Origin of the sequence: Gilliamella sp. B2838 (genome assembly GCF_026536185.1) — a bacterium.
Taxonomy (GTDB): domain Bacteria; phylum Pseudomonadota; class Gammaproteobacteria; order Enterobacterales; family Orbaceae; genus Gilliamella.
In genome coordinates this window covers 1-111,383 of sequence record NZ_JAFNOO010000011.1, presented here as the reverse complement: position 1 = coordinate 111,383, position 111,383 = coordinate 1, and the positions used below count along the sequence as shown (strand labels likewise).

At 34.8% G+C, this 111,383-nt stretch carries 85 protein-coding genes, 1 tRNA gene, 3 pseudogenes and 1 CRISPR repeat array; of the genes and pseudogenes, 19 read left to right on the top strand and 70 right to left on the bottom strand.

What is annotated here, in order from left to right; all coding sequences use genetic code 11:
• Nucleotides 1–745: 745 nt before the first annotated feature.
• The 4 genes from J3U63_RS11380 to J3U63_RS11365 all read right to left on the bottom strand — a co-directional run bounded on the left by J3U63_RS11380 (nt 746) and on the right by J3U63_RS11365 (nt 6,533).
• Nucleotides 746–1,240 carry a hypothetical protein gene (locus J3U63_RS11380; RefSeq protein WP_267367716.1) on the bottom strand — a complete coding sequence of 165 codons (495 nt, stop codon included), beginning with the start codon at nt 1,238–1,240 and terminating at the stop codon, nt 746–748.
• A 200-nt stretch (nt 1,241–1,440) separates the two neighbouring features.
• Nucleotides 1,441–3,024 carry a glutamine-hydrolyzing GMP synthase gene (guaA, locus tag J3U63_RS11375; protein ID WP_267332900.1) on the bottom strand — a complete coding sequence of 528 codons (1,584 nt, stop codon included), beginning with the start codon at nt 3,022–3,024 and terminating at the stop codon, nt 1,441–1,443.
• Nucleotides 3,025–3,113: 89 nt separating this feature from the next.
• The gene (gene pta, locus J3U63_RS11370) at nt 3,114–5,261 is read right to left on the bottom strand and encodes a phosphate acetyltransferase (RefSeq protein ID WP_267349223.1); all 2,148 of its coding nucleotides are present in this window, start codon (nt 5,259–5,261) and stop codon (nt 3,114–3,116) included.
• Between the two features lie 66 nt (nt 5,262–5,327).
• Nucleotides 5,328–6,533: an acetate kinase gene (locus J3U63_RS11365; RefSeq protein WP_267332902.1), complete on the bottom strand. Its 1,206-nt coding sequence runs from the start codon at nt 6,531–6,533 to the stop codon at nt 5,328–5,330.
• Nucleotides 6,534–6,727: 194 nt separating this feature from the next.
• Here J3U63_RS11365 and yfbV point away from each other — a divergent pair, with 194 nt between their 5' ends.
• From yfbV to cysK, 4 genes are all read left to right on the top strand, one after another.
• Nucleotides 6,728–7,186, top strand: a complete 459-nt coding sequence (gene yfbV, locus J3U63_RS11360) for a terminus macrodomain insulation protein YfbV (protein ID WP_267344642.1) — start codon at nt 6,728–6,730, stop codon at nt 7,184–7,186.
• A gap of 9 nt (nt 7,187–7,195) precedes the next feature.
• Nucleotides 7,196–7,696, top strand: coding sequence for a primosomal replication protein PriC (priC, locus tag J3U63_RS11355; protein WP_267332904.1), 501 nt, complete (start codon nt 7,196–7,198; stop codon nt 7,694–7,696).
• A 48-nt stretch (nt 7,697–7,744) separates the two neighbouring features.
• Nucleotides 7,745–8,398: a hypothetical protein gene (locus J3U63_RS11350; protein ID WP_267332905.1), complete on the top strand. Its 654-nt coding sequence runs from the start codon at nt 7,745–7,747 to the stop codon at nt 8,396–8,398.
• A gap of 514 nt (nt 8,399–8,912) precedes the next feature.
• A complete protein-coding gene (gene cysK, locus J3U63_RS11345; protein ID WP_267371564.1) occupies nt 8,913–9,878 on the top strand; it encodes a cysteine synthase A in 966 nt (321 codons plus the stop codon).
• Nucleotides 9,879–9,977: 99 nt separating this feature from the next.
• Here cysK and ruvB read toward each other — a convergent pair whose 3' ends face one another.
• Nucleotides 9,978–10,982 (bottom strand): Holliday junction branch migration DNA helicase RuvB, encoded by a 1,005-nt coding sequence (gene ruvB, locus J3U63_RS11340; protein WP_267371563.1) that lies wholly within the window; start codon nt 10,980–10,982, stop codon nt 9,978–9,980.
• A 14-nt stretch (nt 10,983–10,996) separates the two neighbouring features.
• Complete coding sequence (ruvA, locus tag J3U63_RS11335; RefSeq protein WP_267332907.1) at nt 10,997–11,605, bottom strand: Holliday junction branch migration protein RuvA; 609 nt, start codon at nt 11,603–11,605, stop codon at nt 10,997–10,999.
• A gap of 942 nt (nt 11,606–12,547) precedes the next feature.
• Here ruvA and J3U63_RS11330 point away from each other — a divergent pair.
• Complete coding sequence (locus J3U63_RS11330) at nt 12,548–12,769, top strand: hypothetical protein (RefSeq protein WP_267371562.1); 222 nt, start codon at nt 12,548–12,550, stop codon at nt 12,767–12,769.
• A 99-nt stretch (nt 12,770–12,868) separates the two neighbouring features.
• On the opposite strand, the gene J3U63_RS11325 is transcribed toward J3U63_RS11330, so the two are convergent.
• From J3U63_RS11325 to recQ, 6 genes are all read right to left on the bottom strand, one after another.
• A complete protein-coding gene (locus J3U63_RS11325) occupies nt 12,869–13,207 on the bottom strand; it encodes a YbaB/EbfC family nucleoid-associated protein (protein WP_065633450.1) in 339 nt (112 codons plus the stop codon).
• 33 nt (nt 13,208–13,240) lie between these two features.
• A complete protein-coding gene (dnaX, locus tag J3U63_RS11320) occupies nt 13,241–15,367 on the bottom strand; it encodes a DNA polymerase III subunit gamma/tau (protein WP_267371560.1) in 2,127 nt (708 codons plus the stop codon).
• Between the two features lie 927 nt (nt 15,368–16,294).
• Nucleotides 16,295–17,788: a hypothetical protein gene (locus J3U63_RS11315; protein ID WP_267371559.1), complete on the bottom strand. Its 1,494-nt coding sequence runs from the start codon at nt 17,786–17,788 to the stop codon at nt 16,295–16,297.
• A 1,044-nt stretch (nt 17,789–18,832) separates the two neighbouring features.
• Nucleotides 18,833–20,011, bottom strand: a complete 1,179-nt coding sequence (locus J3U63_RS11310; protein WP_267371557.1) for a M20 family metallopeptidase — start codon at nt 20,009–20,011, stop codon at nt 18,833–18,835.
• A gap of 133 nt (nt 20,012–20,144) precedes the next feature.
• Complete coding sequence (locus tag J3U63_RS11305) at nt 20,145–21,377, bottom strand: hypothetical protein (RefSeq protein WP_416379677.1); 1,233 nt, start codon at nt 21,375–21,377, stop codon at nt 20,145–20,147.
• Between the two features lie 95 nt (nt 21,378–21,472).
• Nucleotides 21,473–23,302, bottom strand: coding sequence for a DNA helicase RecQ (recQ, locus tag J3U63_RS11300; protein WP_267371556.1), 1,830 nt, complete (start codon nt 23,300–23,302; stop codon nt 21,473–21,475).
• Between the two features lie 296 nt (nt 23,303–23,598).
• On the opposite strand from recQ, the gene J3U63_RS11295 reads away from it, so the two are divergent.
• Nucleotides 23,599–23,675, top strand: a tRNA-Val gene (locus tag J3U63_RS11295).
• Between the two features lie 789 nt (nt 23,676–24,464).
• Nucleotides 24,465–25,127: a DUF7424 family protein gene (locus tag J3U63_RS11290; protein WP_267332914.1), complete on the top strand. Its 663-nt coding sequence runs from the start codon at nt 24,465–24,467 to the stop codon at nt 25,125–25,127.
• Nucleotides 25,128–25,253: 126 nt separating this feature from the next.
• Here the strand turns inward: J3U63_RS11290 and J3U63_RS11285 are convergent, their stop codons facing one another.
• Nucleotides 25,254–27,239, bottom strand: coding sequence for a TonB-dependent receptor domain-containing protein (locus tag J3U63_RS11285; RefSeq protein WP_267371554.1), 1,986 nt, complete (start codon nt 27,237–27,239; stop codon nt 25,254–25,256).
• Between the two features lie 172 nt (nt 27,240–27,411).
• Here J3U63_RS11285 and J3U63_RS11280 point away from each other — a divergent pair, with 172 nt between their 5' ends.
• From J3U63_RS11280 to J3U63_RS11265, 4 genes are all read left to right on the top strand, one after another.
• Nucleotides 27,412–28,338, top strand: a complete 927-nt coding sequence (locus J3U63_RS11280; protein WP_267348458.1) for a siderophore ABC transporter substrate-binding protein — start codon at nt 27,412–27,414, stop codon at nt 28,336–28,338.
• 400 nt (nt 28,339–28,738) lie between these two features.
• The gene (gene rimO, locus J3U63_RS11275) at nt 28,739–30,055 is read left to right on the top strand and encodes a 30S ribosomal protein S12 methylthiotransferase RimO (RefSeq protein WP_267344624.1); all 1,317 of its coding nucleotides are present in this window, start codon (nt 28,739–28,741) and stop codon (nt 30,053–30,055) included.
• An 8-nt stretch (nt 30,056–30,063) separates the two neighbouring features.
• The gene (locus J3U63_RS11270; RefSeq protein ID WP_267371551.1) at nt 30,064–31,452 is read left to right on the top strand and encodes an MATE family efflux transporter; all 1,389 of its coding nucleotides are present in this window, start codon (nt 30,064–30,066) and stop codon (nt 31,450–31,452) included.
• A gap of 520 nt (nt 31,453–31,972) precedes the next feature.
• Nucleotides 31,973–33,526, top strand: a complete 1,554-nt coding sequence (locus tag J3U63_RS11265; protein WP_267371549.1) for a phosphoethanolamine transferase — start codon at nt 31,973–31,975, stop codon at nt 33,524–33,526.
• Nucleotides 33,527–33,622: 96 nt separating this feature from the next.
• Here J3U63_RS11265 and tkt read toward each other — a convergent pair whose 3' ends face one another.
• The 6 genes from tkt to J3U63_RS11235 all read right to left on the bottom strand — a co-directional run bounded on the left by tkt (nt 33,623) and on the right by J3U63_RS11235 (nt 40,581).
• Entirely contained in the window at nt 33,623–35,629 is a 2,007-nt protein-coding gene (gene tkt / locus J3U63_RS11260) for a transketolase (protein WP_267367687.1), read from the bottom strand.
• Between the two features lie 137 nt (nt 35,630–35,766).
• On the bottom strand, nt 35,767–36,717 hold the full coding sequence (tal, locus tag J3U63_RS11255; protein WP_267332920.1) for a transaldolase: 951 nt from the start codon (nt 36,715–36,717) through the stop codon (nt 35,767–35,769).
• Between the two features lie 213 nt (nt 36,718–36,930).
• A complete protein-coding gene (rpiB, locus tag J3U63_RS11250; RefSeq protein ID WP_267332921.1) occupies nt 36,931–37,386 on the bottom strand; it encodes a ribose 5-phosphate isomerase B in 456 nt (151 codons plus the stop codon).
• Nucleotides 37,387–37,714: 328 nt separating this feature from the next.
• Nucleotides 37,715–37,954: a FeoC-like transcriptional regulator gene (locus J3U63_RS11245; RefSeq protein WP_267332922.1), complete on the bottom strand. Its 240-nt coding sequence runs from the start codon at nt 37,952–37,954 to the stop codon at nt 37,715–37,717.
• A gap of 51 nt (nt 37,955–38,005) precedes the next feature.
• A complete protein-coding gene (gene feoB, locus J3U63_RS11240; RefSeq protein ID WP_267371547.1) occupies nt 38,006–40,342 on the bottom strand; it encodes a Fe(2+) transporter permease subunit FeoB in 2,337 nt (778 codons plus the stop codon).
• Nucleotides 40,339–40,581 carry a FeoA family protein gene (locus J3U63_RS11235; protein WP_267332924.1) on the bottom strand — a complete coding sequence of 81 codons (243 nt, stop codon included), beginning with the start codon at nt 40,579–40,581 and terminating at the stop codon, nt 40,339–40,341. The genes feoB and J3U63_RS11235 overlap by 4 nt, the downstream gene beginning before the upstream one ends.
• Before the next feature lie 604 nt (nt 40,582–41,185).
• On the opposite strand from J3U63_RS11235, the gene J3U63_RS11230 reads away from it, so the two are divergent.
• The 3 genes from J3U63_RS11230 (at nt 41,186) to J3U63_RS11220 (ending at nt 42,957) form a co-directional block, all read left to right on the top strand.
• Nucleotides 41,186–41,542 carry an ArsC family reductase gene (locus J3U63_RS11230; RefSeq protein ID WP_267344618.1) on the top strand — a complete coding sequence of 119 codons (357 nt, stop codon included), beginning with the start codon at nt 41,186–41,188 and terminating at the stop codon, nt 41,540–41,542.
• Nucleotides 41,543–41,554: 12 nt separating this feature from the next.
• Nucleotides 41,555–42,694 (top strand): succinyl-diaminopimelate desuccinylase, encoded by a 1,140-nt coding sequence (gene dapE / locus J3U63_RS11225; protein ID WP_267332926.1) that lies wholly within the window; start codon nt 41,555–41,557, stop codon nt 42,692–42,694.
• Nucleotides 42,695–42,798: 104 nt separating this feature from the next.
• Nucleotides 42,799–42,957, top strand: coding sequence for a YpfN family protein (locus J3U63_RS11220; protein WP_082209445.1), 159 nt, complete (start codon nt 42,799–42,801; stop codon nt 42,955–42,957).
• A 28-nt stretch (nt 42,958–42,985) separates the two neighbouring features.
• Here J3U63_RS11220 and cysZ read toward each other — a convergent pair whose 3' ends face one another.
• The 7 genes from cysZ to J3U63_RS11185 form a co-directional block, all read right to left on the bottom strand.
• Nucleotides 42,986–43,765: a sulfate transporter CysZ gene (cysZ, locus tag J3U63_RS11215; protein WP_267333254.1), complete on the bottom strand. Its 780-nt coding sequence runs from the start codon at nt 43,763–43,765 to the stop codon at nt 42,986–42,988.
• Between the two features lie 91 nt (nt 43,766–43,856).
• Entirely contained in the window at nt 43,857–45,797 is a 1,941-nt protein-coding gene (locus J3U63_RS11210; RefSeq protein ID WP_267371544.1) for a GNAT family N-acetyltransferase, read from the bottom strand.
• A 3-nt stretch (nt 45,798–45,800) separates the two neighbouring features.
• Entirely contained in the window at nt 45,801–46,256 is a 456-nt protein-coding gene (locus J3U63_RS11205; protein ID WP_267332928.1) for a DUF441 domain-containing protein, read from the bottom strand.
• Nucleotides 46,256–46,966, bottom strand: a complete 711-nt coding sequence (gene purC, locus J3U63_RS11200; protein ID WP_267344616.1) for a phosphoribosylaminoimidazolesuccinocarboxamide synthase — start codon at nt 46,964–46,966, stop codon at nt 46,256–46,258. The genes J3U63_RS11205 and purC overlap by 1 nt, the downstream gene beginning before the upstream one ends.
• Before the next feature lie 221 nt (nt 46,967–47,187).
• The gene (gene bamC, locus J3U63_RS11195) at nt 47,188–47,952 is read right to left on the bottom strand and encodes an outer membrane protein assembly factor BamC (RefSeq protein WP_267344615.1); all 765 of its coding nucleotides are present in this window, start codon (nt 47,950–47,952) and stop codon (nt 47,188–47,190) included.
• Nucleotides 47,953–47,991: 39 nt separating this feature from the next.
• Nucleotides 47,992–48,870 (bottom strand): 4-hydroxy-tetrahydrodipicolinate synthase, encoded by an 879-nt coding sequence (gene dapA / locus J3U63_RS11190; RefSeq protein ID WP_267371541.1) that lies wholly within the window; start codon nt 48,868–48,870, stop codon nt 47,992–47,994.
• A gap of 97 nt (nt 48,871–48,967) precedes the next feature.
• Nucleotides 48,968–49,726, bottom strand: a complete 759-nt coding sequence (locus J3U63_RS11185; RefSeq protein ID WP_267344613.1) for a Nif3-like dinuclear metal center hexameric protein — start codon at nt 49,724–49,726, stop codon at nt 48,968–48,970.
• A gap of 889 nt (nt 49,727–50,615) precedes the next feature.
• On the opposite strand from J3U63_RS11185, the gene rnt reads away from it, so the two are divergent.
• Nucleotides 50,616–51,269: a ribonuclease T gene (gene rnt, locus J3U63_RS11180; RefSeq protein WP_416379553.1), complete on the top strand. Its 654-nt coding sequence runs from the start codon at nt 50,616–50,618 to the stop codon at nt 51,267–51,269.
• A 55-nt stretch (nt 51,270–51,324) separates the two neighbouring features.
• On the opposite strand, the gene J3U63_RS11175 is transcribed toward rnt, so the two are convergent.
• Entirely contained in the window at nt 51,325–51,651 is a 327-nt protein-coding gene (locus J3U63_RS11175; protein WP_323849467.1) for a Grx4 family monothiol glutaredoxin, read from the bottom strand.
• Nucleotides 51,652–52,028: 377 nt separating this feature from the next.
• Here J3U63_RS11175 and yccS point away from each other — a divergent pair, with 377 nt between their 5' ends.
• The gene (yccS, locus tag J3U63_RS11170; RefSeq protein ID WP_267332934.1) at nt 52,029–54,173 is read left to right on the top strand and encodes a YccS family putative transporter; all 2,145 of its coding nucleotides are present in this window, start codon (nt 52,029–52,031) and stop codon (nt 54,171–54,173) included.
• Nucleotides 54,174–54,230: 57 nt separating this feature from the next.
• Here the strand turns inward: yccS and J3U63_RS11165 are convergent, their stop codons facing one another.
• The 34 genes and pseudogenes from J3U63_RS11165 to ilvI all read right to left on the bottom strand — a co-directional run bounded on the left by J3U63_RS11165 (nt 54,231) and on the right by ilvI (nt 99,552).
• On the bottom strand, nt 54,231–54,686 hold the full coding sequence (locus J3U63_RS11165) for a hypothetical protein (protein WP_267371539.1): 456 nt from the start codon (nt 54,684–54,686) through the stop codon (nt 54,231–54,233).
• Between the two features lie 343 nt (nt 54,687–55,029).
• A complete protein-coding gene (gene cas6f, locus J3U63_RS11160) occupies nt 55,030–55,599 on the bottom strand; it encodes a type I-F CRISPR-associated endoribonuclease Cas6/Csy4 (protein ID WP_267371537.1) in 570 nt (189 codons plus the stop codon).
• A 5-nt stretch (nt 55,600–55,604) separates the two neighbouring features.
• Entirely contained in the window at nt 55,605–56,624 is a 1,020-nt protein-coding gene (csy3, locus tag J3U63_RS11155) for a type I-F CRISPR-associated protein Csy3 (RefSeq protein WP_267371535.1), read from the bottom strand.
• Nucleotides 56,625–56,651: 27 nt separating this feature from the next.
• Nucleotides 56,652–57,575 (bottom strand): type I-F CRISPR-associated protein Csy2, encoded by a 924-nt coding sequence (gene csy2, locus J3U63_RS11150; protein WP_267371533.1) that lies wholly within the window; start codon nt 57,573–57,575, stop codon nt 56,652–56,654.
• Nucleotides 57,575–58,951 carry a type I-F CRISPR-associated protein Csy1 gene (gene csy1 / locus J3U63_RS11145; RefSeq protein WP_267371530.1) on the bottom strand — a complete coding sequence of 459 codons (1,377 nt, stop codon included), beginning with the start codon at nt 58,949–58,951 and terminating at the stop codon, nt 57,575–57,577. The genes csy2 and csy1 overlap by 1 nt, the downstream gene beginning before the upstream one ends.
• A 776-nt stretch (nt 58,952–59,727) precedes the next feature.
• A complete protein-coding gene (cas3f, locus tag J3U63_RS11140; protein WP_267371529.1) occupies nt 59,728–63,078 on the bottom strand; it encodes a type I-F CRISPR-associated helicase Cas3f in 3,351 nt (1,116 codons plus the stop codon).
• Nucleotides 63,075–64,028, bottom strand: a pseudogene (gene cas1f, locus J3U63_RS11135) (type I-F CRISPR-associated endonuclease Cas1f). Before cas1f ends, cas3f begins: the two are co-directional and overlap by 4 nt.
• 161 nt (nt 64,029–64,189) lie before the next feature.
• Nucleotides 64,190–64,697: direct repeats of the CRISPR family, unit length 28 nt; unit sequence TTTCTAAACCACTTATGCAGTGTTGAAC.
• 285 nt (nt 64,698–64,982) lie between these two features.
• Nucleotides 64,983–67,091 carry an SWIM zinc finger family protein gene (locus J3U63_RS11125; protein WP_267371526.1) on the bottom strand — a complete coding sequence of 703 codons (2,109 nt, stop codon included), beginning with the start codon at nt 67,089–67,091 and terminating at the stop codon, nt 64,983–64,985.
• Nucleotides 67,088–68,257: a VWA domain-containing protein gene (locus J3U63_RS11120; RefSeq protein WP_267344598.1), complete on the bottom strand. Its 1,170-nt coding sequence runs from the start codon at nt 68,255–68,257 to the stop codon at nt 67,088–67,090. Before J3U63_RS11120 ends, J3U63_RS11125 begins: the two co-directional genes overlap by 4 nt.
• 8 nt (nt 68,258–68,265) lie before the next feature.
• Entirely contained in the window at nt 68,266–70,806 is a 2,541-nt protein-coding gene (locus tag J3U63_RS11115) for a DUF5682 family protein (RefSeq protein WP_267371525.1), read from the bottom strand.
• A 9-nt stretch (nt 70,807–70,815) separates the two neighbouring features.
• Entirely contained in the window at nt 70,816–71,910 is a 1,095-nt protein-coding gene (locus tag J3U63_RS11110; protein WP_267371524.1) for an ATP-binding protein, read from the bottom strand.
• A gap of 164 nt (nt 71,911–72,074) precedes the next feature.
• Complete coding sequence (locus J3U63_RS11105) at nt 72,075–75,716, bottom strand: DUF4132 domain-containing protein (RefSeq protein ID WP_267371522.1); 3,642 nt, start codon at nt 75,714–75,716, stop codon at nt 72,075–72,077.
• A 353-nt stretch (nt 75,717–76,069) separates the two neighbouring features.
• The gene (locus J3U63_RS11100) at nt 76,070–76,225 is read right to left on the bottom strand and encodes a hypothetical protein (protein WP_267344592.1); all 156 of its coding nucleotides are present in this window, start codon (nt 76,223–76,225) and stop codon (nt 76,070–76,072) included.
• 18 nt (nt 76,226–76,243) lie between these two features.
• Nucleotides 76,244–78,787 carry a DUF4132 domain-containing protein gene (locus J3U63_RS11095; RefSeq protein ID WP_267371519.1) on the bottom strand — a complete coding sequence of 848 codons (2,544 nt, stop codon included), beginning with the start codon at nt 78,785–78,787 and terminating at the stop codon, nt 76,244–76,246.
• Between the two features lie 123 nt (nt 78,788–78,910).
• Complete coding sequence (locus tag J3U63_RS11090) at nt 78,911–79,420, bottom strand: hypothetical protein (protein WP_267371517.1); 510 nt, start codon at nt 79,418–79,420, stop codon at nt 78,911–78,913.
• 252 nt (nt 79,421–79,672) lie between these two features.
• Nucleotides 79,673–79,930: a hypothetical protein gene (locus J3U63_RS11085; protein ID WP_267371514.1), complete on the bottom strand. Its 258-nt coding sequence runs from the start codon at nt 79,928–79,930 to the stop codon at nt 79,673–79,675.
• Nucleotides 79,903–80,748 (bottom strand): deoxyribonuclease IV, encoded by an 846-nt coding sequence (gene nfo / locus J3U63_RS11080; protein ID WP_267371512.1) that lies wholly within the window; start codon nt 80,746–80,748, stop codon nt 79,903–79,905. Before nfo ends, J3U63_RS11085 begins: the two co-directional genes overlap by 28 nt.
• 20 nt (nt 80,749–80,768) lie before the next feature.
• Nucleotides 80,769–81,773, bottom strand: a complete 1,005-nt coding sequence (gene yejK / locus J3U63_RS11075; protein ID WP_267371511.1) for a nucleoid-associated protein YejK — start codon at nt 81,771–81,773, stop codon at nt 80,769–80,771.
• Between the two features lie 743 nt (nt 81,774–82,516).
• Entirely contained in the window at nt 82,517–82,573 is a 57-nt protein-coding gene (locus J3U63_RS11070) for a hypothetical protein (RefSeq protein ID WP_416379695.1), read from the bottom strand.
• Between the two features lie 69 nt (nt 82,574–82,642).
• Entirely contained in the window at nt 82,643–83,617 is a 975-nt protein-coding gene (locus J3U63_RS11065; RefSeq protein ID WP_065633492.1) for a sugar-binding transcriptional regulator, read from the bottom strand.
• 22 nt (nt 83,618–83,639) lie between these two features.
• Nucleotides 83,640–84,419 (bottom strand): triose-phosphate isomerase, encoded by a 780-nt coding sequence (locus J3U63_RS11060; protein WP_267371510.1) that lies wholly within the window; start codon nt 84,417–84,419, stop codon nt 83,640–83,642.
• Nucleotides 84,420–84,635: 216 nt separating this feature from the next.
• Nucleotides 84,636–85,748 (bottom strand): glycerol dehydrogenase, encoded by a 1,113-nt coding sequence (locus tag J3U63_RS11055; protein WP_065633494.1) that lies wholly within the window; start codon nt 85,746–85,748, stop codon nt 84,636–84,638.
• 82 nt (nt 85,749–85,830) lie between these two features.
• Complete coding sequence (dhaL, locus tag J3U63_RS11050; protein ID WP_267332954.1) at nt 85,831–86,481, bottom strand: dihydroxyacetone kinase subunit DhaL; 651 nt, start codon at nt 86,479–86,481, stop codon at nt 85,831–85,833.
• A gap of 18 nt (nt 86,482–86,499) precedes the next feature.
• Nucleotides 86,500–87,498, bottom strand: coding sequence for a dihydroxyacetone kinase subunit DhaK (locus tag J3U63_RS11045; RefSeq protein WP_267371509.1), 999 nt, complete (start codon nt 87,496–87,498; stop codon nt 86,500–86,502).
• Between the two features lie 41 nt (nt 87,499–87,539).
• Nucleotides 87,540–87,887, bottom strand: a complete 348-nt coding sequence (locus tag J3U63_RS11040) for a Lin0368 family putative glycerol transporter subunit (protein WP_416379676.1) — start codon at nt 87,885–87,887, stop codon at nt 87,540–87,542.
• 28 nt (nt 87,888–87,915) lie between these two features.
• Complete coding sequence (locus J3U63_RS11035) at nt 87,916–88,389, bottom strand: Lin0368 family putative glycerol transporter subunit (protein ID WP_065799081.1); 474 nt, start codon at nt 88,387–88,389, stop codon at nt 87,916–87,918.
• 15 nt (nt 88,390–88,404) lie between these two features.
• On the bottom strand, nt 88,405–88,788 hold the full coding sequence (gene dhaM, locus J3U63_RS11030; protein ID WP_267332957.1) for a dihydroxyacetone kinase phosphoryl donor subunit DhaM: 384 nt from the start codon (nt 88,786–88,788) through the stop codon (nt 88,405–88,407).
• Nucleotides 88,789–89,369: 581 nt separating this feature from the next.
• Nucleotides 89,370–90,278 carry a lysine exporter LysO family protein gene (locus tag J3U63_RS11025; protein WP_267332958.1) on the bottom strand — a complete coding sequence of 303 codons (909 nt, stop codon included), beginning with the start codon at nt 90,276–90,278 and terminating at the stop codon, nt 89,370–89,372.
• Between the two features lie 82 nt (nt 90,279–90,360).
• Entirely contained in the window at nt 90,361–91,305 is a 945-nt protein-coding gene (locus J3U63_RS11020) for a VirK/YbjX family protein (RefSeq protein WP_267371507.1), read from the bottom strand.
• A 226-nt stretch (nt 91,306–91,531) separates the two neighbouring features.
• Nucleotides 91,532–92,833, bottom strand: coding sequence for a phosphopyruvate hydratase (gene eno, locus J3U63_RS11015; RefSeq protein WP_065633501.1), 1,302 nt, complete (start codon nt 92,831–92,833; stop codon nt 91,532–91,534).
• Between the two features lie 46 nt (nt 92,834–92,879).
• Nucleotides 92,880–94,517: a glutamine hydrolyzing CTP synthase gene (pyrG, locus tag J3U63_RS11010; RefSeq protein ID WP_267332960.1), complete on the bottom strand. Its 1,638-nt coding sequence runs from the start codon at nt 94,515–94,517 to the stop codon at nt 92,880–92,882.
• 423 nt (nt 94,518–94,940) lie between these two features.
• The gene (locus J3U63_RS11005) at nt 94,941–97,142 is read right to left on the bottom strand and encodes a hypothetical protein (RefSeq protein WP_267371505.1); all 2,202 of its coding nucleotides are present in this window, start codon (nt 97,140–97,142) and stop codon (nt 94,941–94,943) included.
• Between the two features lie 197 nt (nt 97,143–97,339).
• Entirely contained in the window at nt 97,340–97,834 is a 495-nt protein-coding gene (gene ilvN / locus J3U63_RS11000; protein WP_065799075.1) for an acetolactate synthase small subunit, read from the bottom strand.
• Nucleotides 97,834–99,552 (bottom strand): acetolactate synthase 3 large subunit, encoded by a 1,719-nt coding sequence (ilvI, locus tag J3U63_RS10995; RefSeq protein WP_267348493.1) that lies wholly within the window; start codon nt 99,550–99,552, stop codon nt 97,834–97,836. The genes ilvN and ilvI overlap by 1 nt, the downstream gene beginning before the upstream one ends.
• Before the next feature lie 276 nt (nt 99,553–99,828).
• Here ilvI and ygfZ point away from each other — a divergent pair, with 276 nt between their 5' ends.
• Nucleotides 99,829–100,707 carry a tRNA-modifying protein YgfZ gene (ygfZ, locus tag J3U63_RS10990; RefSeq protein ID WP_267371503.1) on the top strand — a complete coding sequence of 293 codons (879 nt, stop codon included), beginning with the start codon at nt 99,829–99,831 and terminating at the stop codon, nt 100,705–100,707.
• Between the two features lie 117 nt (nt 100,708–100,824).
• On the opposite strand, the gene J3U63_RS10985 is transcribed toward ygfZ, so the two are convergent.
• From J3U63_RS10985 to ppdD, 5 genes are all read right to left on the bottom strand, one after another.
• On the bottom strand, nt 100,825–101,976 hold the full coding sequence (locus J3U63_RS10985; protein WP_267371502.1) for a M20 aminoacylase family protein: 1,152 nt from the start codon (nt 101,974–101,976) through the stop codon (nt 100,825–100,827).
• A 239-nt stretch (nt 101,977–102,215) separates the two neighbouring features.
• A complete protein-coding gene (locus J3U63_RS10980; protein ID WP_267371501.1) occupies nt 102,216–102,965 on the bottom strand; it encodes a prepilin peptidase in 750 nt (249 codons plus the stop codon).
• Nucleotides 102,965–104,140, bottom strand: a complete 1,176-nt coding sequence (locus tag J3U63_RS10975; protein ID WP_267371500.1) for a type II secretion system F family protein — start codon at nt 104,138–104,140, stop codon at nt 102,965–102,967. The genes J3U63_RS10980 and J3U63_RS10975 overlap by 1 nt, the downstream gene beginning before the upstream one ends.
• Nucleotides 104,137–105,246 (bottom strand): ATPase, T2SS/T4P/T4SS family, encoded by a 1,110-nt coding sequence (locus J3U63_RS10970; protein ID WP_267371498.1) that lies wholly within the window; start codon nt 105,244–105,246, stop codon nt 104,137–104,139. Before J3U63_RS10970 ends, J3U63_RS10975 begins: the two co-directional genes overlap by 4 nt.
• A gap of 29 nt (nt 105,247–105,275) precedes the next feature.
• On the bottom strand, nt 105,276–105,707 hold the full coding sequence (ppdD, locus tag J3U63_RS10965) for a prepilin peptidase-dependent pilin (RefSeq protein WP_267332967.1): 432 nt from the start codon (nt 105,705–105,707) through the stop codon (nt 105,276–105,278).
• Between the two features lie 203 nt (nt 105,708–105,910).
• Between ppdD and ampD the strand changes: the two are divergent.
• A pseudogene (gene ampD / locus J3U63_RS13435) lies at nt 105,911–106,441 on the top strand (1,6-anhydro-N-acetylmuramyl-L-alanine amidase AmpD); the annotation flags it as partial.
• A gap of 9 nt (nt 106,442–106,450) precedes the next feature.
• Nucleotides 106,451–106,780, top strand: coding sequence for a YqcC family protein (locus tag J3U63_RS13430; RefSeq protein WP_416379675.1), 330 nt, complete (start codon nt 106,451–106,453; stop codon nt 106,778–106,780).
• Nucleotides 106,781–106,854: 74 nt separating this feature from the next.
• Here the strand turns inward: J3U63_RS13430 and mltG are convergent, their stop codons facing one another.
• The 4 genes and pseudogenes from mltG to J3U63_RS10940 all read right to left on the bottom strand — a co-directional run.
• Nucleotides 106,855–107,877, bottom strand: a complete 1,023-nt coding sequence (gene mltG, locus J3U63_RS10955; RefSeq protein WP_267344570.1) for an endolytic transglycosylase MltG — start codon at nt 107,875–107,877, stop codon at nt 106,855–106,857.
• 5 nt (nt 107,878–107,882) lie between these two features.
• Nucleotides 107,883–108,968 (bottom strand): alanine racemase, encoded by a 1,086-nt coding sequence (alr, locus tag J3U63_RS10950; protein WP_267344569.1) that lies wholly within the window; start codon nt 108,966–108,968, stop codon nt 107,883–107,885.
• A 396-nt stretch (nt 108,969–109,364) separates the two neighbouring features.
• Nucleotides 109,365–109,760, bottom strand: coding sequence for a hypothetical protein (locus J3U63_RS10945; protein ID WP_267332971.1), 396 nt, complete (start codon nt 109,758–109,760; stop codon nt 109,365–109,367).
• A 30-nt stretch (nt 109,761–109,790) separates the two neighbouring features.
• Nucleotides 109,791–111,383: pseudogene (locus J3U63_RS10940) on the bottom strand (hypothetical protein); the annotation flags it as partial.

Here is a 111,383-nt window from a genome sequence, read left to right as displayed (position 1 = left end):
ATCAATTAACTAAACACGAAATCCGATTTATCTACTTTGCCAATCTAATATTAATCTTTATGGGATTGGTCGCCTTGTTAATTGCATATTCCTGATAACTATTGGCAAGTGGGGCGTAAGAAGGTCGTGAATATAAAAACATGATTTTTTAATCAACTCAATTAATGAAAAATACTTTTTTCACCATAAATAAAAAATATTTTAATTAGGATAACTAAAATTCAAACATCCATACCAATTTAAAGTTAGTACTCAAAGAATCAATCAAATTAAAAATAAGCATCTAATCATACAAACAGCTTTATTTAAAATGAGATGTCTGTCTGGTTATACCCTTATTATTTATTAATGAGTGACTTAATAAAAACATCGAATTGATTTAAAACAATTTTGATAATTTTCCATGCAACAAAAAGAGAATATAACCATGAAATATTACTTATTAATTATTACTTTTGGAATGTGTAATTTAATTACTAGCTGCGCTTTTTATTATAGGTAATTGCAATGAAGTTTATCATGATATTAATTTCAACTTTATTACTTTCAGGCTGTATTACCGTTTATGAATGCGAAGGAGACCATAAAGAAACATATAATAATATATCCCCAACGACACAAGCACCTGAGGATAATACCAACAGTAAACAGCAATAAAGTAGTTATCGATTTAAATTTTTACGCTAATTATTTAGCGTAAATGTATTGAGTTTAAAGTTGAAAATCCAATAGTAATATTTTTTAACTATTTATTCTTACAATGCGTTTCTATTGGCATGAACGCCTGATTGAACCCATCTAAGCTAAATTTCATATTAACAGTTTTAGTTTTATTAAATGCTTTAACCAATAACATTTTTTTATCTTTTAAACTTTGATAGAACAGATGATCAAAATTGCTGAATAGAATTTTATCATCAAACTTTAATTTTTGTTGGCTTAACTCTTTACCATCTACCGTAAAAATAAATGTCCACTGCGTTTTTGGTGTTATTAATTCATTCATAATTATTATCGAAATAGTATTACTTTCACAACTAACACCTAATAAAACATCAGGAGTTGATGAAAAACGATCAAAATCAGCTGTGATTGCTAAATCTTTATTCTGCTTAGTTGTGACATCTAAAACTTCACCATAAACCCACTTACCACTCGTTTTAAGTTCATTTTTAGCTTTTACAGAAAAGATAAACAACATACCAATTATCACAACAATATAACTTATTCTTCCTTTCATTCACTATTCCTTATTTATCAATATGAAAAATTTTATTGTGTATCATGTTTATTTTAAACACGATTATTAATGATTAGAAAGTTTTACCTGAAAAAAGATATATATTTGTAGATTGAGATAGTTAATTGACATACATTTGGGACAAAAACGAAAACCCTGCTTAACAGGGCTTTTATTAGTGTGATAAATGATAAATGAAATTATTCCCATTCGATGGTTGCTGGCGGTTTTCCACTAATATCATAAACCACACGGGAAATACCATTAACTTCGTTAATAATTCGATTTGATACTCGCCCTAAAAAGTCATATGGCAAATGTGCCCAGTGAGCGGTCATAAAGTCTACAGTTTCAACCGCTCGTAGTGAGACAACCCAATCATACCTACGTCCGTCGCCCATGACTCCAACTGAACGCACCGGTAAAAATACGGTAAATGCTTGACTGACTTTATGGTATAAGTCAGCTTTATAAAGTTCTTCGATAAAAATAGCATCGGCTTTGCGTAGTAAATCACAATACTCTTTTTTCACTTCACCAAGAACACGCACCCCTAAACCCGGTCCAGGGAATGGATGACGATAAAGCATTTCGTAAGGTAAGCCAAGTTCTAAACCAACTTTACGTACTTCATCTTTAAATAATTCTCTTAATGGCTCGACTAGCCCCATTTTCATATCTTCAGGTAAACCACCAACATTATGATGAGATTTAATCACATGAGCTTTACCGGTATCGGCCGCAGCTGATTCAATCACATCTGGATAGATGGTACCTTGAGCAAGCCATTTGACATCTTTTAATTTTGCCGCCTCTTCATCAAAAACAGCAACAAATTCACGGCCAATGATTTTACGTTTAGCTTCAGGATCAGCTTCACCCTTTAACGCAGCCATAAACCGATCTTCGGCGTTAATAGCGATGATATTTAAGCCAAATTTATCACCAAACATGTCCATGACTTGTTTTGCTTCGTTTAAGCGTAATAAGCCATGATCAACAAACACGCAGGTCAATTGGTCGCCAATTGCTTGATGTAATAATAAAGCTGTAACCGAAGAATCTACACCACCAGATAAGCCAAGTAATACTTTATCTTTACCAACTTTTTCTTTTATACGGGCAATTGCATCAGTAATAATTGAAGATGGCGTCCATAATTTTTCACACTGACAAATATCAATGACAAAACGCGTTAATAACTCTAATCCTTTAATGGTATGAGTAACTTCAGGATGGAATTGTACGCCATAAAACTGTTTTTCATCGTTGGCCATAATGGCGAAAGGACAAGTTTCTGTTTGCCCAATTAAGGTAAATGTGTCAGGTAATGAAGTAACTTTATCACCATGACTCATCCAGACATCAAGTTGCTCTATACCAGCATCATTGGTGCTATCTAAAATACCGTCTGTTAATTTTGATTTTGCAACAATATCAACTTTAGCATAACCAAACTCTCGTTGATTAGATGCTGTAACTTGTCCGCCCTTACCCACTTGAATCGCCATAGTTTGCATACCATAGCAGATACCAAGCACTGGCACGCCAGCGCTAAAAACATATTCAGGTGCGCGTGGGCTATTTTGTTCGGTAGTACTTTCTGGACCACCTGATAATATAATACCTTTAGGATTAAACTGTTTGATTTTTTCTTCTGATACATCCCACGGCCAAAGTTCACAATAAACACCAATTTCACGGACTCGGCGAGCGATCAATTGGGTAACTTGAGAGCCAAAATCGAGGATTAATATGCGCTGTTGGTGGATGTCTTGCTTCATTAATTTTATTCCTAAGGTATGAAATAATATAAAAAATAAGAGGTGATATTGTATCACCTCTTATCTATGGTTAGAACTGCATGCTTCGCTTATTTTGCAGCATTTTCTTGTGCTGATTGAATTGCAGTTAATGCAATAGTGTAGACGATATCGTCAACTAATGCGCCACGTGACAAATCATTAACAGGTTTACGCATACCTTGTAACATTGGACCGATAGACACAAGATCCGCTGAACGTTGTACCGCTTTATAAGTAGTGTTACCTGTATTTAGGTCAGGGAAGATAAATACCGTTGCACGACCAGCTACTTTTGAGTTTGGTGCTTTAGATTTAGCCACATCTGGCATTACCGCCGCATCATATTGTAACGGACCATCAATCATCAGATCAGGACGTTTTTCTTGCGCGATGCGAGTGGCTTCTTTCACTTTTTCAACATCGGCACCTTGACCAGAACTACCTGTTGAATAAGAGATCATCGCAACACGTGGTTCAATACCAAAGGCAATTGCAGTATCAGCAGATTGGATAGCAATTTCAGCAAGCTCTTGCGCATTTGGATCTGGATTAATCGCACAGTCACCATAAATGTAGACTTGATCTGGCATTAACATAAAGAACACAGATGAAACAAGTGAACTACCCGGTGCTGTTTTAATTAATTGTAATGGTGGACGAATAGTATTTGCTGTTGTATGCACCGCACCTGATACTAAACCATCTACTTCATTCGCTTCAAGCATCATAGTACCAAGAACCACATTATCGGCTAATTGTTCACGTGCAATAACTTCGGTCATACCTTTGTTTTTTCGTAATTCAACTAAACGCGGCACATATTTTTCACGAATTGATTCAGGATCAACAATTTCAACACCTTGACCTAACGTCACGCCCTGTGACGCAGCAACTTTACGGACTTCATCAGGATTACCAAGTAACACACATTTAGCAATATTACGTTCCGCACAAATAGCAGCAGCTTTAACAGTTCTTGGTTCATCACCTTCAGGCAATACCACCACTTTTTTCGCATTGCGAGCAAGTTCAGTTAATTGATAACGGAACGCAGGTGGTGATAAGCGACGAGCAGAATTCACTACTTCATTTAATGATTTAATCCAACTAGAATCGATATGATCAGCCACAAAGTTTTGGGTATTTTCCATACGCTCTTTATCATCAACCGGAATTTCTAAGTTAAATTGTTGTAAATTGATTGAAGTTTGGAAAGTATTTGTTTGTACTGTAAATACAGGTAAACCGGTATCAAAAGCTGGTTGACATAATTTATAGATTTTGTCATCAATTTCATAGCCGCCTGTTAATAACACACCGCCGATTGATACACCATTCATAGCCGCTAAGCAGATAGTAACAAGAACATCTGAGCGATCTGCTGAAGTTACTAATAAGGCATTAGGTTGCAAGTGGCTAATGATGTTAGGAACGCTTCTTGAACAGAAAGAAATATGTTTAATACGACGGTTTTTAATGCCACCTTCATTGATAATTTTTGCATCAAAATGTTTAGCAATATCGATTGCGCGGCAAGCGCTTAAATCCATATTCCAAGGAATACAACCAAGAACTGGAAGTGGGCTATATTCGTTTAAATCTTTAATGGTGATTTTTTTATCGTCAAATTTTGGTGTGTGGTAAATTTCTGCAACATCTGGACGGGCAAGTGATTGCTCTTCAACTGGTGCATTCACTTTATTGACAATTACCCCTACAATTTTTTCATTTTTAATACCACCAAAATTAGAGCGCGCAATTTCAATACGATCTTTAAGCTGCTCTGGTGTGTCTTTACCCATGTTAACTACAAAAATAATTTCAGCGCCAAGAGTTTTAGCAATATTATTATTTAGTTCATTCGCAAACGGATAATCGGATGTTGGCACAATACCTTCAACTAACACAACATCTGCACCTTTGGTGTTTTCAGCATAAAGCGCAACAATCTCTTCCATTAATACATCTTGTTGATTTAAACCTAATAGATTTTCAACATGACTCATTTTGAGTGGTTTTAAAGCGGGAATAGACGTGTTATGACTAACTAAAGTTGTAGTATTGTCTGGCGCATCTCCACCTGCTCTTGGTTGTGCAACGGGTTTAAATACATTTAGGTTAATACCTTGACGCTCCATAGCTCGAATAACACCAAGACTCACACCTGTTAAACCGACATTGGTTCCGGTTGGAATTAGCATAATAGTACGAGACATAATTCATTTCCTCTTAATTCTTTATTAAATAAAAACAAACCGCCATTTGGCGGTTTTAATTGTTTTTTAAGCAGTTAGACGCGCAGCATCTTGAGCAATAACGAGTTCTTCATTAGTTGGAATAACCATTGCAATTGCTGAACCCTCTTTAGTGATTGTGCCACCTTTACCAAAACGGGCTGCTAAATTGCGTTCTTGATCAAGTTCGAAACCTAATAAACTTAATTTATTTAAAGCCATACGACGAACTTCTTCAGAGTTTTCACCAATACCACCAGTAAAGATGATTGCATCTAAACGTCCATCTAATAACATAGCATAACCACCAATATATTTGACTAAACGATGTACAAATACATCTAACGCATTTTTGGCGTTTTCGTCTGTGTCATAATTATCTGTAACGTAACGGCAATCGCTGCTAACACCGGTTAAACCTAATAAACCAGATTTTTTATTTAATAAGTTATTAATATCAGCAACAGACATTTTTAAATTGTCATGTAAAAAGAACATAATTGCAGGGTCGATATCACCACTACGGGTTCCCATCACCAAACCTTCAAGTGGCGTTAATCCCATAGAAGTTTCAACACATTTACCATTTTTAACAGCTGAAATAGATGCCCCATTACCTAAGTGACAAGTAATCACATTAGTTTGATCAACAGGTTTATTTAATAATTTAGCTGCTTGTTGGCTAACATAATAGTGACTTGTACCATGTGCACCATAACGACGAATACCATGTTTTTTATATAATTCGTTTGGAATAGCATATAAATAGGCTTCTTTTGGCATAGTGGTATGGAATGCTGTATCAAAAACTGCTACATTTTTGTTTTTTAAGTGAGGAAAGGCAGCAAATGCTTCACGAATACCGATTAAATGAGCTGGATTATGAAGAGGTGCGAATGCCGCTGCTTCTTCAATACCTTTTAGTACTGAATCATCAATAACAACAGATTGAGTATATTTTTCACCACCGTGAACAATTCGGTGCCCAATAGATTTAATACTATCTAATAATTCTGGTTTTTGTGGGAAGATACTATTAACAATAAATTTAATTGCTTCACTATGTGCAGCGCCTGCACCTAAAGATGCTTCGCCTTTAACACCATCGAGTTTCCACTTAATACGAGCATCGGGAAGGTTGAAACATTCAGCTAATCCAGAAAGAAATTCATCACCATTTTCAGGGTTGATAATAGCAAATTTTAAAGATGAACTTCCGCAGTTAAGAACAAGAGCGTTATTACTTGATGACATAGTAATTCCTATATTTTGAATAAAAAGATATATACCAATCAAAATTGGTAACTCAACACATGATTCAACAACCAATGTGATTACACTAAGGTGACTTCTGATATCGCACTTTTTGATATAAAATAGAGAGCCGCCAATTTGAATGGTGACTATTTTAAGACAATAAAATGTGAATGTCGAGGAATCCAAAAGATATGAGTATTATTAAAACCTTTAAGTCAGGTCAGTTATACATGCAGCTTTGCCCTAATGATAAAGAACTCGCTTATTCATTTCCTGAATTAAAAATCATTAATTACATAAAAACCGCGGCTAAATATCTTCCACCTATCATTATTGCGCTATTGGTCTGGCAATATTATATGCCAATACAACTGGCGGTAACCGTCATTACCATACTTTTTGCACTCAGTTTGCCATTACAAGGTATTTTTTGGTTAGGTAAACGCGCTAAGTCACCTTTGCCACTGAACTTAATAGACTGTTATAATCACATCAAATCACAATTGATTGCTAAAAAAATAATCATTGAAGATAAAAAAAACAATGATAAATTAACTTTTGAATCTTTTATGAGATTAATTACGCTTGCCAAATTACATTTGGGTAACTATTTTGGTGAAGATAACAATTCAACTCATGATCAGAGATAAGTATTAGTCATGCCTAATTTATTAACTACTTTAAAACAACAAATCGACGCACTTGAACAACGGGTTAATTTTTCGGATTTTCCTGAATATCAAGAGTGTTATTTTGATGAGCAGCTATTTAATAACAATAAAGTCATTGCTGATCGCTCTTTTTATCTTGAAAAAATAAAGCAAACTTACACAGCATTAACTCAATGCGTACTTTCGCAAAAATTGACTCAAATGACATTTTTATCTGAATCATTAGTTAATCAAATAGAAGCCCTAACACGTGAATTAGCTACTCATCAATTACGTCAAAAACAGCCAGAAACTTGCATTGAAGAAACGCTATCTGAAAAGCATGCACGCCATTTAGATTATTTACGTCGATTACAAGAGATGAAATACGAACTTGAGCTTAGCACAGATTCGCTTGATTACAAGAAAATTGCAACTATTGATAACCGTATTTATCGTTGCGAACAAGCAATCCAAAAGATTGAGTTAGAGATGGAAAGTGATGTTTAATCAAATAAGCGTATTTGAGTTAGCGATGTAAGCTTAATGTAGAGAAATATGGCGCCAAATTTTAAAAACTTTAGTATAGATGTGGTTGGAAAAAAAACTAAAAATCGCTTTAATCAAACACGTGATAAAAATAATATTATGGCGGGATATAGCGCTGTAAAAAAGCTTATTAGAATCAGTTTTTATACTGTTATCATTCTGAATTTTTTACTATTTTATTTTAAATCGATTAATGTCACCCTTCTTTCCAATATTTTCGACAGCAAAGTTTACATATGTTGGTCGTTAATTAACGTTATAATTAGCATAATCCTTTATAAACTAACTAAGCCCAATCTAATTGGTTTTTTAGATCCAATTTCACGCTCTAAAAGAGTTAAATATTTTGTAGGATACTTTTTTGAGTATTTTTGCGCTCTAATGGTTACGATGTATGTTGTTCCTCATAATTTAGTTTATATTGTTCCTAGCGAAATACAGACTTATACAACAGTATATAAAATGACTTCACCAGGCCCTTCGCGTGGAAAACATGGCCATTATAAAAATGGTATCAAGATCTATGAAAAATATACCGGTGATAGATTTTTTTTACCTTTTGATAAGTCCGACAATAAACAGTATCCACCCAAATTATCAGTCCAAATAAAAAATAATATATTTGGTTCTTATTTAGTGAGTTACCGTTTTTATAATAAGTGAAAACAGTTATGCATTTAAAAAGGGGTAAGATTTAACATAACAAAAGCAAATTAACGTAATAAAGCTACCATCGTTTTATTATTTTAATGATAAAAAGTAAAAATCAATCATTTATAAATAGAAAATCTTACTACATTGAATATATTAAAATATCAATCAAATTTGGCTGATAAATGTTAGGACAATGCACGCGATAAAACATTAATCATCAATCATGCATCTGTTAATAATACTTATTAATGCCATATCATTAGACAATTTTGATCAATTTAACCTATATCAATGTAACCACTAAATTTGTTATGCATTATGATCTTAGTAGCAATATACTCTCATTGAAATCAATGGATATTTTCAAAAATTCAACAACAAGTCGATGCCATATAGCCAAAATGCATATTGTTATAATTATTAATTAGTATCTTCTTTTTACGTTATATTTATAATAATCACTATAGTTAATAATTGATAATGTAATGCTATTTCCTTTAAAGCGACAAATAAGGATTTTAATATGAGTAAAATATTTGATGATAATTCACAAACCATTGGTTATACCCCATTGGTACGATTAAAACACTTTGGTAAGGGCAATATTTTAGCTAAAGTTGAATCACGTAATCCAAGCTTTAGCGTTAAATGTCGTATCGCTTCTAATATGATTTGGGATGCAGAAAAGCGCGGTTTACTCACCCCTGATGTCGAGCTAATTGAGCCAACAAGTGGTAATACGGGTATAGCACTTGCAGCCGTTGCAGCGGCGCGTGGTTATAAACTGACTTTAACCATGCCTGAAAGCATGAGTATCGAGCGACGTAAGTTATTAAAAGCGTTAGGCGCAAATTTAGTGCTAACCGAAGCGGCTAAAGGAATGAAAGGTGCTATAGAAAAAGCGGAAGAGATTGTAGCAAGCAATCCACAAAAAAATATTATGTTACAACAATTTAGTAATCCTGCTAATCCAGAAATACATGAAAAAACAACTGGACCCGAAATCTGGTTAGATACAGACGGCCAAGTTGATATTTTTATTGCAGGTGTTGGTACAGGGGGAACATTTACTGGGGTTACGCGTTATATAAAAAAAACGCAAGGTAAAAAAATAACTGCCGTTGCTGTTGAACCAACTAACTCACCGGTTATCACACAAGCACTAGCGGGCGAACTTATCAAACCTGGTCCACATAAAATTCAAGGTATAGGTGCAGGCTTTATTCCGGCAAATTTGGATCTCAATTTAATCGATCTTGTCGAAAAAGTATCTAACGAAGAAGCAATTGACACAGCGCGTATTTTAATGGAAAAAGAGGGAATTTTAGCAGGAATATCATCGGGCGCAGCAGTTTTTGCCGCTGATAAGTTAGCTAATTTACCTGAAAATGCCAATAAAACCATTGTCGTTATTTTACCATCTTCCGGTGAACGTTACTTAAGTACGGATCTCTTTAGTGGCATATTTACTGAAAAAGAATTAGGCTGATTTAAAAGAAAACCACCACACAAGGTGGTGGTTTACATACTGAATAATCAACGAATCATTTACCAAACGTGCAATCCATCTAGACTTAGATGTTCCACTTTATACATCTTGAATAATTCCAAAATGACGGTAAGCATGAGGCGTTGCAATTCGACCGCGAGGTGTACGCTGAATATAACCTTGTTGGATCAAAAACGGTTCGAGTACATCTTCAATGGTTTCGCGCTCTTCGCCTATTGCCGCAGCAATGTTATCCAAACCAACAGGACCGCCCATAAACTTTTCAATGATCGCCAATAATAACTTGCGATCCATAAAATCAAAACCTTCATTATCTACATCAAGCATATCGAGCGCTTGAGTTGCTATTGTTTCATCTACAATGCCTTTCGATTTTACATCCGCATAGTCTCTTACTCGTCGCAATAAACGATTGGCAATTCGAGGCGTACCACGAGAACGCTTAGCAATTAAATGCGCACCTTCTTGAGATAAATCCATACCTAAAAATTTGGCACTACGACTAACAATATATTCCAAATCTTCAACCCGATAAAACTCTAGGCGCTGCACAATGCCAAAGCGGTCACGTAGTGGTGAAGTTAATGAACCGGCGCGAGTGGTTGCCCCAATCAAAGTAAACGGGGGTAAATCGATTTTAATCGAACGTGCGGCAGGCCCTTCTCCAATCATAATATCTAATTGATAATCTTCCATTGCTGGATACAAAATTTCTTCAACCATAGGTGAAAGTCGGTGAATTTCGTCAATGAAGAGCACATCGTTGGTTTCTAAATTAGTTAACATAGCAGCCAGATCACCCGCTTTTTCTAATACCGGGCCCGAAGTTGTACGCAAATTAACGTTCATTTCATTAGCAACAATATTGGCTAAAGTCGTTTTCCCAAGACCAGGCGGACCAAAGATAAGTAAATGATCTAATGCATCATGCCGCTGCTTAGCGGCTTGAATAAAAATTTTCATCTGCTCACGAACATGCGGTTGACCAATATATTCATCCAAAAATTTAGGACGAATTGCTCGATCTAATGATTCTTCTTCTTTTTGAGCCTGAGGAGCTATCAAACGATCCGCTTCAATCATATCCTTGACCTATTTTATAATGCTGATTTTAATGCTTCACGAATAAGCGTTTCACTATCCATTTCTGGCTTAATGACTTTACTAATAATGCGACTAGCTTCTTGCGGTTTATAACCCAGTGCAATGAGTGCAGAAACTGCTTCGCTTTCAATTTGATTAGACGTTTTTTTAAGGTCGCTTGATGAAATTATACTACTAGTTGTGGACAAATCTTCGCCAAATCGTTTCAGGCGATCTTTCATTTCAACAATCAAACGCTCAGCGGTTTTCGTCCCCACGCCTGGTAATTTAACAAGTGTTTTGATTTCACCTTGTTCAACAGCACTAATAAATTGTTGGGCTGACATACCCGATAAGATCGCCAATGCCAATTTAGGTCCTACCCCATTCACTTTAATCAGTTCTCGAAATAGCTCTCGTTCTTGCTCATGATTAAAGCCATACAATACTTGTGCATCTTCACGAACGGCAAAATGTGTTAATACAATCACTTCTTTACCATTGTCCGGTAACTCATAAAAACAGGTCATTGGCATAAATACTTCATAGCCAACACCGCCGACCTCGATTAACACTTTGGGTGGTTGCTTTTCTATAATGAGTCCTCGTAAACGCCCTATCACATTTAATCCTTAATAAAGAGTATTATTTAACTTTATTTTAACTATCAATAACCGAGGTTTTAAACATCGCTTAAATAAAATAATAGAAATTATTTGATAGTCAGTATTAACAACATTTATAAAATAACTAGTTTGTAGTTTACCTGATAGATAATAATTAATAAAGAAAAACTGTATAAATAGACAGGCAAAATCATATACCAATTTTGGTCATTACTTATTATTGAAAGTAAGGCCTAATAATCATTTATATACATGACACGGGTAAATAGTGCTAAATCTATTTATAGTAATGCTTATAAATTATAATCAGTAACATCAGTTTTCTAGGAATAACTTGAATGATTAAGGAGTATTATGCGTGATTAGTCAAATTAAACATTTGTGTCCGAATAAGAATAATAAAGATAACTATTAGGGCTTTATAAAAGCACTAGACGAAAAAAACGATTACTATTTTGCTAAAAAAGATATCAATAACCTACCCATCGAAGAACTAAAAATTGGCAAAAAAGTTAATCTTACTGCAAATGAAAAAGACTCAGGCAAAAGATATGCAACCGATATCAAACTTATCGATAAGCGAAAAATAAAAGAGAATATTGATGTATCGGATGCCAATTTCTTTCCTGATAAAATGGATGCTAAGACTTATCAAGCATTATTAATACACTCGGTACGACAAATCGAAAACATCACCGATCCAATCGCTTTTGAAGATTCTGTTTTTAACTTATTAAAAATAATTCGATTGAATAAAATTTTTCAATTTGATAGAGAAAATCAAGCCGGATAAGCAGATGGCTTTTTTATTATTGAAAATTTAGCGGTAATGTATGATTGCACTCTCAAATCAAATTATGAAGCATTTAAAGAAGAACAAATAGAAAATTATATTAATCAACTTAATCATAAAGCACATTTAACGTTCAATACAAAAAAATGGATGGACCAACGACGCCAAAAACAATTCCGCTGACAGGCAAAAGCAAACAAGTTTGGATTATCACTAAAGGTGAAAGCAAAAAAATCAGCAATTATGATAATGTTAAAGTCAAAGAAATATCAATTCATGATTTGTGCAAAATATTCCAAAAAAGATTACATAATATTACCTATGATAATGAAAAATTAATGAATGATTTTATTTTTATTGCTAAATAATTTCTGTAAATAAATGGGAAGACTAGAAAACTAGCCTTCCCACTAAATTAGATAAAGTTAATTTTTATACCGACAATAATCAATATTCAACGGCAATCATTAAAATGGCATTTTAAAGCCTGGTGGTAATTGCATGCCACCGGTAACTTGTGCCATTCGCTCTTTTTGCGCCTCGTCTAAACGACGAGTAGCATCGTTATAAGCAGCAGCAATAAGATCTTCTAACATCTCTTTATCATCTTCTGTTAACATTGATGGGTCGATTTCAACGCGTTTGCAGCTATGTGCTCCATTGACTGTGATTTTAACCATTCCAGCACCTGATTCACCGGTCACTTCCAATTTAGCGATCTCTTCTTGAGCTTGCTGCATTTTTGCTTGCATTTGTTGGGCTTGTTTCATCAAATTACCCAAACCACCTTTTCCACCTGAAAACATATTTATTCCTCTTTTAAAACATTTAGCTGTCAATTATACAGGACGAATACTCGCTTCATCAATCTTCGCTTCAAAATATTGGCAAATCATCTCAATTTTAGTATCTCGTTTGATGATCTGCTTAGCCTGTTCTAACTTTTGTTGATATAAATCTTCGCGCATTTCTAAAGGCGTTTTATTTTCTTGATTATCATCAATCATTACCTTGAGTTTTACTAATTGTTGTCGATGGTTAGATAAAGCTTTTTCTAATTTGTTAGTATTAACAGATGAGTTGATCAGATGTTTAACTGACGAGCGCATATGTAAGACAACATTATTTTCATCAACTTGTTCTAAAAATGAATTTATTGCTATTTGTTTAATTAACGGAGCCAATTCTAGTTGTTCGATCTCTGCACACCATTTATCTTTTTGAGCCATTTCACCAATAAGTTTTTGAGTCATTTCTGGTGTTTTATCACCATTTAATGATTCTCGAAAAGCCTTTGTATCGATAACCATATCATCTTTAGTTTCAACCAGACCATAGGATTGCCATTGATAATTTTCAGCAGTAATCTCTTCTTCGTCATTATCATTAATTGTATGGCTATCTAGTTCAGTATTTTTCTCTTTCTCGTTAGTTAATGGCAAAATGTTTTTTATACGCGCTAATGAGGAGTGCTCCTCGCCATTTTGTGACTGCTCTTTTCCAGCCACTGACTCAGACTTTTTTGTATTTTGCTCCTCTTTGATTAATTGCATTCTCATTTCTAAAATATTTTTAGTAATCGAGGATGCTTCATCAGGGATAACTAAGTCTGATTGTGCAACATTATCCTTTACATCTTCTGTTATCGTTTTTTCAGCTACAATCTTTTCTGTTGTGGTTGACCTTATTGGTTCCAACTTTGGTTGTTCTTTAGCATTAGACGAATTAACTGAAGTATTTTGTAAGTTTGACTTCGGTTCAATACGTTGCTGATTTTGCTGACTTGATACCATTGGCGGGACTGGTGGTTTGCTATCCGCCATTTTTGGTGATTGCTCAGCGACTTTAGCTTGCTGGGTATGCGGTTTAACTGCCTCATTTGTCTTAGGGATAAAGGCTAACGCACGTAGAAAGCTCATTTCAACACCAACTTTTTTATCAGGTGCATAAGCAAGTTCTTTTCTACCCATCAACAAAATTTGATAAAACAACTGGATATCATTTGGCGCCATATATTGTGCTAAAAAGCGTATGCGATCTTCATTGTCACTGTAATCCCCCAGTGCAGTAGGAACGACTTGAAGTAATGCTATTTGATGTAAAAGTGCAATGCTATCAGCAAGTAGATTATCCCAATCAACACCTTGCGTCGCAGCAACATTAATTTGCTGCATTAAAGCATTACCATCCCCGTGATAAAGCGACTCTACTAGTGAAAATGGTATTGATTTATCTAACGTGCCTAGCATCATGGCAACTGACTCAGCTTCGACTTTACCATTGCCTAAAGCAATCGCTTGGTCAGTAAGACTTAACCCATCACGCATACTACCGTTAGCTGCTTTGGCCAATAACTGTATCGCTTTACTATCACTTTCGATCTGTTCGAGTTGTAAAATGTGTGATAACTGTTCGGCAATTAACGAGGTATCAAGTACATTTAAATGCAAATGCAAACAACGAGATAAAATCGTAATCGGTAATTTTTGTGGATCGGTTGTAGCTAATAAAAATTTTACATGTTCTGGTGGTTCTTCTAATGTTTTTAACAAAGCATTAAAACTACTACGTGAAAGCATATGGACTTCATCAATTAGGTAAACTTTGAATCGTCCTTTAGTTGGCAAATATTGAATATTATCTAAAATTTCACGCGTATCTTCGACCTTAGTCCTTGATGCAGCATCGATCTCAAGCAAATCAACAAAGCGACCTTGTTCAATATCGCGACAATTATCACAAACACCGCAAGGCGTTGCAGTTATACCTGTTTCGCAATTTAAACCTTTAGCGAGTAAACGTGCGATAGACGTTTTCCCAACGCCGCGAGTACCCGAAAACAAATAAGCATGGTGCACGCGCCCAAGTGAAAGCGCATTCGACAAAATTTTTAAAACATGCTGCTGTCCAACCACTTCAGAAAATGATTTTGGTCGCCACTTACGTGCCAGAACTTGATAACTCATAATCACCATTACTAATTGCTAATGAAATTGCCAATTATCATATCATAATGTGTCAAATTAGTCTTTACTATGCCGATAACCGATTTAATATTCAACAATGTTTTATACTAAAATGCATACCTTTCCTTAAACTTCATGTCAGGAATTTTTGGATGTAAAGTTTATTTAACAACCTATACGGCTGTGGGCATATAGTTACAGGTGCTCTTGGTGCTGGTAAATTTCTAAGCAACCTTTACGGCTGTGAGCCAAGTGGCTGTTTGAAAAATATTTAGAGGGCGTTTCTAAGCAACCTATACGGCTGGGAGCAACTTAGATAAAAGGCTTTCGGTGAATGCTATTTCTAAGCAACCTATACGGCTGGGAGCTAGATCGTGAGATACTATAATCGTTGTTAGTGTAAAGGTAAATGGTATTTTTGGGGGTTTAAACCCTTTTTTTGATGATTTTTTAATGTTTTGATTTTATTAAATTTTAAATTAACTTGAAAAAAAGGGGTAGCAATTGGGTTACTTGAATTCAAGTTTTTTTGTAAAATGAAACTGTATAGACTCCTCAATAATTTTTAAAAAATATTTTAACCAATTAAATATTGATTGTTTTTTATGTTTAAACGCATAGGGTTCCTTAAACTTTTTGGCAGTCATTATTTTCATTTATTAATCAAATTTGTTTCTTAAATTTCTTAATAGAATTTTTGGATTTTAGATTGGTTAAGACTTTGGACGTTGGTCGTTTTGTGATGTTTTCTTTTTTGTAAAAACGCCCGAGTAAAGAGGGGTTTATGTGCCCTCCCCCAAATTACTCGTATCGTTCATTTTTGCTTGCCGATGCTATCGGCTCGGGTTGCCCTGCCGCTAAAACCGTCCTGTTGTTGCTTAACCTTTATTACGCTTTATTAAACGCCCCCGACTTAAGGATCAAAAACTAAGGATAGGCGCAAACCCCGTTGTAGTTGTAGCCGGGGAGGTAGGTGAAAACGAGGCCGTCGTCCGTGGTGACAAGGAACGGGCGCGAACCGTCGCCGTCACTTGTCCAGACGACGCTGTCAGCGAAGTCGGCAGCGGTATAACGGTTCATGATGCCCCATTCGGTAAACAAACCCGCACCAATATTACGCTGATAAATATCTTGAGTTGATGCCGGCGTGGCGCCATCTATGCCATTAACGCATGGAAAGTCGCTATTATTGACGCCACACTTTGCGTTAGTTAAGTCTTTGACCTGTGGCAGGCGGTAACCGCCGCCTAAATTGCTACACCAGGATGAGGTGTTAACATAAGTATCAAATTTATCTCCGCGGTTGACGAACCACTGCTTTAACTCAAAACCATAACTTACGACTTCACTATTACTACTATCTTTACCGACTAACACAAAAGTCTGCGGCAAGGTAGGAGTAGCAAGACTACCCGGTGTGGCTGAACTCCGTTGGGATGCTGTTGCCACCGGACCTGTGAGGGTGACGCGAATGTTATTAGCATTATCGGGCGATGGCGTCACGGTGGCGGTAATACCGCCTTGGCTGACTGTTGGCCATGTCAATGCTGAACCTTTAACACCAGCTATGTCTAAATCAAAATACAGATTATTAGCACCAGTAGTCGGGAAGTTACGACTGTAACTTGATGGCTCAGAGGACTGCACCAGGAAGCCTTTACCTGGAGTCCAGATATCAGCGGGACCGGCACTGTCGCCGCCACCCCAAGACAGCGTCGGTTGGGCATAACAGATTTTTGGTGCGGCTTTAGGATTGATATAATAGGTGGCAGTACCACTGCTGAAATTACGACTATTTGGTAGCCCATACTGGGTGGTTAAACTACCAGCAGTAGTGGTTAATTCCACTTTATAAGGCGCATCACAGATATCTAAAGTAGCACTACGACTCACAGCATGATTTGCTTTATCGGTAATACGTACGCTTAAATTACCGCTAGCAGTAACACCATTAGTACCCTGACCATCACCATCTTCATCACCCCAATAATTATAGGGTGCACCAATTAAAGCACTTAAGGCAATGGAATTGGTATTGGTAGGTATTGACATAACAATATCAGCGAAACTCTGATTGGTTACCGGCAGCTGTATTGGGTTGACTGCGGTTGAAGTATTGGTTGCTGGTGTAATGTGAGTACCGTCGGATAGGGTAATCCATAACAAACCATCTGCAGTGGTAACCTTAGTTACCCCATTATCAAAGGTTAAATAAGGTGGATTACCATGAATATATTCAGTTGTACTTGCCGATAATGCTTGAGTATTAGAGCAATAAAACAACAATAACATCGGCATCCAAGCTAAACCAAGTTTAGATAACCTACCTGATGCTTGAGTTTGAGTATAAACCCCTAGTGAAGTTAAGATTAACCTTAAATTTATATCTTTAATTAAGCTTAAGGATAACGCTGAGCTCAAAGCGTATCTTTTGTTTACACTTATTGCTAAAAAACGATGATTATTTACGCTATTTCGATGAAATAAGTTAAAAGTAGAAGTAAGAATTGAATTAAATTTCAGCCTAAAGAGAGATTGATGAGTTTTTAAAACATTGTTTTGCCAGCGCTGGTGTCTATAATTATACTGCATGGCGTTCCATCCGTCAACTAATCTTTTATTTTATTTAGGTTTTTTTATGCTAAACGGCTATAAATTAAGCCTAAATCGTTTTAATTATAAGGGGATAATAAAAAAAAGCCACTCATTCAGCCGAATTATTTGTAAGGAAATGTAAAATAGTAAGATATATTTGAAATATATCGTATTATTTTTTATTCGAAAATATATCACCCCTTTTATTTCTTAAATTTCTTAATAGAATTTTTGGATTTTAGATTGGTTAAGATTTTGGACATTGGTCGTTTTGTGATGTTTTCTTTTCGGTGAAAACGACCGAGAAAAAAGGAGGTTTATGAACCTCCCCAAATTACTCGTATCGCCCATTTTTGCTTGCTTCTTCGAGGCTATTATCGCTATGTACTAATCTTCAAATTTGTTCCATAAAAAATTTGTCCCCACAACCGCTCGAATACTGGTCACAGCTTTACTGCTTTCGTTTCACATTAACAAACCAGCGAGAATCGTAGCTCGTGTATGCCCTCGCCTTATTCAGTATTCTGAATGTTCTAGGCCAATTCCCTCACTCGGCAAAATTTATATTGGAAATGAACATCTCGATTGGAATTAAGTAATCGCCCAAGAAAAAAACTTAAGTATAAAACACCCTGTGAAGCCTTTTTTAGGCTGAATTCATACTTAGTAGTTGAATTCAAGCAAAGTTTTTATGCTAAAACGTACATATTTCCTTAAGCTTTTTATCAAAATTTAATTTGTTAAATGATCTATTTGTCAGCAGTTGTGAAATAGTTTAGGTTAATTGATATGTTGAATTATCACGCTGCCAAGCCATTTGGCTCGGCAGAGTATCCGCCTAAATCAACTTTTTATTCAAGTTTTTGGCGTTTAGTTTTGATTTAAATAAGCCCAAGCATATTGTGCATAAAATTCTGCACCTAAGGTCATACCATCTTCGTCAACATTAAAGCAACCATGATGATGTGGCCATTGCGTGTCTTTTTCAGGATTACCGGAACCCACCAAGGCAAAAGCGCCTGGAATGTTTTCTGTATAGTAACTAAAATCTTCACCACCAGTTGTCGGTGGTTCAAAATAAAGGGTTTGTTCACCAAACGATTCGACAATAACTTTTTGTGCTAATAAGGCACTCTCTTTATCATTAATCACGGGAAGTGTACCGTAAATATATTCAACTTCGGCCGTAGCTCGGTACATAGCAGCAACTTGGTTAGCATATCGACGAATTGCTGCTTCAATTTTGTCACGTACAGCAACATTAAAACAGCGTACAGTGCCCTCTAATACCGCATTTTCGGCAATCACATTAAAACGAGTACCAACATCCATTTTGCCAATGGTGACTACAGCTGGATCAAGTGGGGAGACTTCGCGCGAGACAATAGACTGTATATTCATTACAAATGAAGATGCGACCATAACGGCATCAACAGTGTCATGTGGCATAGATCCATGCCCACCTTTACCTTTAAAACGAACAGTTAATAAATCTGCCGAAGCAAAACTAGAACCGACCACACAAGACACTTTCCCTACAGGTGTTTGTGACCAAATATGCATGCCAAAAGCGCTATCGACATCTTCAAGCACACCCTGTTTAATCATGTCTTTTGCACCTTGGGCGATTTCTTCCGCCGGTTGAAACACTAATCTCACATTACCTTTTAGCTGATCGCGAATAGCATAAAGTGCTTTAGCCGCAGTCAGTAGCATAGAAGCATGGGTATCATGACCACAAGCATGCATTTTGCCATCAATTGTTGATTTATAATCGATGTTGGTACTTAATTCTTGCACCGGTAATGCATCGATATCTGCTCTCAGTAAGATTCTTTTACCGGGTTTACCACCTTGGATATCAGCAATAATGCCTGTTGGTTTAGTCCGGCGGTAAGGAATACCGATTTTATCAAGTTGTTCAGCTATTTTGTCAGTGGTTCTAAACTCTTCCCATGGTAATTCAGGATGTCGATGTAGGTCTCGACGAAAAGCAATCATTTCATCAATATTTTGTTGAACGAGTTTTTTGATATCTGGATTTATCATGATACTACCTTTAATATTTCAATGTATTCTATTTTTTAGGATTAGATATGCAATCATCTAATCCTTATTTATGTCATTACTTTTTTTTAATTGTGTCGGTTACTTTAGCCAATCAACACCATTTTATCTGTCACTAGGGCGTAACTGCTGATGGTGCGACAATCATATTGACCATGATACCGGCAAGCACCACAGATACGATTGTGACTGAAATAAATCCACCAATCAGCATCGGTGGTAACATATGGCTAGTCAGCACCTCTTTTTCTTTCTGATCTTTAGTTAAATTGTTGATCACTTCATTGGTAATAATATAATCGGCAGGAAAACCATATAAGGCGGTCAGTGCGATAGAAAACGCCATCTCTTTACTCACTTTTAAAACTTTACCCACAATCACCGAAAAGATAAACATGCCAACCACCGCAGATAAAATAAAGATGATAAGTGGTGTAATTAATCGAACTAGCATTTCAGGCGTTGCTTTACTTAAGGTATCAAAAATAAAGAGCATTAATCCCATCACCGCTAAACCAAATCCACCTGCTTTTTTGAGTGGATGACGTTCTAAGAAGCCACACGATGCCGCAATAACACCAAATAGTAAACATAAGACAAATGGGCTAACACTGACAATTGGCTTTAAAATTTCAGAGACAGAGTAAGCTAAAAGCCCAATAATTGCGATACGTAAAAAAATGAAATAAGATGAATTATAGCTGGAAGGAATTTTAGCAAACATGCGTGGCATCGGATTTTCATCATCTGCGACCACTGATTGTTTGTCAATCGATGACTTTGGATCGTTATTGGCATTCCAAGTACCTGCATGATACTGGCTTAGCACTCGTCGTCCTTCTCGTTTAAGCATGATTGAGGTAAGCGGATAACCAATAAAGCCTTGCATCACATAGATAATAATGGCAAATACAGCGAGATCAGGTAATCCAGCATCGGTTGCACCTTTCGCCATAATAATGGCCGATACAATGCCGCCAACTAGAGGCGGAATCGCCACAACAACGGTATTAAAGTCAAAGAATAGATAGCCCACTATTATTGCAATAATAATGATCCCCACAATTCCTGCCAGCGAAATTAAAATAGTTTTCCACTGTAGTAATAGTTCCTTAACCGATAATAGTGTACCCATATTAACGATCAGTAAATACATAAACATTACAGCAACGACAGTTGGGATACCCGCACGAGCGACGATATCTTTTGGGAAAAACGTCCAATAACCAAGTAAGAATAGCACCGCACAAATAAATACAGAGGGGATCCAAGCTTTGGTTCGGGTTGAAACAATATCGCCAAGATATAAAATAATTAACAATAATACGAGCGCTAACATTTGTGGCATGTCATTCATCGGTGACATAAAAAGCTCCATTTTTTATCTTTTTTTAATAAATTTGTTTTCTTAAGAGACGCTATTATAGTTAATTATTTATGATGTTATATATTTTTTATCATGAAATCGTTAATTTCATCTAAAAATAAATTGCCATATTTCTCTAATTTAATTTTACCTACACCTGTAACGTTAAGTAGTTGTTTTTTGCTTTCTGGCATAGTTTGCACCATTTCTAATAAGGTCGCATCGCTAAATATGACATATGGTGCAATATCTTCAACATCTGCAATATCTTTACGTAATCGTTTTAGATTATTAAATAAAATACGCTCTTCATAAGACAAAATGGTAGTTAAGTTAATTGCTCTAGCATATCGATTTAAGCGACTCTTCTTCACTATCTCTAGTCGAGGTTTGGCTAAAGATAAACTAATTTCACCTCTTAAAACTTTTCGAGCTTCTTGAGTCAGTTGCAACGTTGTAAAAGTTGAAATATTTTGACTTAAGTAACCTAAATAAATTAATTGTCTAATGACACTCAACCAATAATCTGTTGAATGCTGTTTCCCAATTCCATAAACAGACAATTTGTCATGTCCGTTTTCTTTTATTTGCGAGCGAGCTGATCCTCGTAATACATCAGAAATATATTGTGCGCCATAACGTTGCTCAACGCGATAGACACACGATAAAACTTTTTGCGCATCAATTAAACCATCGTACATTTCTGGTGGATACAGACAAATATCACAGTTATTACAAGGCTCACTGTGATTTTCACCAAAATAATTAAGCAATACGATTCGCCGACAAGTTAAGCTTTGAGCGAATGATTCCATAGCATTAACTTTATGTTGCTCGACCTCTTTATGCTTACCATCCATTTTGTCAGCAATTTGTCGATGATACCAATTTAAATCTTTGCCATTAAAAAGTAATATTGCTTCGGCAGGTACGCCATCTCGCCCTGCTCGTCCCGTTTCTTGATAATAAGCTTCAATTGTTCTTGGGCAATCTGCATGGATAACAAATCGAATATTCGGTTTATTAATTCCCATACCAAATGCAACTGTTGCAACAATAATTTGTACATTATCTTTTAAAAAAGATTCTTGTGCCTGTAAACGTTCGCTGTTGGTTAAACCAGCATGATAAGCTATAACAGAAAAACCACGTGCAGCAAGCCTTGTCGCCATATCTTCAACTTTAGAACGACTTGAACAATAAATTATGCCACTATTGCCTTTTTGTGTTTCAATAAAAGAGACCACTTGCTCGGTTAAATTAAATTTATCCACTACGGTATAACGGATATTGGGACGATCAAAACTACGCACGACAACTAAAGGATCCACTAGTTTTAATTGATGAATAATATCCGTCTGAGTCATCTTATCCGCTGTTGCAGTCAGTGCAACCAAAGGAATATCAGGAAAACGCGCAGAGAGCTGCCCTAATTGGCGATAATCAGGGCGAAAATCATGGCCCCATTGTGAAATACAGTGTGCTTCATCTATGGCAATTAATGAAGGGGGATGTTTTTCAATCATGGTAGAAAATGATGATACAGCAAGTCTTTCCGGTGAAATATAAAGCAATTTTATCGAGTGTGATAAATATTGTTCAATAACGGCTTGCTGTTCATCTGATGATTGAGTTGCATTTAGATATGCTGCCGAAATACCGTTGGCAATGAGTTGATCAACCTGATCTTTCATTAAAGAAATTAACGGTGAAATGACCAAAGCGGTACTTGGCAATAATACGGCGGGTATTTGGTAACATAACGATTTACCACCACCGGTAGGAATAATTGTTAAGGTATCTCGACCATCGATAATTGATTCAATAATTTCTTTTTGTTGATTTCTGAATGATTTATATCCAAAAATATTATGTAAAACATCCTCTATCTGATCTTTTATCGACATGTTAACCAAAACAAATAGCTCCTTAATTATTCCATGGAGTATAGCTAAATAAGACTAAACAAACCACAGAAAATTTACATTTATTTACAATTCGAGAAAAAAAACTAAAACTGTTTTTTAAATTGTAATAATGATAAAAATAAATCTATTTTACAACCCTTATCTTGATCATAAAAACAACGGATTCGGTTATTCTATAACCACAATCGTTCAATAGATTAAAAAACAGGCTATTTTTAATTTTTTTACTTGATACAAATCGATTTCACAGCTAATATTTGCGTGTTTCAACATATACGCCCGTAGCTCAGTTGGTTAGAGCATCACCTTGACATGGTGGGGGTCAGTGGTTCGAGTCCACCCGGGCGTACCAATTCAAGTCCTTATCCGAAAAGACTCCGCAAGAATTAATCTTCATCTCAATTCTATTAAAGGGGTTAAATCGGGGTAAAACTGGGGTAAAACCCATACCATTTTTTAGCAAATCTATTATTATCCACTTTCCACCGCCGCACTTCAAATTTCACCATTGCAAAATTCGTTTATTGTTAATAAAAGACCGTTTGCTTGTAACATGATAACAATTAACAACACAATACCATTTACAAACGTGGGCTATAGCTTATTTTGAATATATACAATTATTCAATTGATTATTATACTTAAAAATCAAGATAATTATTGCATATAGAATAACTTCTAAACACGAGAATAAAAAAAAGCGATCAAAATCGCAATTGTTGTAACAAATTATCTTAACTTACTTTATTGTTGGATGATATTCACTTTTTCACACGTACAAAATACGAAAAAGGCTATGCTCTTAATAACACCATATTGTGCCTGTTATTTCCCATCATCATTTTTTGATTTAATATTTATTATTATTAAATTCAGATCTGATAAGTTAGTTAACTAATGATTGTCTTCGTTGATGTCAAATTTCGATTAATCATAGGAACGGTATGACATATTTTTTATTTTGAACGTTCGATTGGCTAGCCTATCAAGATAAAACAGAGTTAACAGCATAATTCAAGTCATAAAAAAATTTTGATAAATAATAAATTAAAATTTTTTGACTGTATTTTGAATTAACCATGGTTAAATAAATTTTTACTGATATGATCTAAGTAATTAAACACTTTAATAGGAAAATACAATGAAAAAAATTTTATTAATATCATTTATTTCTGCAATGCTATTAGGTTGTGATGCTAATGTTGAAACAACCGTGACAATTTCACAGCTTGATGCTAAACCATCTTTTGTTAAGGGAAACTTAACATTAGAAGTCCCTGCCTGCTCAGATTATAAAGACTCCAGAAGTGAATCATCGTCACTCATTACAGCTAAAAAAGAGATAGCCCAACTATTCAAATCAGTTGAATATAAAGAGTGTTATACTCAAAAAATGAAATCATATGCATCATTTGAAATTCCTATTTTAGTTGGTCAAGACATATCAGACACTGAACTTTTAAAACAAGCAGATATCCTAACGGTTAAACATGATAAAGGAATATATGCTATAACTAACCCCGAGTTCACAAAAAAATTAATTCAATATAAGAAAAAAGCCATGTCAAATATTGATTTTAAAATTTCAATTTCACTTATCAATGACACCGATAAGTCTATCGATAAAATTTCTGTAACAAAAGCTTTTATCAATAATAGCCCATACGATGCGGCAGAGTTCTCTTTAACACCAAATGCTAAGGTAACAATAACACTGAGTGATGTTTCTACCCAAATACTGTTAAACCCGACTACAGATTCAAATAATAAACAAGGTATAACTGAAATCGCTAAATTTCAGTAAAATAATATTGTTAAATGCATATCATATGTCTTTATGATACTTACATAATTAAAAAAGGGCGCTTTAACCCGCCCTTTTTATATAAAAATCGTCTTAGAAAAATAGTCGAGAGATTGTTTGGTTCATTTAGAAATTAATCTCAGTACCAACAAAATAACGTCGACCTTCTAACGTTTTACCAAAATCATCGTTGCTTACGTCTTTATCAAACAAGTTATAAATACCAGCATATAATTTTGCTTGTTTATGGATTTTATAAGATGCACCAACATCCCAGAAAGTATAGCCTGCATAAGTGACATATTCAGTTTTGTTACTATTTCTTTTTGTTCCACTCTCTTGACCATAATAAGCCATTTTAGCCCATAAATCCCAATCATGGGCCACATACCAATCAAGTTGTGTATTAAACTTCTGTTTAGGTGTACGATTTAGAGCCTTACCCTTATCGATCCCACTTTTTTGCTCAGTCTTAGTCCAAGAATAATTAGAACTCAATAAAAAATTAGTGAATAAAGGAGTTTTAAATGAAAGTTCAAGACCTTTCAAGTCCGCTTTATCGACATTATCTTGCGCTTTTACTAGATCAAATTTTTTACTATAACCGGGAACTGTACATACGCCACTGTCACTTTTTCCTTCACAAATTGTATAAGATACTATTTTATCCTTATACCTAGTGTAGAAGGCGGTTGCGGTTGCATCCATTCCATAATCATTTGTATAGCCAATACTTATTTCGTAATTATCAGATTTTTCAGGTTTTAGATCTGGATTACCCAAAATAACACCATTTAATTGATTTCCTCCCGTTGGCTGCCCCCAATCTGAAACAACTTGACGTAATTGTGGAGTCGCAAAGCCAGTTGAATAACCACCTTTTAATGTAAAGTTATCATCAATATTCCAAACGCTATATAATCTTGGATTCCAGTTACTACCATAATTTTCATCTTTGTTATAACGTAAACCAGCGGTTAAACTCCAATTGTCTAATAAATGGATCTCATCTTCTGCAAATAAAGCATAATTCCAACGATCAATTTTAGATACATCACTATCAATTTTATTTTCTTTATCATGTAACTCTTGATAATTATATTTACCACCTATTGTTAAAATATTAACACTAAATGGAATGGTAACACGGCTGTCGATATCGGTATTTCGTATCTTCATGTTGCGTTTTTTGTTATTATTTTCTTCATGAGAAACATAAGAAGTAGTTGTGACATCGCCAAATATTCCATTATGTGTCAACCCAAACGAATTATGATGATCATCTCGAAGAAAATCTGTTTTTTGTCTAGGTACTCTTGTTTTACCAATTGTTGCTTTACTATTTTGTAACGCATGTCCAAAATCTAAATCAAATTTTTGAGTATCGGTTGCATTTAATGACAATTTACCATTTATACTGCGCAATTTTTGTTCGGCATGCCCATTAACAATCTCATCCTCATGGCGATTAGAGTATTGACCATAAAGTTGAATACCTAATATATCATCAATAATAGGACCCATTGTTGAAAAGCTGCCAATATAAGTATCTTTTTCTTTGGAACGATAAGGGATAACCGTCTCTAAACGTAAACCTGTATGCCATTTATCTGACACTTTTTTAGTAATAATATTAATGACCCCACCCATCGCATCAGAACCATACAGTGATGACATAGGCCCACGCACCACCTCAATACGTTCAATAGCAGTCAATGGCGGCAGCCAACCTTGCTCAAATCCAGAATTATCACCATTAGGCCGCGTTTCACGAGTGCTGACTTTTTTACCATCAACCAAAATCATTGTATATTTTGCATCCATACCACGAATACTGATATCTGTAGCATCACCGCCACCTGAAATAGTTACACCTGGAATATCTTTTAAAGCGTCAGTGACATCACGGTAAGGTTTATTATCAATTTCTTCGGGCGTGATAACCGAAATTGTTGCTGGCGCTTCTTTAACTTGTTGAGAAAACCCCGAAGCGGTTACAACCATAGTATCAGTATCAGAATTAGTTGCCGCCAAAGCCGAGGTTGATAATGATATTAAAATACCTGAATTGATTGCATGTTTTGCAAGTTTAAGTTTCTTTTTGAAAGCCATGATGTATAACCCTATTATTAATAATGATATTTTTATTTCAAGTGGAATGTGAACACTACAGTATATGAGAACAATTATCAATATCTTTTCGAAAAATTATTTAAGACTAGACAATTTTAATTTATTAAATAATAATAGTTCTCATTTACACATAAACATAATGCGAGAAATTATGATGAAGAGAAATAAAAAATGGTTACTAATTAGCCTTATTGCCGCGACATTAGGACTAACCGGTTGCCAATCATCAAATACGATGATAGTAACAGCCGATAATCAAACAGTAACGGTTCCCAAATTACCACATAAAGTTGTCGTGATGAATTATGGTGCCTTAGACACCTTAGATGCATTAGGCAAAGGTTCTATCGTTGTTGGCGCACCACAATCAGTAATTCCAACCTACTTAAATCAGTATAAAAAAACCAATATTAAAGATACAGGTAATATGAAAGAACCTGATTTAGAGGCGATTAAACAAGTTAAACCTGATTTAATTATTATTGATGGTCGTCAAGCTAGTCGTGCGCCTGAGTTAACTAAAATTGCGCCTGTTATTAATCTAAGTGTTGATGCTAAAAACTATATTCAATCAACAAAAGATCATATTAATGTGTTGGCAAGTATTACCGGAACGGAAGCTAAAGCTACTAATTTAATTCAATCGCTTGAAAAAAAGGTAAATGATGCACAATCAATTGCTTTAGCAAGCCATAAAAAAGCGATTGTAGCAATTCATAATGATGGAAAAATGATCCTTATAAATACTAGCTCAAGTGCGGCTTTAATACATGATGTACTAAAAGTTAAACGGGCAGTACCCGTCGATGTTAAATCTAGCAATAATAACGACAAACCTAAACCGGTATTTATTGATAATCATTACATAAGCACAGTAAAACCTGATGTTATCTATATCGTTGATCGCAGTAAAGCTATTGGTAAAGAAGGCATGAGTGAAAATTACTTTGACTCAAAAGTATTGAAAAAGGCTAAAACACAGGTGATATATTTAACGCCTGATCTTTGGTACTTATCTGGCGGCGGTGCAGAAAGTTTGGATCGTCAAATTGATGAAGTGGTAAATTCACTAAAATAAATTATTATTAAATTTTTAACTTCCTATTTATGAGCTGTTATTGTCAAATAACGGCTCTTTTTTTAATTAGATAAATCAACCATAATAAATTAAAATACGAGGAATAATTAGCTACTTTTTAGCTATTCTAATTTTAATAACTTAATTCAAAAAACAGTTTACTTAAAATTCAAATTAACCCCATTAAAGCATAAGAAACTTATTTTAACGTAGAATAACCATCTATTAATACATTGATGCTAAAGATGTTTATACGCAATGAGAAATTCTTTATATCAACTAAGATGAAATATGGTAAAATGCACCCGTTTTTTTATTATTAGCTACAAAATTAAACTAATTGACTGATAAAATTCTCAAATATACCTCTAATTAATAAACACACTATAAAAATATGAATATGTCATCCCCTACTATTGGATTTGTGAGTCTTGGTTGTCCTAAAAACCTTGTTGACTCAGAGCGAATTTTAACTGAGTTACGTACTCAAGGTTATCAAGTTGTACCAAGTTATGATAATGCTGATTTAGTTATTGTTAATACCTGTGGTTTTATTGATAGTGCTGTACAAGAATCGCTTGAAGCTATCGGTGAAGCATTAAACGAAAATGGAAAAGTCATTGTCACTGGCTGCCTTGGCGCCAAAGAAGATCAGATTCGTTCTGTTCATCCTAAAGTGCTTGAAATATCAGGTCCACACAGTTACGAATCTGTGCTAACTCATGTAAACAAATACGCGCCTAAACCAGCTTATAATCCCTTTACAAGTTTAGTGCCACAACAAGGTGTTAAATTAACACCAAAGCATTATGCTTATTTAAAAATTTCTGAAGGTTGTAATCATAACTGTACATTTTGTATTATTCCATCACTTCGAGGCGAGATGGTCAGTCGCCCGATTGGTAATGTGCTTGATGAAGCTAAACGCTTAGCCGACAGTGGTGTTAAAGAATTATTAGTGATTGCACAAGATACATCAGCCTATGGTATTGATATTAAAAATCGTACCGATTTCTGGAATGGTATGCCACTAAAAACCGATATCAAAACGCTTTGTGAACAATTAGCGAGTCTCGGTATTTGGGTAAGGTTACACTATATGTATCCCTACCCGAGTGTTGATGAATTGATTCCATTAATGGCTGAAGGTAAAATTCTTCCTTATTTAGATGTACCTTTACAGCATGCCAGCCCATCAGTGCTGAAATCAATGAAACGACCAGGCACCATTGAACGTACTCTTGAACGAATTGAAAAATGGCGAAATATTTGTCCTGAAATCACCCTACGTTCAACCTTTATTGTCGGCTATCCTGGCGAAACCGAACAAGATTTTGAACTATTACTCGACTTTTTATCGCAAGCACAATTAGATCGCGTTGGCTGTTTTACTTACAGTCCTGTTGAAGGTGCAGCAGCGAATGCGCTACCAAATCAAATTCCTGACGAAATCAAACAACAACGTTATGATCGTTTTATGCAACTACAACAAATGATTTCTACCCAAAAATTACAAGATAAAATTGGGAAAACATTATCGGTCATCATAGACGAAGTAGATGAAGAAGGCGCAATTGGCCGTAGCATGGCAGATGCACCAGAAATTGATGGTGTTGTTTACCTAAATGAAGAAAACAGTGTTAAAGTTGGCGATATAGTTCAAGTTAATATTGAACATTCAGACGAATATGATTTATGGGGAACTGTTAAACAGTAATAATAACAATGAAACTACATTATCGGTTAGAGATTAAAAATATTATAAAATTAGCAGTTCCGGTATTGATTGCCCAAATATCGCAAACAGCTATCACCTTTGTTGATACCATTATGGCCGGCAATTATAGTGCTACTGCACTTTCTGGTGTAGCGATTGCGGTTTCCATTTGGCTACCAACAATTTTATTTGGTCAAGGATTACTGACAGTTTTAACACCGATTATCGCTAATTTAAATGGCGCGGCTAAACGCGATCAAATTGCAATTCATACCCGTCAAGGTGTAATTATTGCGTTATTTTTGTCGATAATCATGATGCTTTTTCTCTATCATTCCGATAAATTAATTACATTGAGAAGTTCAACTGATCATCCTATCGATCCAGAAATGGTTAATGTAGCGGTATCGTTTTTACGTGCAATTATGTGGGGAGTACCGGCTTTTTTACTCTTTTTTGTTTACCGTAATCAATGTGAAGGGTTATCAAATACTAAACCAGCAATGGTAATTATATTTATTGCATTACTTGCCAATATTCCCATTAATTACGTATTAATATATGGTAAATTAGGGTTACCAGCTTTTGGCGGTGTAGGTTGCGGTATCACTGCCGCAATTATTTTTTGGTTAATGTTCGCATTAATTAGACTATACACATTAACCACCTCAAGTCAGCAAGATGTACGCAAAACACCAATGGTTAAACTATTTGATTTTTCAATCATCAAAAATATTATTGTTCTTGGTACACCTTTAGCATTAGCCTACTTTTTCGAAGTCAGTTTGTTTGCAGTTGTTGCATTATTGATAGCGCCATTAGGTCAAACAACCGTTGCTGCCCACCAAATTATTTTTACCATCAGTAGTTTAACATTTGCTATTCCCCTATCATTAGGTGTCGCAACAAGTATTCGTGTCGGTTTTTTATTGGGTAAAAGCAAGCCAATTTTAGCAAAGCAAAGCGCTTATATCAGTTTAACAATATCATTAATGTTAGCAATTATTGTGGCACTGATATTAGTAATATTTAAATCACCAATAATTGAAGTTTTCACCACCGAAAGCACTGTTATTTCTATCTGCATGCAATTAATTATTTTATTGGCTATCTATCAAGTCTCTGATTATTTACAGGTGGTTGCAAGTAACGTACTGCGCGGTTATAAAGATACACAAAGTATTTTCTTTATTACACTTATTTCTTATTGGGTAGTCGGCTTACCCGTTGGTTATATTTTGGGATTAACAAATATTATTATCGAACCAATAGGAGCTGCTGGTTTTTGGATAGGATTTATATCAGGCCTGAGTGTTGCAGCAATTTTATTGCTTGCAAGAATGGTTTATATTCAAAGACAACCTATCGATGTTATTCTAGCGCGGGCATCGAGATAGTGTTAATAAGTAAAGAATAATAAACCGAATTTTTAATGGGTAAATCTAATTTCAACATTAAAAAATTGTCTGACTAATATTTAAAACTAAAATAAATTAGTTGATCTTATTATGATTTTGCGCTTTATGATCTTTAAAAAAACACCCTCTTTTAAAGGTTAACAATATCAGTAACAAGCAGTTTTTCATAGGGTAATTCTTCAATCCTAATAAAAAAACTGCTTGTTACAGATTTAATGCATTAAACGGAATTTAAATTTAGTATTCTTAATAATCCTCTCACAAATAAAACCGTCAAATATCTGATTAAATGACTATGTACTAACGACTGTTTGAGTCAAGCCATGATAATTAAGTTTATAAAATTTATAGCGTAAAAAATAAACTTATAAATTGACGTTATCATTAAGAAATAACTATAGAGAATAATTGCACAAAATTTATTTAACTATATAATTAATCTCCAAATTAATTATTCAGAAAAAGTTTTAATTTTGTGATTTTAAAAAAAAGAATATTATTGCAACATGTCGTCTGCCTTGGCCTATCAGTATTATTAGTCTATTTATTAGGCTATCCACAACGATTCGATCGTATATTACTTACATACTTTTCACTCATTTTATTTGCAAGATTTACTATTGGCAAAATCTTGTTCGGCATTTTTTTTGTAATCGCTGCATTATATTTCCCTGCCGGATTCTATTATGGTTCCCCAAATGTTGCTGTTGTCAGTGCTATAGCAGAAACAAATATAGATGAATTCGAAGAGTTTTGTTCCCAACTCTCATTTTATTTTTATACTATTCCATTATTATTAATTTTAGTTTTTATTGTAATTTTTAGAAAATTTCCATTTCCAAAAGTTAATAATTGCTACTTAATTATTTTTGCCATCTTGCTTCTTTGTTACAGGCCAATTAAAGCTATTATTAAATACAATTCGAACACTTTCACTTCAATTTCATCAACTTTTATACACACAGTAAAATATCCTATTTTAGAATTTACTGTATCATTTTATGATTGTGTAAAGCTATACTTAAAAGAAAAACAAGAACAAGCTAAACAACTAGAAAATAACAATTTAATTCCAATTTCATCGATTACTCCTAAAAACAAAACCTATATTATCATTATTGGCGAAAGCGTTCGTAAAGATTATATGAGTGCCTACGGTTTTAAATATATCAATACGCCATTTATTGATAAAAATGCCTATATCATTTGGGATGGATTAATTGCACCAGCCCCACATACTCAAGCATCAATACCGCATTTAATTAGTGAATCATTTTTTCCTACTTCCAAAGAAGTTAATACCCAATTAAATAATAATATCGTCAGTATTGCTAACCAAGCAGGATTTGACACCTATTGGCTTTCAAATCAGGGGAAGCTAGGAGCAATTGAAATTACTGTACCTCGTATCGCCGCTTATGCAAAATACTCTTTTTATACTAAATCAGGAGAGTTTAATGGTAAGTCCTCACGAGGAAAATATGATACTTTGTTATTACCAGAATTAGATAATATTCTTTCAAAAAATGATGATAATCCCAAACTAATTGTTATGCATCTTATCGGTTCACATCCTCATTTTTGTAGGCGACTAGAACTTCCCGTTCAATTTGATCTTAATAATGAAAATATTTCATGTTATGTAAGCAGTATTAAGGAGACAGATGACCTCATTGCTGCAACCATAGATACACTAAAAAAATATTATCAAGATTATTCCGTTGTCTATTTTGCAGATCATGGACTTGCTCATGCAGATCAGTATCAAGACTTAAGGCACAATGCTGACTATCAAAACAGTTATCAAGTACCGTTAATTTTCTTTGATTCAAATAATCAATCGCAACTAAGAATCAACAAACAAATTTCTGGTTTTCAGTTTGTCTATTTATTAAGCAAATGGATGGGTGTTCAATTAGATGTCAAACATGATTATATGCAACATGAAATTACAGAAATACCCGAACAGCAAAATATCAAAGTCAAAGATTGGAACATGAATAATTTATACGAGTATGATAAATTGAAAAAAGATCCAAATCCTTTCAATTAGTATTTTAAATAATATTTTATAAAAATAGCTTATCAAAATAAAAACGCCATTAGCAATCTACTGCTTATGGCGTTATGAGTTCGTTTTCTAATGTTGTTATTTTAACAAACTATTGGCTTGGGCAATTACATTTTCAACAGTAAAACCAAATGCTTTAAATAATTGCTCTGCTGGTCCTGATTCACCAAACGTTGTCATGCCGATAACTTTGCCATTTAGACCTACATATTTATACCAATAATCACTAATACCAGCTTCAATAGCAATTCTTGCTGTTACTGATGAGGGTAAAACTGATTCTTTATAAGATGGATCTTGTTTGTCAAAGGCATCTGTTGAAGGCATTGAAACGACTCTAACCTTTTTACCTGCTTGGGTAAGTTGATGATAAGCTTCTACCGCAAGTTCAACTTCAGAGCCAGTCGCAATAATGATAAGATCTGGCGTGCCTGTACAATCATTTAGAACATAACCACCACGATAAACATTAGCTAATTGCTGTGCTGTACGATCTTGTTGTTTAAGATTTTGTCTTGAGAAGATCAATGCTGTTGGACCATCTTTACGTTCAATTGCATATTGCCATGCAATGGCTGATTCAACTTGGTCACACGGTCGCCAAGTACTAACGTTTGGAGTAACGCGCAAACTAGCCATTTGTTCAACAGGTTGATGCGTTGGTCCATCTTCACCTAGACCTATTGAATCATGGGTATAGATAAATAATGAACGAATCTTCATTAACGCAGCCATTCTTACTGCATTACGGGCATATTCCATAAACATTAAGAAAGTTGCACCGTAAGGAATAAATCCGCCATGTAGAGCAATACCATTCATAATCGCTGACATACCAAATTCACGCACGCCATAATGAATATAATTGCCATCAGGATTAGACAATATCTCTTTAGAGCCTGACCACATGGTTAAGTTACTTGGTGCTAAGTCCGCTGAACCACCAAGAAATTCTGGTAGTGCTGGTGCAAAAGCTTCGATCGCATTTTGTGAGGCTTTACGCGTTGCAATAGTTGCTGGATTTGCTTGTAATTTATTAATAAAATCTTTAGCTGTTTGTTGCCAATTAGTTGGCAATTGACCTTCAACACGGCGTTTGAATTCTTTCGCTAATTCAGGATAGGCTTTAGCATAAGCATCAAAACGCACATTCCACTCTTGCTCACTTTGCTGACCTTTTGCTTTTGCATCCCAAGCTTCATAATATTCTTTCGGAATCTCAAACGGCGGATATGTCCATCCTAATGCTTTGCGAGTGGCTTCGATTTCAGCATCACCAAGTGGTGCCCCATGGCTTTCATGGCTACCAGCTTTATTTGGTGAACCAAAACCAATAATTGTTTTACACATTAATAATGATGGTTTATCTGTTACGGCTTGTGCATGCTCGATAGCTTCAGCTAACGCTTTCGCATCATGGCCATCAATACCACGAATCACATGCCAGCCGTAAGCTTCAAAACGTTTTGCAGTATCATCAGTGAACCATCCTTCCACTTCACCATCAATTGAAATACCATTATCATCATAAAACGCGATAAGTTTACCTAATTTAAGGGTGCCAGCTAATGAACAGACTTCATGAGAAATACCTTCCATCATACAGCCATCACCCATAAATACATAAGTATGATGGTCAACAATATTATGACCGGCTTTATTGAATTGGGCTGCTAATGTTTTTTCTGCAATTGCCATACCAACCGCATTAGCGATACCTTGACCTAATGGGCCTGTTGTGGTTTCAATGCCTGGTAGATGACCATATTCAGGATGCCCTGCCGTTTTTGAATGCAATTGACGAAAATTCTTTAAATCATCTATCGTGACATTATAGCCAGTTAAATGTAATAAGCTATAAATCAACATTGACGCATGGCCATTTGATAATACAAATCGGTCACGGTCTGCCCAATGAGGATTAGTTGGATTATGTTTTAAAAAACCTCGCCAAAGAACTTCGGCCATATCAGCCATTCCCATAGGAGCCCCTGGATGACCTGATTTTGCTTTTTGTACGCCATCCATACTTAATGCTCTTATCGCATTCGCGAGTTCGCGGTGAGATAAAGTTGTTGCATTCATTTTGTTATCTCCAAAATATTTAATTTAAATATCATTACTATTTGCAAGTTAAATCACACTTACAAAAATCGTTAAGAAATTAACGATAAAAAATAAAAAAGAGGGGGAAACACGCTCCCCCTGACGATTGTACATAATTAGAGAAGTGCACCAATCATGTCTTCTAATTTACCTTGATCAACAGCAAAAGCACGAATACCTTCAGCTAATTTTTCAACCGCCATTGCATCACTATTATGTTGCCATCTAAATTCAGCTTCAGTCATTAATGTAGGGCGCGCAACAATGGTTTGATTAGGATCTAATTTACGTACTACTGGCGCGTTAGATTGTTGCATTTCTGATAGTAAATTAGGCGAAATAGTTAATCTATCACAACCAGCTAAAGCTAAAATTTGGTCGACTTTACGGAAACTTGCGCCCATAACAATGGTTTTATAACCATGTTGTTTGTAATAATTATAAATATTACGAACCGAAACAACCCCTGGATCTTGATCGGCCACATAAGGTTCAATAGGTTTTTTAGCTTGATACCAATCATAAATACGACCAACAAAAGGGGAAATTAAAAAGGCATTCACTTCTGCACAGGCTCGTGCTTGGGCAAACGAAAAGAGTAATGTTAAATTACAATTAATACCCTCTTTTTCTAAAACTTCTGCGGCTTTAATACCTTCCCACGTTGAAGCAATTTTGATTAAGATTCTTGATTTATCGATCCCTTTTTGCTTATAAAGTTCGATAATTCGGCGTGCTTTTTCGATACAACCTTGTTTATCAAATGACAGGCGAGCATCAACTTCTGTTGAGATGCGTCCTGGAATGATTTTTAAAATTTCAGCGCCTATATTTACAGCAACTTGATCACAAGCATTGACCAATTGTTGCTCTTTACTGCCACCTAATTTTTTAGCAGTTTCAACAGCAGAATCGATTAAATGACGATATTGAGGAAGTTGAGCGGCTTTAAGTACTAAAGAAGGATTAGTTGTTGCATCTTCAGGCGAAAATTGTTTAATTGAATCGATATCACCAGTATCAGCAACTACAACGGTTAATTTTTTGAATTCATCTAATTGACTCATACATCTATGTCCTCTACAACATTGCTATTTCAAATTGAGTTATCATATCATTTATTCAGTAATAAAACGACACTATCAAATCGCTATTTATATTGTTATTTTGAACTAAGAAAGTTAAAAATGTCGATAAAAACACGCGAGTTCTACTACAATATTTTATATTTTTTTATGAATTTAACTTCACTTTAACTAAAAAATTTCTTACTAACCTAATTACTTTGAATATAACTCATCGTAATAACAGATTCGTTCAACCTTAGCCGTTGATCCACCACCTTCAAATTCCGATTCTAGCCATGCTTGTACGAGCTTTTTCGCTAATTCTACACCGATGACTCTAGCCCCCATAGTCATAATCTGTGCATTATTACTCTTTCTGGCTCGTTCGGCTGAATAGACATCATGGCACTGAGCGGCACGGATACCGGGAACTTTATTGGCAGCTATCGCTACGCCAATTCCAGTTCCACAAATTAAAATACCTCGCTCATGTTTTCCGGCTTTAATAGCAGATGCAACAGCATTAGCAACATCAGGATATAAACCATTTTCTGACTGCTTATCACTACTATAATCAACGAGTTCAATACCTTGCTTAGTTAAATATTCAACAATACTATTTCTAAATTCAAAAGCAGCATCATCTGCGCCGATTGCAATAGATTTCATGTTTTCTCCTTACTAACTTTTACTAAAATGAACATAAGTTCATATTAATATCATTTGTTATTATTTAAATATAAATTATTTCAGTTATGTGATAAAGGTCTCGAAAATAAAATATTTATTAAGCTATTGATGGGTAGAAGACGAAAATTATTGATTGTTTTTTACTTAAAAGCCCTGATAACCTTAATTTATTTCACAGAAACAATCAAAGGTTAAACATAAAAACATTTGATATAGCCTAAAGAAACATGAAAAAAATGAGATGGCGGCAAATTTATTTTATCTGTTGATACATCTCGTTGAAAAAGGATAAATTAACTAAAGCTATTTAAGATGATGCCCAAGTATAAATGCGTTGACCAGTTAGGTCACAACCGACACAACTGACACATTTTTTTGTTCCACAGGCATTTGAATCCTCCATAATATAGAGCTTTATCTTGCCTTTTTTAATCCAAAACAACATCATTTGTTCAACTACACTTTCAGGCAAATGAAAATAGCGAGCAATATCTTGTAGATTTGCTCGCCCTTTTAATTGAATATAATCTCGAATCGAAATTAACATATGAGTAAAAAGACAAACGCTAGGTTTGCTCTTCTCCAATAAGTTTTATGATCACTTTGATGATGGATCACAGCAGCGAGATCCATTGCTAGTATCATGATACAATTTAGGCGGCATATTTAGAGACGAATATTGCCCCAACCAACGCATTAACAAAATCATTGCACCAATAAAGGCAGCGCATCCCATCAACCAATAAATTGCCGAGACTGATTGCCCTAATAAAGTTATTTGATAATATATCGTCGCAACCAGCCAACCTACTATAAATGTCCACAGGGCAACAAATACCATCCATCTAATTCCCGCTTCACGATAAATAGCCCCCAATGCTGCTGCACAAGGTGTATAAAGTAGAATAAAAATCAAATAGGCAATGGCAACATTGTACGTCATAAATGAAGTTTTAATCTTAGCCACTGTAGTAGAATCAACCGCTAAATCATTTTCAATATCATCAATATCTTCTTTTAAAGATGAGAATCCTAATGGATCTAAAATAGTATCAGTAAAATCGAGTAAATTTTTAGGAATCGATAATATTGAAGCTTTAATACTGTTATTAAAATCGAAGTTATCGCGTTGCTGTTGTTGGTTATCCATAGAATAAAGTGAGTTCAATGTCGCAATAACAGCTTCTTTGGCAAAAACACCCGTAAAAAGTCCAACGGTTGCTGGCCAGTTTTGTTTATCCAGCCCCATCGGTGCAAGTGCAGGTGTAATGGTTTGACTAAATGCAGCAAGTAATGAATCATTAGATTGTTCATGTCCAAATCGACCATCTGTGCCCAATGAATTTAGCAAACTCAATACCGTTACCATAATGACAATGGCTTTACCGGCTTTAGTAATAAAACTTTTTAACCTTTGCCAAGTTAGTTTAAACATACTTTGTAATGTCGGAATTCGATACACAGGCATTTCCATAATAAAAGGTGTTGGCTGACCTTTTAATAAGGTTAGTTTTAAAATATAACCGGTAGCAAGTGCAACGAATATACCAAGCAAATATAAAGAAAAAACGACCATTGATGCATGACGTGGAAAAAAGATAACGGCAAATAAGGCATAAACAGGTAATCTTGCACCACAAGACATAAAAGGAATCATACAAATGGACATAATACGATCACGTGTACTTTCTAGTGTTCGGGTTCCCATAATCGCAGGTACGCCACAGCCAAAACCGACCAGCATTGGCACAAAAGCTTTACCAGGCAACCCAATACAGCGCATGGCTCTATCAACCATCATTGCCGCACGGGCTAAATAACCAGAATCTTCTAAAAAAGACAAGACAAAAAACATAGCAGCAATAACCGGAATAAAGGTTGATACCGTCTTAATCCCCGTTCCAATACCGTCAGCTAAAATAATATTCATCCAAATAGGCGCATCGAGTTGATGCAATAGATAAGATAGACCTTCAACAAAAATCGTATTAAAAAAACCATCAAAAAAGTCGATAAAAATTGAGCCAAAATTGATGGCGATCGTAAACATAACATACATCGCTAACAAAAAGAGAGGTATACCTGTTATTCGTCCTAGCGCAATTTTATCGAGCTTTTCAGAAAAAGTAGAACTTAGCTCCCGGGGTTTATTAATAACGTTTTTGCACACATTATCAATCACGTCATAACGAGCACTGGCTAAAGCAACATCAATTTCATAATCACACCATGCAGAAAGTAATAATCGACAAGCGTTAAGTTTTTCTGATTCACATGGGGTTAATTGATAACGTGAGCCGTCTAATAAAGCATCAATCAATTGCCAACGATTAAATTGATGAACCTGACTGTTTGCCGGCAATTCCTCTATATATCGAGTAATTACTGTTTGCTGATCATGACTTAAGGTATTCATTGCAGGTTGAGTCACTTGCTTAGTTGAGCTAATTTTCTCAATTTGTTGATATAATAAATCAATGCCCGTTTTTCTTTTGGATGATATGGCAATTACCGGACAACCGAGTATATGTGACAATTGTTCAGTATCAATTTGTTCACCAGTCATTTTTAACGCATCAGTCATATTTAAGACAACCACCATTGGCAGCTGTAAATCAATTAATTGTAAAGTTAAATATAAGCTACGTTGTAAATTCGTGGCATCAATAATGTTGATCATTACACTCTCTTTTTCACTCAAGACAAATTGACGCGTGATTAACTCATCTTGTGACACCGACAATGCATCAGATTCAATAGCATAGGTACCGGGCAAATCAATAATAGTATAGTGATTATTTTGATAATTAAGCACACCGGTTTTACGCTCAACAGTCACACCAGGCCAATTACCGACTCGTTGTTTTGCACCAGTAAGTAAATTAAACAGCGTCGTTTTACCACAATTTGGGTTACCAATGAGTGCAACATTCATGACTCAACCTCCATAACTTCGATAGTTGCCGCTTCACTACGCCGCAAACATAATAAAAAACCGCGTATTTTAATTTCAAGTGGATCGCCTAATGGTGCGGCTCGTATCACTAAAACTTTACAACCTGGCGTGACACCCATAGCTAACAGCCGACGACGAAATGGTAACGATTCAGGCAATAGGCGCGATATAACCGCCTCCTGACCTAAGGCAAGCTGATTTAAAGTTAGGACTGACATTGTGCTCCTAGATATTACTGAACCATTCGTTTTAATCTGTATAGTTCAAGTCATGATTATCAGAATAATTTAGCTTAAAAATGCGAACAGCTCGCAATAATAATGATTTTTTCAATATAAAAAAACAAATAAACATTAAAAAAATAGAAATAATTGTGGAATTATGGTGTCAAAATGAGATTTTTAATTGAGTTTGTAACGCAATTTTATATATCTTTTTATAAAACGGTATTATATAACAACAAGTTATACTAAACCGTATGATTACCCTAAAACTTGTTGGTAAATTCTATATATTAAAATAATAGCAATAGGTTTTTATAGTTATCGTCTAACGATCAAATTAACAACGAAAATTAACGCTATAAGCCTTAAGATCCTACTTTCTCATCAACCGCTATCTTATTTTTATGAACATTAGGAAAAAGATCATCTTCATCTATCTAAAAAATACCTCAACCACAAATACAATTAAACTAAAACTATAGTTAATTAAATACTATATCTTTATCCAAACTACTAGCTCACATTAATCGCAAATTGCCGAACTTAGCAGATAACTGTTATAATCTTTTTATAACAATTCAGATTAGGAAAGATCTTAATGTATATCATTTATGGTATTAAAAATTGTAATACAATGAAAAAAGCTTTCACTTGGCTTGATGAACATAATATTAGCTATCAATTTCATAATTATAAAACTGAGGGTTTGTCACCAGAACTTTTAGATTCATTTTTACAGTTAGTCAACTGGCAAAGTTTACTCAATACTCGCGGTACAACTTGGCGTAAACTTGATGAAACCATTCGAGCCAACGTTGATAATGAACAAGCGGCAAAAGATATTATGTTAGCCAATCCCTCAATATTAAAACGTCCTTTACTCATTGATGGAAAACGCGCTTTATTAGGCTTTTCTGACGAAAGCTATTCACAATTTTTTGCTACACAAAAATAAACCGAGATAATTATGACAGACCCTGTTATTACTTTAACTAAAGCATTGATCGCTGAAAAATCAATAAGCCCTGATGATAAAAACTGTCAACAAATGATTATTGAACGATTAAAACCTTTAGGCTTTACTATAGAAGAAGTAAATTTAGGTCACACCAAAAATCTTTGGGCATATCATGGCGAGCCGTCACAAAAGACATTAATGTTTGCAGGGCATACCGATGTCGTGCCAGCAGGTGATGAAAGCCAATGGCTATATCCTCCTTTTCAACCTACAGTCGATAAAAACGGCATCCTATATGGGCGTGGCGCGGCAGATATGAAAAGTGGCGTTGCGGCAATGGTATGTGCAGCTGAACAATTTGTTAAAAACAATCCCAATCATTCTGGTCGTGTTGCTTTTTTAATTACCTCGGATGAAGAAGCCGATGCTTCTGATGGTACAGTCAAAGTTGTTGATCTACTTAAAAAACGTCAAGAACGCATTGATTATTGTATTGTTGGTGAACCGTCTAGTGATCAAAAACTTGGTGATCAAATTAAAAATGGACGCCGAGGTTCGCTAACAGCGAATTTAATAGTACACGGTATCCAAGGGCATGTTGCTTATCCTCACCTTGCTGATAACCCTGTGCATCGCTTTGCTCCAGCTCTAAATGAATTAGTTACAACAATTTGGGACAATGGCAATGAGTATTTTCCACAAACTACGATGCAAGTAGCAAATATTAATGGTGGAACAGGTGCCGAAAATGTCATACCAGGTGATTTAAAAGTCCAATTCAATTTTCGCTATAGTAGCGAATTGACTGACGAGATCATTAAATCTCGGGTTGAGCAAATTTTACAAAAGCACAAATTAAGCTATAGCCTAACTTGGCGATTATCAGGTAAACCTTTTTTAACGCCGCAAGGAGAACTTACCGATGCAGCTACACATGCTATCAAACAATTAACACAATTAGAGACCAAACTTTCGACAAGTGGTGGGACCTCCGATGGTCGCTTTATCGCCCAATTAGGGTGCCAAGTGATAGAATTAGGCGTAGTGAATAAGACTATTCATAAAATTAATGAGAATGTAAATTGTCAAGATATCATCACGTTAACAGCAATATATCATAACATTCTAGAAAAATTATTATCGATTTAGTGAATAAAGATTATCGTTACTGATACCAAGAATAAGTTGCTAGTTTTATTTTTAGCAGTAAACGATAATTGCTTTTATTTTCGACCATAACCAAAGGTGATTAGATGGAGTGGCTCAAAGACTATTGGTGGATAATTGTAGTTATTTTGATTGGTATTTTTATTAATACAATTAAATCGCTAAGTAAACTTAATTACAAATCTTATCTGGAAAAAAAGAAAGGGATAAAACCTATCCCCTATAATGATGATGACGATGATTAACCAATTCAACCAACCTCAAAGTTAATCATCAACGATTATTATGACCGTCATTGAATATGACTTGATGGCGGTAGCGATCGACCCACATAGCGGTTGAACCACAAACCGCAATAGGCATAATAACAAGGTTTAAAATCGGCATCATCGTAAATAAGCTGACTAAAATACCATAAATTAAATTATCCGTTTTATCCTGCTTTAGTAGCTCACGCATTCGAGGAAAGGTAATTTTATGATTATCAAACGCATAATCGGCATATTGAATGTTAATTTGCCAAGCAGTAAATAAAAACCATATAACAGGCGTGACCGATTGCCCAATAACCGGAATAAAATACGTTAGAAAAATTAGACTTGCCCATAATAGATAATGAATCAGTTTTTGTAATTCTCGCCCCAATATTCTGGGTATATCCATAATCAAACTTATCCAAGAAGTATCAGGTGCCGGCATACCGGTTAATTGAGATTCAACATGCTCGGCTAATAGCCCATTAAATGGCGCAGCAATAATATTAGCAACTGTACTAAAAAAATAGCAAAATACGATAGCGAGTGTCACAACAACAATAAAGCTAATGATGTATCCTAACCATTGAAGCCAACTAGGAACAAAAGATAATCCCCAGTCCACCATACCGGTTATGGATACCAAAAACCAATAAAACAATAAAGACATAATCACAATATTAGCAAGTAAAGGTAAAAAGACATAGTGGCGAATGCTTGGGCTGAAAGCTAATGACCAGCCTTTAATAAAATATTCTAGACCAGTTTTTGGCTGGTAACCTGTTTTGTTACTGTGCATGTTGGTATCTGTTTTTTCAAAATTATTTAATTTCATATTTTGTCCCTTCTAATAAAATATGATCTTATGTTGAGTTTGTGATTAAATTATTTTAAGCCTTGTTATCAACATTGTTTAACCACTGCTTAACTTCATACTTTATTGCCTGCATTAAAGCTGCTTTGCCTGTTAATTGATACTGTTTTATCACATGTGTTAATTTATTATCATCTTGCAATATTGATTTTAAGATAGGTAAATTGAAAGCGTTTTGTTGATGATGACTAAATTGATTCAATCGACAAAGTGCAGCATAAGTTGCTTCATAAGGGCGGTGATAGTAACAAAATCCACGAAGTTCATCAAGATCCTGATGGTTTAGTTGCTGATCGCTATTTAGTTGAAAACGATCAGCTAATGGTAGATCGATAATATTTTTTAACCAGTACCAGTTACGCTGCAATTTTTTGTTTAACTGCATGGTTAAAGATAATCCCTGCTTGGTGATAGGTTTTAATGCCATTACGGAATAACTACCACTGCTTGTTTCTTTACGACTACCAACGTGAACCAGTACAAATCCACATGCAGACCAAAACTGATCGTTTGCTTGATTAAAAGCATAACTGACCGAGATAAAATCTTTACCTTGTATAGTCCCATGCTGATAAATGCGTTCAACTAATTGCTGAGCAATGTGCTGGCGACGATGAGACTCCGTAACGGCAATACGATTAATTCTAACTGATGCAAGCTTAGCTGCTAATTTTTCACCGGCATGCGCCACCAACGATTGAGCAACTAAATTACCTTTAGGTCGGCGCGTACCTTGCCACACGGCTTCAATTAAACTGTCAGATAACTGACCTTCATCTATAGTGATGGCTCCAGCAATAAGATAATTTTCTTGCTTTGCTTGCCAAACAGTTTGATTATTTGCATCAAAAATACGTCTTAAATCAATTAAAGTTGTTTGATAATGCGCAGTTTTTAATAAATAAAAAATCTGTTTTAATGCAGTAATATTATTACGGCTAACCATGTTATATTCAATCGATTGGTTTATCTGATGCCTATCTTGTTTTTGACAAAATAAACCATTTAGCAATAAACAATCAGTAATAGCTTCTAGCTGATCGCCAGCTTGCCAACGTATTGGGTTTGTTAAGTAGAAAAACTCACACGATTTATTTTTAAATAATTGTAATAAAAAACCCTGTCCTGTCCCTTCATAACCTTCCATCGTTGTAGTTAATAAGACTGGGCAATTATTCTCAGATGCAAATTGCAATAAGTTTTCCAGCATCGGAAGTGGAATCATGGCAGCTTCGTCAATAATTAAATAATCAACAGCACTACCAAATCCAACCTCTATTAATTCATCGGGCGCAACAAATTTAACCGATGATTTGGCAAAACGAAAAAACGTAGTTAAAGCACTTTTGTTAGGTGCGGTAATAATCATTGATTGGTGATAATGGCTAAATAGACCGGCTAAGGCTGATTTTCCTCGTCCGCGTTTAGCCATTAACACTTTAATTGGCGCATCACTTATTAGTAGACGTTCAAGAATAGTTTGTTGCTCTGTTAAACTAAGCGGTGCTGTTTGAATATTTGGAAAGTCAAATTGATCAGATTCAATGTTAAAATCCTTTAAGATTTGCTCAAGATGTTTGACAAAATTGGGAACTTCAATAGCTTGGCTGTTCTCATTCCAGCGTATGCTATCTTGATCAAGCCAATGGTTAAAATCTTCTGGTAAAAGTAATATAAGTATACTTCCTTTAACCAAAGTCCCAACCAGCATGGCAAAAGCATCTAAATTAAAACCTTGCGTTGCATCAAAAATCGCATGCAAAAATTCTCGACCTAATAACGATTTGGTTTGATTGGGTAAAAAAGTTTTAGTCAAAAAAGGGGGTAAATTATTCTGTGTAGTAATGGTGATCCAATCAGCTTGATGCTGATTTATTGTATCACGCAATTGATTCAACAATTGTGTTGCTTCGCCTTTTAATACCCAGAGCTTTCTTGTGCTATCTGGACCTGACATAAGCTAACTTTTTCCAATCACGAGCGATAAAATACCTGCCGCTATCAATGGTCCAACCGGGATACCTTTGAAAAAAGCAACACCAATTAATGTACCAATGATTAAACCATTAATTATGGTCGGATGAGCACCAATTAATGATACTCCCCGAGTACCTAACCACGAAACAGCAATCCCTACCAGGATAGCCAACATTGATTGCCACGTCGTAAAGGACTTTAGAATATCTTGAATTTTTAAAGTGCCATCAGCCAAAGGAACCATCATTGCAGCAGTTAAAATCACAATGCCAATAGTTAACCCATATTGATTTAATAGCGGGAAGTAAGTTGATAGTGGCGTTAATTTGAATAGTAATAATAACAAAACAGCAAAGGTCACTGTGTTATTATGCGTCACATAACACAGTGCAGCTAAAGCTAATAGAAGAAAAAAAGAGATATCGAACTGAGCAAACATTACAAAGGTACACCAATGCGCTTAGCGACTTCTTCATAAGCTTCAATCACGCCGCCTAGGCTTTGACGGAAACGATCTTTATCCATTTTTTTCAACGTCTCTTTTTCCCATAAACGACAACCATCAGGGGAAAACTCGTCACCTAAGGTTACTTCACCTTTGTATAAACCAAATTCAAGTTTATAATCAACTAAAATCAAACCAGCTTTATCAAATAATTCAGTCAATATTGTATTGATTTTAAAGCTCAGTGCTTTCATTGTGGCTAATTGCTCATCTGTCGCCCAGCCAAAAGCTTTACAATGCGATTCATTAACCATTGGGTCATGCAATGCATCATTTTTCAAAAATAATTCAAATGTTGGAGGATTAAGGACTGTGCCTTCTTCAACGCCTAAACGTTTGACTAAAGAGCCTGCTGCGCGATTACGCACGACACATTCAACAGGAATCATTTCTAATTTTTTAACTAAAACTTCATTATCTGATATTAAGGCTGCAACTTGTGTAGGAATGCCTTCATCACGTAATAGTGTCATAATAAAATAGTTGAATTTATTATTAACCATTCCTTTACGATCTAACTGCTCAATACGTAAACCATCAAAAGCAGAGGTATCGTTACGAAATTCCAATATTAGTAGTTCCGGGTTGTCTGTTGTGTAAACAGTTTTTGCTTTACCACGATAAAGCTCATCCAACTTTTTCATGCTTATAACCTTATATCATCATAGCCAATAAATAATTAAGGAGCTTTTCGCTCCTTAAATTCGAACTCATTGTTGTTATCTTTACTTCGGATTTATTGAAAGCGTAAATATCAACATACTACTTATTATTAAAGTCATCAATTACGATAAACCAATAACACACCTGACGACTTTTTAATTAAAAACTCGATTTATCACAACAACCAACTCGATAACGACAACTATCGACGGTTGTTGTCTTTAAGATCTTCTTTTAAAGCCTTCATGGACTCAGAATCTTTATCAGACTTAGCATCCTTTTTGGCATCATCATCTTTAGGATCTTTCACTGGTGGTTGTCGAACTGATTCGGGTGCAACCTCATCCATTATGATATTAAATAAACCAACTACGTAACGTTGTACTTCTGCTGGTTGGGTAGAAATATCTTCAGCACCACGAGTTAGCGAGTTCAACCCAAGTGTAATGGTTTCAGTGTTACCCATAATTTTTCGCTTAAAAACGTATGAAGCTTCAGTTTGTTGCGATTCATCAGCACGTACTATATACGCCTTAGCCGTTTTAATAGTTTGATTATCACGACCATCAATAGGAATATTTTTGTTAGTTAAAATATTAGGAATTCGATCCCATAGATTATAACTTAATGGTACATTGAACGTTACCATACCATTGTTGTAGATCACAAAAGCTTCAGAAATCGTTGAAAGTGGCAACACAGGTGGGCGAATATCAACTTGTTTTCCTAACGGCCCATCGATTTTGCCATTATTCACAAAATAGTCAGCAACTTCTGCTGGTACTGTAATACCTTGTGGAACAATTAATGGTTTTAAACTTGGTGAATTTAAATAGTCATCATTACCATCAACTTCACGTTTATAGTTTTGATCGCTTCCACATCCTACAAGAAAGAAAGAAGCAACAGCGGTCAAAATAGCGACTTTTTTTATGACATTATTTTGCAATACGGTTTTATTAAACATAGATGTCTGCTTATAAATTAAAAGTTATACGAAAATAAATTACAGTAAATTAGCATCTTTTAATGCTTGTTCCACCGCTGGAATTGAAGCATCAGTCAGCGATATCATCGGTAAACGAATTGTACCATCAGCGATCAAACCCAATCTTAGGCAAGCCCATTTTGCTGGCGTGGGGTTGGGTTCAATGAACAAATTATTATGTAATGCTAATAAACTTTCATTTAACGCTCTAGCCTCTTTGATTTGGTTGTTTGCAGCTAATTGACAAATTGTAGCAACTTGTTTTGCTGCAACATTAGCAGTAACAGAAATCACCCCATCACCACCTAAAATCATAAAATCTAAAAATGTAGCATCATCACCACTTAACAGTTTAAAATCATCTCCCACTAATTTTCGCGTTTTATATACGCGAGAAAGATCACCTGTTGCGTCTTTCAATGCAACAATATTTTTGATTTTTGATAAACGACCAACGGTTTCAGGTTTGATATCGCTACTTGTGCGACCTGGTACATTATAAAGAATTTGAGGTAATGCAGTACACTCAGCAATAGCTTTAAAATGCTGATACATACCTTCTTGAGTCGGTTTGTTATAATAGGGAGCAACAGTTAAACACCCCACTACCCCAATATTTTCAACTTGACGAGTTAATTCAATTGCTTCTTTAGTGGCATTAGAGCCTGTTCCAGCAATAATATTGATTCGTCCTTGCGCATAATCAACAGTACGCTTTATAACATCGATATGTTCGTGATGATCAAGTGTCGCTGATTCACCCGTTGTTCCAACAGACACGATAGCAGATGTGCCATTAGCAATATGATATTCGACCAATTTTTTTAAGCTTACGTGGTCCACATTTCCTTTAGAATCCATTGGTGTGATAAGGGCGACCAGACTTCCTGTAAACATAAAATGACCTCTCATATTATCTGTTTAAACAACAACTTTAAAGAATAAAAAATCTGCGAATAAGTATGCGATATTTCTTAGTTAAATTCAACTTTTGTTATGCAGGATTATCAATATCAATAAAAATAACCTCAAGGCTATATTCCTTAGCTAACCATTCGCCAAGCTTTTTAATACCATAACGTTCCGTTGCGTGATGACCTGCTGCATAAAAATTTATACCATATTCACGTGCAATGTGGATAGTGCGTTCAGAAACCTCGCCGGTAAAAAATGCATCATAACCTTGCTGAGCCGCTGCTTCGATAAAATCTTGCCCGCCGCCGCTACACCAAGCAACGCGTTTTATCACTTTAGGCGCATTATCACCACAAAATAAAATAGAACGCTGACTGTTATGCAAGACTTTTTCCAATTTATGCTTAAATTCAAAAGCGGTTAACGGTTCGGTTAGTGTTCCTTTAAAAAGTAAATCGGTGATATCAGTGCGCGGCTCAACCGAAATATTAAGCATGTTAGCTAATAAGATATTATTTCCAAGTGTGGGGTGGCCATCTAGCGGTAAGTGATAACCATACAGATTAATATCATGCGATAATAATGTCTTAAGCCTCTTATACTTAATGCCAGTAATTGTTTGTGGCTCACTTTTCCAAAAATAGCCATGATGAACTAACACCGCATCGGCTTGCAATTCAACAGCTTTATCTAACAAGTCTTGACAAGCTGTGACACCTGTCACAATTTTTTTTATCTCACTTCGCCCTTGCACTTGCAATCCATTAGGGGCATAGTCACGATAGCGCAAAACTTGCAGTTCTGTATTAATGATTTGTTGCAGTTCGTAATTATGCACAATGCTCCTCGCTACTTTTACTCAATCATAGAGTTGTTCTAAAACAACATTAACAAAAAGCTGAAAATTAGCAGATAAATGTTAAGCCCTTTTGTTTAGCGCCAATTATAGACACTTTCTTGAAATATCTCACCTGATATTATGACTAATTGATTTTTACCACCCTAGTTGACCAAGGCTTTCATTATTCAATTAGTATCTATCATATTCATTTTAATGTTTATTCAGTTAAATAAAATAGATTAAAAATGTTGTAAGGTTTAAATTATAAGTAGTAGGAAAATGATAAGTGAAGCTTAAAAAAGCTATCTAAGTTAACTATCGTGCCAACGAGGCTTTCCACTTTTATAAAAAGCATTAACTCGTCTTTATCAAACCGCTTCTGAAATAGTATTGCAATAGGTTAACGCACTTTATGAAGATTAACAATTTGCTAAAGCAAACACTCGATTGATTAGAAAGAGAAGGATCGGGATTATTCTTCTAATTAAGGTCATTGACTTTACACAAAAATTTTGATTTCGTTGGATGGTAAAGAGCAAACTAACCAAGAGTTTGGTACACTAATTAGTGACTTTGCAAGCTTAGAAGCAACTTCTTATTTTTTATGTACATCAATCATTTGCAATCAAATTAGTCAAGCTTAAGATGTATTACAAACTGTTGTAACAACGTTTAAAACATCTGCCTAAACATTATAAACGTCTTAATTCACAATGGATTAAAAAGATTGAACTATTAAAACAACAATTATCCCGCTTAGATTGATTTATAAGATTTAAACGATGATTAAATTATCGCTTAAATGCTAAGATGACTTAGGTAAAACTAGGCGAAAACAACAAAAACTGGCATAATAACCTTCATTTTTGACAAACTAAGATAAACAATTGTGCCAAACACAAAATTATGTGAACGTTTTCGGGGTTTTTACCCAGTCGTGATTGATATAGAAACTTCAGGATTTGATCCTAAACTCAATGCCATTTTAGAAATTGCCGCCATTACCCTTAAAATGAATGATGACGGCTGGCTTGAGCCTGATGAAACGTTACAATTTAACGTTAATCCTTTTGAAAATTCCATTTTAGAACCGAGTGCTTTAGCTTTTAATGGCATTGATCCTGATAATCCATTAAGGGCAGCTGTTGACGAAAAACTAGCACTGGAATCCATATTCAAAATGGTGCGTACTGGCATTAAAGCCGCTGATTGTACCCGTGCAGTCATTGTTGCCCACAATGCACACTTCGATCATAGTTTTTTAATGGCAGCGGCAGAACGTGCCGGAATTAAACGTAATCCTTTTCATCCCTTTGCGACATTTGATACGGCATCACTATGTGGTTTAGTATTTGGGCAAACCGTATTAGCAAAAGCGTGTGAAGCTGCAAATATTGCCTTTGATCATAAACAAGCTCATTCGGCACTTTATGATACCGAAAAAACCGCTATTTTATTTTGTGAAATTGTCAATCGATTTAAACGATTAGGCGGCTGGCCACTGCCACAAACTAATGAACAACCTGATCAATCAGCATAAAAAAAGAGAGATATAATATCTCTCTTTTCTTTTTAAATATGCACTTACAATTTAATTAAGATTTATGTTTTTCAGCAGTCTCTTTAATTAAGGTTTGTAATTCACCAGCTTGAAACATTTCTAACATAATATCACAACCACCAACTAACTCACCTTCAACCCAAAGTTGTGGAAAAGTCGGCCAATTAGCAAATTTTGGTAGTTCGGCACGAATATCAGGATTTTGTAAAATATCAACATAAGCAAACGGTTCACCGCATTGTGATAAAACTTGCACTGCTTGGGCTGAAAAACCACAACTTGGCAACTTAGGCGACCCTTTCATGTACAAAATAATGGGGTTATCAGCAATCTGTTTTTTAATTTTTTCAAGTGTTGTCATTTCAGTTGTCATACTAGTTAATCCTTCTTTTATTTCTAGCAAATTGTGACTATTCTAACGTAGAATTATGACTTGTCATACTGCTATATTAATTTAGTTTTATTATAACGACAATTTATGAACATCTTGCCATTAGTTGACAAATAAGCATCGATAAAAAATTAAGATTAAATGAACAAGGGGTTAATTAACGATATTATAAATTTTGATTTATCGACGATCCTCTATTCATTTTTTGTAAAGATTAAAACTTAACAGTTAAACTTAGCTGACTAAATGTAAATTCTTGATAAGTCATTTTGGCGATCTCTTTTCCTTGCCATCACAATATAGTATGCTTATTGCTATTAAAACGACTTTAATAATATAAATATATCGTGCATCCTTTAATCCTGACTTTACGTAAAGTTTTTTACAGCAGTAATCTCCTTTTTAGCGTTCGTATGCTAATTAGTCTTACCGGTTCTACCCTAGTGCCATGGTATTTTGGTCATGTTAATTTAGTCATCCCGTTAACTTTAGGCGTTGTGGCCGCTGGACTGACCGAGATTGATACCCGTTTACTTAGCCGTTGTATTAATATAGTTTTAACGCTATTTTGTTTTGCTATAGCAACTTTTTCGGTTGAATTGCTATTTGACTTTCCTTTGATTTTTATCGTGGGATTAGTTTTTTCAACCTTTGCATTTATTATGCTTGGCTCACTAGGACAACGCTACGGCGTCATTGCGTTTGGATCATTACTGATTGCTGCATACACAATGCTCGGGCATAATTTATATGCTGACAATTATACTTTACCTTGCTTTTTATTATTAGGCGCACTTTGGTACAACATTGTGTCGTTAATTGAATCTATCATTCAACCTATCCGCACAACCCAACAAAGTTTATCAAACTGTTTTATTAGATTAGCCCAGTATCTTGATGCTAAAGCGGCAATGTTTGATCCTGACGAGACCGATGGATTTACTAAACAAACCTTACAATTAACCGAAAGTAATACTCAATTAATCAATGCATTTAATCAAACTAAACGCTCTTTGTTCAATCGATTAAAAGGCTATCGCGGACAATCTTATGTCAAAAAAATGTTGAGTTATTATTTTGTGGCGCAAGATATTCATGAACGAGCTAGTTCAGCGCATGGACAATATCAAGCGTTAAGTGATAATTTTAAACACAGTGATATTTTGTTTCGATTTGCACGAATTTTAAATTTACAAGCAAAAGCCTGTGCCAAACTTGCAATTTCGATCAAACTGAATCAAACCTATCATCATGATCCTTTATTTGCGCGCTATTTTTCTTATCTTGAAGAAGCGATATCTCAATATCAAAGTCACAATAAAAATTCGTCACTTTTAATAAAATCATTACAAAATTTATATCAAAACCTGTTATCTATTGATCTGTTACTTGCCAACATTGATACAGAGCAGCATCTTGCTAAACAGCAAGAAGAGAATCAATTGGTTGATGATGAGTTAACGAGTTTTTACGATATTTTCGCCAAAATAAAACAAAATTTGACTATCAAATCGGCCCTATTTCGCCATGCTATCAGAATGAGTATTGTGCTCTTTGTTGGTTATGGTGTCATTTATTGCACCGATCTTTCACATGGTTATTGGATCATCCTGACCAGTCTTTTTGTTTGCCAACCCAACTATGCCACAACAAAACATCGACTAAAATTGCGAGTATTTGGCACAATATTAGGGATCATCATTGGTATACCTTTAACCTATCTATTCCCGACTATTGAAGAACAACTTATCTTAATCATTATTACTGGTTGGTTGTTTTTCTTATTTAAAAATTCACAATATGCTTATGCGACAGCGTTTATTACTTTACTGGTCTTTTTCAGTTTTAGCTTAATTGGAGAAAGTAGTATTGAGGTCGCATTGTCCAGAATTATTGCAACCTTAATCGGCTGCTTTATTGCCTGGTTTGCGGTAAGTTTTATTTGGCCCGATTGGAAATTTAGAAACCTTCCGAAATTAGTTGATCGGGTTTGTCACGATGACAGCCACTACTTAGCATTGATTGGTCGTCAGTATCTGTCAGGTAAAACAAATGATCCTCAATATCGATTAGCAAGACGATCCGCCCACGATAGTAATGCAGATTTATCATCATTAATTAGCTTAATGACTAAAGAGCCGCATATGAATCCAGCCTTAATTGATAAAGGTTTTCGATTATTAACTTTAAACCATACGCTAATCAGTTATTTATCAACATTAGGGGCACATCGTGATAAATCTATTTCTAATCAGACATTAGAATTGTTTGATGATTTGTCGGTTTATATCATTAATTTATTGACTGATAAACAGTTAAATAGCGAATATCAACCGATTAAACAATCGGTCGCAAATTATATCGAGTCGATTTCGATCCAAGATGAACAAGCCAATAATGATTTACTCGTTATGCAACAATTAGCACTAATACTCGATATACTGCCGGAATTAATCAGTCTTGTTAGCGAATTAGACAATAAAACGACTTAGTCAAAGCGTACTAAATAAAGTGATTTGCTAACATGAAAATATTTATGAGTAAAGATGTTATACACCCAAAATATAGAGAGAACTGTATTTTTGCATATTCTCATCAATCCAAATGATTAGGTCACTAATCATTTGTGAAAAACTCAATTTATATTTCAGAAAATTTTTTGACATCTCTTTTTGCCAAGTTTTATCAAAAATAAATGCAAAATCAAACAGATCATCTCGCAGTTCAGTAAAATTTTGCGCTTTTATCACTTTCTGTTTCAGTGTGAATAATTGAGGTTTTATCAGTAACCATTGTTGTTGAGTAACCTGAGTTGCTCCCCAATGTCCAAAATTCTGATAATTAGGAACATTATAATAGATAATACCTTCAATAAAGCTAAATGCGCTTTCTGCCAGATATTTGGACGTTGCATTCCAATGAGTATTTTTGAAAGGAGGGGGCGCAAATTCAAAATTTAGCCCTTCCATCTCTGATTCTAACGATCGTAATTTAAAATTTATCATATCTCAAAACAAAGCTATAACGTTATTTATCGACGAATTACACCATTTTTGACTGAGCTAAAACCGGCGAAAGTAGATAGAATTGATCACAAATTAAAAGAGTAACCATCCCCCCTCAAGAAATTTATTTCGCTCAGATATAGCAGATATTTTGACTATCCTTTAGGCTTATCGAATTCAAACTTAGATAACTTTGCTGCTAGTTTCAAAAAAAATTGGATAATCATGATGATGTCACTTATTACGTGAATGTAATTAAATCAAGACTAAAAATCACTTAAGTTAAAGCCATATTTAACCTATTGAACCATCAATAGATTAAATACAGCGTTATTGATATCACTTAAAAGTCAGGCACGGTAGCCGTTTTACTTAGACCATAACTATTAAAAACTCCCTCTACCGCAGTTGAGCTTTTTTCCTGTTTTATCCATAAAATAAAGCGTTGCTCAGTGCTTTGACTATAAAAATGTAAATGCGGATAAGTAAGATTAACACTTCCCCATTTTTCTATCATTTTTTGTTGTACATCGCTAGACCATTTACCCTGAGCAGTTAAGCGTTTTTCGGCACGTCTTAATGCACTTTGTCCTTTAGGGTTAACCCGAATTAAACGTAAATAGCCCTTAACTTCAGCTGGTATGGCTGCGATTGGCAGAATCAAAACATAGTCAGCAATGGCAGCCTGTTGCTGTAACGTACTTTTAAATTCCTGTAACTGGGTTTCAGTACCAAAAATGCGAATAATTCCGCCTAGTGTTCGGCGCACATTATAACAAGGAAAACTAATACCAATATTACCTTGAAAATTAACCAAGACGTGATGCAATTTTTGCATCACTTGATTAATCACCTGCACTTCAGTTATCTCAATTTGTGGTATGGCGCGCAGTTCAAAATAGTGTGTATGCATATCGCTTACTCCTTACCACTCGCCCCAAAGACACCACCACGAATTAATACGGCAATCACATAATGTTGTTGTTCCAAACTTGGCTGCTCACCTTTTAAAACCCAGTTATCAAACAAAGTATAAAAATCTATTTTTTGTTTAGGTTGGCGGAAAGCATGCCCCATTGCTGTCACTGAGCCATATGTTTCGATAGCAATAGGGAATTGAGCATTTTTTTCATACCATGTATCGATAGTACGAATTGCATTACTGACTTTTTGAGAATGCATTGCAGCTTGATCGTTTTTTTGGTATAAAATTTTACTTTTATTTCCATTTTTAGCTTTATCTTCATCCATAACGAGTTCTTGTGAAGGATAAACTTCTTGACCTAAGCCCATCTTAAGTTTTGCTTCAACATTGAAAATGACAAATTCTTTACCGGTTAATCCCGCTTCAATTAACACTGCAAGTTTATTAATATCTTCATCATCATAATCAAATGAGTTAAGTTGATATTGTTTTGCATCACAACTCTTAACTAATGTTTTTTTATCATCTTTACGAGTAATCGAGATACTAATGTTTTCAGCAGCCAAACGATTTCGCCATAACCAACGACCATTTAAAATATTAATAGCAAAACGTTTAGCCAGTACTTGTAGACCTTGATTTTCAATATAACCTTGTGTGACTTTCAAAAAAGCTTTTTGATATTCAATATTGTTACAAGCGGAAGAATTACCAGTGAAAGGTAACACTTTACAACTCCATTTAACTACTAGCACATCGAGATCGCAATTTAAAGCTGCTATGTCGACTTTTTGTAAGTTAGGCTTTTGAATTTCAGCATCCAACTTTGTTGGATCGGGTGAAAGTGGATTCTTCAAACGATTTGAAATCGTACCTCGTAACGATTTTTCGGTTACTTTAACTGGTAATTCACTCGTTATATCATCATTTTTCTGAGAAAAAACTGCATCCGATATGTCAAAACAACGCTCGAAAGCTAATACGGTTGCGGTAGTCATTTTATCTTTACTCATTGATTATTCCTTTTTAATAACATTAATTTATTTAGTTTTTTGATTAATAATGTAGATTTCTGCATTATTCGATTGCAATTCACTGCATTTATAATGCCAAAAAGCCTGAGATATATCGTCTTTTATGTGAAAAGGGAAAACCCATTTACCTAAACCATAAATACATTCAACAAATTGTGAAGCGTATTCATTACTGCGCACATCCTGTTGTTCACCAGCAGCAAATAATGGTGAAATAGCTTGATAACCTAAATGCAATGGCACGAGCCAACCTCGTCCTTGTTTGATAGACGTTGAATACCAATGATTTTTACCTTCAGGATGATGATGTAATTTTGCTGTTTCAATTAATGCGTCAAGTTCTGTGGTATTAGGATCTTGTTGGCGAAGTTCAGCTGTAATATCATGCAACTCTTTTTGTGCTTCAACGAGTATATAACCAGGTAATAACGCATAAACTAGATTTTCATTAGAATCTGAAGATGAAAATAATTCTACTGATTCAATATCAACAACATACCCACCCGCTATACGTTGCTGAAACAATTTTTGTTTGACTTGATTAATAAATGTCTGTTTTTCCTCGTCATCATCCAATGTTTCCCGATATTCAACTTTAACTTCAACCAGTAATGAAACATCAAGATCAATACGCCCTTCCTCAATAATTGGACGAACATCTCCATTTTTTGCCAACGGATTTCGTTTTAAGCAAAATTTATAATCTGAAAATGCTCTTTGACGATAAGCTTTTAAATGATAATCATGGCAAGCAATTAATACACCATCAAGATAAATGGGGTATTTTGTTTCAATCTTTCGATTTAAAGCATGAATTGCACCTAAAAAGCCAGAAATAGCTGGAAATCCATAGGTTAATGGACTAGATATAGCATTAGCATCTTGAATTTGAACATGGTCAAATAATAAATAATAACGTAATGAAGCCATTATAATACTCCTTGCCTTTTGCGCTGACTCGCTTTTACAGCAGATTCAAATTCTCTAATCCATTCCCTGTATTCAGGATCAGAAAATTGCTCTTTAATGTTATCAAATTTATTTTTCAAAATGGTTTGAACCCAAAAAGCAAATTGATTTTTTAAATCTAATAACCAGCTATTTAGCTCATATTTTTCTTTGAAATCAATTTCACCCTCTAAATCTACACGTTTTGGATCAAGCCAAAGCTTTTGTGCCATATTAAGAGAAGAATCACAACTCCATCCTACCGGCATGGTTGTTTGTATATGTCTAACAAATTGAAATACCCCTTGTAAAATCTCATTAAACGCTTTTTTTCGCTTATCACGTACTTCAACAACATTTATTGGTGATTGAACAACTTCAAACAGTAATTTAAAACCATCACGACAAAAATACTGTAATGATTTACTAAAAATAGTTTTTTGCTGTTTTCTAATCGATGGAAATTGAGATTTTTCAAATTTAGGTGGTAGTGAAGGCAAAAGATAGTTTCTTCCATTTTGGAATTGATTAAGCTGACTTACATTTAGTGGTTTAGTTCCACCTAATTTTAATATAGCTATATCTTTAAATGTGAAGTAACTATTATGTTGCACATCTTTGTTTGAACGTTCTATACGTGCCTTTTTGTTTTCAACTGAATTTCTAGATTGAATTTTTTCAAAAACTGTATAACAAAGAGAATTTGGATATAATGGAATTAATAAACGATAGTTGCTTTCTTGTTGTGATAAATAACTTTCTTGGCTATTTGGCCAAAAAATTTGCTTATTTAAATCAGAAGCTTTAAGATTTTTAAAATCAGTAACTAACGATTCTTTTAAGGCAGTTAAATATAAATTGGCTTTTTCAAGATCATCAGATAGCGCATTTACAAATTCCGAGTGCTCTTCAATGATTAATTGAAATATCGTAATATCATCTAATACTTTTTGATTCAGAAATTTAAAAACACTTGTAACTCTGGCTGCATTATTCGTACAATCAAAAGTTAAGTTTATAGGTGTTGCTGATGACACATACCCTTGTTTTTCAGGTTTACTTTGAAGAAAATAATTAATAGCACAATTTTTAATTGCAGAATGAATGCCTTTTCCTGAATGAGTAACAACCGATATACCTTTTACCTTATCGAAAATGAATTTTTCCATCCAATCTTCAAATGCAAAATCTTTGCTTAAGTCTTTAATTTGTAATTCATACTGAGTAATTGTATCAATATCTTTTGATAATTTTGCTTTTTCTAATTTCGAAAAAACATCCTCATATTCTTTGCAATTAAATATTGCAAGACAATGCTTTATGACTTTTCTTATATCTTGCCTCGAAATATTATCCATTGCCCCTCCTTATATGTTTTTCAATGAAATAAAAAAGGCTCATAATAAATTATGAGCCTAAGATTTGTATTTATGATACTTTGAATGTTTTTAATAATGTTAATGAATTAAATGCGTTATTATTATATTTCCATTTATTAACAGTAATAAAAAATCTATATTTTGATTGTACAAAATCTAATTTTCTAATTAAATATTCCACTTTTTTTGTTGATGTGATATTCAATCTTTTCATTCGTTCAGCATTTGAATAATAATTAATAAGTATTGAGATCAGAGTGATAAATTGATTATTGATAGCTTCCAGAACAGAAGAAATTTTTGACAATTTATTTGATTGTATATAATCAAATAAAACTCGCAAATAAATATCAAAAGAAATATTCCAACACATAACTTTGATACGCCTTTTTCCTTGTATATTTCAATCCATCTTCAACAAGCTTTAAATAATTTACTTTATGAATGAATAAAAAACATTAATATTATGATGAATATACATACAGAACAAGAGAAAGTCAATTAGTTAAAATGATATGGTTTATAAAAAAATAAAACCGCCTATTCGGCGGAAAATTATAAGAACATTAGTTAAAATGATATTTTTTAAACTACCTAGACGGCAGTAAACAAAAATTTGAGTGACTATTGATCAATTGTGTATAACTAAAATCAACAGTAAGCAGAAGAAGTATAGATTATCTTACCTATTATTCCTAGCAATAACCTAATTATTTTCATCAATAAAAGATTAGTTATACAAAAAACCTCATTTATTAATCTTTATCCTGATAAAAACCAAAATATGGGTGGAAATACCAAGGATTTTCAAAATTTAATGTTACATTACAAAATTCATTAGCGAGTCGATATAAGTTTTTATTCGGAAAATGGTAAGTTAATTTTTCAAGCGCTTGTTGTACAGTATTGGTTAACCAAGGCTGAATTTGTGAATCAAAAAATTGCCAACTATTATCATTTTTAATCATTTTATTTTGTGTATCATTACAATATTCGTTCGGCGTTTGCCAAGCAATCTCTGCATAGCTAAACGAATAATCACCATCTTCATCAAGCTGGCAAATAAATTCATCTTCTTGATGATTTTGCATTCTAAAAGGTGAAATTAATTGTAAATGCGAACAATGATGATGCGCTAAATCGGGTTGCCAATAGCTCGTAACATAATTACTGTTACGTGCATTAAGCGCAAATAGATGTGCCATCACTTTATGCTCCAATTCGCCAAGTGTAAGCTCATCTTGTGTTGAATTAGTTATGCGTGGTGTGGCATCAATATTTGCTAATTGTTGTTGCGGTATCAATTTATTGGTTTGATGTGTCGTAAGTAAAAAAGGGTTTTGTTCAAAACCAGGCTTACAAAAACACGCTGTACCGACACCATAGTTCACACCCTGCTTAATTGATTCAATATTACTGCCTAAAATAGCAACATTCGGACTTTTAGCAACTTTATTGGGGCGATGGCGCCATACACGACCAACTAGCTGTATAATTGAACGCATTGATGACGGTTCAATAATGGCCCAATCGTAATCATGATCTCGCCCGACTTCGGTTACTGGTGTGCCTATAACAATAAAAATATGATTTTTTTTGTAACTATCTTTAATTGCTTCAATAATTTCTGGTTGCTTAAAAATTGCTTTTGGATCAGTACGATTTAAAATTCTATCTAACTTTTGCTCTAATTGGTTACGTAATAATAATAATTGTCTTGCATGGTAAACCACAATATGAAATTGAGTATCTACAGCAAGATCGGTTTGTTGATAGATTTGTTTAGTTAAGGCAATCACATCTTCAGTATGAGCAAAACGGATTAAACCAATACTTATTTGTTTTTGTGTTTTTTCATCGAGTTGATGATGATTTAAATGAAAATCATAAGATTGCCTTAACAGTTGATTAGCTAATAAATAGTAATTTAACTTTTCGTTTTCTGGTTTTTTATGCTGGTAGTCAAGTAATTCTAGAATATGTCCTTGACGACGCACTTCGCCCTTAGCAAGTTCATTAATGCGCTCAGTAACAAATAGCTGATGTTGTTGGCTAAATGCCGCATTATCTGAAATTTGCGTAATTGATTGCTGATACTCATCAAACCAACCACAGACGATCGAATCATTATTACGTTGATGGTTTTGATTCCATATTTTTCGTCCCGCTTGATAAGCCGCAAATAAACCCGCAATTAAATCAGGCGTTAAAGTTGCCGATGACAACAACACTTTGCTCCCATAAAGCCCAGCTAAATAAACAAGCCGCGCCAAAGCTGGCAAGTCATTTTGGTCAAAATCATCAGGCTCATCTAAAATCAAATCTGAGGTAAGTAACCTTAAGGTCGGCGCAATATATTTGCCACCTCGTATGCATTCGCTGGCTTGAATAATATGATCAATAGTACATGTAACAATCGGCGCATTAATTAGTTGACGAGCTTTGCTATTTTCAATAATTGTGCCTAATTCACTATCGGCAATACCACTTTCTGCCACATCAACATAGTCATCGACCAATGATTCTATCGATTCGCTACCCTCTTGCTCTAAATTATCTTTTGAGATATTTTGCTTTTCTAAATTTGATTTTTGTAACTTTTCTTCATTCTCTAACTCAAATAACATTTGCGTTGCTCGTCCACCAACTAAGATCGCTAAATGTTCATCGCTAAGCTGTAGTTTTTCACGCAGCGCTTTACCGGTTTGCAAGGTTAAAACACGTAAACCTAGGGCAATGGTAAATCTAACGCCACGTTTAGGATTCGCCAGTGCATACATAATTCGACCATTGGCAAACGTTTTACCGCAACCAGTGGATGCCATATTTACACCAAAAAAGCCTTGTTCATCGCTTAATGATTGATAATGCTTAGCGATATCATATGCATGATTTTGCCATTGAAATCGATCGATAGTCGTCCGTTTGGTAAAGGGTTTATGTTGATTAATAGCTGGCAATTCATCAACCATTTTCGGTAGTAAACGCGCAAAGCGTGCAGAAAGATTTGCTACGCCAATTAAATGATCATCTAAACACTGTTTCGCCTTTTTAAGATAATTAGTGTTAGCAATCAGAATGTTATCGTTTTTATCTGCATCTTCATTTGATAGGGATAAACTTGAGTAATTGTGATCAGCCACCATTAGACTTAAACGCGACATATGCAATAAAAAGGCATCAATATTCGTTAATTGCATTAAAGGTGGATGAATTAGCGCCTTATTAGCATAACGGCTGAGTTTTTTTAACCATGCTTGACTTAACGTTATATCGCTTTTAAGTTGCCAAAACTGATTAGGCGAAGGATGTTGGCTAAAACTATTTTTAACCCATTTTTCAACAGCTTTTAACGTTTTATAAAAACTGCGTATTGTCAAACCAGAAATATCGAAATCATCTTTCTGTTTTTCTTTAAGATCTTTTGAGCTAATTGGCATTAAAAATGGCATTCGGTGATGCGATACAATTAACCAAGCTATCCACTGTGTTAATAAAGGATACTGCATCAGATCGGTTTTTTCAGTTTTGTTAAGTTTTTGATACCAATTGGGGTATTGCTGCTGATATTGAGAAAAATTTGCCAAACGTTCAAAAACAGCTTGATCTGTTGTGCAGTCTTGAATCATTAATAAAAATAATTGTAACGAAATCCATTCATGACGGTATGGATCGCCAGCCACTTTCTCTGTTGCGCGTAATTTAGATTGAAAACCAATAGTCGCTTTACCAAGATCATGTAATAAACCGGCAATCGTTGTGATTAATTGAATCGTTGTTACATAATGCCAACTACTTTCATTACTACTTTGTAGTATATTGCGTTTAGTGCGATTAGTCGGTACTCGACCTTGCTGATTAAATTGACTACGATCGCCAACAATCCATAAAAGATCGGTCAAATTTTTACCATGAGTCCAATAACAAGCAATGGCTGTATTTTTGCGAGCCGTTTTGCGCAACAATTTATATAGGGTTTGTAATCCATCTTCGGTCATGGCTGTTTGCCATGTCCGTTCACCACAACGCTCAGCAAACTGATCAATAATCCGCCTTGTTTCGGTTAATGCCCGTTTTTTACATTGGCTTACTAATAAAATATTCATGCTTTTTCTGCTATCTGTTTTAATGTATCAATTATTCGATCCAACGCGCTTAACTGTGCAAATTGTGAAATGCATGCTTGCCGAAACACTTTTTCACTATCGCCTTGCTTTGCAGACAAAAAAGCTTGCGGTAAAACTATGCCATCTTTAATAATATCAGCGGCATCAAATACTAAACCACCACGCCGAGTTTTACCATGCAAAATCGCCAATCCATGCGGTAATCCTAACACCCAACAAGCGGTTGCGCCAAGCCCATAAGCTAAGTAGTTGCCATGATCTAAAAATTGGTTAGCCGGATCATAGCTTTTACCACGGGTACCTTGTTCACGTTTAAATTTATTATCGCTTAACGTTAATTGATTCGCCATACCATACAATGTTTTACTTAAACGCCCTTCTGCTGCGAGCAATGCTTGACTGTTATTTATATTATCAAATTGCGTTATTGCATCATTTATAATACTGTCTAATTGACGTTGATCAATCGCCCAGTCAAACTTTGACCAACACTCGCGAATGATTTCAAGGCGACTTTGTTGCAACATTTTAGCCGCTTGCAATCTACGTTCATCGTCAAACCAAAATTGACACCAACGTTGTAGGTATTCCGTTGCACGATATTCACTTTGAGGAGAGAAAAACTGACACGCAAATTCAGCTTCGGTAGTGGAAAAAAGTGGCGTTCCACCACCACCGCAAAACCCAATCATCACGCCAGCACGGGAAAGCTCGCGTACAGCCGCTTGCGTTAAAGAGGTACCGGTTCCTAACAAAATACAAGTAGTATTAGCAATGGGAATATTCTAATAAAGCGATTGTTGCCCCTGATCGGTAACATACTCAACGCGCCCACCATTAACCAATACACGGCAATGCTCTAGGTAATAAATGTTGGCACGTTTTGAATGTAAGATGGTTTTAAGATCGGAAGAATGAATCATATCCATGTTTTTCAATAACTTAATTCAATTTAAATATTGACCATAAATTAGCATGATAATGCGCAAAAAACGAGGTAAAAATAATCAAAGATAAAACAAAATCAAAGCTAATCTTTAGCTTATATGAATAAAAAGACATCAAAAAATCGGAGGTTAAAACAGTAAATTGTTTAATCCACTTATGCAGTGTTGAACACATTTATCGCCCTTGTGCCGCCGAGGTGTGATTTCTAAACCACTTATGCAGTGTTGAACGAACAAGCCGCGCAAAATGGCTCTAAGGCTATTTTCTAAACCACTTATGCAGTGTTGAACTAATTCCCATAATTCGGCTTTTAGCCTGTCATTTTCTAAACCACTTATGCAGTGTTGAACGCTTTATTAGATACCAAGACAAGAATAGGTGTTTTCTAAACCACTTATGCAGTGTTGAACTAAAATCGACATTGTTACCTACCTCATAAGTATTTCTAAACCACTTATGCAGTGTTGAACTTGATTGTATCCAATGACATATTCATCATCATTTTCTAAACCACTTATGCAGTGTTGAACGGATGTGCCATTGTTATTTTAATTTTATTATATTTCTAAACCACTTATGCAGTGTTGAACATGCATTTTCAGCTTTTGTTATTTTTCTTTCTTTTCTAAACCACTTATGCAGTGTTGAACTAGAAACCGGTATACTATAAACCCTGTTTATAAAAAGGCAAACAAGATTTTTGTACTCAAAAACCCTTTTTTTTAACCCTTTTTTAATATATTGATTTTAATCAATTTTAATTTAGTGTAAAAAAAAGGGTTGATTGGCAAAAAAGTAAATCAAGATTTTTATATTGAAACGTGTATATTTGCTTAAACTTTTTACAAAACTTTTATTGCTGTAATCTTCTAGCTAGCTTTAATATACTTTTTCAAAATGAGTATTTGCTTTTTGTTCGATTTAATTCTACTTTTTTACTCTTCTTCAGCATCATTCCTAATCATAATGGGTAATTGGTAATGCGCATTCTGCATGAGATGGCATAGGTACACGGCTTGTAAAATATGAACGACTTCGATGTTTGGGTGGTTGCCTATTTTTGTCAACACTTGACTTAATGTGTTTAATCCTAAGGTGTCGCATTGATTTTGCAATTGCGCTAATTGCTTTTTATCGTCATTGTTCAGTTTAAGTCGTCCCGAACTCGTTATTGTTTCACAAAAATTGAGCGTCGGCTTGATAATGTAGATAACAATTGGATCGTGTTGGTAAACAATCTGCTGAGGTTGTTTTTGAAAGAGTATTTCGGGTTGTTTACAATAGTCATCGCTGTTATTCGATATTTGGTATAACGATTCGTTGTCAAAATCCAGATTTAAAATATTGATATCATCGGTTAGTGGCTGTTTATAAAATAGTGCAAATGGTTCAAGATCTAAATTATTATCATTTTTTACACATTTTACTAACACGGTTAAGGGTTGCAACTCTATTTCGTGTAGCAAATAAAGTGATTCAATACGTTGTTTTTGTTTACCATCCCAAAAGATGCGTAATAGTAGGTCATTATTCTGTGAATCTTTAACACACCACACCAAGCATTGTCTGATTTCGTCCAAATAAGGTTTTTGTGCTTTGGTAACGTGAATAAAGAGTACTTGGTTGAACAGTGAAATATTAGTATCGTAATTTTGTAAATAGTGACTTAGTAACGACCAGTTATCAAAGCCAACTTGTTGTTGAAATTGCTGATACTGCTGCAAATTCCAACCTGTTGGTTGTAATTTTATGTGTGAACCACGACTTGATAATTTACCATCATGCGATAAACGTGGTTCATATAAGGTAAAAGCTTTATTCATTAAGTCACAAGGCATCGCTTGCCAAATTGATGCACTTTGCCATAGGCTTTGTCGATTAAAGTTGATATCTGAATTATTAGGTCTGGCTAAGGTTGTCTCATAATATTGTAGCGCTATTGGATCCCAAAAGTAAAAGGTCGCCCCAATTGCGCCGGTTTTGCTTTGCCACCAATAAGCTCCCAATGGTAGCAAGTCAATTAATTGAGCATCATTTTGGTAATGACGTTTTTGCCCCCCACGTACTGTGGTAAGTTGTTCACCTTGATAATGTGATAATTTTTCCAGATATGCTTTAAGGCGAGCTAAGAATAACAGTATGTCTTGTTCGTCAACGGTAAAATGTCGATTGGCTTGTTGTTCAACAAGTTGGCAAAGGTGTCTTAGCATTGCGGCTAAACTGGCAAGATTTTGCGATCGAGCAGACATATTAAGCAACTGTAATTGTGTCGCTTGGCTTTGACTCACATGGGATAATCCATGGGTGATTAATGTATAAATATGTTCTTCAACTTGCTTAATTAATGCTATTTCATCAACGCTTAACCGATCAATCGGCTTATCCGTTAAGTTGTTTTCGATTGGCCAAGTCCATGGCTGGTGATGTTGTTGAAACAGGTACGCAATAACCGCTAAATGTACAGCTGTTTTCTGTTTTTCGGGTAGCTGTGAAATCATCCCAGCAAAACCGGTCCCAGCCATATAGATAATCGGCATGTCACTTTGTGGTATTTGAATACGTAATTGCCCTTTTTGATTTTCTACGGTTAATGGCGGCAGTTGCTGCCACTCAAAAACCAATTGATAAGCAAGGCGCACATTGGCTTTACCTGCTTGTTTAAGTAGCGCGCCAGCATCGATTGTCAGTAGCTCGCTTAATGCATCTTTTAATGGTGGCACTGACCGTTCAGTCGCTGAATTTTGCGATAATGTTGCATTATTATCCGTTTGATGATTGGGCTGAAGTTGTAACCATAAAATGGCCGCAATAATATGTTTGCAGTGTCCACTAGCTGGGCAACTGCAAGTTGCTTTTTGAATTCCTTGCGCAGTAAGTTTCACCTGTTGACCATCGACCATAAACAGAAGAAAATCGGGTTGCTCTTCTTGCAATAGGACTTTATCGGCTTCGATATCTTTGCGTGCACGGCGAATTAAACCAATATTGGCATAAAGTGCTAACGCTTCTTGATCATAATTTAAGTAGGTTTGTTGCCAACTCATCGCATCACCTCGGCAAGCCAGTTAGCAAAATGCTCGGGAGTTAAGGCGGCAATTAGCATACCGCGATCAGCAAGTTTTTGTGATATTTGCATATCATAAACAGCATTAGCTTGATAGTCTAAAGCAGCTAAACCCAGCATTTTTACTCGATTAGCATTAAGACGAGCAACAGTTCGATATAAATGCGTTACATTTGCGCCTTCATAAAAATCACTCACCACCACCACCACCGTTCGGCTCGGATTTTTAATTTTTTGTTCAGCATAATTAAGTGCTTTACCAATGTCTGTTCCACCGCCTAATTGTACAGTCATGAGCACTTCAACTGGATCTTCGGCTATATGTGTTAAATCGACAACTTGAGTATCAAACACCAGTAAATGCAAATTAATCGCCGGTAGTTTAGCGATGATAGCGGCACAAATTGCTGAATAAAGAATTGAACTATCCATCGATCCACTTTGGTCAACACATAAAATAATATCCCAAGGTAATTGTCTTATTTTGCGTGAATTGAAAATTGCTTTTTCGATAATAATTTGCTGTTTGTTCTGATCAAAATGCCTTAGATTAGCATTGATTGTTGCTCGCCAATCAAAGTTCTGGTTATTTTTGATTAAAGAGTGCCTAAATCGATTTTTTTTACCAGTGATCGCATTGACAAAATTCGTTTGAATCTTTTGTAAAATTTCGTCCACCACTTTTTTAATTAATATCCGTACTTCTTGACGAACGTCATAACTCAATTTACCCCGTAAATTCATCAGTAAACGTACTGAGTTTACACTAGGTTCAAGATCTCGTATGACTTTCGGATCGTTTAAAACTCCATCCAAGTGATAACGCTCTATCGCTTGATTTTGCATCCGTTCAAAGGTACTTTTAGGAAACAATTTACGTGTCAGTTTTAACCAATCTATCGTGTTATAAACAGAACGACTTTTATCACCCGCTTTTAGTTCTGAATCAGCTTTGTCATTGGTCAATAAACCTCGAGCACGATATTCGTGTCGATAAAGATACTCTAATGATTGATCGATTTGCTTATCATGCGCATTAAAATTAATTTGACCTAAATCCTCATCTGCATAACTTCCTAAAATTAAACGCCAACGTTTAATTTGTTCATTGGTAGTTTTATCATCGATGTGATTATCGTTAATCATACGTATTCCTATTGTTTAAACCATGTTTGCAAATGCTGTTGTTGAATATGTTTGGTTATCAATAATTCTAAAGAAAGTGCTTTGTTTAACTCTTTTTCACTAAAGTTGTATTGGTAAAAATTTAATTCATTATCGGCAATATGATATTTTTTAGCAATCTGACTAGCCAACGAAGCATTCTGTGTTGGGTTTAATTGAGAAAAGGCATAACGTAAATCAGGCAATATTTCAATAAATCGCTCAGGTAACCAATCAATCATTAGTTGATCTAAGCTATCAAGTAGAAAAGTTGAATGAATAATCAATTGCGGGGTACACTGCATTATACCGATAAAATAGTTAATTGCGTGATCATCTGGTGTTGTTAACCTGAAGTTATTTTTTATTTTATCTTCTAGTTGTTGTTGGCTTAAGTATGCATCTAAGTAGCTAAGACTATCAATAGCACCACAGATTAATGGCAGTTGAGCTAACTCAGGTTGTAAACGATGCAGATTATGATAAAAATCGTGTTTAAATTGTTTAACATTAAGTTGCTCTGGTAAATAATTTAGTAAGTCTCTAAATGAAAGTAATACTTTGATATTTTTTTGTTGCTGTTCTTGCTCTGGCTGTTTTAACTTGGTTAACAAGAAAAGACTCTGCTTAATTATTTTAACTAATAATATCAGTAACGTTGCGGTATTTTTTAGTTGTAAAAAATTTTGCCCTTGCCATAAGTAAAGTAAGCGATGGCCACAATTGATTAGATTGTCCAGTTCGTTATCGTTCTCAATACAATTAGATAGATTATTTAATAAATAAGCAAAACAAGATTCAAGCCCCATCAAAGCGCCTTGAATTAACTGTTCAACTGCCACAATACTTGAAAAACCAGTACTGTTTAGCCCAAACTGTTCAGTCGCTAATTGTAATTGCTTTATTGCGATTTGCTCTAACTGCGTCCCCTGTTCAGATAATTTAATTAAACGCGCTTCGACCATGGGGGTCCAAGCATAACGCCAATCTTCAAACATAATCGATAAGCGTTTACCATGAATATAATCAGGACCATCTATTCGATTGGCAAAACCCACTTGTAAAAAAGCCAATAAATGTAAATAACGGCTACGTTGCCGATGCTGTGATTTGCGATAAATATCGATATGCGTAAGTTTAGGACTGGAATAATCTAACTTAAATCGATATTTTTTTAGCGTTAAATATACTTCATTCACTAACGGAGGTTGTGCAATACCTTTAGGTATTTCACCCAACAAATTGCCCGATAAGCAATTTTGCACGGTTAACCAAAACTCATGACGAGAATCATTGATACTCTCTTTGATAAAGCAGGATTGAATCGCATCAAGCAGATCATATCTTCCTGGTCCATGATGTTCTCGTAAGTTGGCTAATAACATTGATTGTGCTATTGCAGAACGAAATGGGATAAAACCGATAATATTGTCACTGTTTTGTTGCCGTAATTTATCCACAATATCGGTAAGCACATCAGTAGTTAAAGATTGGCGAAATGCGATGCTAGATTTGCCATTGGTGGTTGATTTATCATAAAGTAACATTGACTGCCATGCCGCTTGATAATAAGCGGGCGAAGGCATTCCTGACGCATAACCATTTAAGGAATCAAGGCGATCAAAGCTATAACGAATTAGCCAATTTTGATCTTTATCACCACTTTTTTGTTGGTGATTAAATCGAGTCATCTCTGCTTTTGTAGGTAGCACAAGCTGATCGTGCCATAATCCTTCCAGTAAAGGTAAGGTATGAAAACCACCTGTTACGACCACAATTTTTGCATCAGGTTGAGATTTCTTTAATTGACCTATCGCTGTTAACATATACTGTTCACGCTGAACTGAACCCTCTGCGGCAAGTGAAGACAGTGAATAATCAAGCCTTGCCATTGCACACCAAATAAAGGTATCTATAAAGAAATTTTGCCAATCAGCGATATCATTATAGTCTTTCAGTTCAAAAAGATGTTCCCACACTTCATCATGATCACGACAATGCAATTTTTTCATTAAATATTGAATGTATTGGCTGTGTTTTAGATAAGTTTCGGATAGTAGCGAGCGACTTTTATCAAAATCAGCAGCGATTTCTTGATCACATTGCAAAGCCCTAGGCAGATCAATGAATTGTAGTGTGGCATGCTGCTCTTTTGCCATTTGTATTGCCACCCATTCTGGCGAGTAATGACAAAATGGGTAAAAAACCGAACAGGTAGATTGTTTCGATACACTATCATCTTCACTTTCTGTTACTAACGGTATTGTGTCAATTTCTGTCTGAGAAAGTATCGCAATGGGCGGACGTGTATCATCATGTAACAGTTGTTCAATTAACGGTGTAAAACTCACTGGCGCTTCAATCAATATATGCGTTGGTTTTGTTTGCTCAATCAATTTTTTAAGCGCAAAACTGCATGATGGGCTATGATGACGTATCGGGGCAAAATAGATCTGCTCTTGCTGCAAAGCAGCAAGTTTATTTAATGCTTGTGATAACCTATCGGGTAATAATTCATGGTTAAGCGTCATGTTAAGCCGTTATTTCCAGAACGTTTTTGATACTTGATAAAAACTGTGCCATGTCTCGGATTTTTTTGCGCGTTCACGCACAACATTATCCATATAAAATTGGATTCGTTTTATATCATCGGCATTATCTTTTAAAACCACACCAATAAGCTGTTTGGCGATTTGTCCTGCATTTAAGGTTCCATCGCTAAAATAATAAGCATCTAATGCTGAAGCATAGGCAATATTTACCGCTTCGGCCGTTGACATCACGGCATCAGGTGTTTTTGTATTTGCGCCATCTTGAGTTTGACCTTGCCTTAACTCTTGAAAAGCCGTAACAAGTAAGTCAATGACATCAACCGGAATAACTATTTGTGTTTTTAATTCACCTAATTCTTGTTCAAGTTGCCTTTGTATCAATTCAATCTCAAAATCTTTATTATTTATTGGATTAACAGTTTCAAAGTTAAAACGCCGCTTTAATGCAGCAGACATTTCATGCACACCACGATCTTGTAAATTAGCTGTGCCTATAATATTAAAACCGGGTTTAGCACTAATAATTGCATTTGCCCCCATTTCGGGGATCATCATCTGTTTTTCAGACATAATTGAAACAAGGATATCTTGAATTTCTGGTGGACAGCGAGTTATCTCTTCAAAACGAACAATTTTACCTTGTTTCATACCTTGATAAATTGGCGAACCAACTAATGCACGTTCGGTTGGTCCTTCGGCCAGCAATAAGGCATAATTCCAAGAATATCGGATATGATCTTCACTAGTACCAGCCGTACCTTGGATGGTCAAATTTGAATCACCACTGATAGCGGCGGCCAATAATTCTGATAACATAGATTTGGCTGTACCCGGTTGACCAACCAGCATTAATCCTTGTTTACCTAATAATGAAACAATAGATCGATCAACTAAAGGATCGTCACCAAAAAATTTACGGCTGATACCCAAACGATCGTTACCTAAAATAAATTGACGCACCGATTTAGGGGATAAAACCCAACCTTCAGGCTTATTATTTTCGCTATCGGCCTTGATCAGTTTTTCCAATTCTTTACTATAACGTTGTTCAGCACTTAACCTAATAACTTGTTGTTTTGCCATAATCCTTTATTCTCCCAATTTGAATCAAAACCAGCTGTTCTATCAGCTACTATTCTATAATCAGTATAGCTTTCGACCAGTAACAAACTGGTAATCATTGAGTATTTTGGTTCAGTCTTTTAAACATACATTGTGAGTATTTTGCTAGCTATATTTAGTCAATTTTACCAAATTAACTTATCTTGCCAATTTGGATCAAAACCGCTTGATGCATCTGCTACCGCCATATAATCGGCATAGCCTTCAGCAAGTAACACGGGCGGTAACTCATCAAGTGCAATTAATCTATCTTTAAACGTTGTATTTTTACTAAAGTACAGATTGAAAAGCGCTGCCGGTATATTTTCTTCAGGGACAAAGCTACCACTGAATTCAATATTAATATACAGTTTAAGGCTAGCAAAATATTTATAATAACTATCAAAATAACCCGCATCTTGTATATCATTACGTTTATAACCCAATTTAGTTAGGATTTTTCGTATGGTAAAACTATCGGTTAACCAACCATAATATTTATCAATCATGTCATCTTTAAAGTGACGAATATCCGGTAATGGATGATTGAATTGATCGAATAATTGAATAATTTTGTAATCTTTAAGATGAGTTTGCCAATGTGCTGTGATATCAGCGGTTAATAGCGCTGGATGCGCAACGGTAATATGATTATTTTCGTTCAACACAATTTCGTCATCTTGATTATTGACCAAACTACCATCTTCAGTTGGTCTAAAGCTATTAACAATATTGCCGTTTTCATCGAGTTCCAACCATACTAAGCGTTGAATAAGTCGACCCACAATTGGATGCGGTTGTAGATAGGTTTGCCAATCATCAACTCGCCAGCTGCGCTGAGTGCACATCGCTTCATAAAAACGATTAATTTGCATATCCAGTAATTGAGTCAGTTCTTTTTTACTGTTACTAAATTGTTTTTTCGCATCTTTTACTAAAGCTGAATTTTCACTTTTACGCGCTTCCGGTAAGGCTTTAATTTCGTCACCATCGGCATTTTTTAAGTGCCATTTAAACTTATCATCTAACGTTGCGCTAAAGGTGCGTTCGCCATAATCGAGAGTTAACACACCACTTTCATCCAATCCAGCTGTTGATATAGTGCGATCGGCTAATTCGTCTAATGTCCAACCATTGCGTTCAGCAATAGTTTCTACTAAGGAACGTGCTTTTTCTTGTATTGTTGCCATGCGATGACGTCGAGCTATTGAGAGCAACAATTGAGTAATCAGTGGATCATCACTTTGTGCAAGGGGTTCTAGCATCGCTTCAATTTGAGCACGCCGTTTTTGGTGATGTTTCATAAAATCAAGTAATAACGAAACAGCAATACCCCCTTCAATACCGGTAGTTAACGCTAATACACCCTTTGCTTTAATTGCAGAACCAAGGTAGGTAGCTAATGTCTCTTTTTTTATCTCCTCAAATACTTGTTCCAATGTAATATTGGCATAAGCAGGATATAAACTCGGGTATTGTTTATAATAACCTAAGTATTCTTGCAAACGTTGATTAGCTATTAGGTTAGCTTGCGCTTCGGCTTCGTTAATGCTTGGTCTTAAAGTATCTTGCTTGATAAAACTACGTAAAATAAACTCAGCTAATTGTTGTTGGCTTGGTTTACTTAACAATTGACTATAAATTGTTAATAGTGGGTTTACAGGCTCTTTTAACTTAACCGCTAACCAAGCCCACCACTGAATAATTTGTGGTTCGACCGCCTCGCCGCTTTGCCAAGTAAGTGCAGGCATTAAGCTAATATCAAACCAGTCAAATTCATTAGGTCTTTTACCTTTTAGACCTTGTTTTGCTTCAGCTAATAATTTTTCAGTGGTTAGTTGTTGACTTATGTCTTCACCACATTTTTCTAAAGCAATCAATAGTGATGCTTGTATAATTTCGCGTTTTTCTTTTTTTAATGCATGATGTAATGCTTTAATTGACGATTTTTGTCCTAATAGTGCCAACCAATCTGCCGCTGCAATCCGCTCTTCTTGTTTGGGCGATAGTAAAGCTTGTTCAACTTGATCATAAATATTAGGAATGACTTTTAGAGTGTTTTGTGCTGCATGCCGTATTAATTTGTTTTCTTTTAGTGCGAGTTCAAAAAGATAATTAACATATTTAGTCGGCAGACTAGGAAAAAGTTGTAATATTTTTATTGCACTAACTTTATCAAGTTTAATGTAGGACCAACATTTATTGCTCTCAGCAAAGCCTAAAACTTCATCAAGTAAAAATTCATGTTCAGCAAAAAATGGCCATAATTTATCTGGTTGATTTTCATAAAAAGGATGATAAGTCTCACTGGTTAAAAATGGTAAAGCAACAGCATAGAGCACATGTTGACAATAATCAATTTTCGCCATTACATCGGCGATTTTCCTAAGATCGAAATTTTTAACAACGTCATTTTTTGTATATACCCTTTCAAAACAATAAGTACCACCATTTTGATCAATTAATCGCATTGCTCTAAATAAGTGATAAAGGGTGAATTCGGGTAAATTTTGTAGTCTATTTTTAGTCAGTAAAAAATGATAATCGACGTTTTTATTAATCCCTTGAAGTAACGGCGTGTATTGAATTTTACCATTTAAATAATGATAAATATCATCTAAATTTTTTTCAGTTAGTGTGTCAGATAATTCATTATGTTTTAGTTTGTGATAGTCTTGATAATTTTGCCGCAAAATGTCTTGTGCCATCGATGGTAAATCGATATCGATAATGGGTTCAAAACTAGGAATAACTAAATTTGTTTGTTGTTTTGCATTATTAGCAGTTTCAAGTCGTAGCAAAGCGCTTTCAATGGAGCCAATAACGGTTTTATTGGTTTCACTTGCTAATGCTTGTTGTAATATTGCAGAATCTGACGATATTCTTGCCAGTAATTGAGCGGCATTACTACGTTGTTTAACCGAGCCCAACGTTAAAAAGTGTTGTAGTTTTGATTGCACATCTTCAACAGGAAAACCCATTAGCATATCTGTCGCTAATTGACTGACTTGTTTGGCAGTATGTAAGGCTTGCTGAGTAATAAACTCAATCAGTGGTAGCTGAAGTTCAGAATGCTTTTTTATATACTTTAATTGTTCTACCTGCCCCAAAACAGCAATATCCTGATCGGGTAGCTGGCTAAATAATTTAAGATGATTTTTAATATTAGATAATAATCCATCGATGTTGTAAAAATACTGAAAGTCACTTAGGTCATTGCTCGTCATATTTTGCCGATCAAATATCGCCAATAATAACTTTTCACCCAATCCAGTTTGTTCCATTTCGAGTAGTTGGTGTAATTGTTCAATTGACCAACTTTTTCGTTGTTCAATGTCTTCTTCATTTTTACAAAAAGAGGGCATTGTGCTAATCAAACCATCATATAAAAGATATAAAAACCATGCCGGCAACTGTTGGTTAATTAATTTAACTAAATGCAAATGGTAACAAATTGCGCTCAAAACACATCCAAAACGCCTTATTTGTTCAAGTGTATAGTCATCAGTCCAACGTTGATAAAAATCTATTCTGGCTTTTTTAGGTGGTTTTGGTTTATCGTAAAAGCTTGTTCCATAAAAATCACAGGGCCTATATAGTAATTCAAAGAGTTTATAAGCGTTATCGCTAGTTTGACATAATTGTTCTAAATCACTTAAAACGTTAGCTTCATCCCCCTGTAAAACATATTGAGTAATACGCTCTGGCAAACTTTTATCGATTGTGGTTAGTGGTTCAAATATAGTTGCAATTAATTGTTGAGCAGATTGAGCATGTGTTTCTTTCATATTCCTTGGTTCTCCTATACAGGATATTTTTTATTAATCATTTATATTAATTAAGTAGCCATCTTCCGCTGGTCTAAAGCTAGTTATAATTTGATTGTTTTTAATGATTTCTAACTAAACCAAGCGTGTAATCAGTCGTTTTCTTATTAATTATAATTATCCATCCATTGTTCATAAAATCCGATCCTTGCATTAGGCGACGCGCTATCACTATTGTAATAATAACAATAATTGATACCGAGCCAAGAACAGGAATAAGACATAAAATCCATTATGTCATCAATGCTATAATGGCAATCTTGCGTTAATTTATTTATTCAAAATTGCGTAATTATCTCCTAGCATAACATATCTTAAAATGTTTTCAGGGATTGTTTGATTGCGTTTTCATAAAGATTCAAAATAGTTAATATTAGCTGTTCAGACGGCGTATCAATCTCTTTTTTACTGACCTGCGATTGAAAACGGCTAAACAGTGAGGCAATTTTACCTTTTACTTTATTAAACATTCCCTATTCTTAATATCTTTATTTTGTTTTCGCTACTAAACAATAATCGGCATAACTTTCAGCTAATATAATTTGCGGAACGCGATCAAGCGGAATCGTTTTTTCAATTGTTCCTATTTGCTGAGTAAAATACAAATCATAAAGTTTTACAGTCTCATCACTATTTGTTGTTGTACGATAAAATTGGCTGACCATAATACGTGCTCGAATCCCTAAGCTTGAATATAATTTAGCGAATCCATCAATACAATCCCAGTCAGTAATGCTATGATAGCCTTTCGAGTATAATATGTTTTTTAAAGTATTTAACTTGATAACCTTGCCATAATAATCATTTAGTTTATTGTCAATCACTTGACTCAAATCAGGTAAATGATTAGCAAATTGAGTAAATAGAGGCGTAACTTTGTAATCCTTAAGATGATTTAACCATTCTTCTACTTGATCATCTGACAAATAGACGCTATGCGCTAACTTAATATAATGCTCAGGATTTAAAGTGACTTCATCATCATTTATGTTAATCAAGCAACCATCTTCTGTCGGCCTAAAACTGTTAATGACTGTGTTGTTATTATCGACTTCAAGCCAGATCAACGATTCAATCATTCTATTCATGATAGGATGTTGGTATAAATTGGCAAACCAATCTTGGTAAGACCACACTTGCCCAATAGACATCATGTCATATAACCGCTTTGTTTGATTGTTGATAACTTGTTTTAACTCTGTTTTACTACTGGTTAGTAATTTTTTATATGCTTTGATTTGTTCAACATTTTCGCTATTTGTTGCTTCTGGTAACGATTTGAGTATTTTACCCGCTTCATTTTTTATCACTAATTGTAAACAGTGATCGAGCTGTGCTGTGAATTTACGATCTCCATAATCAAAATCTAATACACCTCGCTCGTTTAAATTAGCTGTTGGAACCATTCTTTCAATGAGTTGTTCAAGGCTGCATGCTTGCGCTTGCGCAAATTCTTCAAGTATTTTTTTGGCATTTTTACGAACAATATTTGAACTATAACGAAGCGAAGTAGAATAAACTAGTTGAGTAATTACCGCATGATTAATCGTGACAATCGCCTCAAATACCGCTGATATTTCACTACGTTTTGAGGAATGAAATTTCAAATAAGGACGCACAATATCAGCAATTTGATAAGGTTCACTATATTTACACAAAGCCAACATGCCTTTGGTATTTAGTGCAGATCTGACATAACGTGAGTACTTATCGGATGTTAGTTCTGTATCTTGTATAATGAACATTTGCACCACAAAATACCCAAGTTTTTGTTGGCTCTTTACATCTAATAATTTTAAATAGAAATCAAACAAGCCATTATCAGTGGTTTGTTTTAATTTTACCGCTAAGATGATCCACCAATAAATAATTTCAACAGCAACTTTCTGACCATTTTGCCACATTAATTCTGGTAGCATATAAGGTTCAAGCCAATCAAGACTGACTGGTTTTTTGGTTTTCAATCCTTTTTTTGCTTCATTTAGCAGATAATCAGGCGATAAATAATAAGAGATATCTTCACCCAACTGACTTAATGCGCTGAGAATAGATGCAATTACCGCTTCTTTTTTCTCTATTGATAAAGCACGCTTCAGTGATTTGATCGACGAATCCCCCCCTAATTTCGCTAACCAATCACTCGCAACTATTCGTATATCTTGTTTTGTTGATAATAATGCTTTTTCAACTTCTAGATGGATATTAGGAATTTTGTTTAAAATAAGCTGTGACTGTAAACGAAAGCGACGACCAGCGCCTAGAGCCCACTCCTGTAATAGTGGAATATACGGTTTAGGTAACTGTGGAAAAAGGGAAAGAATCGCTAAAGCATTTGCTGTTTTATAACATTCTAAATTAGTTTCACCGAATAGTCCCAATGCCTGATCAATATAATGCAAATTTTCGGCAAAAAATGGCCAAATAAGATGTTCTTGATTTAGTATATATTTTTCTAAAAAAGGTAAGGAAAAATAAAATAAAAAAGCACCGGCAATGTTATCTTTTATTGTCGTGCTACCAGTAATACTTTGTAATACATCAGCTAATAATCGCAGATCAACTCGACAATATAATTCTTGTTCCAATAATGATGAGAGATCTTTGTTGACATATTTAGGCTTTTCTAAATAATAAGCTCGTAATACATGCCATAAATTACACTCAGGTAGTTGTTGCAAACTATCTTGGTATAAGGCGAGTGACAATTCATTTTTATCAAATATATCTAATTCATTATTATCCAAATCTAAATTGTTTTTTGGTACCAAACCATTTAAATAAGCAAAAACATTATCAAGATCGTTCGAGGTTATTGATTTCAATATGTCATAACGCTGCTGTTGGTTTGAAAGACTAACATTACAAGTTTTGTTAACTGCTTGTTCATCCTCAACCTTTATTTTTATTATTGCCAATTGCCTATCAATATTTTGTTGTAAGGTTTGTCGAAAATTATCTGGCAGCAGGCGTTGAGGAATGGATTGATATGGCGTTATATCGCGACCTTTAGCTTGTAATGTAGATTGACTCAAAGTATTTCCTTATTTTCCTTATATCACTCATTTCATATTATTATCATATCTTGGGAAGATTTTTCTCCCGAAAAAAATTTAAATACAACTTACATGACTATTTTAACAAAATTAATCCTGATGTTAGTGACGACCATCGCATTTTGATACAAAATACTGATGCTCTGGATTAATAAATTCCAAAAGAGGCGTACAACCAAATGATTCATAAGTAAAATCAAAAATAACAGGGGATTCATTTTTATCTGCTAAATTATTCAATGGTTTAAAACTACCATCTTCACTATAACAATGGCTAACATTGGTTATCATATTCGAATCCGAATCTAAAATAATCAAATGCTCTAAAACCGTATCAGGATCGGATGGCTTTTGATAGTCTTGTAGATAAAATTGTAAACCATTTACTTCGGACAAATAGCTATCCCCTTTTACTAAGTCATCTGTCGGCCAATGACATCCAATAGAGGCAATTTCAATATTTTTATCAAGTATTGGGAAATCGTCTTTACTAATTTTTTTCCACGATAATGGCGTTAATTGCTCTTGAGCAAATGGATTCTCTTTACCAAAATATACCAGATAATCTGAATGGTGATCAAATAGTAGCGCATCTAATTTAAAACCATACATATAATCGTTCTACTTAAAAGAAGCTTCATAATGAGTCGTATCGACCACAGCAAAAGCATTTAACTGACTAATCGGCAATGATGTTAAGTCATTATGTTTATAATTGTATATAAAAACCTTATCGTCTTTTGATAAACCCGCCAACTCAAAAAATTTAGCACGGTATGAATCTGTCAGTAAATATTGTTCATTTTGGTAACTCTCTTTTTCATCTCCAGGAATTAAAAAAACAGTTTGTTGATTATTTTTATCCTATAAATGCACATCATCAGATAATGAAATAAAGACAAATTCAGGTTCATCTCCAATTTTATAATCAATAAAAAATAGGTCGTACATGCGAATATCCGACCGATATTGAGACTGAAATGTTGTTTCATCCCATTCCATTAACTTGTTTTCGCCAAGCATTGCCGCATAGCTATAAGGATTAAGGGATGATAAAATCAATCCCCAAAATAAACCCTGTAATAAAAATTTTTTTATGCTGATATCTGTTCTTTTAGCCAAGCAATTTCTTGTGCCCAAATATCAGAATTTATGGTTTCTAAAATTAAAGGGATTTCATCAATTCTTGGATCTTGCATGATATATCTAAAAGCAGTTTTGCCAATGTTACCTTCACCTAAGCTATCGTGACGATCGACATGGCTAGCCAGTTCGCTTTTGGCATCATTTAAGTGCATACCACGCAAGTATTTAAACCCTACAATTTTTTCGAATTCAGCAAAGGTTTCCTGGCAGGCTTTTTCGGTGCGTAAGTCGTAACCGGCAGCAAAAGCATGACAAGTATCAATGCATACACCTACCCGGCTTTTATCATCAACTTGATCGATTATTTGCGCTAAATGTTCAAATTTATAACCTAAATTAGAACCTTGTCCGGCTGTGTTTTCAATAACGGCGACCACATTTTTGGTTTTATCTAAAGTCATATTAATCGACTCAGCTATACGCTTGAGGCATTCATCAACAGTAATCTGTTTTAAATGACTGCCCGGATGAAAATTTAACAGTGTTAAACCTAACTGTTCACAGCGCTGCATTTCGTCTAGAAAAGCAGTGCGCGATTTTTCAAGTTGTTCAGCATCGGGATGACCTAAATTAATTAGGTAGCTATCATGCGGCAGAATTTGTTTACTCGTGAAGCCATATTTTTCACAACGTTTTTTAAAGCTATCAATCATTGCCGGTTCTAGCGGTTTTGCATGCCATTGTCGTTGATTTTTAGTGAAAAGCGCAAACGCTGTTGCACCAATTTGATAGGCATTAATCGGTGCGTTGTCAACACCGCCCGAAGCACTCACATGTGCGCCAATGTATTTCATACTGTTATTCATCCTAATAGTTAATTTGAGCCACTGTTACGTTGCAGTTGATCGCGTAAATTGGGTGGAATACCTTTAATCACCAAAGAATCAGTTTGTGGATCCCATTTTATGCGTTCGCCTAATAGATCGGAATTAAAGCTAAGGGTTAATCCCCCCCCACTGCCTGAAAATTTCTTTAATTGACGTAATGCGCTACGATCAACTGGAAAGGTGTCTTCTAAATCATAATCGCTGTTTTTAACAAATTGCATAAAGTTGTTATCGTCACTGACTGGTAATTCACTGGCTAGGTTTTTGAGATCTATCTCTTCGCCTGCTTGCAATTGACCTTGACAGTAGTTATAAACATTTTCACGCGCGGCGTTTTTGTCTTGTTTATCAAATTGCATCTCTTGGCAATAATCATCAACCGCTTTGACTAACGTTTTATTTTGCGCTTTGGCATCTAATCCTTCACTAGCGCCTAAATAATCCATAAAAAAGTCCGATACTTTACGCCCTACTCGACCTTTTAAAAAAGTCAAATAGCGTTTTGAATCAGCTTGAGTTTCCCATTCTGTTATATCAATTCGCGCAATAATGTCGGCATGATCGATATCTAAATATTGGGTTTCGGAAATATCCAAATCTTCATTCACAAGCATACTTGAACAGCTATTTAACACGGCAATAATTAGATATTCCACCGCTAAATAGCGATAATGACAAAATACGACTGTTCCCCCTTCGGCAAACGGATATTTGGCAAGTTCATTACGTAATTGTTTAGTTGATTCTTGACTAAAGTGGAGAAAATCTTGATTACCTAAACGTAATTCTTTAAGCGATTGTTCAAACAAACTTTCACTATTAAAAAGTCCATAAGCTTTGCTTTTGTTATTATAGATACGATTGATATCTTCAATTAAATTTACCACAGCTTGCTGATTGCTCAACATTGAATCACGAAGCTGTAATTCGATTTCAGTGTCACTTTTTCTAATTAATTTATGTAATATAACTTTTTCTATTTGCACACTCATTTTAAATTCCTATTGGGATAATAGCGTTTATTTGCAACTATTTTATCAAAGCGTTCAAAAAGTGCTATCTGCAATTATAAACAACAACAATAAACTAAGCTTATATCTATTTGAATATTCGATTCTTTCTGTCATTCACGCTTTCATTCAAATATTGCCAATCAAATGGTTTACTTTTACTATAGCGTTCTGGTAGAACCTAGCTTTTATAGCTAATAATGACAATACGGTATAATGATAACATCCACGATTAAAAGTGGAATGACGTGAGTTATAGACTAATTTGTAATAATAAAAAAAAACAATTAATCGAAAAGTGGAACAAACCAATTCTTTGTTATGGCTTTTTTCTATTTTTGCATTAAAGGATCTGAATTTTTTGTAAATAGTTAATCTGAAAAATAGACTGTTATTAATTTTGTTTTATTACTTCTATAAATAAAAGTATAAGATGCATCCCCACCATCAATTTTTGCGGTATTTCAAATTGATGTTTTCCAATCTATATTTGACTTCAATATTAAGATCATCATAAATATCGGTAAAATTTTGTGCTATTTTTTAGTTTTTCGAAATACGCTAAAAGCCCCAAAAACAATATTTTTATACATAATCACCGTTGTTTTCTTAAACTTGTTAGCAAAATTAATCATTTTTAAAATGGGGAGGCGGAACATTTATCTTCAATTAATCAATAATATTAACCGGGCAAAGCATCTGCTTAACAGCCCAAAAAATCAACTCTAAAAAAAACCAATAAATAACGGCGGATCACCTGATGGTGTTAATTCCCCGCCAATGTTAACAACGAGAAAGATGAAAAAGATAATAAGAAGATAAAAGCGCCAATATGTGATTAATACAGCTATCTACTTAGCTGTATTTTGCTGCAAACTCAGCACTGTTCTTGCATTCGATGCACTGGTAGCAATAATATCAATTACCCCTGATCTCAACGCCCCTAAAATAGCGGTTGATTTGGTGTTTTCCGAGGCAATAGCGATTACGCAGGGAATATTACGTAACTCTTCAATACTTAAACCAATGACCCGATCATTCATTACGGTATCGACTGGGTTGCCATTAATATCGAAAAAACCATAACCTGCAATATCCCCAATCACCCCTTGATTTAATGTCGCATAGGTGATCTCTTGTGGGGTAAACCAACCTAATTGCACCATATAACAATTTTCGTTCATATCCCCTAAGCCAACTAAAGCAATATCAGCTTTAGATGCGCGTTCTAACGTATCTTTTATGACACGATTTTGCATAAAAGCGTGTTTAAGCTCGCGGTTTTCGACATATGCTGGTGCATAAAGTGTTTCACTGCTGGCATTAAATTTTCTAGCTAGGCTTCGGCTAATATGATCAGCATCAATAATTTCACCAACTCGTTGCGTTCCTCCTATTCCACAAATAAATTTACATTGTTTTTCAGGAAATACCCCAACATGACTGGCAATAGCAGCAACATTTCGACCTTGCCCTACCGCAACAGTCATACCATTTTTTAAATTACTTGATAAATAGTTAGAAACAAGTGCCGCAACTTGCCGTCGCTGTTCGTCTTCATCTTGATGATCTAAGGCTATCAGTGCACGCTTAATACCAAAATGGTTAACAAATTGTTGTTCAATCCGTGAACTAAATATTGGATGATATTTGACATTGATTTCAACAATCCCTTCAGCTCTAGCTTTTTTTAACAAGCGACCGACTTTAATACGCGAAATGCCAAATCGTTGCGCTATCTCTTCTTGAGTTTGTTCATACTCATAATAGGCAACAGCTATCTCGGTGAGTAGTTCTGCTTCTTGTTTATCGTCAAATCTATCCATTAGTTCGCCTTGTTTCTCAATATTATCGTTGCTGATTTATAGCGGATAATATATTACAAAAACCTGTCGCTTGCCATGCACTGCGACCAATAAATAGACCATCAATATTGGACTGAGCAATTAATTGGGTCGAATTTTCAAGATTGACACTACCACCATAGAGTAAAATCATGTTATTTGCCACTTCTGAACCATAGAGATCAGAGAGCGCTAAACGTAAATTATGATGAATAAATTCAGCCTCTTGAGGTGTTGCCGGTACGCCTTTTTCACCAATTGCCCATATCGGCTCATATGCAATCATAACCTGACTAACTTGATTATGATCAATTCCCGACAGCGCAATCTTCATCTGCTTTACAACAGTTTCACTCGAGACTCCCCAAGATTTTTCTTGAGCGCTGTCCCCAACACAAACTAATGGTATTAATTGGTGTTTGAGTGCAGCATGAACTTTTTTATTTACTGTCATATCGGTTTCACCAAAAAATTCACGGCGCTCAGAATGCCCTAATTCAACTATTTTAGCACCGGTATCTTTTACCATAATTGGAGATATTTCACCGGTAAAAGCACCCGATTCTTCAAAATGCATATTTTGGACACCGGTTAAGCAATTTATGTTGTGTTGATATAAGTATTCCGCCACATCTCGAACACACGTAAAAGGAGGAATGACAAACGGTTGGATATGACTTTTTAAATCTTCGGGATAGTAGGTTTTTAGTTGTTCACAAAATAACAATGCTTCGGCTAAGGTTTTATTCATTTTCCAGCTGGTGCCTATGAATATTTTTTTCATAATTTATCCTTGTATTGATGTAATGCTTTTTATCGCTTTTTTTAATAGGCTTCCAATAGTAAAAATGGGTTGAAGAATAGTTATTGACTAACCTGACTATTCTTCCCCATTTTTTTATCATTTATCTTGTTTTAGTAACACTCTCATTATTACGGCAAAAAGCAACTTATTTAAGCAATAATGATAGTTGACCTAAAAGCACGTGTTGTTTTGGTGTTAGGCGATACCTAAACGTTTTTTATAACTCTTCACATAATAATCTGTTGCTTTGATAGCTTGTATCACATCATCAGCCGTCACCGCAAAAGGCAGACTATGGATAGTTTCAACAGGAGCAATGGCTTTTTCGCCAATTAATTGAAACTCTTCTTCTGTAATTTTATCTAAATGCACTTGCTCTAACGTGATAGGTAAATCCAACTTAATATATAAATCGATATACCTTTCAAGCTCAGCAATTGGTCGACCTTCTAGCACTAGTTGAGCGATTGTGCCATATGCCACTTTTTCACCATGCGTTAGATGATGCACATCACCTGATACGGCAGTAAAACCATTATGAATAGCATGAGCTGCACCTAAACCACCATTTTCAAAACCAAGGCCACTTAGTAAGGTATTCGCTTCAACAATAGCTTCTAACGCTGGGGTAACTAATTTCTTTTCATTCGATTCAACAGCAAGTAATGCATACTCAAATATGGTTTTTTCACACTCTCTGGCAATTGCTTCACCAGCAATTGTTGCAATACCACCAGCATCCGTTTTATGGCAACTACGAATGGAGGTTCTGGCTTCAACCCAAGTTGCCAGCCCATCAGCTATACCTGATTTTAACGATCTAACCGGTGCATTTGCAATCACTCGAGTGTCAACTAATACCAAATCTGGATTTTTATAATGGTGCCATAAAAAGTCAAATACACCATCTTCAGTATAAACGACTGAAACTTTAGCCGTTGGTGCATCGGTTGATGCAGTTGTTGGTACACAAACTTTAGGTATATTATATTTGGCGGCAAGTGCTTTAGCCGTATCAAGTGTTTTACCACCACCTACACCAATAATTGCATCAAATTTTTTTGATTTAAACTCATCAAGTAATCGGTTAATTTCTACCATTGAACATTCGCCGTTAAAAATGGCTTTAGTAATCGATAGTTCGGCTTTTTCGAGTGAATCGGCGAGTTGATTGGCAGCAATATTCCAAATATTCTTATCTGCTAGGATTAAAAAATTGGTCCCAAAGGGTTTGATGTATGCTTCTGCACGAGTCAGCAAATCTTTACCTTGTACATATCTATTAGGACTAACAAAAACCTTATCCATATTAAAATCCTCTTATAAACACATTTACTAACTAATTAATTATTATTAATTCAATTAAAATAATTAATTTACTTCTGGAGAATTACTTCTCGAGTTTTAATTGCTGTAAAAATTCATTCATAATCATCCAAGCTGATTCAGATCCCGCATCCTTGTGCCCTATCGCTCGTTCACCTAATCGCATGGATCGCCCTTTTTTAGCAACCAATGGAATAGTTAAATCGGAACCTTTTTTCATTTCATCAACGCAAATTTCTAACGTTTTTACAGGGTCATCACCCTCTTTATAATTGTTTAAAACATTTAGCCCCGGAATCAGTGCATCTATCATTGTTTTATCATTAAGTTCGGCTTTTCCTCGCATTTGTACAGCTTCAACACCATCTTGATACATTTGACAGAACTCTTTGAATGTTACTGCTTGTTTTCCAGTTGTATGGTTTGCCATTTTCATAAAAAAACTACCATATAAAGGCCCTGATGCTCCGCCGACTTTGCTCAATAAAATCATTCCTACTTTCTTCATTAATTCAGCAATATCTGCTGTTGAGTCAGACAAGAGTGGCAGTTGCTTTTCTACTTCACGAAAACCTATGGTCAAATTAATACCATGATCACCATCGCCAATGTCAGAATCTAATTTACTGAGGTGGTCACGGTTTTTTTCGGCCATATCGGCTATTTTTTTAAATGTTTCGATAAAATAAGATTTATTTAGCATCAGGGCACTCATTTTTCCTCTCCTTGGTAGTTAATAAGCAATTTTAAAATAAGGCGCATCACATGGATGGTCTAATAGCTGTTTTAGTTCATCATCTAACTTGATAACAGAGATAGACATCCCTACCATATCCATTGAAGTCACATAATTGCCCACCAGTGGTTTATAGATTTTAATGCCCTTTTGTGCTAATAAAAGATGTGCTTTTCGGTAGCAGATATATTGGTCCATCAATGCCAAACCACCTAATCCATTAATCAGTAATTGCACTTCATCACCGGCTTTTATTTTGGAGTCTTGTAAAAGATGATCGATTAGTTGGCTCACAACGACATCGGCCTTTTCTAGCTTAGTTCTTTCAATACCGGGTTCACCATGAATGCCCATGCCAACTTCCATGTCACCTTCTTGCATATCAAAAATGACTTCACCGGTAACCGGTAATGTACAAGATGATAGTGCAACACCCATTGAATAAGTATTGGCATTAGCTTTTTCAGTTAAAGCTTTAACTTTATCTAAGTCATAACCTTTGGCGGCAGCACTGGCAGCGACTTTGAACACAAATACGTCACCCGCCACACCACGGCGATCACTAATGTTTTTTGAAGAATAGATATCATCAGTCACTGTCACCGTTTCAACACGGATACCTTCATCGGCAGCTAATTCAGCGCCCATATCAAAGTTCATAACATCGCCAGCATAGTTACCATAAACAAATAGGCATCCTTTACCAGAATCAACCGCTTTTACTGCTTCATAACAATATTCAGGAGATGGTGAAGTGTTCACATTACCGACTGCTGCCGCATCCGCAAAATCTTTGCCAACATAACCTAAAAATGCGGGTTCATGTCCTGAACCGCCGCCAATAATTATTCTCACTCTTGGCTCTGTACTGATTTTTTTGCTTACGATTACGCGATTACACGTTTTTTTTAATTCAACATATTCACTATGCGCTAAGCAGTAACCTTCTAGCATCTCTTCTACGACATCATAGCCATCATTAATTAATCTTCTCATTACATCACCTCGGTCTATCCTTTACATGTTTTACTTGTTACTTAACTCACTAAAAAAAGTGATAATACATACCCACCAACAATACCTGCACATACTGCTGCAACAATATTTTTAACTGATTTACGTTTGCTTCCACCGGTTAAAGCTGAGGCTACCCAAATCCCAACACCAGCGGCTAACCCTTGATCGACCCATACTGAACCACTTTGCGTAATCATTGGCGTTGCTATTCCATGATTAATACACCAGACTGTTCCAACAATAAATGCTGCCGCCATCCAACCACCAATTGGTCCCCAATTGTCAACCATACGGCCCCATGCCATGCGTATAACAAAAGGGAAGATAAAACCACCGATTATTGTTGCAATAGCCAATTTAATTGACATCATCATTTGCTCCCTATATTTCAGCTAATTATTTCTTTTTTTGAAAAACTTTAATTTGTTTGCTACGCAAGATCTTTTCTTTTGCTTCTTTCAACTTTTCAAAATCAGAACGTCTTAAACCAGGTTCTCTTGGATTCTCATTAATAAATTCTGTTTTCTTCGCCATATCTTTTTCAATGAAAGCAGCAGTAATACCCCCTAAAGTAGCGCCGACAATCACAAGCAATATGGTAGGTAAAGAAGAGACAAATGCATGCCCACCTTGAATAAAGGTATCGCGCATAATGCCACATACTGCAATAGCAAGTCCCATATCAACAAAAGCAGCATCATCTTCATTGCCAGTCAGATTGATATAATGATTCATATACCACATTGGACCAATAATGATTACCGCCGCCAAAAAACCACCGAAAATGCCGTAAGTACCTAATTGTGACCAAACTGACATTACAATCATTCCAGCGATACAATAACCCACAAAGCTTCTAAAAAATTTCATCCTAACGCTCACTTTTTAAATATTTTGTAGTTCAGCTAAAATACCTTCAACATCTTCATCAACCATGGCTTGTATTGACGCAACAAATGCACCTTCAACAAGGGGAGCATCAACTAACGTCACCTTACTTCTTAAGGCTTCATCTTCGATAAGGTCAATAGCGGTTTCTGTGCTTAAAATGGCACTACCTATATCAGCAAATATCAGTATGTTTTTGTGATCTTTTGATTGTTCGATGATGTTATAAATCGCAACTGAATCTGTTCCCAATCGTCCATCCTCTGTTCCGCCTGCTGAATAAATTTTTACATCACCGGTTGAATCGACCATCTCTTCGATCATTTCTTTTAATCCATCAGTAATTTTTTTACTGTGAGAGACTAAAATAATACTAATCATGCTTACCTCTTGAACATATGTCTCGTTAATAATCTTTTGTTCAATTATATCGAATAAAATTAAGGCGGAAATTGTTTTATAATAAATTTGTGATTCAGATCTAACTTTTAGATAGTGATAATTTTGACAGCAAAATAAAATAGAATAATTAGCTATATTAGTGTTATATATAAAAAACAATACCGTTAACAGATTGATAGTTGATGTCAAAAATATGATCAACGTTATTTTGTCAAAATGAGCATAAGTTTACATGCAAAACAAAAGATTCAGGTATTGATTAGCAAAAAAGATAAAAAGCATCACTCTATGCAATATTTTACAGTTGTATGGGTAACCTAGCTTAATTCGCTGCGCTTGATAGTTTAAAAACAAAATAAATAAATTGCTTTTAAAACTGAGTAATGAAATGAATAAGTTGATGTTGATGCTTAGAAGAATTTAAAAACTATTTAATATTTAGACAAATGACCCGCTAATTTAATTCAGCTTTTTACTCATTGATCCAACTCAATTAGTCAAAAAAGTTTTTAAATGAGCCTGACTGATTAATGAGTTAAATACAACTAATGCTTTTACCATTAAAATCCACCATAATTAAAAAGTGTCATTAAAATTGGCATTAATAAAGTCAATACAAACCCTTGTACAATGGCTGGTGGCACAATAGTGATGCCGGCGCCTTTTTGTAACATTGGTAAAGTAAAGTCCATCGAAGTTGCGCCACACAAACCTAACGCAGTAAGTTTATAGCGTCTTATTAAGGTTGGAATAAGAATTATTGCACACAATTCACGCAAAATATCATTTAAAAAGGTTGCACTACCAATGATTGGACCATGCGCTTCTGTCATCAAAACTAAGGACAAAGAATACCAGCCAAATCCCGATGACATAGCAAGCCCAACACGAGTTGGAAAATCCAAAATGAAAGCAGCTAATATTCCACCTAAAAAAGTGCTTATGACCACGACTAAAGATGTCGTCAAACCAATTTTATTTAACAAAATCTGTTTAAACGAGATATTGTTACTACGTAGCTGGATACCAATGAGCAATAGAAGTAAAACTAACACTATTTGAATAATGCTGCCAGTATATTGCCAAAAAAACAAAGGTAAAAAACCGGCAATAAAACCGAGTATCAAGGCAATAAATACTTTTAAAGATTCAAAAATCAATTTAAAACGAGATTGAAAGGACGAGCCGGTGTTAGCTGTTTTCCAAGGCAAAAATAGATCAAATAAGATTAATGCCAAAAAATTGCCACCAAAAGTACAGACAAAAACAACAGCGGTATAGAGCAAAATATGCTGTAAATTTGTGATTAAATTGTCTAACTGAGCTAATTCAGCCCCCATGATAAAAAGAATAAAATAGACCATATAGCCAAGTATCTGATTAATTTTGGCTAGCCATTTTTGATCTTTAATTTTAATCAAATAACCTAAACACAATGGGACAAATGCAATCAAAATACCATAATACATTTTTATTCCTTTCCATGTTCATCTTCATATAGTATTGTTATAAAAATTAGAGGTAAAACTCTGCTCTAATATATCCTCATTATCAACGTAATGAGGATAAACTTTCCTCAATGCTAACTTTAAGCTGATCTAATAATGCATAACGATTACGATATTCCGAGCGTTTTTTACTCGCTATTTCGTCAATCGATTTTCGATTAATTTCGGTCGGTAATATAAATAAGTTTTTGGAATCTGGTTTACCGTCAATTGTTAACCAAAAATCATCGTAATCCGATAAAATTCTTTCTTGTCGGCTATTATATCGCCAGTTATTGTACACATGTGTGTTATTACCAACAGCAATCACCTGTTCTAAATTAAAATATTTAGCAATAATTAATGCCGCTTCTACCGCGACGCGTTTTGGAAAAAGTCCATAGCACTGCTTTGTTGCTTTTTGTACGCGTGTTCGTGCTTCATGATGCCCTGTTCCTTGTAAACCAGCAATAAATAGCGTAGATTTTTTTTGATATTCGACAAGGGTGAAGGTTAAAGTTGCTAAATCAATACCGTCATTATCATAAAAATAGAGACTCAATTCACCTTCACGCGCATATTTATTTCGCGCTTGAATAGCTATTTGTATGTTTGTTTCGTTTTTAGCGTCGATATTAGCCAAAATATAAGGCGATTGTGGGTTATAAAAAGCCTTAGACATATTGCCGGATTGCTTTGATAAAAAATCATAATGATAAACTAAAGCAGCTAAACGCTCTTTTTGTGTCAAACATGATGATAAATACGGCCGTTGTAATTTACAAGGTAAATTGGTTTGGCAGGAAAGGTAATAACCAAGTAAAGGATATTGTCTTAATTTATCAAGCAATTTGAGTGTAATTGGACTTAAAAAAAGTGTGCGAAAAAAGAACTTATATCGATAAGTTGGTTTAAGCCAAAGTTCATTAAGTGGAAGTTTGCCTACACAAAGCCAGTGAAAAAGTTGCCACTTACTTTTAGGCTGGGGCATATTTGTAATATTATTCATAATCAGAAAAAACTAAACTCGGTTAATTTAAAAAAATATAAAATGACTCAAGTATTACTTAATATGCAATATTAAAGATAAGTCATAAAATCAAGGCAATAAGGGTACAACACAATATAAGTCAGTGCAACTATCCTTATATAAGGTTATATTAAATAAAATGAAAATAAAAAACGGTGAATTTATCACCGTTTTTAAATAACGATTAATTTTTGTTAAAAATTAATTATTGACCTTTAACTTCTTTTAAACCGTTAAATGGTGCTTTAGAACCTAACGCTTCTTCAATACGCATTAATTGGTTGTATTTAGCAATACGATCAGAACGGCTCATAGAACCAGTTTTGATTTGACCTGCTGCTAAGCCAACGGCTAAATCAGCAATGGTTGAATCTTCTGTTTCACCACTACGGTGAGAAATCACAGCGGTATAGCCAGCATCTTTAGCCATTTTAACTGCTGCAATTGATTCAGTTAATGTACCGATTTGGTTAACTTTAACTAGGATTGAGTTAGCAATGCCTTTTTCAATACCTTGTTTGAAGATTTTGGTATTAGTAACGAAAAGATCATCACCCACTAATTGGATTTTGTGACCTAATTCTTTAGTTAAGTATGCCCAACCTTCCCAATCGCTTTCATCTAAGCCATCTTCGATAGAAACAATTGGATATTGTTCACTTAAACTTTCTAAATAACGAGTAAATTCTTGAGCAGTAAACTCTTTATTACCTTCGCCTTTTAATACATATTTACCGGTTTCTTTGTTATAGAATTCAGATGCAGCACAGTCCATCGCAAGAGTAATGTCTTTACCTAATACATAACCTGCTTTTTCTACTGCTTCTTTAATACATTCTAATGCTTCAGCATTTGAATCTAGGTTAGGTGCAAAACCACCTTCGTCACCAACTGCAGTATTCATACCTTTAGCGTGTAAAACTTTAGCTAAATTGTGGAATACTTCAGAACCAATACGAATTGCTTCACGTACTGTTTTTGCACCAACTGGTTGAATCATGAATTCTTGTAAGTCGATGTTATTATCAGCGTGTTCACCACCGTTGATGATGTTCATCATTGGTAATGGCATAGAGTATTGACCTGGAGTACCATTTAAATCAGCGATGTGTTGATAAAGTGGTACACCTTTAGCTGCTGCTGCTGCTTTAGCATTTGCTAAAGATACGGCTAAAATTGAATTAGCACCTAAGTTAGATTTGAAATCAGTACCATCTAAATCAATCATGATTTGGTCGATAGCTGCTTGATCTAAAGCATCTTTTCCTAAAACAGCTTTAGCAATAGGTCCATTAACATTTTCAACAGCTTTTAATACGCCTTTACCTAAAAAGCGAGACTTGTCACCATCGCGAAGTTCTAGTGCTTCACGTGAACCAGTTGACGCACCAGATGGAACAATTGCTAGACCAACAAAACCACCCTCTAAGTGCACTTCGGCTTCAACTGTTGGGTTACCACGAGAGTCGATCACTTCACGACCATGTACTTTAACGATTTTTGCCATGTTTTTTTCCTCTATATGACAGATATATAACTAATGTAAAAATAAACTATTTTTGCTGCTGATCTTGATACTCTTTAGCAGCTTTCACAAAACTACTGAACAATGGATGTCCATCTCGTGGTGTTGAAGTAAATTCCGGATGGAATTGACATGCGACAAACCAAGGGTGTTCTGGAATCTCAATAATTTCAACTAATTTCTTATCAGTTGATAGTCCAGTGATCTTCAATCCAGCTTTCACAATTTCCGGTAATAAATTGTTGTTTACTTCATAACGATGACGATGACGTTCAGTGATCGACTCTTTTTTATACATATCAAATACTTTAGAATTTGTATCTAAATGGCAAATTTGCGAACCTAATCGCATAGTACCACCTAAATCGCTGTTCTCATTACGTTGAACCACATTACCAGATTCATCACTCCATTCTGTGATCAACGCGATAACTGGGTTAGCACAATCTTTAACAAACTCTGTAGAGTTGGCATCTTTAATACCAGCCTTATTACGAGCATACTCAATTAAAGCAACTTGTAAACCAAGGCAAATACCTAAATAAGGAATTTTATTTTCACGCGCATAACGAGCTGCCATGATTTTTCCTTCAACACCTCGATAACCAAAGCCACCAGGAATCAAAATCGCATCTAAACCTTGTAATAATTCCGTACCACGAGATTCAAGATCTTCAGAATCAATATATCGAATATGAACAGTTAAACGATTTTTTAATCCGCCATGTTTTAATGCTTCGTTTACCGATTTATAAGCATCAGGTAGAGCAATATATTTTCCAACCATACCAATGGTAACTTCACCTATTGGGTTGGCTTCTTCATAAATTACCTGTTCCCATTCAGACAGATCAGCTTCTTTACATTCAAGGTGGAAGCGATTGCAAACAAATGTATCTAAATTCTGAGATTTTAATAGTGCAGGGATTTTATAAATAGAATCAACATCTTTTAATGAAATAACTGCGCGCTCAGGTACATTACAAAATAGTGCGATTTTAGCACGTTCATTAGCGGGAATAATGCGATCTGAACGACAAATTAATACATCAGGTTGAATACCAATTGATAGCAGCTCTTTCACTGAATGTTGTGTCGGTTTGGTTTTTACTTCCCCTGCTGAAGCTAAATAAGGTACTAACGTTAAATGCATAAATAACGTGTGCTCACGACCAACATCAACGGCTAATTGACGAATTGCTTCTAAAAATGGAAGTGATTCAATGTCACCCACTGTGCCGCCAACTTCAACAATAGCAACATCAAAACCTTTTGCACCTTCAATCACGCGTGATTTAATTTCGTTAGTGATATGAGGAATAACTTGAACAGTTGCCCCTAAGTAATCACCACGTCGCTCTTTACGTAGTACATCGGAATAAATTCGCCCAGTAGTAAAGTTATTTTTGCGTGTCATTTTAGTGCGAATAAAACGCTCATAATGACCCAAATCAAGATCAGTTTCTGCCCCATCTTCGGTAACAAAAACTTCACCATGTTGAATAGGACTCATTGTGCCCGGATCAACATTAATATAGGGATCGAGTTTGAGCATGGTGACTTTTAAATTGCGGGCTTCTAAAATTGCAGCAAGAGACGCTGCGGCAATGCCTTTACCCAAAGAAGAAACGACACCGCCTGTAACAAAAATATAATTCGTAACCATTAATACCAGACCATTATTAATTTATTAGAATAATATTGTGCGTTTTTAAACCATAAAAACCAACACAATATACGAAGAATCAGACGGGAAGATAGTATAACAGAATCAAGTATAGGTCTCAATTGAATAATTACTTTTAATTCGTTTGTCAGCCAGCTATATTACCTACAAAATATGTGCTTATTATTTTGATAATCCGCCTAATATTAATCAAAACTGTTGATCTGTATATTCAAAATTTTATCATTATAGTTATCAATAATTTTTTTAATCGAGTCAGATTTGCTGCTTTTTTCCAAATAAGCAAATAATATTGATTAAAATAATAAAGACAACAAATAGAAACACTACATTGTTAATTAAATTTCTAAATTACTTTCTACCATAGTTTTAAAATTTTTTTATTTATATTAAAACGGTTCATTAAAGATTAATGATAGTACCTAATCTTTTTTCATAATATTTCTTAATTTCACTCGTTCGATGTCGGTTAATTATTATTTTCCTTAATAGTTGAATGCCGTTAATCGTAGCAGTTAATGTCATAACAACAAAAATAAGCATATTTATCAGAAAAAGCGGAGATAATGGTTGATTTGCTTTTAAATTATAATGATGATTTGCATTAACTTTCAGAGCAGAAATACTTTTTGTATTAGAATTTTGATCCTCACGATAACGAATATCACTTACCACACCAATAATATTAACATTAGGCGAGATAGTGTTATTTAAAATATCAATATAATAATTCACATTTTCAAATTCATCCAATTTGATTGAATTATTCATGACTAATCGAAGCATATCGATATAGCTTTGATTGGTTAATGTAATTTCTATAGAATTTTCAGATTGATATTGAGAAACAATTTTCACTAATTTTTTTTGTAATTCTAATTTAAATGGTTTTAAATTAATTTTAAGAACATTTACTTCGTTGGATTCGACTATTTCATTCATCATTTCGGGATTTTTTTCTGACCTATCAAGTAGATCATCCCATGTAATACCGTCTTTATCACTATCAAATAACTTAACTATACGGGATTTAATATTGTCACAATTTTCGAGAGGTGTAATTTTACATACCTTTTCAATGTCAATGATTATTTGACCTATATTTTTTATTCTAGAGAAAGATTTTTTAACATAAAGTTTGACTCTTTCAATAGAATGTTTGTTGAGCATATCAATATATAGTTGATATTCTTGTTGCATGTTTTTTAAATGAGTCATTTCTAAATCGATAAAATCATTAACAAATTTTGGATCAAATATATGTTTTAATGAGCTGTTAATACTCATCACATTATCTTCCGTCAATGTCATCGGCTGAGTATTGATAAAAAAGTGGTGACATTTATAATTGACCTTTAAATTATTGACATCACACGATGTGTTTTTTATAGAAATATTTACAATATCTCCTTGAGAGATATCACTATTTTCTAAAGTGGTTAGATCGTTAATTTGCAGATTGTGAGATTGTTGATTGTAATACCGATAAGCAAAATAACCATTATTAATTGGATCGGTAAAATAATAAAGAACAGCAGATAAAACTATCCCAACAATGAATAAAATTGTATTTCGTATAATAAATTTAGGCGAACCAAACTGTTCTATTTCATTATTGACGGATAACGTATGACCATAACGAAGTAATTTTCTACCATTATCACCGATACCCATTTCCGTAAAAGTATTTGAAATTTTAGCTTTAATAACTTTCACTTGTTGTGGAATTAAATGGCGTTTAGGTTTATACCAAACAAAAAAAGCTGCTGCACTAAGAAAGACTAATATTAAGATTAAGATGGATATCTGCTCATTTTCACTAAACCATGATTGTATCAGTAAAACCGTTGCTAATATCAAACAAAGTGAAGTTAATATACCAAGGTTATGTTGACTGATAGCTTCAAATTCACTTTCTTCACGTTGATAAAGGGTTTGATTAATCGATGCTTCTGAACTATCTGTGCCAATACCATAAGAATTATTTTTTTGATAACGGTTTGTATTATGTTGTTTATCAACTTTTTTATTATCATCATAAAGCGTTAGTGACTCAATATCAACAGAGTCACGATCATCTAACAAGTTAGTGTTTTTTAAATCGCCAAATTCATATTCCTCATTAAGACCATAGTTTTCGGATGCGGTCTTGATATCGTGATCATTTATTTTTACGACTATCCCATACCATTTGGTAAATACAACTTCAATAATATTAAATTTATCAATATATCTATCCATACTATATGGAAAGAACAGTTCAATATTGTCAACTTCATAGTAATAAGTAATTTCGTCAGTATTACTGTGAAAACTATTACGATAGCACTCACCTCGTAAATAGGACACATGGTTATCGATTAAAGATGATTGAGATTTATAAGGATAAATCGTTATTTTACTAGTTAGGTACGGATGTAATAGTTCTAATTCTTCATCTGTTAAATCTCTTATTGGTTCACGTTGGGATAGGTGTTTCTCTAAAATTGCCCTATTAACACGATGTTCCCCCCCCCTATTAACACCACGTTCACCTTTATAAAGGATCCAACTGATTAATCCAAAAATTAAAATGCCTATTTTAATAACCGTATACCAATCCATTAAGATTCCTTTATGTAAATATTATTTTATTTAAAAACGGTGTTTATAAAACTAATAACAAAATTAGTTGTAATTTCTTCTACCTTTATTTAGTTAATTATTACTTAAATTCGATAACATCTTTTAAATTATCGATATTCTTCATTTCCATTTAAAAAAGGCGCTTAATACGCCTTTAGATTTATTTAGAATACAACTTATTTAAGTGTTCTTTCGCTGCGGGATAGCCCAATAATCCCTGATCGGACTGTTTCCACAATATTACATGTTTCTCTAATTGATAATAAGAACGAATCAAGCTTTTCACTGGTGCCCGATAACTGAACAATATAATGCGTTGCAGTCACATCAACAATTGATCCTCGAAAGATATCGGCACATCGCTTCACTTCGTCACGTGCATCTGAATCTTTAGCGGCAACTTTAACTAACATAATTTCACGCTCAACATGAGGGCCTTCGGTTAAATCATTAACACGGTATACATTAATTAGTTTATGAAGTTGCTTTTGAATTTGTTCAAGTACATGCTCATCGCCTGAGGTTTGAATGGTCATACGATGCATGGTTGGATCTTCGGTTTGCGCCGTTGTGATGGTTTCAATATTAAAACCACGTTGTGAAAATAGACCAATTATTCGAGACAATGCACCAGGTTCATTTTCAGTTAAAATAGATAATATATAACGCATTAGGTTCTCTCCGTCTTACTTAACCACATCTCACTCATTGAACCACCACGAACTTGCATTGGATAAACATGTTCTGTAGCATCGGTCATCACATCAACAAAAACAAGTCGATCTTTAATTGCTAACGCTTGTTTAAGTTTAGATTCAAGCTCTTCACGCTTATTAATACTTATGCCAACATGACCATAAGCTTCAGCAATTTTAGCAAAATCAGGTAATGACTCCATATAAGACGAGGAATGTCGCCCTGCATAAATCATGTCTTGCCACTGTTTAACCATACCTAAAAAACGATTATTAAGATTCAAAATCAAAATAGGTAAACCATATTGTAATGCTGTTGATAGTTCTTGAATATTCATTTGAATACTACCATCACCGGTTACACAAACAACTCGATTTTTTGGGAAGGCCAATTTAACACCTAGTGCGGCAGGTAAGCCAAAGCCCATGGTACCAAGTCCACCTGAAGTAATAAAGTGTCTTGGTTTATCAAACGGATAATAAAGCGCTGTAAACATTTGATGTTGACCTACATCGGTAGTGATATAAGCATCGCCTTTAGTTAATTTATATAATACTTCAATTGCTTCTTGCGGTTTAATACTGTTACCTTCATGACTATAAGCAAGGCAATGTCGAGCTCGCCAATGATCGATCTGTTTCCACCAATCAACCAAGGCATCTAAGTCACGCTCTATGTTTAGTTCATCAATTTGATCTAACATAGTTTCTACAACAACTTTAGCATCACCAACAACAGGAATACTTGCCATGATGGTTTTAGATATTGATGTCGGATCGATATCGACATGAATTATTTTGGCTTTAGGACAATATTTTTCAACATTATTAGTTGTTCTATCATCAAAACGTGCGCCGATAGCCAAAATAACATCCGCATTATGCATTGACATATTGGCTTCATACACACCGTGCATACCTATCATGCCTAAATAGTGTTTATTTGTTCCAGGGAAAGCACTAATGCCCATCAGCGTTGAAGCAACAGGCAGATTCAATTTTTCAGCAAACAGTTTGATCGCCTCACTTGCATTAGCAGATATCACACCACCACCAATAAAAAGAACCGGTTTTTTAGCAGTAAAAAGTGTCGTTAGCGCTTTTTTTATTTGTCCTTTATGTCCTTGTATTGTTGGATTATAAGAACGCATCGATACTGATTTTGGATAATGATAATTATATTTATTAGCAGGATTGACAATATCTTTTGGTAAATCAATGACAACAGGACCAGGGCGACCGGTTGACGCAATATAAAATGCTTTTTTGATAATTTCTGGAATATCTTGAGTATCTTTGATTAAAAAACTATGTTTAACAATCGGTCTTGAAATACCGACCATATCGCACTCTTGGAATGCATCATTGCCAATTAAATTACTTGCTACTTGTCCAGATAATATAACCAGTGGCACAGAATCCATATACGCAGTGGCAATACCGGTAATAGTGTTAGTCGCGCCTGGCCCCGATGTAACTAACACAACACCAACATCACCCGTAGCTCGAGCGTAACCATCAGCCATGTGCACAGCTGCTTGCTCATGACGGACTAATATATGTTCAATACCACCAAGTGTATGAATTGCGTCATAAATATCAAGAACACTACCACCAGGATAACCAAATATCTGTTTTACTCCTTGATCAATCAATGATTGAATGACCATTTCTGCACCTGACAATTTTGCCATGCTTATTGCCTCCAATATAACTTTTTTGTCATCTATTGATTTATTGTGCATTAACTTATATATAAAATCAATTAAGTCAATAATATAACTTTTAACTAAATCACAATAAAAAAATAATGGTGTAAATTTGCAAAATCAAAATAAAGGGAGTTTAATAAAGTAATCAAAATATTATATATTGATTTTCCAGTCATTTTTGTTTTGTTTTAACACTTTAGAAAATTGGAACTCTAGTGTTACTGATGTTAAAATTCTTTATTTGTAAAAGGCACTATTATGAGCAATTTCTCAATTAAACCCATTTCACTTGCCGATTGGCAGTTAGTAAAAGTATCTGGAGTGGATAATCGCAAATATTTACAGGGACAAGTGACGATTGATATCGATCACCTTTCTCAGCAAACTGCCTTGTTTGCTGCACATTGTGATGCTAAAGGCAGAATGTGGAGTAACATGCTATTATTTCAACGAGAGCAAGATATCTACTATATCTTACGTAAAAGTGTTGCTGATGTGCAAATTGCTGCTTTAAAAAAATATGCCGTATTTTCTAAAGTCTCTATCGAGCAGGTTAATGATTTAAATATCGTTGGTTTAGAATACGATGCGATACCCGCAGATATTATTGACCAATTCAATCATCAAAATTGTATTACCCATAATAATAATACTTATATCAAATTAAATTTACCTCATACACGGGCAATTAGGGTATCTCCTCAAACTATCGATGAGGATTTACAACCTTGTAGCCGATGGGTTCAACTTGATTTAGAAGCAGGTTATGCCATTATCGATAAAGAAAATTGTGAAACATTACTGCCTCAAGCATGTAATTTACAATATTATGACGCCATCAGTTTTGATAAAGGCTGTTATTGTGGTCAAGAAATGGTGGCTCGAGCTCAATTTCGTGGCGCTAATAAACGAGGGCTTTATTTATTAACGGGTAAAAGCGATAGTTTACCCAATATTGGTGATACCATCGAATGCCAGATTGATGGCAATTGGCGTGAAAGCGGTCAAGTCCTTGCAACGATGAAATTAAATCAAGACAACGATATTTATGTTCAAGTTGTACTTGCTAATGGCATCGATCTCAACACACAATTTAGAGTAAAAGGCGCTGTAGCGAGTAAACTTTGTTTTCATTAATTGATTAAGGCTTGTTAAGATCAGTGAAAGCTAATCAGTTAACATCTACATTTAAAAAGATAGTTAACTGATTAGTTAAGTAAATTTCTGATAACAATTAAAAAATGTTAGGTTGAGTTATCCCCCAAGTTCTTGATTGACTATTTCAATAAAGTATTGCGCCCCGGTTATTAAAACTTCATCGTTAAAATTGTAGGCTGGATTATGTAAATTAGCACCTTTGCCAGCACCTAGCCACACATATACGCCTGGTATTTTTTGCAGCATAAAAGCAAAATCTTCCGAGCCCATTGATGGTAAAGGATCGATAATAAGACCATTTTCACCAACAACTTTTTTAGCAGCTTCTATCGCAATATCAGCTTGCTTAGCATAGTTAATTGTTGCCGGGTAACGCCGTTGATAATCAACCTCAGCCTTAGCTTCGAATGTGCTGGCAATACCTGTTGCAATCTGTGTAATGCGTTGCTCAGCCATATTTTGTACATCGGCGCTAAAAGCACGAACTGTACCACGAATTACCGCTTGTTGTGGTAACACGTTCCACGTATCGCCACTATGTATTTGCGTAACACTCACCACAAGAGAGCTAATAGGATCGACATTGCGGCTGACAATGCTTTGCAAACTATTTACGATTTGTGTTGCCGTTAAAATTGTATCTTTACCAAGATGAGGAGCGGCAGCATGAGCGCCAACACCTGTTACTTTGATTTCGAAAACATCATATGATGCCATCATTGGTCCATGGTTAATGTAAAAATGATTTAATTTCATATTCGGTTGATTATGAATACCATAGACAGCTTCAATTGGAAAACGATCAAACAAGCCATTTTCAACCATAACACGAGCACCGCCTTCGTTTTCTTCAGCTGGCTGGAAGATAACAACGACTGTACCCGAAAAATCACGGTGTTCACTCAAATATTTAGCCACGCCTAATAATGTTGCAGTATGACCATCATGACCACAGGCATGCATTTTACCCGGGATAGTTGAACAATAATCTATTTTATTCTCTTCTATAATATCTAAAGCATCAATATCGGCACGCAATGCGATAACTCGACCTTCTTTTTTGCCTTTAATAATACCGACCACACCAGTTGGTGCAAAATCGGTATAGAGCTCAGTTATACCGAAAGATTTAAGCTTTTCAATTATAAATTCCGTTGTTTTCTTCTCTTCAAATGCGGTTTCTGGGTGGGCATGGATGTGATGACGCCATGCAATCATCTCTGATTTTAATTCATTAATACGACTCATTATACATTCCTTATTCATTCTCAATTGTAAACTTAATCAGTTTATTGGTTAGTACTATACTGCTATTCTACCTTTTATAAAAATAACTATTTTTACTATGATTAGTGATTTTAGTTATATATTAAAATACAGATAAGCTAACTGATGAACTTTGAAAAAGAAGCAAATATTTAATCGATTTACGTTATATATAAAAATTAGATGTGTATGAGCAAAATTTAACCATTTTAATCATTTAATTAACTAAAATAGCAGCAGCAATACGCCGAAATTAATAAAAATGGACCAAATGGAATAACTTTTAATGATTGTCGATAAAAAAGATAGTTTAAGATCAGAAAATAAAAAATACCCAATATTGAAGCCATAATTACTAATAAGGGTAGTAAATGATAAGGAATCCATGCACCTATCGCGGCAAGTAATTTTATATCTCCCCCGCCTAATCCATGCTTGTTTGAAATTAAATAAAATAAACTAGCCGGTACTTTTAATAAAAGATACCCGCATAAAATACCAATAAATGCATCGGCTAATAGTATATTGCTGATATTCAAATATGCCGCCAATAAGCCTCCCCACATTAATGGTTGCGTAAAAAAATCCGGCAATAAATAATATTTAAAATCGATTAAGGCTAATAGTAAAAAATAACAACCCAACATCATTAACACAATACTTTGCGCAGTAATACCTTTATGCCAATAAATCACCATAAACAACACTGACATAGCTAACTCTAGCAAAAAATAGTGAGCCGGTATTTTAGCCTGACATGCATAACAGCGTTGCCTTAATAGCAAATAAGACAACAACGGAACTAATTGCCAAACTTTCAGTTTATTCAAGCAATTTGGACAAGATGAACTTGTTAAACTTATGGCCGATAAATAAATAAAAGGAGAATGTAATGGCGAAAACCGACTAAAAGCAACGCAAATAAAACTGCCCATACATGCACCTAACATCGCAATAATACAAGCTATCATTAGTTAATCACCTCGCCAAGTTGAAAGATAGGCAAATACATAGCGATTATTAAACTTCCAATGATTAGCGCTAGTATTAACATTAACAACGGCTCAACTAATTGAGATAGATTATCAGTTAATGTTTGACTCTGCGCTTCATAGTAATCGGCTAACTTGGTTAGCATTAAATCCAGCGTACCGGATTGTTCTCCTATGTGGATCAATTGACGACATAAAGTTGGAAAACACGGTTGTGTTTGTAAAACATGACTAAATGAAAGCCCTTTTTCGATTTCGGCTATCATATAAAAAATACTTTTTTGATACACGCGATGCATAATCGTATTAGCCGAAGCGGTCAAACCTGCAAGTAAAGGGATGCCAGCTTGTTGAGTTATTGCTATTGTTTGAAAGATATGTGTTAAACAAGTAGTGGCAATTACTTTACCGATTATAGGTAATTTTAATGTATAACTATCAATCACATCTCGATAGCGAAGCTTAAGATAATACCGATACAATAAATAGCTTAGTAATAGAGTAATTAAAACAATGAACCAAGCCCGTTGTAAAAAGTGTGACAAATCGATAATGCACTGGGTAAACAACGGCAATTGAGCATCAAAATCTTGATAGATCTGAGCAAACCTGGGTAAAACCACTAATAGCATTATCACTATCACAATTATAGATACCGTGAGTAAAAAGCATGGATAACGCATGGCCTGTTTGATACGCTTTTGTAGTTTTATTGATTTTTCAAGTTGTAACGTTAACTGTTCAAAACTTGAATCTAATTGTCCTGTCATCTCACCGATTGCAACAATTTCACAATAAAGTGTCGGAAAGACCAAATGATGATGAGTTAAAACTTTTGATAAAGGTTCCCCTTTTGCAATCTGATGTTCAATTTCAACAAGAAGATATTGCCAATGAGGATAAGGGTGCTCTTTCGCTAAAATAAGTAAACTATCAACAATAGAAAGACCTGCTTTAAGCATCGTTGCTATTTGTTTAGTAACAACCAGTAACTCTAAACGAGTAAAACTATGTTTATTAATATATTTAACTGCTTTTATTTTGATGGCAATTTTGCCTTGTAATAATAGCTGTTTTTTCGCGTCTTGCTGAGAAGACGCAATTATTTTATTTTCATTAAAATCCAAATCATACCATACGTAGAGCCTTTTCATAGATAATCACCCAAAACACGTTGCAATTCTGCAATGGTGGTAACACCATCCTTAACCAGTTTTTGTCCTGCAACTTTAAGCGTTATCATATTGGTAGGCGAAATCATTTGGTCACGGAGTAATTGATGTTGTATTTCTGCCGTTATTGGTAAAAATTCATATAATCCTATGCGCCCATGATACCCACCAAAACAATGTTCGCAGCCCATAGCAATAAAATGAGCTGTTGTTTCTCCTCCTAGCACTATTAATTGACTTGCGACAACCTTACAATACTGACAAAGCTTACGAACAAGACGTTGGGCAATAATTAATTTTAAACTTGAGGAAACCAGATAATTTTTAATTCCCATTTGATTTAATCGAATTAAGGCTTCTAAACTTGAATTGGTGTGCAATGTGGATAAAACTAAATGTCCTGTTTGTGCTGCTTGAATAGCAATCTCTGCTGTTTCAGGATCACGAATTTCACCAATCATTATCACATCGGGATCTTGCCTAAGTAAGGCTCGCAATATAACAGCAAAGGTTAAACTTGCTTTAACATTTATGGCAGTTTGATTAATGCCATCAATGGGGATTTCTATCGGATCTTCAACGCTACAAATATTACGCTCAGGTTTGTTTAACTTTTTTAATCCACTATATAAGGTAACCGTTTTCCCGCTACCGGTTGGCCCAGTCACTAAAATCAACCCTTGAGGATAATCTAAAATTTGTTGAAATATTGAAAGATTGTGTTGTGTTAATCCTAAATCATCAATGGTGAGTTCCGATTCATTATTGTCCATGACTCTCAGCACGATTTTTTCACCATTAATGACCGGTAACGTAGATATCCGCATTGCATAACGATCTACCATCAATTGACCATCTTGTGGCAAGCGTTGCTCAGCAATATTTAACTTTGCCATAATTTTTAACCGAGCGGCAATTTGTTTAGCTAAAGCTAATGGTGGCATAAGCATATCTTGCAGCACACCATCAATTCGCATGCGAATACGATAATGATGTAAATAAGGTTCAAAATGAATATCCGAAGCCCGTTTATCTAATGCTGACAACAATAATTTATCTAAACTTTCAACTAATTGCTCTGCATTCATCACATATTCCTTGTCAATCGTTTTAACGATCAAAATTTAAAAATAGCTTCACAAGCTTGTGTTAAAGACGTATCTATCGGTGTTGTTAAACAATTTCGGGTCCAAACTAAATTACCTTCAGTAGTATTAATTGTCGGTGTTAAGGTTGTGGTTAATCCCAATAAAGCGCTCTTGCCAACCAAAGTAATCACACCGTTAGTTACAGAAACAGATGTGACATAATTCGATGATTTACTGATGGGCACACCATTATTACCATTACTGCAATGTGTTAAATGACCTTGTTCAATTGCGCATATTTCAATAGCGGTTTTATAAGCTGTCATAGTCTGTAGCATATCGGTTAAAGCCGCCTTTTTTACATAACCTTGATAAGCCGGCAAACCAATGGCTGTAAGAATAGCAATAACAACTATTGCAATCATAAGTTCAAACAAGGTAAATCCTGATTGAGCTGTCATAATTATCTCGTGAGTTAAAGTTAGTGAATAAGGTAGTGACTTTATAGCAAAACAAAAAAATGAAATAATATGTAAAAATTCATTTTGGAAGTAATGATTGATATTTATTGCAACTATTTAAGATGCAAGAAGAATGTTTGAGAACGTTATCGCAAAATTAAATTTTATCCTCACTGTATAAAGCAAAGTTTATTGGAGTCCATATGTCACTTAATATTGTTAATGGTTGGTTACAGGGTGTAAAACAAGTCATTTCACCTTATTATAATGATCGCCCTGCTAATGAAGAAATTTCATTAATAGTGATTCATAATATCAGTTTACCGCCAAATCAATATGGTGGTCCTTATGTTGAACAACTATTTACGGGTAAACTTGATCCTAACGAACATCCCTATTTTGCAACAATTTATCAACTAGAAGTATCTAGCCATCTATTTATTCGTCGTGATGGTCAGATAATTCAATTTGTTTCATTTGATAAGCGAGCTTGGCATGCTGGGCAATCACGTTTTGAAGGTAGGGAGAATTGTAATAATTTTTCGATTGGCATTGAAATGGAGGGTTGTGATACAGATGATTTTACGGATTATCAATATCAACAATTAGCCGCTGTTACCTTATTGTTGCAACACACGTATGGCATAAAAAATATTACTGGTCATAGCGATATTGCACCAGAACGTAAAACTGATCCTGGACCTTGTTTTAATTGGCAATATTATCGCAAACTTATTGATGAATTGTCACAAGCCCAAAAAATAGTAAAACAACTTGAGTTAATCAAACTTGAATTACAAAACATTCGTTTATGGCAAACAACGCCACCACCAACTGCTGCTTTTTTAAGCCAAGAACCTTTTGCAATTGATACTATGCAAAGTCATGAATGGTTACAATGGATTTTTATTCCGCGGATTTTGGCGCTTATCGATGCCAAAACCAAGATTCCGACATTTGCACTTCATCCTTATTTTGAAGAAGCCTTAAAAGAACATCCTGAAAATACCGTTCAACTGTTATATCTTATTAAACAGCTTGACAAACTATCCACCGAAAATGAACGCAATTAAACCGTTATGCTTACATTTTTGGAATTTGTTATAGATGCCGCATACTGATTTATGCGGCGATGATAGCGATAAGATTAATTAACATCACGCGTTAATTTACGGTATTCATTTACTGCTTGTTGATGACTACCATAACTATTTGAGAACGTATGACCACCGTTGCCTGTTGCCACAAAAAACAGATAGTTGGTCTTAGCTGGGTGAGCAGCGGCTTCTAAAGAAGCAAGGCTAGGCATGGCAATAGGTGTAGGCGGCAACCCCTCAATAACATAAGTATTATACGGATTGTTGGTATCGGTTAGATCTGAGCGCCTAATGGCACCAGTATAATTATCACCTAAGCCATAAATGATCGTTGGATCAGTTTGTAATTTCATTTTTGCCTTTAATCGATTCACAAATACCGAAGCAACATTCGCTCGTTCAGAACTAATGCCCGTCTCTTTTTCAATAATTGAAGCTATGATTAACATTTCGTAAGGCGATCGATATGGCAAATCCTTATCACGATTATCCCATACTTTTTGTAAATTATTTTTCATGGTCAGATAAGCACGTTTTAATATACTTACATCAGTCGAATCGGCCGTATAAAGATATGTATTTGGTGATAACCATCCTTCGATTGAACCATCAATACCCAATAATTTAGCAATTTCTTCATTGGATTTGCCATCGAGTGTTTGTTGAATATAAGGTGTAGTTTTAAGCACATTAAGCCAATCTTTAGCGCGTTTACCTTCAACAAATTGAATAGAAAAATTACTCTCTTTTCCAGAGACTAGTAACTGTAAAAATTCTTCAACTGTCATGTGAGCATGTAATTGATATGTGCCAGCTTTTATCGAACTCAACGAAGGATCTAATTTATAAAGATAAGGTAACAAATAAGCTTGTTGCATTAAGTTGTTTTGTTTTATTTCAGCAACTAATTGATGCAAAGTTGTTCCCTTTTTAAGCACAAATATTTGGTTGTCATCTGTGACTTGCATTTGCTGTTTTGAGAATTGGTGCAGAAAATAGTAACTAATACCAATTGCACCACCTATAATTATAATGAGTGTAAGAATCGTATATAAAAATATTTTTTTTGTCATAATGATTAATCTATATAGTGAATTTTTGCGCGGGAAGTTAAGCGCGTTAAAAGCTCATATGCACTGATACCGGTGTGTTTAGCAATCTCTTCAACAGGTAACTGTTTACCCCAAAATATGACCTCATCACCGGGTTTTTCTAGACTATCGATCCCTAAATCGATCACAATCATATCCATCGAAACTCGCCCCACAATTGGCACTCGGCGTCCGTTAATAACGACAGGCGTATTTTCCGCAATATTACGTGGATAACCGTCACCATATCCCATAGCAACCACGCCTAAAAGCGTATCTTTGTGGCTTGTCCAGATTTGACCATAACCGACAGCTTGACCTTTTTTATGTTTACGCACAGCAATTAATTCAGATTTAAATGTCATTACAGGTTTAAGATCAGCAATAGGATCGTTGAAAGGAGAAACACCATACAACGCAATTCCTGCTCTTATCATATCACGATGAGAATCCGGCCAATGCAATATTCCTCCAGAGGCAGCAATAGAAAGTTTATTGATCAATGATTTATTACCTGAAGAATGAATAAACGCATCTAATCGTGCATTTTGTTTGTTAGTTTGTGCTGAATCAAATTCATCCGCTGAGCTAAAATGGCTAATAATATTTATCGATTTACGTATCACTTGACAATTAGCAAGCCGATTAAATTCGGCTTGTGCTTCATCTAAATGAAACCCTAACCGATGCATTCCTGTATCAACTTTAAACCATGCGGTAATTTGATTGTCAATGGCAATATTATTTAAAGCATCAATTTGCCAACTAGCGTGGATCACCGGTTGCAAATTAAAATCGATCAAATCCGCCACATCATCATGAGGAAAAAAACCTTCAAGTAAGACAATCGGTGTATTAATACCAAGTTTTCTTAAAAATAATGCTTCAGAAACTCTTGCAACCCCAAAATAACTGACTTTATCTTGCAATAACTTAGCGATGCCCTCAACACCATGACCATAAGCATTGGCTTTAACAATAGCCATTAGTGCGCTTTGCGGTGCTTGATTTTTTAAAACGTCAAGATTATGCAGAATTGATTTACGATTTATTTCAACAACAGCGATAGACATTGTGTATAACCTAACTGATATATCAGGAAGATATTGTAAATTTTGTTGTTGAGAAGCACAATAAAAATATTGGTTTGATTATTTATGATATAAGTTTAGTAAAACTAGGCGGCACTTTGTAATAAAGTAAGTAAAATAACTTTATCATCAAAAATTTTTAAAAATAATAATTAAATAACCTTAACAGATTGATTAATTATGCTTAATTACAAAACATTATATTATCTTGTGTCAGTGTCTATTCAATTATTAAATTTTTTAGATCTGTTAAAAACGCGTTCGTTTTCAAAATTAATCAATTAAAATTCAGCTTGTTTTGCTAACGATGATGTAATATGAACACAAATCAAATATTTTTTTCTAGACAATAGCAGTTAGCTATTGTCTAGATTTTGCTCAAATATAGTGCGAGCTCCGACGCCGACGGCTCGTCGTTGATAACGACTCGGAGTCGGCTTTTGCCATTTCGTTCATTTCATTCTCTTCAAGGCAACGTCGCGCAAACCATTGACCATAATTCGTTAAATCAAAATCACCAGCAATTAGGTAACCAAAAGAGGTTAAGGTCGCTCCCGGTAAACGTTCGTTTATCTTATTTGCCGGAAAGGCACACTTAACAATCCATTGATTTCGAGCACCTGTAGCTTGATAAAATTTCAATTTTAGCTGTTGCCCAAGTATCTCATTTAAAATGTAGGCAGACTGATTATACGCACGTAAAAATAACCCTTCACGAAATAATAAAATACCTTGATATTGACTCAATAAATCTAACTTCTTATCAATTTTCATTTTTATACCAACCAAACAGATAAAAAGCCGTTATTGCCGACAAACCAAATAGTCAGGAGCCCCTACTGCATCAGCATCTACCCCTAAAAGACCTGAACTTGAATTAACATCAATATGAGTACCATAACTACTTTGATAATATAAATCTTTTGTCCAATATCTATCGCCTTCATCTCGCCATGTTGAATCAGGATAAGTTTGTTGAGTTGAATAACCCCATTCGGGTAGAAGTCCTTGACCAATGGCTCTTGTATAACCATTTATAATCTCAAAAGAACCATTTAAACGATCATCAACAGGTGTATTGGTTAACTCCGAGTATGAGAGCAAATTATTTATACTACATCTTTGAATAGCAACACTCCAAATATCAAAAAAATCTTTAAGCGGATTCGCCCAGACACTGGTTGGATTAAATGTATAATCTAACTTGATCATTGGATTTTGCTTAACAGTTGCTCTTACAGTAACATCACCAGTTGGTTTGCCTTTTAGTAAGACATAACCTTGCGGATCGATAGTCACTTGACCTCCCGGATTATTGGGAACACTAAAACTATAACTGGCAGGAGAGCCTGTCACAATTAGTTGAAATTTGGCACCAGCAAAACCAGTCGTTGGAAATTTTTTACCACCAGATGCAGTTGGCGTCGCTTTAAAGCCGATGTTAGGCACATAATCTGACGTATAGCCCCCACCAACAGCTGTCCTTGACGTATATCGTGAATCATTCCATGCAACGAATGTATTACTACTATCAAAACTTAACCACTGAAATTGTGGCATTTTTTCAATAGCATAGGGTTTAACATAACATACTGTGTGTTTAGACAATATATAGTAACTGTGGCTTTCCCCTTTGAATGAATTCGTATCCGGTATACCATAATTAGTCAATAAAGCACCATCATCGGCACTAAGTGTTAATTTATAGGGAGATTTACACGAATCTAACTCACTATTCGGATTCGATTTCACATAATCGGTCACATCTTCACCATCGTACGTTTCCCATTTCACTTTCATATAACCCGTTATGGTAAAAAGTTTATCCCCATCTGCATCACGCCAATAATTATTTGCCACTATCACATTAGCTAACGGCATTGATGGATAATTACTAAAAGGTAAATAGGTTTTAATATCATTAAAAGTTGTCGGCACTTTTTCTATCACAATGGGTTCGACTACTGATGATTTGTCTTCCAACGCGCTTATCACTTTATTATTCGGTAACGTTAGCGATAACAGTGGTAATATTGTTGTTGACACTGTCTTTCCATTATCAAACGTTAAATAAGGCCCTGTGCCATTAATTACTTGAGCTGTTTGTGAGTTTAAACCATACACCGGCTTTATCGATATCACTGTAAACAACACCAACAAAAATAGAGTGCATAAACGTGTTTTTACTATCCCCTGCCTTAAAAACGCTTTGAATAAGGAGATACGATTAGACTCACTAATATAGAAAAAATAAAGAGATAAATTTGAAAATGGATTTTTGTATAAAGAATAAAACTCTTGATAACAATTATTATCACTATTAACTAATAAAAACGATGCCCGATGCCCGATGCCCGATGCCCGATGCCCGATGCCCGATGCCCGATGCCCGATGCC

Bases quoted from the DNA above. Each gene is read 5' to 3' on its own strand.
- J3U63_RS11380 (WP_267367716.1), bottom strand. From the start codon at position 1,240: ATGAAAGGAAGAATAAGTTATATTGTTGTGATAATTGGTATGTTGTTT.
- mltG (WP_267344570.1), bottom strand. From the start codon at position 107,877: ATGACAAAAAAAATATTTTTATATACGATTCTTACACTCATTATAATT.
- J3U63_RS11205 (WP_267332928.1), bottom strand. From the start codon at position 46,256: ATGTTTGCTCAGTTCGATATCTCTTTTTTTCTTCTATTAGCTTTAGCT.
- csy1 (WP_267371530.1), bottom strand. From the start codon at position 58,951: ATGGATAATATTTCGAGGCAAGATATAAGAAAAGTCATAAAGCATTGT.
- J3U63_RS11120 (WP_267344598.1), bottom strand. From the start codon at position 68,257: ATGATTAACGATAATCACATCGATGATAAAACTACCAATGAACAAATT.
- alr (WP_267344569.1), bottom strand. From the start codon at position 108,968: ATGTCTATCGCTGTTGTTGAAATAAATCGTAAATCAATTCTGCATAAT.
- ppdD (WP_267332967.1), bottom strand. From the start codon at position 105,707: ATGACAGCTCAATCAGGATTTACCTTGTTTGAACTTATGATTGCAATA.
- J3U63_RS11115 (WP_267371525.1), bottom strand. From the start codon at position 70,806: ATGACGCTTAACCATGAATTATTACCCGATAGGTTATCACAAGCATTA.
- J3U63_RS11035 (WP_065799081.1), bottom strand. From the start codon at position 88,389: ATGAAATTTTTTAGAAGCTTTGTGGGTTATTGTATCGCTGGAATGATT.
- J3U63_RS11280 (WP_267348458.1), top strand. From the start codon at position 27,412: ATGATGAAGAGAAATAAAAAATGGTTACTAATTAGCCTTATTGCCGCG.
- J3U63_RS10945 (WP_267332971.1), bottom strand. From the start codon at position 109,760: ATGAAAATTGATAAGAAGTTAGATTTATTGAGTCAATATCAAGGTATT.
- csy2 (WP_267371533.1), bottom strand. From the start codon at position 57,575: ATGGCTTCATTACGTTATTATTTATTATTTGACCATGTTCAAATTCAA.
- bamC (WP_267344615.1), bottom strand. From the start codon at position 47,952: ATGTTTAATAAAACCGTATTGCAAAATAATGTCATAAAAAAAGTCGCT.
- ruvB (WP_267371563.1), bottom strand. From the start codon at position 10,982: ATGATTGAAGCGGATCGTTTGATAGCTCCTCAGGCTCAAAAAGAAGAA.
- tkt (WP_267367687.1), bottom strand. From the start codon at position 35,629: ATGAATGCAACAACTTTATCTCACCGCGAACTCGCGAATGCGATAAGA.
- recQ (WP_267371556.1), bottom strand. From the start codon at position 23,302: ATGTCGATAAAAGATCAGATAGAGGATGTTTTACATAATATTTTTGGA.
- cas6f (WP_267371537.1), bottom strand. From the start codon at position 55,599: ATGCATACACACTATTTTGAACTGCGCGCCATACCACAAATTGAGATA.
- yejK (WP_267371511.1), bottom strand. From the start codon at position 81,773: ATGAGTGTGCAAATAGAAAAAGTTATATTACATAAATTAATTAGAAAA.
- J3U63_RS11305 (WP_416379677.1), bottom strand. From the start codon at position 21,377: ATGCCACAAATGTTAGCGCTCGTATTATTGTTAATTATTTTATATCTT.
- dhaM (WP_267332957.1), bottom strand. From the start codon at position 88,788: ATGATTAGTATTATTTTAGTCTCTCACAGTAAAAAAATTACTGATGGA.
- J3U63_RS11060 (WP_267371510.1), bottom strand. From the start codon at position 84,419: ATGAAAAAAATATTCATAGGCACCAGCTGGAAAATGAATAAAACCTTA.
- J3U63_RS11220 (WP_082209445.1), top strand. From the start codon at position 42,799: ATGGAGTGGCTCAAAGACTATTGGTGGATAATTGTAGTTATTTTGATT.
- dapA (WP_267371541.1), bottom strand. From the start codon at position 48,870: ATGTTTACAGGAAGTCTGGTCGCCCTTATCACACCAATGGATTCTAAA.
- J3U63_RS11350 (WP_267332905.1), top strand. From the start codon at position 7,745: ATGGCGCCAAATTTTAAAAACTTTAGTATAGATGTGGTTGGAAAAAAA.
- dnaX (WP_267371560.1), bottom strand. From the start codon at position 15,367: ATGAGTTATCAAGTTCTGGCACGTAAGTGGCGACCAAAATCATTTTCT.
- J3U63_RS11310 (WP_267371557.1), bottom strand. From the start codon at position 20,011: ATGATAAATCCAGATATCAAAAAACTCGTTCAACAAAATATTGATGAA.
- ilvI (WP_267348493.1), bottom strand. From the start codon at position 99,552: ATGGCAAAATTGTCAGGTGCAGAAATGGTCATTCAATCATTGATTGAT.
- cysZ (WP_267333254.1), bottom strand. From the start codon at position 43,765: ATGCACAGTAACAAAACAGGTTACCAGCCAAAAACTGGTCTAGAATAT.
- J3U63_RS11065 (WP_065633492.1), bottom strand. From the start codon at position 83,617: ATGGATAGATTTGACGATAAACAAGAAGCAGAACTACTCACCGAGATA.
- nfo (WP_267371512.1), bottom strand. From the start codon at position 80,748: ATGAAATACATTGGCGCACATGTGAGTGCTTCGGGCGGTGTTGACAAC.
- ygfZ (WP_267371503.1), top strand. From the start codon at position 99,829: ATGAGCAATTTCTCAATTAAACCCATTTCACTTGCCGATTGGCAGTTA.
- tal (WP_267332920.1), bottom strand. From the start codon at position 36,717: ATGAGTCAATTAGATGAATTCAAAAAATTAACCGTTGTAGTTGCTGAT.
- dhaL (WP_267332954.1), bottom strand. From the start codon at position 86,481: ATGAGTGCCCTGATGCTAAATAAATCTTATTTTATCGAAACATTTAAA.
- J3U63_RS10980 (WP_267371501.1), bottom strand. From the start codon at position 102,965: ATGATAGCTTGTATTATTGCGATGTTAGGTGCATGTATGGGCAGTTTT.
- feoB (WP_267371547.1), bottom strand. From the start codon at position 40,342: ATGAATGTTGCACTCATTGGTAACCCAAATTGTGGTAAAACGACGCTG.
- J3U63_RS11005 (WP_267371505.1), bottom strand. From the start codon at position 97,142: ATGGATTGGTATACGGTTATTAAAATAGGCATTTTAATTTTTGGATTA.
- eno (WP_065633501.1), bottom strand. From the start codon at position 92,833: ATGGCAAAAATCGTTAAAGTACATGGTCGTGAAGTGATCGACTCTCGT.
- purC (WP_267344616.1), bottom strand. From the start codon at position 46,966: ATGAAAAAGTTGGATGAGCTTTATCGTGGTAAAGCAAAAACTGTTTAC.
- J3U63_RS11025 (WP_267332958.1), bottom strand. From the start codon at position 90,278: ATGTATTATGGTATTTTGATTGCATTTGTCCCATTGTGTTTAGGTTAT.
- J3U63_RS11330 (WP_267371562.1), top strand. From the start codon at position 12,548: ATGGATGGACCAACGACGCCAAAAACAATTCCGCTGACAGGCAAAAGC.
- rimO (WP_267344624.1), top strand. From the start codon at position 28,739: ATGTCATCCCCTACTATTGGATTTGTGAGTCTTGGTTGTCCTAAAAAC.
- J3U63_RS11055 (WP_065633494.1), bottom strand. From the start codon at position 85,748: ATGGATAAGGTTTTTGTTAGTCCTAATAGATATGTACAAGGTAAAGAT.
- yfbV (WP_267344642.1), top strand. From the start codon at position 6,728: ATGAGTATTATTAAAACCTTTAAGTCAGGTCAGTTATACATGCAGCTT.
- pta (WP_267349223.1), bottom strand. From the start codon at position 5,261: ATGTCTCGTACTATTATGCTAATTCCAACCGGAACCAATGTCGGTTTA.
- J3U63_RS11285 (WP_267371554.1), bottom strand. From the start codon at position 27,239: ATGGCTTTCAAAAAGAAACTTAAACTTGCAAAACATGCAATCAATTCA.
- ilvN (WP_065799075.1), bottom strand. From the start codon at position 97,834: ATGCGTTATATATTATCTATTTTAACTGAAAATGAACCTGGTGCATTG.
- J3U63_RS11100 (WP_267344592.1), bottom strand. From the start codon at position 76,225: ATGTTTAATAAAGTAAAAGGTAAAATTGCCTCACTGTTTAGCCGTTTT.
- guaA (WP_267332900.1), bottom strand. From the start codon at position 3,024: ATGAAGCAAGACATCCACCAACAGCGCATATTAATCCTCGATTTTGGC.
- J3U63_RS10970 (WP_267371498.1), bottom strand. From the start codon at position 105,246: ATGAATGCAGAGCAATTAGTTGAAAGTTTAGATAAATTATTGTTGTCA.
- J3U63_RS11175 (WP_323849467.1), bottom strand. From the start codon at position 51,651: ATGACAACACTTGAAAAAATTAAAAAACAGATTGCTGATAACCCCATT.
- J3U63_RS11020 (WP_267371507.1), bottom strand. From the start codon at position 91,305: ATGAATAATATTACAAATATGCCCCAGCCTAAAAGTAAGTGGCAACTT.
- J3U63_RS11210 (WP_267371544.1), bottom strand. From the start codon at position 45,797: ATGTCAGGTCCAGATAGCACAAGAAAGCTCTGGGTATTAAAAGGCGAA.
- csy3 (WP_267371535.1), bottom strand. From the start codon at position 56,624: ATGAGTAAAGATAAAATGACTACCGCAACCGTATTAGCTTTCGAGCGT.
- J3U63_RS10985 (WP_267371502.1), bottom strand. From the start codon at position 101,976: ATGAGTCGTATTAATGAATTAAAATCAGAGATGATTGCATGGCGTCAT.
- J3U63_RS11290 (WP_267332914.1), top strand. From the start codon at position 24,465: ATGAAAAAAATTTTATTAATATCATTTATTTCTGCAATGCTATTAGGT.
- rpiB (WP_267332921.1), bottom strand. From the start codon at position 37,386: ATGAAATCTATTGCAATCGGCGCAGATGATGCTGCTTTTGAATTTAGA.
- J3U63_RS11165 (WP_267371539.1), bottom strand. From the start codon at position 54,686: ATGATAAATTTTAAATTACGATCGTTAGAATCAGAGATGGAAGGGCTA.
- J3U63_RS11235 (WP_267332924.1), bottom strand. From the start codon at position 40,581: ATGTCAGTCCTAACTTTAAATCAGCTTGCCTTAGGTCAGGAGGCGGTT.
- J3U63_RS10975 (WP_267371500.1), bottom strand. From the start codon at position 104,140: ATGAAAAGGCTCTACGTATGGTATGATTTGGATTTTAATGAAAATAAA.
- J3U63_RS11110 (WP_267371524.1), bottom strand. From the start codon at position 71,910: ATGGCAAAACAACAAGTTATTAGGTTAAGTGCTGAACAACGTTATAGT.
- pyrG (WP_267332960.1), bottom strand. From the start codon at position 94,517: ATGGTTACGAATTATATTTTTGTTACAGGCGGTGTCGTTTCTTCTTTG.
- J3U63_RS11040 (WP_416379676.1), bottom strand. From the start codon at position 87,887: ATGTCAATTAAATTGGCTATTGCAACAATAATCGGTGGTTTTATCTTC.
- priC (WP_267332904.1), top strand. From the start codon at position 7,196: ATGCCTAATTTATTAACTACTTTAAAACAACAAATCGACGCACTTGAA.
- J3U63_RS11045 (WP_267371509.1), bottom strand. From the start codon at position 87,498: ATGAGAAGATTAATTAATGATGGCTATGATGTCGTAGAAGAGATGCTA.
- cas3f (WP_267371529.1), bottom strand. From the start codon at position 63,078: ATGAATATTTTATTAGTAAGCCAATGTAAAAAACGGGCATTAACCGAA.
- J3U63_RS11325 (WP_065633450.1), bottom strand. From the start codon at position 13,207: ATGTTTTCAGGTGGAAAAGGTGGTTTGGGTAATTTGATGAAACAAGCC.
- dapE (WP_267332926.1), top strand. From the start codon at position 41,555: ATGACAGACCCTGTTATTACTTTAACTAAAGCATTGATCGCTGAAAAA.
- J3U63_RS11125 (WP_267371526.1), bottom strand. From the start codon at position 67,091: ATGAGTTGGCAACAAACCTACTTAAATTATGATCAAGAAGCGTTAGCA.
- J3U63_RS11105 (WP_267371522.1), bottom strand. From the start codon at position 75,716: ATGAAAGAAACACATGCTCAATCTGCTCAACAATTAATTGCAACTATA.
- J3U63_RS11090 (WP_267371517.1), bottom strand. From the start codon at position 79,420: ATGTATGGTTTTAAATTAGATGCGCTACTATTTGATCACCATTCAGAT.
- J3U63_RS11245 (WP_267332922.1), bottom strand. From the start codon at position 37,954: ATGTTAATTTCGATTCGAGATTATATTCAATTAAAAGGGCGAGCAAAT.
- J3U63_RS11230 (WP_267344618.1), top strand. From the start codon at position 41,186: ATGTATATCATTTATGGTATTAAAAATTGTAATACAATGAAAAAAGCT.
- J3U63_RS11270 (WP_267371551.1), top strand. From the start codon at position 30,064: ATGAAACTACATTATCGGTTAGAGATTAAAAATATTATAAAATTAGCA.
- cysK (WP_267371564.1), top strand. From the start codon at position 8,913: ATGAGTAAAATATTTGATGATAATTCACAAACCATTGGTTATACCCCA.
- J3U63_RS11365 (WP_267332902.1), bottom strand. From the start codon at position 6,533: ATGTCATCAAGTAATAACGCTCTTGTTCTTAACTGCGGAAGTTCATCT.